Annotated in this window: 103 protein-coding genes, 1 tRNA gene and 1 riboswitch (2 of these 105 only partly in view); of the genes, 43 read left to right on the top strand and 61 right to left on the bottom strand. The window is 63.7% G+C overall.

The genetic code is table 11. The features are described from left to right. The 16 genes from ACVDHE_RS09050 to ACVDHE_RS08975 all read right to left on the bottom strand — a co-directional run. On the bottom strand, window positions 1-851 hold the 5' portion of the coding sequence (locus tag ACVDHE_RS09050; RefSeq protein WP_325227025.1) for an ABC transporter ATP-binding protein. The gene continues 4 nt to the left of window position 1, outside the view; the window shows 851 of its 855 coding nt (coding positions 1-851); the start codon lies at window positions 849-851; its stop codon lies beyond the left edge, outside the window. After that, a complete protein-coding gene (locus ACVDHE_RS09045) occupies window positions 841-1212 on the bottom strand; it encodes a GntR family transcriptional regulator (protein WP_325227027.1) in 372 nt (123 codons plus the stop codon). Before ACVDHE_RS09045 ends, ACVDHE_RS09050 begins: the two co-directional genes overlap by 11 nt. Before the next feature lie 116 nt (window positions 1213-1328). Beyond that, complete coding sequence (locus ACVDHE_RS09040; RefSeq protein ID WP_418725772.1) at window positions 1329-2666, bottom strand: ABC transporter permease; 1338 nt, start codon at window positions 2664-2666, stop codon at window positions 1329-1331. Window positions 2667-2669: 3 nt separating this feature from the next. Beyond that, on the bottom strand, window positions 2670-4772 hold the full coding sequence (locus tag ACVDHE_RS09035; RefSeq protein ID WP_458884376.1) for a COG1361 S-layer family protein: 2103 nt from the start codon (window positions 4770-4772) through the stop codon (window positions 2670-2672). Then, on the bottom strand, window positions 4762-5496 hold the full coding sequence (locus ACVDHE_RS09030; protein ID WP_418725774.1) for an ABC transporter ATP-binding protein: 735 nt from the start codon (window positions 5494-5496) through the stop codon (window positions 4762-4764). The genes ACVDHE_RS09035 and ACVDHE_RS09030 overlap by 11 nt, the downstream gene beginning before the upstream one ends. Before the next feature lie 133 nt (window positions 5497-5629). Further along, a complete protein-coding gene (locus tag ACVDHE_RS09025; protein ID WP_458884375.1) occupies window positions 5630-7246 on the bottom strand; it encodes a sensor histidine kinase in 1617 nt (538 codons plus the stop codon). After that, window positions 7236-7910: a response regulator gene (locus ACVDHE_RS09020; protein ID WP_458884374.1), complete on the bottom strand. Its 675-nt coding sequence runs from the start codon at window positions 7908-7910 to the stop codon at window positions 7236-7238. The genes ACVDHE_RS09025 and ACVDHE_RS09020 overlap by 11 nt, the downstream gene beginning before the upstream one ends. 116 nt (window positions 7911-8026) lie before the next feature. Continuing rightward, entirely contained in the window at window positions 8027-10591 is a 2565-nt protein-coding gene (locus tag ACVDHE_RS09015) for a response regulator (RefSeq protein ID WP_458886169.1), read from the bottom strand. Between the two features lie 149 nt (window positions 10592-10740). Continuing rightward, window positions 10741-10914: a hypothetical protein gene (locus ACVDHE_RS09010; RefSeq protein WP_458884373.1), complete on the bottom strand. Its 174-nt coding sequence runs from the start codon at window positions 10912-10914 to the stop codon at window positions 10741-10743. Between the two features lie 34 nt (window positions 10915-10948). Continuing rightward, window positions 10949-12877 carry a M56 family metallopeptidase gene (locus ACVDHE_RS09005; protein WP_458884372.1) on the bottom strand — a complete coding sequence of 643 codons (1929 nt, stop codon included), beginning with the start codon at window positions 12875-12877 and terminating at the stop codon, window positions 10949-10951. Continuing rightward, window positions 12874-13260 (bottom strand): BlaI/MecI/CopY family transcriptional regulator, encoded by a 387-nt coding sequence (locus tag ACVDHE_RS09000; RefSeq protein ID WP_418725916.1) that lies wholly within the window; start codon window positions 13258-13260, stop codon window positions 12874-12876. The genes ACVDHE_RS09005 and ACVDHE_RS09000 overlap by 4 nt, the downstream gene beginning before the upstream one ends. 65 nt (window positions 13261-13325) lie before the next feature. After that, window positions 13326-13586 (bottom strand): TetR/AcrR family transcriptional regulator, encoded by a 261-nt coding sequence (locus ACVDHE_RS08995; RefSeq protein WP_458884371.1) that lies wholly within the window; start codon window positions 13584-13586, stop codon window positions 13326-13328. Window positions 13587-13798: 212 nt separating this feature from the next. Further along, on the bottom strand, window positions 13799-14278 hold the full coding sequence (gene tnpA / locus ACVDHE_RS08990) for an IS200/IS605 family transposase (RefSeq protein ID WP_087270007.1): 480 nt from the start codon (window positions 14276-14278) through the stop codon (window positions 13799-13801). Window positions 14279-14463: 185 nt separating this feature from the next. Beyond that, window positions 14464-16551, bottom strand: coding sequence for a heavy metal translocating P-type ATPase (locus ACVDHE_RS08985; RefSeq protein WP_458884370.1), 2088 nt, complete (start codon window positions 16549-16551; stop codon window positions 14464-14466). A gap of 53 nt (window positions 16552-16604) precedes the next feature. Then, window positions 16605-16877, bottom strand: a complete 273-nt coding sequence (locus tag ACVDHE_RS08980) for a DUF6110 family protein (RefSeq protein WP_458884369.1) — start codon at window positions 16875-16877, stop codon at window positions 16605-16607. 176 nt (window positions 16878-17053) lie between these two features. Beyond that, entirely contained in the window at window positions 17054-17971 is a 918-nt protein-coding gene (locus ACVDHE_RS08975) for a helix-turn-helix domain-containing protein (protein ID WP_458884368.1), read from the bottom strand. A 334-nt stretch (window positions 17972-18305) separates the two neighbouring features. On the opposite strand from ACVDHE_RS08975, the gene ACVDHE_RS08970 reads away from it, so the two are divergent. Continuing rightward, entirely contained in the window at window positions 18306-18938 is a 633-nt protein-coding gene (locus tag ACVDHE_RS08970) for a class I SAM-dependent methyltransferase (RefSeq protein WP_458884367.1), read from the top strand. Window positions 18939-19157: 219 nt separating this feature from the next. On the opposite strand, the gene ACVDHE_RS08965 is transcribed toward ACVDHE_RS08970, so the two are convergent. Beyond that, the gene (locus tag ACVDHE_RS08965) at window positions 19158-19925 is read right to left on the bottom strand and encodes a DeoR/GlpR family DNA-binding transcription regulator (protein ID WP_213037757.1); all 768 of its coding nucleotides are present in this window, start codon (window positions 19923-19925) and stop codon (window positions 19158-19160) included. A 753-nt stretch (window positions 19926-20678) separates the two neighbouring features. Here ACVDHE_RS08965 and ACVDHE_RS08960 point away from each other — a divergent pair. The 5 genes from ACVDHE_RS08960 to ACVDHE_RS08940 all read left to right on the top strand — a co-directional run bounded on the left by ACVDHE_RS08960 (window position 20679) and on the right by ACVDHE_RS08940 (window position 24915). Then, window positions 20679-21731 (top strand): PdxA family dehydrogenase, encoded by a 1053-nt coding sequence (locus tag ACVDHE_RS08960; protein ID WP_458886168.1) that lies wholly within the window; start codon window positions 20679-20681, stop codon window positions 21729-21731. Next, the gene (locus tag ACVDHE_RS08955) at window positions 21731-23077 is read left to right on the top strand and encodes a four-carbon acid sugar kinase family protein (protein WP_458884366.1); all 1347 of its coding nucleotides are present in this window, start codon (window positions 21731-21733) and stop codon (window positions 23075-23077) included. Before ACVDHE_RS08960 ends, ACVDHE_RS08955 begins: the two co-directional genes overlap by 1 nt. A 37-nt stretch (window positions 23078-23114) precedes the next feature. Beyond that, window positions 23115-24080, top strand: a complete 966-nt coding sequence (locus tag ACVDHE_RS08950; protein ID WP_213037755.1) for a 2-keto-3-deoxygluconate permease — start codon at window positions 23115-23117, stop codon at window positions 24078-24080. A gap of 40 nt (window positions 24081-24120) precedes the next feature. Beyond that, window positions 24121-24564 carry an RpiB/LacA/LacB family sugar-phosphate isomerase gene (locus ACVDHE_RS08945; protein WP_458884365.1) on the top strand — a complete coding sequence of 148 codons (444 nt, stop codon included), beginning with the start codon at window positions 24121-24123 and terminating at the stop codon, window positions 24562-24564. Between the two features lie 78 nt (window positions 24565-24642). Then, window positions 24643-24915 carry a hypothetical protein gene (locus ACVDHE_RS08940; RefSeq protein ID WP_458884364.1) on the top strand — a complete coding sequence of 91 codons (273 nt, stop codon included), beginning with the start codon at window positions 24643-24645 and terminating at the stop codon, window positions 24913-24915. 57 nt (window positions 24916-24972) lie between these two features. Here the strand turns inward: ACVDHE_RS08940 and ACVDHE_RS08935 are convergent, their stop codons facing one another. The 8 genes from ACVDHE_RS08935 to ACVDHE_RS08900 all read right to left on the bottom strand — a co-directional run bounded on the left by ACVDHE_RS08935 (window position 24973) and on the right by ACVDHE_RS08900 (window position 32541). Further along, entirely contained in the window at window positions 24973-26661 is a 1689-nt protein-coding gene (locus tag ACVDHE_RS08935; protein ID WP_458884363.1) for a DUF4368 domain-containing protein, read from the bottom strand. An 84-nt stretch (window positions 26662-26745) separates the two neighbouring features. Next, window positions 26746-27030, bottom strand: a complete 285-nt coding sequence (locus ACVDHE_RS08930) for a hypothetical protein (protein WP_458884362.1) — start codon at window positions 27028-27030, stop codon at window positions 26746-26748. 36 nt (window positions 27031-27066) lie between these two features. Continuing rightward, the gene (locus tag ACVDHE_RS08925) at window positions 27067-28434 is read right to left on the bottom strand and encodes a relaxase/mobilization nuclease domain-containing protein (RefSeq protein WP_458884361.1); all 1368 of its coding nucleotides are present in this window, start codon (window positions 28432-28434) and stop codon (window positions 27067-27069) included. A 1-nt stretch (window position 28435) separates the two neighbouring features. Continuing rightward, entirely contained in the window at window positions 28436-28753 is a 318-nt protein-coding gene (locus tag ACVDHE_RS08920; RefSeq protein WP_458884360.1) for a plasmid mobilization protein, read from the bottom strand. Between the two features lie 136 nt (window positions 28754-28889). Then, complete coding sequence (locus ACVDHE_RS08915) at window positions 28890-29216, bottom strand: hypothetical protein (RefSeq protein WP_458884359.1); 327 nt, start codon at window positions 29214-29216, stop codon at window positions 28890-28892. After that, window positions 29213-30313: an AAA family ATPase gene (locus ACVDHE_RS08910; protein ID WP_458884358.1), complete on the bottom strand. Its 1101-nt coding sequence runs from the start codon at window positions 30311-30313 to the stop codon at window positions 29213-29215. The genes ACVDHE_RS08915 and ACVDHE_RS08910 overlap by 4 nt, the downstream gene beginning before the upstream one ends. A gap of 228 nt (window positions 30314-30541) precedes the next feature. After that, on the bottom strand, window positions 30542-30931 hold the full coding sequence (locus ACVDHE_RS08905) for a sigma-70 family RNA polymerase sigma factor (protein WP_458884357.1): 390 nt from the start codon (window positions 30929-30931) through the stop codon (window positions 30542-30544). A gap of 716 nt (window positions 30932-31647) precedes the next feature. After that, the gene (locus ACVDHE_RS08900; RefSeq protein ID WP_458884356.1) at window positions 31648-32541 is read right to left on the bottom strand and encodes an AraC family transcriptional regulator; all 894 of its coding nucleotides are present in this window, start codon (window positions 32539-32541) and stop codon (window positions 31648-31650) included. Window positions 32542-32658: 117 nt separating this feature from the next. On the opposite strand from ACVDHE_RS08900, the gene ACVDHE_RS08895 reads away from it, so the two are divergent. From ACVDHE_RS08895 to ACVDHE_RS08885, 3 genes are read left to right on the top strand one after another with little or no spacing between them, the layout of a single operon-like run. Beyond that, window positions 32659-33846, top strand: coding sequence for an MFS transporter (locus tag ACVDHE_RS08895; protein WP_458884355.1), 1188 nt, complete (start codon window positions 32659-32661; stop codon window positions 33844-33846). Beyond that, on the top strand, window positions 33833-34078 hold the full coding sequence (locus ACVDHE_RS08890) for a hypothetical protein (RefSeq protein WP_458884354.1): 246 nt from the start codon (window positions 33833-33835) through the stop codon (window positions 34076-34078). The genes ACVDHE_RS08895 and ACVDHE_RS08890 overlap by 14 nt, the downstream gene beginning before the upstream one ends. 42 nt (window positions 34079-34120) lie before the next feature. Continuing rightward, window positions 34121-34951: a histidinol-phosphatase HisJ family protein gene (locus ACVDHE_RS08885; RefSeq protein ID WP_458884353.1), complete on the top strand. Its 831-nt coding sequence runs from the start codon at window positions 34121-34123 to the stop codon at window positions 34949-34951. A 547-nt stretch (window positions 34952-35498) separates the two neighbouring features. On the opposite strand, the gene ACVDHE_RS08880 is transcribed toward ACVDHE_RS08885, so the two are convergent. Next, window positions 35499-35583: transfer RNA gene (locus ACVDHE_RS08880), tRNA-Leu, on the bottom strand. A gap of 159 nt (window positions 35584-35742) precedes the next feature. Here ACVDHE_RS08880 and ACVDHE_RS08875 point away from each other — a divergent pair. Both ACVDHE_RS08875 and ACVDHE_RS08870 read left to right on the top strand, forming a co-directional pair. Next, on the top strand, window positions 35743-36591 hold the full coding sequence (locus tag ACVDHE_RS08875) for a pyridoxamine kinase (protein WP_458884352.1): 849 nt from the start codon (window positions 35743-35745) through the stop codon (window positions 36589-36591). Continuing rightward, window positions 36588-37778, top strand: coding sequence for an MFS transporter (locus tag ACVDHE_RS08870; protein WP_458884351.1), 1191 nt, complete (start codon window positions 36588-36590; stop codon window positions 37776-37778). Before ACVDHE_RS08875 ends, ACVDHE_RS08870 begins: the two co-directional genes overlap by 4 nt. Window positions 37779-37823: 45 nt before the next feature. Here the strand turns inward: ACVDHE_RS08870 and ACVDHE_RS08865 are convergent, their stop codons facing one another. Beyond that, a complete protein-coding gene (locus tag ACVDHE_RS08865; protein WP_458884350.1) occupies window positions 37824-38054 on the bottom strand; it encodes a helix-turn-helix domain-containing protein in 231 nt (76 codons plus the stop codon). 198 nt (window positions 38055-38252) lie between these two features. Here ACVDHE_RS08865 and ACVDHE_RS08860 point away from each other — a divergent pair, with 198 nt between their 5' ends. After that, on the top strand, window positions 38253-40295 hold the full coding sequence (locus ACVDHE_RS08860; RefSeq protein ID WP_458884349.1) for a serine hydrolase domain-containing protein: 2043 nt from the start codon (window positions 38253-38255) through the stop codon (window positions 40293-40295). Between the two features lie 58 nt (window positions 40296-40353). Here ACVDHE_RS08860 and ACVDHE_RS08855 read toward each other — a convergent pair whose 3' ends face one another. Then, window positions 40354-41370: a LacI family DNA-binding transcriptional regulator gene (locus ACVDHE_RS08855; RefSeq protein WP_325227338.1), complete on the bottom strand. Its 1017-nt coding sequence runs from the start codon at window positions 41368-41370 to the stop codon at window positions 40354-40356. 308 nt (window positions 41371-41678) lie between these two features. Here ACVDHE_RS08855 and gap point away from each other — a divergent pair, with 308 nt between their 5' ends. Then, on the top strand, window positions 41679-42692 hold the full coding sequence (gene gap / locus ACVDHE_RS08850; RefSeq protein WP_213037717.1) for a type I glyceraldehyde-3-phosphate dehydrogenase: 1014 nt from the start codon (window positions 41679-41681) through the stop codon (window positions 42690-42692). A gap of 945 nt (window positions 42693-43637) precedes the next feature. Here gap and fliB read toward each other — a convergent pair. Together fliB and ACVDHE_RS08840 are read right to left on the bottom strand one after the other, a co-directional pair. Continuing rightward, complete coding sequence (fliB, locus tag ACVDHE_RS08845) at window positions 43638-44663, bottom strand: flagellin lysine-N-methylase (RefSeq protein ID WP_458884348.1); 1026 nt, start codon at window positions 44661-44663, stop codon at window positions 43638-43640. Window positions 44664-44675: 12 nt separating this feature from the next. Beyond that, the gene (locus ACVDHE_RS08840) at window positions 44676-45353 is read right to left on the bottom strand and encodes a Crp/Fnr family transcriptional regulator (RefSeq protein ID WP_213037715.1); all 678 of its coding nucleotides are present in this window, start codon (window positions 45351-45353) and stop codon (window positions 44676-44678) included. A gap of 115 nt (window positions 45354-45468) precedes the next feature. On the opposite strand from ACVDHE_RS08840, the gene ACVDHE_RS08835 reads away from it, so the two are divergent. Together ACVDHE_RS08835 and ACVDHE_RS08830 are read left to right on the top strand one after the other, a co-directional pair. Then, entirely contained in the window at window positions 45469-46239 is a 771-nt protein-coding gene (locus tag ACVDHE_RS08835; RefSeq protein ID WP_418725973.1) for an ATP-binding protein, read from the top strand. 13 nt (window positions 46240-46252) lie between these two features. Further along, on the top strand, window positions 46253-46435 hold the full coding sequence (locus tag ACVDHE_RS08830) for a ferredoxin (RefSeq protein ID WP_213037713.1): 183 nt from the start codon (window positions 46253-46255) through the stop codon (window positions 46433-46435). An 82-nt stretch (window positions 46436-46517) separates the two neighbouring features. On the opposite strand, the gene ACVDHE_RS08825 is transcribed toward ACVDHE_RS08830, so the two are convergent. The 3 genes from ACVDHE_RS08825 to ACVDHE_RS08815 all read right to left on the bottom strand — a co-directional run bounded on the left by ACVDHE_RS08825 (window position 46518) and on the right by ACVDHE_RS08815 (window position 51176). Beyond that, window positions 46518-47330, bottom strand: a complete 813-nt coding sequence (locus tag ACVDHE_RS08825; RefSeq protein WP_458884347.1) for a GGDEF domain-containing protein — start codon at window positions 47328-47330, stop codon at window positions 46518-46520. 268 nt (window positions 47331-47598) lie between these two features. Then, window positions 47599-49344 carry a [FeFe] hydrogenase, group A gene (locus tag ACVDHE_RS08820; RefSeq protein ID WP_458884346.1) on the bottom strand — a complete coding sequence of 582 codons (1746 nt, stop codon included), beginning with the start codon at window positions 49342-49344 and terminating at the stop codon, window positions 47599-47601. Further along, window positions 49338-51176 carry an NAD(P)-binding protein gene (locus tag ACVDHE_RS08815; RefSeq protein WP_458884345.1) on the bottom strand — a complete coding sequence of 613 codons (1839 nt, stop codon included), beginning with the start codon at window positions 51174-51176 and terminating at the stop codon, window positions 49338-49340. Before ACVDHE_RS08815 ends, ACVDHE_RS08820 begins: the two co-directional genes overlap by 7 nt. A gap of 242 nt (window positions 51177-51418) precedes the next feature. Here ACVDHE_RS08815 and ACVDHE_RS08810 point away from each other — a divergent pair, with 242 nt between their 5' ends. Continuing rightward, window positions 51419-51901 (top strand): prolyl-tRNA synthetase associated domain-containing protein, encoded by a 483-nt coding sequence (locus ACVDHE_RS08810; protein WP_213037708.1) that lies wholly within the window; start codon window positions 51419-51421, stop codon window positions 51899-51901. 54 nt (window positions 51902-51955) lie between these two features. On the opposite strand, the gene ACVDHE_RS08805 is transcribed toward ACVDHE_RS08810, so the two are convergent. From ACVDHE_RS08805 to ACVDHE_RS08795, 3 genes are all read right to left on the bottom strand, one after another. Continuing rightward, a complete protein-coding gene (locus ACVDHE_RS08805; protein WP_418725969.1) occupies window positions 51956-53374 on the bottom strand; it encodes a spore germination protein in 1419 nt (472 codons plus the stop codon). Between the two features lie 216 nt (window positions 53375-53590). Next, window positions 53591-54301: an SGNH/GDSL hydrolase family protein gene (locus ACVDHE_RS08800; protein WP_213037706.1), complete on the bottom strand. Its 711-nt coding sequence runs from the start codon at window positions 54299-54301 to the stop codon at window positions 53591-53593. Between the two features lie 150 nt (window positions 54302-54451). Continuing rightward, on the bottom strand, window positions 54452-55366 hold the full coding sequence (locus tag ACVDHE_RS08795) for a DUF4349 domain-containing protein (RefSeq protein ID WP_458884344.1): 915 nt from the start codon (window positions 55364-55366) through the stop codon (window positions 54452-54454). A 208-nt stretch (window positions 55367-55574) separates the two neighbouring features. Between ACVDHE_RS08795 and ACVDHE_RS08790 the strand changes: the two genes are divergently transcribed. Next, window positions 55575-56594 carry an alpha-hydroxy-acid oxidizing protein gene (locus ACVDHE_RS08790; RefSeq protein WP_418725966.1) on the top strand — a complete coding sequence of 340 codons (1020 nt, stop codon included), beginning with the start codon at window positions 55575-55577 and terminating at the stop codon, window positions 56592-56594. A 91-nt stretch (window positions 56595-56685) separates the two neighbouring features. Here ACVDHE_RS08790 and ACVDHE_RS08785 read toward each other — a convergent pair whose 3' ends face one another. Further along, window positions 56686-59052 carry a VWA domain-containing protein gene (locus tag ACVDHE_RS08785; RefSeq protein ID WP_458886167.1) on the bottom strand — a complete coding sequence of 789 codons (2367 nt, stop codon included), beginning with the start codon at window positions 59050-59052 and terminating at the stop codon, window positions 56686-56688. A gap of 540 nt (window positions 59053-59592) precedes the next feature. On the opposite strand from ACVDHE_RS08785, the gene ACVDHE_RS08780 reads away from it, so the two are divergent. Beyond that, window positions 59593-60531 carry a pentapeptide repeat-containing protein gene (locus tag ACVDHE_RS08780; protein WP_458886166.1) on the top strand — a complete coding sequence of 313 codons (939 nt, stop codon included), beginning with the start codon at window positions 59593-59595 and terminating at the stop codon, window positions 60529-60531. Between the two features lie 50 nt (window positions 60532-60581). Continuing rightward, a riboswitch (cyclic di-GMP riboswitch) is annotated at window positions 60582-60670 on the bottom strand. A gap of 344 nt (window positions 60671-61014) precedes the next feature. Here ACVDHE_RS08780 and ACVDHE_RS08775 read toward each other — a convergent pair. Continuing rightward, window positions 61015-61770 (bottom strand): acyl-[acyl-carrier-protein] thioesterase, encoded by a 756-nt coding sequence (locus ACVDHE_RS08775; RefSeq protein ID WP_458884343.1) that lies wholly within the window; start codon window positions 61768-61770, stop codon window positions 61015-61017. Window positions 61771-61924: 154 nt separating this feature from the next. Here ACVDHE_RS08775 and ACVDHE_RS08770 point away from each other — a divergent pair, with 154 nt between their 5' ends. Beyond that, window positions 61925-62299 carry a RidA family protein gene (locus ACVDHE_RS08770; RefSeq protein ID WP_213037700.1) on the top strand — a complete coding sequence of 125 codons (375 nt, stop codon included), beginning with the start codon at window positions 61925-61927 and terminating at the stop codon, window positions 62297-62299. 50 nt (window positions 62300-62349) lie between these two features. On the opposite strand, the gene ACVDHE_RS08765 is transcribed toward ACVDHE_RS08770, so the two are convergent. The 6 genes from ACVDHE_RS08765 to malQ all read right to left on the bottom strand — a co-directional run bounded on the left by ACVDHE_RS08765 (window position 62350) and on the right by malQ (window position 67916). After that, complete coding sequence (locus ACVDHE_RS08765; protein ID WP_458884342.1) at window positions 62350-63189, bottom strand: DegV family protein; 840 nt, start codon at window positions 63187-63189, stop codon at window positions 62350-62352. 185 nt (window positions 63190-63374) lie between these two features. Next, on the bottom strand, window positions 63375-63956 hold the full coding sequence (locus tag ACVDHE_RS08760; protein ID WP_325226727.1) for an ABC transporter ATP-binding protein: 582 nt from the start codon (window positions 63954-63956) through the stop codon (window positions 63375-63377). Then, window positions 63956-64720, bottom strand: coding sequence for an ABC transporter permease (locus tag ACVDHE_RS08755; protein WP_213037697.1), 765 nt, complete (start codon window positions 64718-64720; stop codon window positions 63956-63958). Before ACVDHE_RS08755 ends, ACVDHE_RS08760 begins: the two co-directional genes overlap by 1 nt. Before the next feature lie 42 nt (window positions 64721-64762). Further along, entirely contained in the window at window positions 64763-65821 is a 1059-nt protein-coding gene (locus ACVDHE_RS08750) for an ABC transporter substrate-binding protein (protein WP_458884341.1), read from the bottom strand. Window positions 65822-65858: 37 nt separating this feature from the next. After that, window positions 65859-66113: a TM1266 family iron-only hydrogenase system putative regulator gene (locus ACVDHE_RS08745; RefSeq protein WP_458884340.1), complete on the bottom strand. Its 255-nt coding sequence runs from the start codon at window positions 66111-66113 to the stop codon at window positions 65859-65861. A 330-nt stretch (window positions 66114-66443) separates the two neighbouring features. After that, entirely contained in the window at window positions 66444-67916 is a 1473-nt protein-coding gene (gene malQ, locus ACVDHE_RS08740; protein WP_458886165.1) for a 4-alpha-glucanotransferase, read from the bottom strand. Window positions 67917-68171: 255 nt separating this feature from the next. Here malQ and ACVDHE_RS08735 point away from each other — a divergent pair, with 255 nt between their 5' ends. Beyond that, a complete protein-coding gene (locus ACVDHE_RS08735) occupies window positions 68172-69485 on the top strand; it encodes a helix-turn-helix transcriptional regulator (protein WP_458884339.1) in 1314 nt (437 codons plus the stop codon). 62 nt (window positions 69486-69547) lie between these two features. Here the strand turns inward: ACVDHE_RS08735 and argF are convergent, their stop codons facing one another. The 7 genes from argF to ACVDHE_RS08700 all read right to left on the bottom strand — a co-directional run bounded on the left by argF (window position 69548) and on the right by ACVDHE_RS08700 (window position 76980). Continuing rightward, the gene (gene argF, locus ACVDHE_RS08730; RefSeq protein WP_325226735.1) at window positions 69548-70531 is read right to left on the bottom strand and encodes an ornithine carbamoyltransferase; all 984 of its coding nucleotides are present in this window, start codon (window positions 70529-70531) and stop codon (window positions 69548-69550) included. A 185-nt stretch (window positions 70532-70716) separates the two neighbouring features. After that, window positions 70717-71895, bottom strand: coding sequence for an aspartate aminotransferase family protein (locus tag ACVDHE_RS08725; RefSeq protein WP_458884338.1), 1179 nt, complete (start codon window positions 71893-71895; stop codon window positions 70717-70719). 4 nt (window positions 71896-71899) lie between these two features. Continuing rightward, window positions 71900-72760 carry an acetylglutamate kinase gene (gene argB / locus ACVDHE_RS08720; protein WP_213037690.1) on the bottom strand — a complete coding sequence of 287 codons (861 nt, stop codon included), beginning with the start codon at window positions 72758-72760 and terminating at the stop codon, window positions 71900-71902. A gap of 313 nt (window positions 72761-73073) precedes the next feature. Further along, the gene (gene argJ, locus ACVDHE_RS08715) at window positions 73074-74300 is read right to left on the bottom strand and encodes a bifunctional glutamate N-acetyltransferase/amino-acid acetyltransferase ArgJ (protein WP_458884337.1); all 1227 of its coding nucleotides are present in this window, start codon (window positions 74298-74300) and stop codon (window positions 73074-73076) included. Between the two features lie 61 nt (window positions 74301-74361). Next, the gene (locus tag ACVDHE_RS08710; protein WP_458884336.1) at window positions 74362-74511 is read right to left on the bottom strand and encodes a hypothetical protein; all 150 of its coding nucleotides are present in this window, start codon (window positions 74509-74511) and stop codon (window positions 74362-74364) included. A 5-nt stretch (window positions 74512-74516) separates the two neighbouring features. Beyond that, window positions 74517-75458 (bottom strand): N-acetyl-gamma-glutamyl-phosphate reductase, encoded by a 942-nt coding sequence (argC, locus tag ACVDHE_RS08705; protein ID WP_458884335.1) that lies wholly within the window; start codon window positions 75456-75458, stop codon window positions 74517-74519. Between the two features lie 298 nt (window positions 75459-75756). Continuing rightward, window positions 75757-76980 carry an argininosuccinate synthase gene (locus tag ACVDHE_RS08700; RefSeq protein ID WP_213037688.1) on the bottom strand — a complete coding sequence of 408 codons (1224 nt, stop codon included), beginning with the start codon at window positions 76978-76980 and terminating at the stop codon, window positions 75757-75759. A 327-nt stretch (window positions 76981-77307) separates the two neighbouring features. On the opposite strand from ACVDHE_RS08700, the gene ACVDHE_RS08695 reads away from it, so the two are divergent. Further along, window positions 77308-77517, top strand: coding sequence for a hypothetical protein (locus ACVDHE_RS08695; protein WP_213037687.1), 210 nt, complete (start codon window positions 77308-77310; stop codon window positions 77515-77517). A 54-nt stretch (window positions 77518-77571) separates the two neighbouring features. Here ACVDHE_RS08695 and ACVDHE_RS08690 read toward each other — a convergent pair whose 3' ends face one another. The 6 genes from ACVDHE_RS08690 to spoIID form a co-directional block, all read right to left on the bottom strand. Continuing rightward, window positions 77572-78930, bottom strand: a complete 1359-nt coding sequence (locus tag ACVDHE_RS08690) for a class II fumarate hydratase (protein WP_458884334.1) — start codon at window positions 78928-78930, stop codon at window positions 77572-77574. Between the two features lie 128 nt (window positions 78931-79058). Continuing rightward, window positions 79059-80333 (bottom strand): S1C family serine protease, encoded by a 1275-nt coding sequence (locus tag ACVDHE_RS08685; protein WP_458884333.1) that lies wholly within the window; start codon window positions 80331-80333, stop codon window positions 79059-79061. Between the two features lie 7 nt (window positions 80334-80340). Continuing rightward, the gene (locus ACVDHE_RS08680) at window positions 80341-81768 is read right to left on the bottom strand and encodes a sensor histidine kinase (RefSeq protein ID WP_213037684.1); all 1428 of its coding nucleotides are present in this window, start codon (window positions 81766-81768) and stop codon (window positions 80341-80343) included. Further along, a complete protein-coding gene (locus ACVDHE_RS08675) occupies window positions 81765-82475 on the bottom strand; it encodes a response regulator transcription factor (RefSeq protein ID WP_325226748.1) in 711 nt (236 codons plus the stop codon). Before ACVDHE_RS08675 ends, ACVDHE_RS08680 begins: the two co-directional genes overlap by 4 nt. An 85-nt stretch (window positions 82476-82560) precedes the next feature. After that, the gene (locus ACVDHE_RS08670; RefSeq protein WP_458884332.1) at window positions 82561-83694 is read right to left on the bottom strand and encodes a hypothetical protein; all 1134 of its coding nucleotides are present in this window, start codon (window positions 83692-83694) and stop codon (window positions 82561-82563) included. An 82-nt stretch (window positions 83695-83776) separates the two neighbouring features. After that, window positions 83777-84802, bottom strand: coding sequence for a stage II sporulation protein D (gene spoIID / locus ACVDHE_RS08665; RefSeq protein WP_418725587.1), 1026 nt, complete (start codon window positions 84800-84802; stop codon window positions 83777-83779). A gap of 144 nt (window positions 84803-84946) precedes the next feature. On the opposite strand from spoIID, the gene ACVDHE_RS08660 reads away from it, so the two are divergent. Further along, window positions 84947-85768, top strand: coding sequence for a hypothetical protein (locus tag ACVDHE_RS08660; protein WP_458884331.1), 822 nt, complete (start codon window positions 84947-84949; stop codon window positions 85766-85768). Window positions 85769-86026: 258 nt separating this feature from the next. On the opposite strand, the gene ACVDHE_RS08655 is transcribed toward ACVDHE_RS08660, so the two are convergent. Next, window positions 86027-86506 carry a nucleoside deaminase gene (locus ACVDHE_RS08655; RefSeq protein WP_325284767.1) on the bottom strand — a complete coding sequence of 160 codons (480 nt, stop codon included), beginning with the start codon at window positions 86504-86506 and terminating at the stop codon, window positions 86027-86029. 77 nt (window positions 86507-86583) lie between these two features. Between ACVDHE_RS08655 and ACVDHE_RS08650 the strand changes: the two genes are divergently transcribed. The 11 genes from ACVDHE_RS08650 to ACVDHE_RS08600 all read left to right on the top strand — a co-directional run bounded on the left by ACVDHE_RS08650 (window position 86584) and on the right by ACVDHE_RS08600 (window position 94659). Further along, window positions 86584-86847: a DUF2508 family protein gene (locus ACVDHE_RS08650; RefSeq protein WP_213037678.1), complete on the top strand. Its 264-nt coding sequence runs from the start codon at window positions 86584-86586 to the stop codon at window positions 86845-86847. Next, on the top strand, window positions 86838-87101 hold the full coding sequence (locus ACVDHE_RS08645; protein ID WP_325284768.1) for a pro-sigmaK processing inhibitor BofA family protein: 264 nt from the start codon (window positions 86838-86840) through the stop codon (window positions 87099-87101). Before ACVDHE_RS08650 ends, ACVDHE_RS08645 begins: the two co-directional genes overlap by 10 nt. A gap of 250 nt (window positions 87102-87351) precedes the next feature. Further along, window positions 87352-87783 (top strand): 50S ribosomal protein L13, encoded by a 432-nt coding sequence (rplM, locus tag ACVDHE_RS08640; protein WP_213037676.1) that lies wholly within the window; start codon window positions 87352-87354, stop codon window positions 87781-87783. Between the two features lie 14 nt (window positions 87784-87797). Next, the gene (rpsI, locus tag ACVDHE_RS08635) at window positions 87798-88202 is read left to right on the top strand and encodes a 30S ribosomal protein S9 (RefSeq protein ID WP_213037675.1); all 405 of its coding nucleotides are present in this window, start codon (window positions 87798-87800) and stop codon (window positions 88200-88202) included. Window positions 88203-88920: 718 nt separating this feature from the next. Then, window positions 88921-89865 carry a GTP 3',8-cyclase MoaA gene (gene moaA, locus ACVDHE_RS08630; RefSeq protein WP_458884330.1) on the top strand — a complete coding sequence of 315 codons (945 nt, stop codon included), beginning with the start codon at window positions 88921-88923 and terminating at the stop codon, window positions 89863-89865. 3 nt (window positions 89866-89868) lie between these two features. After that, on the top strand, window positions 89869-90348 hold the full coding sequence (gene moaC, locus ACVDHE_RS08625) for a cyclic pyranopterin monophosphate synthase MoaC (RefSeq protein WP_213037655.1): 480 nt from the start codon (window positions 89869-89871) through the stop codon (window positions 90346-90348). Between the two features lie 5 nt (window positions 90349-90353). Next, window positions 90354-90797, top strand: coding sequence for an MOSC domain-containing protein (locus ACVDHE_RS08620; protein WP_458884329.1), 444 nt, complete (start codon window positions 90354-90356; stop codon window positions 90795-90797). Next, on the top strand, window positions 90794-91813 hold the full coding sequence (locus tag ACVDHE_RS08615; RefSeq protein WP_458884328.1) for a molybdopterin-binding protein: 1020 nt from the start codon (window positions 90794-90796) through the stop codon (window positions 91811-91813). Before ACVDHE_RS08620 ends, ACVDHE_RS08615 begins: the two co-directional genes overlap by 4 nt. 136 nt (window positions 91814-91949) lie before the next feature. Beyond that, window positions 91950-92801, top strand: a complete 852-nt coding sequence (gene modA, locus ACVDHE_RS08610; protein ID WP_458884327.1) for a molybdate ABC transporter substrate-binding protein — start codon at window positions 91950-91952, stop codon at window positions 92799-92801. A gap of 134 nt (window positions 92802-92935) precedes the next feature. After that, window positions 92936-93616, top strand: a complete 681-nt coding sequence (gene modB, locus ACVDHE_RS08605) for a molybdate ABC transporter permease subunit (RefSeq protein WP_458884326.1) — start codon at window positions 92936-92938, stop codon at window positions 93614-93616. Beyond that, complete coding sequence (locus ACVDHE_RS08600) at window positions 93613-94659, top strand: sulfate/molybdate ABC transporter ATP-binding protein (protein ID WP_458884325.1); 1047 nt, start codon at window positions 93613-93615, stop codon at window positions 94657-94659. The genes modB and ACVDHE_RS08600 overlap by 4 nt, the downstream gene beginning before the upstream one ends. An 89-nt stretch (window positions 94660-94748) precedes the next feature. Here the strand turns inward: ACVDHE_RS08600 and ACVDHE_RS08595 are convergent, their stop codons facing one another. From ACVDHE_RS08595 to ACVDHE_RS08585, 3 genes are all read right to left on the bottom strand, one after another. Continuing rightward, the gene (locus tag ACVDHE_RS08595) at window positions 94749-95660 is read right to left on the bottom strand and encodes a DUF3795 domain-containing protein (RefSeq protein WP_458884324.1); all 912 of its coding nucleotides are present in this window, start codon (window positions 95658-95660) and stop codon (window positions 94749-94751) included. 67 nt (window positions 95661-95727) lie between these two features. Next, the gene (locus ACVDHE_RS08590) at window positions 95728-96888 is read right to left on the bottom strand and encodes a cation diffusion facilitator family transporter (RefSeq protein ID WP_458884323.1); all 1161 of its coding nucleotides are present in this window, start codon (window positions 96886-96888) and stop codon (window positions 95728-95730) included. A gap of 245 nt (window positions 96889-97133) precedes the next feature. Continuing rightward, window positions 97134-97742: a hypothetical protein gene (locus tag ACVDHE_RS08585; RefSeq protein ID WP_213037647.1), complete on the bottom strand. Its 609-nt coding sequence runs from the start codon at window positions 97740-97742 to the stop codon at window positions 97134-97136. 187 nt (window positions 97743-97929) lie between these two features. On the opposite strand from ACVDHE_RS08585, the gene ACVDHE_RS08580 reads away from it, so the two are divergent. The 10 genes from ACVDHE_RS08580 to ACVDHE_RS08535 all read left to right on the top strand — a co-directional run. After that, window positions 97930-98307 carry a hypothetical protein gene (locus tag ACVDHE_RS08580; protein WP_458884322.1) on the top strand — a complete coding sequence of 126 codons (378 nt, stop codon included), beginning with the start codon at window positions 97930-97932 and terminating at the stop codon, window positions 98305-98307. Window positions 98308-98397: 90 nt separating this feature from the next. Then, window positions 98398-99414, top strand: coding sequence for a stage V sporulation protein AD (spoVAD, locus tag ACVDHE_RS08575; protein WP_418725117.1), 1017 nt, complete (start codon window positions 98398-98400; stop codon window positions 99412-99414). A gap of 277 nt (window positions 99415-99691) precedes the next feature. Beyond that, entirely contained in the window at window positions 99692-101023 is a 1332-nt protein-coding gene (gene glnA, locus ACVDHE_RS08570) for a type I glutamate--ammonia ligase (protein ID WP_458884321.1), read from the top strand. Window positions 101024-101076: 53 nt separating this feature from the next. Then, window positions 101077-101607 (top strand): ANTAR domain-containing response regulator, encoded by a 531-nt coding sequence (locus ACVDHE_RS08565; RefSeq protein ID WP_213037643.1) that lies wholly within the window; start codon window positions 101077-101079, stop codon window positions 101605-101607. 53 nt (window positions 101608-101660) lie between these two features. Further along, window positions 101661-106193 carry a glutamate synthase large subunit gene (gene gltB / locus ACVDHE_RS08560; RefSeq protein WP_458884320.1) on the top strand — a complete coding sequence of 1511 codons (4533 nt, stop codon included), beginning with the start codon at window positions 101661-101663 and terminating at the stop codon, window positions 106191-106193. 17 nt (window positions 106194-106210) lie between these two features. Next, complete coding sequence (locus ACVDHE_RS08555) at window positions 106211-107608, top strand: glutamate synthase subunit beta (protein ID WP_458884319.1); 1398 nt, start codon at window positions 106211-106213, stop codon at window positions 107606-107608. A gap of 205 nt (window positions 107609-107813) precedes the next feature. Then, window positions 107814-109526 carry an ammonium transporter gene (locus tag ACVDHE_RS08550; RefSeq protein ID WP_458884318.1) on the top strand — a complete coding sequence of 571 codons (1713 nt, stop codon included), beginning with the start codon at window positions 107814-107816 and terminating at the stop codon, window positions 109524-109526. A 140-nt stretch (window positions 109527-109666) separates the two neighbouring features. Next, window positions 109667-110023, top strand: a complete 357-nt coding sequence (gene spoVAE, locus ACVDHE_RS08545) for a stage V sporulation protein AE (RefSeq protein WP_458884317.1) — start codon at window positions 109667-109669, stop codon at window positions 110021-110023. A 157-nt stretch (window positions 110024-110180) separates the two neighbouring features. Further along, complete coding sequence (locus tag ACVDHE_RS08540; protein ID WP_458884316.1) at window positions 110181-111422, top strand: polysaccharide deacetylase family protein; 1242 nt, start codon at window positions 110181-110183, stop codon at window positions 111420-111422. A gap of 24 nt (window positions 111423-111446) precedes the next feature. Beyond that, window positions 111447-111596: the 5' portion of a hypothetical protein gene (locus ACVDHE_RS08535; RefSeq protein ID WP_458884315.1), read on the top strand. Its footprint extends 204 nt past the window's final position; the window shows 150 of its 354 coding nt (coding positions 1-150); the start codon lies at window positions 111447-111449; the stop codon falls past the right edge of the window.

Genomic DNA, 111596 nt, shown 5'->3' with positions numbered 1-111596 from the left:
TTCCGATCCTCCTCTTCCATCAAACTGATAAAGTACTCCTGGAGCCCCAGGCGGGTCCGCTCCAGCCCGGCGGGCAGCGGTCCGCCGTCGCCTCCGCGCAGGCACACGGTCTTGAGGCCGCCCAGACTCCGCGCCGTCAGGACATCCTTCCCCGCCGTATAATCGTCCACGGCGGCGGCCGGGCCGGAGATGGTGCAGGCCCCCGCCGTCAGCTGCTCCGTGGGGGCGTCCTGGAGGATGCGGCCAGCCCGGATGATGACCGTGTGCTCCACGATCTGCGCCACCTCGTCGATGAGGTGGGTGGAGAGCACGATGGTCCGGGGCTGCTCCGCGTAGGTCTCCAGCAGCAGCCGGTAAAAGAGGTCCCGGTGCTGGGCGTCCAGCCCCAGCACCGGCTCGTCGAAGAGCACGTAGGGCGTGCCCACGCACAGGCCCAGAATATTCCGGAAGATGGAGCCGTAGCCGGTGGAGAGGCGGTTGATCTTCTGCTTGACGGACAGGCCGAACTGCCCCGCCAGGTCCTCCGCCCGGGCCCGGTCAAAGTCCGGATAGAACAGCGCCGCCGCGTCAAAGGCCCCCTTGACCCGCATATCGTCGGGATAGAGGTTCTGCTCCCCCACCAGGAAGAGCTTCCCCAGGGCCTCGTCGCCGGTGACCGGCGCGCCGTCCACGGTGACGGCGCCGCCGTCCGGGCAGATCCGGCCTGTCAGGATATTCAGCAGGGTGGACTTGCCCGCGCCGTTGTTGCCCAGCAGCCCGTAAATTTTATCGCCGCCGAAGGTCACCGACACGTCCTCCAGCGCCGTGACGGCGCCGAAACGCTTGGTGACGTGTTGAAATTCAATCGCCATGTTCCTGTAAACCCCTTTCCAGCAAATCCAGCACTTCCCGGTCCGTCAGCCCCAGGTTCCGGGCCTCCCGCACCGTGCGCTGGATGTGATCGTGATAAAACCGCTCCCGCCGGGCCCCCAGGAGCTTCTCCCGGGCGCCGGGAGAGACGAACATCCCCACGCCCCGCCTCTTGTACAGCAGCCCCGCGTCCACCAGCAGGTTGATGCCCTTGAGGGCTGTGGCGGGATTGATCTTGTAGGCCACGGAGTACTCGGTGATGGAGGGCACCTGGCTCTCCTCCGGGTACGTCCCGGCCAGAATGGCCTCCTCCAGCTGCTCCGCCAGCTGCTGGAAGATGGGCCGGTCCTCTGTAAACTGCACAGGCCGCCTCCTTTCCTAGTCGGTTAATTAGTCTAGTAACTAACCGTAACGCAAATATAACACGACGGCGGCGCCCTGTCAAGAGGGCGCCGCCTGATTTTCTTCGTATCGGGGGGTCATTCGCTTTTAATCGCCTCCAGAGCGGGGATCTGCACCGCCTTGTTGGCCGGATAGTACCCGGAGCCCAGGCCGATCAGCACGGAGAACACCACCGCGAACAGCAGCAGCCACGGGGGGATCACCGACACCCGGGAGGTCTCGCCGCCGCCCAGGATGGCCGCCGGCAGATTCTCCGGCGACAGCCCCATGGATACCAGGTTGATGATCACCGAGATCACGAAGCTGATAACGCAGCCCACCAGTCCTCCGATGAGGCCGATGGCGCCCGCCTCCGCCAGAAACATCACCCGGATATCCCGGACATAGCAGCCCAGAGCCTTCATAATGCCGATCTCCCGGGTCCGCTCGGAGATGGACATGATCATGGTGTTGGTGATGCCCAGGGCCGCCACGAACAGGGAGATGGCGCCAAGGCCTCCCAGCATCATCTGCTTTTGCCGGGCTTCCTTTTCCATGGGTTCCCGGATGCTCTCCATGGACTCCGTGGAGTAGCCCATGGTCTTGATCTGGTTCTCCACCGGCTTCACCTGAGAGATGTTCTGCACCTTTACCAGGACAGAGTCGTAGGCCGGCATCTTCTTGCCGTTGCCCAGGGCCTTGGTCAGCAGCCCGCGCAGGTCCGAAAGGCTCATGATCACCCCCTCGGAGGTCTCCGCCCCCTTGGCGTAGTCCTCCTTCACCACGCCCACAGGACGCAGCTGGGCGGTGATTTTGCCGTTTGCCGTCTCCGCCTCCAGGGTGATGGGGCCGCTGAGGGGGTCAAAATAGGGCGGCGGCGGATCCTTATCCTTTCCGCTCTCGTCCCACATGCCGCTCCAGCGGTCCACCATGTTGCTGCCGTCAGGGCGCAGGGTGTCCCGGAAGCTGTACGCCAGATACTGTCCCACCAGCACGTCGCCGCTCTTCTGCGCCCGGTCGCCGGAGAGGACCTGATAGCCCATCTTCTCCATCTCGGCGGTGTCCAGTCCCACCAGCGCCGACCAGTCGGCCACATAGCGGCCGCCGATCCCGGTCACCAGCCGGATGGACTCCACCTCCAGAGACTGCTTGGGCGCCACGGACTCCACCCCCTCCAGGGTCCGCAGGCGGCGCACCAGGGCGTCGTCCAGCTTCAGCTTGCCCCGGCCGCCCTGGGGAGCGTTGACGGTAACGATGGTCAGATCACCCATCTCCGCCAGCAGCTTTTCCTGGGACTGCTTCATGCCGATGCCCAGGGACACCATGATGACGATGGAGCAGCAGCCGATGAGCACGCCCAGCACCGTGAGGAAGGTGCGGGACTTGCGGCGCATGAGATTTTGCAGGCATATACGCAGCAGATCATTTTGTTTCAACGCTCACGCCTCCTCACTGCCCGGCGTCTGGTCCCAGTCCTCCCAGCTGCCGTCGGTCACGGCCTCCGCCTTCTTTTTCCGCTTGCGCAGCCACAGAGCCCCACCGCCGGCTCCGGCGCCGGCGATCACCAGGACCACCGCCAGCCAGGGGAAGCCGCCGCCTTGCTCCGGCTCTTCAAAATCCGTCTCCTCCACCATGGGCGGCTCCTCGGCCTTGAGCGTGACGGGGAACTCCCGGGTCACCAGCTGCTGGTCCGCATTTTCATAGGAGATCTTCAGCGTCAGGGGGATCTCCCCCTCCTGGCTGGGCGTCAGGGCAAAGCCGATGTTGCCGCTGCCGCCGGCGATGATGTTGCCCAGGTACTGGGTCCGGGCGGGGGTGTCCACTCCGTCGCCCTCCACCACGGCCTCCACGTTGGAAATGTCGCCCCGGCCCTTGTTCACATAGGCCAGGGTGAGGGCCGTCTCCTCGCCCACCGTCACCGTCTCCGGCACGGCGGGGGCGTTGATCTGGAAGCGGTCGGGCTGATAGACCGGAACGGAGATCCGGATGTCCGTATTGGCCTGGGTTCGCTTGTCACCGGATACGTACTCATATTTGAAGCCCACCGTGATGCTCTGGGCGCCGCTCTTGCTGGTGGGCACCACCCGCATGGGCACCTCCTGGGTCTGGCTGCCTCCGGCGGACAAGGCGGGGTAGTAGAAGGTGTTGGTGCTGTTGTTCATGGTGAAGCTCTCGCCGCCGTCCACGGTGACCACCACATTCTCAATGCCCATCTTGCCGGTGTTGACGAAGGTGAAGCCCAGGGGGAAGGCGCTGCCCGTGGCCACGGAGCTCTCGCCGTAGGTAAAGCTGCGGATGACAATATTGGGCGTGGGGGCGTCCGCCTTGGAGGGGACGTCCACGGGGACGTTGATCTTGTCCGACACGGATGCCTGCGCCAGAGCGGTGCCGTTGTCATAGGCGAATTTCAGCTCTGTGCTGACAGTCTGATTGGCGGAGGCCACATCCTTTGCAGCTTGCAGCTTCAGCGTCACAGTACCGGCGGCGCCGGGAGCGATATCCTCCATCAGGAAGGTGGAGACGTCGTTCTTCAGCACCAGCGCCTCTGAGGGCGTCACGGAGAGCACCGGAGAGACCAGCCGTGCCTCGCTGGTATTGGCAAAGGACAGGGTGATCTCCCGGATCTCCCCCGGCGACATGGGCGTATCCATGGCGGAGCGGGTCGTCACCACCACCGGCTGGGGCACGCTCTCCCGGGCCAGGGCGGGAATGGAGATCTTGTCGTTGGCAGCGGCCTGGACCATGGAGATGTTGTTGTGGTAGTTGTACTTCAGATCCACCCCCAGCGTCTGGTTGGGTGAGGCGATGACGCTGGCGGCCTTTATCCGCACCTTGAGGCTGACACTCTTCTTGCTGGGGATATCATTCAGGGGGAAGGAGGAGGCGCCGCCCACAATGCTCAGCCCCTCCGAGGGGGTAAAGGAGGCCACCGGAGAGCGCATCCGGGGACCGCTGAGGTTGCGGAAATACACCGTCAGCTCCACCTCCTGGCCAGGGCGCAGGGGCTGCTCCAGCTCGCTCCGGGAGATCACCACCATGGGTGCCGGAGAGGCCTCCGGAGTCTCAGGTGCGGGCGGTGTCACCGGCTGGGGCGCCTCGTAGACCACCGCCTCGGTGATGGTGGTCTCCATGGTCTGATAGGAATCCGGCTGCCCGGCACTGCCGATCTGGAGCCGCAGGGCCTGGCCAACGCCCTTGTACTGAAGGCCCGTCAGCAGCACCTCGTAAACCAGAGGCGCGCCGTCCGGAGAGGTCCGGCGGGTGGTCACGCTGCCGCCGGTGAAGCTGTCGTCCAGCTTGGCGATGTCCAGGCCCTGGGGGTTGCCCTGACCGCTGCCGTCGCTGATGTCCTTGACGGACACAGCAATGTTCACCGTGGAGCCCTTGGTGATGGCGCCCACCGGTCTGCCCCCGGCATCGGTGACGGTGTAGCCTGTGATGTACAGGCTGCCGCCGGCGGCGGAGGCCATGGGGACCAGGGTGGCCGCCAGGACCACCAGCAGCAACAGCGCGCAGCCGCGGATAAGCAGATTACGTTTCATGGCGGGGATTCTCCTTTTGATTTCGTTGATTGCTGACGATCTCGCCGTCGATGAGGGTGACGATCCGGTCGGCGTAGGACGCCATCTCCGGATCGTGGGTCACCAGGATGATGGTCTGGTGATAGTTGCGGGCAAAGGTGCAGATCATCTCCATGATCTCCACGGTGGTCTTGGAGTCCAGGTTGCCGGTTGGCTCGTCGGCAAAGACCACGTCCGGCCGGGCGATGAAGGCCCGGGCGATGCCCGCCCGCTGCTGCTGGCCGCCGGACATCTGCCGGGGGAAGTGGTCCAGCCGGTGGCTCAGGCCCACCCGCTTCAAAAGGGCCCGGGCCGCCTCCTCCCGGTCCCGCCGGGGCACGCCCCGGAACAGCAGCGGCATGGCCACGTTCTCCGTGGCGGTGAGGTTGGGCAGCAGATTGTAGGATTGGAACACGAAGCCCAGGTGCTTCTGGCGGAAGGATGCCAGCTGGTTCTCATCCAGCCGGGAGATGGGCACGCCGCCGATGCGCACCTCGCCCCGGGTGGGCTTCTCCATCCCGGCCAGCTGGTTGAGCAGCGTGCTCTTTCCGGAGCCGGAGGTACCGAAGATACAGCAGATCTCCCCCCGGAAAACCTGAAGATTGATGCGCTTGAGCGCCACCACCGTCTCGTCGCCGATGGGGTATTCCTTGCGGACGTCCCGCACCTCGATGATGGGACGGCTCCGCGGATCAGGCTGGTTCATGGGTCAGCCCCCTTTCTGCGGTGTATCATACCGCCCCAGTCTTTACCGCCCCTTTGCGTTTCCTTAAGATTTGCAAAGAAAGCAAAAAATCCCCCGGACCTGTGCGGTCCGGGGGATCCCCATTTCCGATCTCTTATTCGGCTGTCTCTTCTCTCCGGGGCGGTGTCGGGGACGGGTCCAGGGGCAGGCGCAGCAAAAACTCCGTGCTGCGGCCGGGGCCCGGCCGGGGCGAGAGGACGATGGTGCCGCCGTGCTTTTCCACGATCCGCCGGGTGATGGACAGCCCCAGGCCGCTGCCCTTGCCGGAGCGGGCCTCGCTGCCCACCACGAAGGGCTCGAACAGCCGGGCGGCCTGCTCCGGAGGGATGCCGGCGCCGTTGTCCGCCACCCGCACCAGGGCCTGGGCCCCCTCCCGCTCCACATCGAAGAACAGCACGGTCCCCAGGCGGTTGTGGCGCAGGGCGTTGGTGAGGAGGTTGTCCAGCACCCGGGTGAACTGGAACCGATCCAGCCGGCAAAAGAGGGGCCGCTCGGGGATGGCCACCTCCAGCGAGAAGCCCGCCAGGTCGATCTCGCCGTATTTTTTCGCCAGATACGCCCGCAGGAACTCGCACAGGTCCGTCCGCTCCCGGTGCAGCACAAAGGCCGGGTGCTCCACCTTGCTGTACTCGTGGAAAGCCTCCACCAGTTCCGTCAGCGTCTCCGCCCGGGCCCGGATGGCCCGGAGATACCGCTCCCGCTCCTGAGGCGGCACCGTGCCGTCGCAGATGGCGTCCACGTACCCGGCAATGACGGTGACGGGGGTCTTGATATCGTGGGAGATATCGGCGATGAGCTTCTGGCGGCCCTGGTCCAGGCGGCGCCGCTCCGCCTCGCTCTCGTCCAGGCGGTCGGCAAAGCGGTCGAAGCTCTCGGCGATGCGCCGGATCTCCCAGGTGCCGCCGCACTCGCCCACCCGGACCGAGCGTCCCTCCGCCTGGGCCTCCACGGCGTCGTTGAGCCGCCGCAGGGGCCTGCCGATCTTGCGGCTCAGCCACCACAAAAAGGCCCCTGCCCCCAGCAGGTACAGCGGTACACACAAAAGCCAGATCCGCCAGGACTCCCGGTAGTGGCGCAGGTCCTCCTCCGGCGTCAAAAGCCGCTCCCGCAGCAGCAGCGTCTCCTCCCCCCGGGCGGAGGAGATCTCCTGGCGCACCAAGCGGGTGCCGGGAAAGCGGGTGCCGGTGAGATACTGGTACTCCCGGCGGGTATAGCCTGTGCGGCCGTCGGAAAAGCCGCCGTAGGTCACTTGGTAGTCCCCATCCAGGGCCATGAGCTCCGCGGGCGCGGTCTCGCTGCCGTCATAGCGCTGGCGGATGAGCAGATAGCCCGACGCGCCGTCGGGGCTCTGCCGGGGGAACACCGTCGTGGACACGTCGTCGCCGTAAAGGGGCACGCAGTCCAGTTCTCCGGCGGTACAGATCGGATCGAAGCCGTCGCCGGAGGCGTAGCGCAGCCGCCCCGCCTGGTCATAGACGGCAAATTCCCCGCCGCCTTTGGCAAGGGACCGGGCCGCCCGGCCGTAGTCTCCGCTCTCCAGAGCCGGGTCCGTCAAAAGCCCGTCCCAGTCCACCGGGCGGTAGAGGTCCGTCAGCCACGCTTCCCACAGGCAGAACACCCCCGCCGCGATGGCCAGCAGCGTCAGCGTAAAGAGCAGATACGTCCGGGCCAGCAGCGCGAAGAGGCTGCCGGAGCGTCGTTTATTTTTCAATCTTATACCCCAATCCTCTCACCGTGATGATGTAGCGGGGATTTTTGGGATCCTCCTCGATCTTCTCCCGCAGCTTGGAGATGTGCACCATCATCGTGTTGTCGTCTCCCTCGAAATAGGGGCCCACCGCCCCCTCGTACAGCTGGACCTTGGTGAAGATCCGCCCCGGGGCCCGCATGAGCAGGGCCAGGACCTTGTACTCCATGGGCGTCAGGGGGATGGGCGTACCGCCCCGGGTCAGCTGGAACGAGGCGGTGTCCAGGGCCAGATCCCCCACCCGCAGCACGTCGCCCCCCGTCCGGGCGGCCCGGCGCAGCTGGGCCCGGACCCGGGCCACGATCTCCACCGGGTTGAAGGGCTTTGCGATGTAGTCGTCGGCGCCCAGGTTCAGACCCAGGATCTTGTCGTTGTCCTGGCTCTTGGCGGAGAGGATCAAAATGGGCACGTCGCTGTAAGCCCGCAGGGCCCGGGTCAGCTCAAAGCCGTTCATCCCCGGCATCATCACATCCAAAATGGCCATGTCCGGCGGCTCGGTCCGGGCCAGGTCCAGAGCGGCGGCGCCGTCGGCGGCCTCTGCCACCCGGAAGCCCTCCCCCTCCAGATAGAGCCGAAGCAGGCTGCGGATGTCGGCGTCATCCTCCGCAATCAGGATCAACGGAGCCATGGCGGTATCCTCCTTTATCATTGGTCCTTTGATTGTATCAGACTTTTTTCCGCCGGTAAACCACCATTGTCCACGGCAGGAAAAAACCGTGCGCCCGCAAGCGGGCGCACGGCGGATCACGGCAGATACCGCTGCAGCAGGCGTAGCAGCTCCCGCATGTCCAGGGGCTTTGCGATATGGGCGTCCATACCGCACTCCAGGCACCGGTGGATGTCCTCGGAGAAGGCGTCGGCAGTCATGGCGATGATGGGAATGGTCTGGGCGTCCGGCCGGTCAAGGGCACGGATGGCCCGGGTGGCGTCGTAGCCGTTCATCACCGGCATCCGCAGATCCATCAGGATCAGGTCGTAGGTCCCGGCCTCAGCGGATTCGAACAGCTCCACGCACTTTTGGCCGTTCTCCGCCCAGTCCAGCCGGAAGCCCTGGGCGGTGAGCAGCTCGTTCGCGATCTCCCAGTTGAGCTCGTTGTCCTCCGCCAGCAGGATGCGGACGCCGGAAAAGTCCCGGCCAGTCTCCTGGGGTTCCTCCGGCCGGGCCGCCTCGTCCCCGGCAAAGCGCAGCAGGCCGTGGTACAGGGTGGACCTGAACAGCGGCTTGGACAAAAAGCCGCTGATGCCGGCCTGACGGGCCTGGTCCTCAATGTCGCTCCAGTCGTAGGCGGAGATCAGCAGGATGGGCACATGGTCCCCGATGGCTGCCCGCAGGCGCCGGGCCGTCTCGATGCCGTCCATGCCCGGGATCTTCCAGTCCAGCAGGATCACCTGGTAATCCCGGCCCTGGCGGTGCCGCTCCCGGGCCATGTCGATGGCCTGCGGTCCGCTGAGCGCCCACTCCGCCCGGACGCCCATGTCCCGGAGGGAGTCGGCGGCGGAGCGGCACAGCTGCTCGTCGTCGTCCACCACCAGCATCTCCCAGTCGGGCAGGCGCATGGTTTCGTCATCCTCGGGAGCGGCCTCCAGATCCAGCGTCACATGGAACTCGCTGCCCTCGCCCCGCCGGCTGGCCACGGCGATGGTGCCCTGCATCTCATCCACAATGTATTTGGTGATGGCCATGCCCAGACCGGTGCCCTCGGTGCGCTGGACGCGGGTGCTGTCCTCCCGGGCGAAGGACTCGAAGATCTTTTTCTGGAATTCCTCCGACATGCCGATGCCGGTGTCCCGGACGATGAAGTGGGTCCGGACGAAGCCCTCGCCCCGGGGGGAATCCTCCTGAGAGACCGTCACGGTGATGCTGCCCTCCTCGGGGGTGAACTTCATGGCGTTGGACAGCAGGTTCAGCAGCACCTGGTTCAGCCGCACGCTGTCGCAGTACAGGTTCTCCCGCCGGATGTTCTGGATAAACACGTCGAACAGCTGCCGCTTGGCCTTTACCTGGGGCTGGATGATGCTGACGATGCTCTCCATGGTCTCCCGCAGGCAGATGACGTCCACGTTCAGCGTCAGCTTGCCGCTTTCAATCTTGGACATATCCAGAACGTCGTTGATCAGGCCCAGCAGGTGCTGGCTGGACAGAGAGATCTTCCGCAGACAGGAGGCCACCCGGTCGGGGTTGTCCATATTGGCCGCGGCGATGGCGGTCATGCCCACGATGGCGTTCATGGGAGTGCGGATGTCGTGGCTCATATTGGAGAGGAACTCGCTCTTGGCCCGGTTGGCCCGCTCGGCCTCCCGCTGGGCCTTTTCCACGGCCGCCAGCTGGCGCCGGGACATGCGCAGATACAGGAAGAACACCACCAGCGTAGCCGCCAGCAGGATCCCGCATCCGGCCAGCATGGTGGCCGCCCGGTCACTGCCCAGGTCCGACACCACCTCGTCCAGCGCGCCGTAGGGCATCACTGTGACCAGATACCACTCGGAGTTGGACAGCGGAGAGCAGTAGACATGCCGCTGCCGGCCGTCCAGCGACATGGCCATGCTGAAAAATCCTCCCTGAGCCAGGCTCCCGCGCATCTCGGAGACCACCTGTTCCGGGCTCTTTCCGGCAAATTCTCCCCGCGCCAGCAGCCAGTCGTAATAGTTGTCCGTATCCACCCGGGAATTCTTCAGCACAAAGCGGCCGCTTCTCTCAATGATGTGGGAGAACACCAGCGTCTCGTCCTCGTCCAGTGACAGCGCCAGGTTGACCGACTCCACGGGCACACCGACCAGCAGGGCGGTGCACCGGCTGCCGTCCCGCATGGGATATCCCTCCGATATCGGATAACCCACCGACACGCCCAGCAGCAGCACGCCCTGGCCGGCGGCGGTGTCGCCCAGGACGACTTTCGGCTCCGCCTGGTTCAGGGAATCCAGAAAGCGGTCCTCCTCCCGGATCGTCACCGGTTCCCCATACAGGATATCCGCCTGGCCGTCGGTGTTGTACAGGGCCAGGTAGGTAAACCCTCTGGCTCTCCCCTTTTCCGTCAAGGTCTGCACGGTGTCCTCATCCATCGTCTGCACCGTCTCGGGCGGCACGGCCAGGATGAGTCCCTCCACTTGGGACATCTGCATTTCCACCAGCGAGTCAAAGTGCCGCCGCAGCTGGGTGTTGATCTCCTCCATATAGATATTCGCCACCCGGGTGATCGTCTCGTTGCTCTTTTGCACCATGGTCTGATTAAGCCACGCGAACACCGCCACGCACAGCGCGGCCAGGACCGCCAGACTGACCCACAAAAAGCGGATGGTCTTTCTCTTCATCACGCCATACCCTCCCGCCAGGGACCTCCCCCTGATTTCGCTGATTTTTATTATACACCCTTCCGGCAGGAAATGGTAGCCGTTATCGCTCCGGCGGATGTTAAAAAACAGCCGCGCCTTTCCGGCACGGCTGTTTCGCGCCCTCCCCTTCACTGAAAGCGGAAGCTGCGTCTTTGCAGGGAGTACAGATAGCCCATAAAAAAGGCGTGGTTCCAGAAGCGCCGGGGAAGATACCCCTCCACCGGATGAAAGGACGCGATCCGAGCCTCCTCGCTGACCCAGACCACATGGGCCGTCCGCTCCGCTCCGGCGATGGTTTCCATGGCAGTGTCTTCCCCCTGTTTCCGCCGTCCGGTCTCATGGCTTATAGAGGGCAGCCCCCGCCGCCTCCATGGCCTGCCGGTCCGTCTCCGCCTCCGACTGGGAATCGCTCAGGTCCGGCATCCCACTGATCTTCTCCGTCCCGGCGGGGATCCAATAGCTCAGTTGGCACTGGTATTCCTCGCTCCAGATGGAGCCATTCGCCCCCGGCAGCGTGGAACAGGTCACATCCTCCGCGGACAGACCGCCGGACAGGAGCCCCTTGCTCAGATACAGCAGCTGCTGAGCGGAGAGGTCCGTGGTCACGCTCTCAGCCGCCAAGGCCGTCAAGGCCGTGATCTGTTCCAGAGAGCATCCGCAGACCGCCTCCGCCAGGGCCCCGATGGCCTGCTGCTGGGTTCGGATCCGGTCCAGGTCCCCCTGGGGATAGCTCTCGCTGAGATCGTTCCCCAGCCGGTAGCGCAGAAGCCCCACGAACTGCTCTCCGTCCAGGTGCCGGGTGCCCTCCGTCAGGTGGATGGACAGCCCCTGGGCCGGGTCGTCGTAGTCCATATCCCGGGGAACGGCGCAGGTCACGCCGCCCACGGCGTCCACCAGGCCGGCCAGAGCCTCCGCGTCGACGATCACCGTGGCGTCCACACGGGTACCGGTCAGCTGGGAGACCAGCTCCGCCGCCGTCTCCAGAGGCGTGTCGGAGGAAAAGGCGCCTCTGCCGGGCGTCTTGGCCGTCCCCTCCGCCTGAGCGAAGTAGGTATCCCGCGGGATACTCAGGACATCCAGGGCAGGCCGGTCATAGTCGCATGTCACCAGCAGCACCGCGTCGCAGCTCAGCTGCGGCGTATTCTGCGCAGTGCCCAGGATCAGGATGTGTTGGATCTCCCGGTCTGTTCCGATGCTCTCCGCCGTGTCCGCGGGGACCTCTGCGCCGCCGAAGCAGCCGGTGAGCACCACCGTGCCGCAGACCGCCAGGCCCGCCAGCGCCGTCCAGACCCGGCCGCTGCGCCTGCCGGGGCGCAGGATGCTCTCCAGCCGGTCCCGCAGGGCCCTGGCATCATTAGAGATGTACGTGGAGGCTGCCGGTCCCCGGATGGACCCGGCTGCATCCAGCAGCACCGCGCCGTAAGCCCGGCGCTCCGCGGCCCCCGCCGCGGCCACCACCCGCTCGTCGCCCAGCCGCTCCAGATCCCGCTCCGCCTCCCAGCGCAGCAGCCATGCAGCAGGGTTGAACCAGTGGATGGCATTTGCCGTCAGATACAGCAGCTTGCGCCAGATATCCCGGCTCTTCCGGTGGCACAGCTCATGGCGGAACAGGTAGCCCAGCGTCTCCGCCTCATACGTCCGCTCTGGCAGCAACAGCCTGGGCCGCAGCGCCCCCGCCAGCACCGGGGTCTCCACGACGGCGCAGCGCAGCAGCGGCGGATGGGGCACCTCGGGCAGCACCGACCGGTACAGCGCCAGTACCGCCTCGCCCTCCTCCGGAACGGCCCACCGGCGGACCCGGCGGCGGAAAAGGAACTCTCCCCCGGCCTGCCACAGCACAAAGGCGGCGGCCCCCACTCCCCAGATCCACTGGGCGGCTGTTTCCGGCGTCACGGACGGCAGCCGGGCGGAGCTTTCCCCCTCCTCCGGCGCAGCGGCCTGCAGGGCCGGTGCCGCCCCGGTCTGGGGGACACTCTCCGCCGTCTGTCCCATCGGCTCCGCCGCAGGCTGCGGCGCGGCGGCCTGGCCGCGGTTGGTCTCTTCCGCCGGAGCCGAAACGGCGGCGGGCAAGGCGATGCGGTAGGCCTGGGGCGGCCGCAGAAAGGGTCCCGCCAGCAGCAAAATCGCCAGCAGCAGCCACAGCCGGTTCCTTCCCCCGGCGGAAAAGCGCCGGTACCACGGCCGGGCCGCGGCGGCCAGCGCACAGGCGGCCGCCCCCACCACCAGGGACGTCCGCAGCAGATCGATGACAAAGGACTCCATCATGTTCCGCCCTCCCATTCCTCCAAAAAGCGCTTGAGCTCCGCCATGTCCGCATCGTCAATGGACTTTCCTGCGTACAGCGACGCCACCAGGCCGGTCACGGAGTTGCCGTAGAGCTTTTCCAGCACCGTGCGGCCCTCCTGCTGCTGATAGGTCACCTCCGGGATCAGCGCCCGGTACAGATTGTTCCGCCCCTGCTTTTCGCACAGGAGGAACCCCTTGTCACAAAGGCGCTTCAGAACCGTCATCAGCGTGGCCAGCGCCCAGTCCCGCCGGCCCCGGAGGGCCGCGCGCACCTCGCTGGCGCTGACCGGTCCCTCCGCCCGCCACACTGCCTGCATGATCTCCAGTTCGGCATCTCCCAGCCGTTTGATCTCCTGCTCCATCAGCCTGCCTCCTTTTTATACACTCGTATAATTCGATTTAATTATACAGCCGTATAATTTCTTTGTCAAGTGTCTTTCCGCGCCGGCAGCTCGGCAAAGGAGGTCTGGGCTTCCATAAACCGGCCTATGGGCGCGGCGGCGTGAGGCTTTACAAGGGAGGCAAAGCGCGCCTCCTTGCTGGAAAAATAGCCGGAAAAAGCGCCGGCGGCAGTTCCCGCCTGTTTGACGATCTGGCGCAGGGAGGCACCCGGAAAGCCCTTCTCCAAAAATGCCTCCATCGCTGCCTGCTGAATCTTCTCCAGCGCAGCGGCAGGCCGTCCCTCCATATAGCAGTGATATATAACCCCGTTATAACCAAAGGATCCACACACTTTGTCAAGGGAGATGCGCGAAAAATCGTGCCCCAGTCAAAACCTCCGGCTGAGCCGGAGGCTTGAGTAGGCCCTATAAGGGCCAGATACGGACGAAGCCCCTTAAGGGGCCCCGAAAGGTTTGCCGACTGCATTTCTTTCTCGGGCTACCCCTTAAGGGGTTCCTCTTATGCCTTCTTGTTCTCGCGACCCGTAAACGGGTCAACAAACTCTTTCAGCCCTATCTGGTCTGCTATTTGATCCGATGCCAGTTGATTTCGGATATACTCTGCTATCTGCTTTTTATTCCGTCCCACTGTATCCACATAATATCCTCTCGCCCAAAAGTGCCGATTCCCATACTTATATTTTAGATTCGCATGTCGGTCAAATATCATCAGACTGCTCTTCCCCTTTAAATACCCCATAATCTGTGACACGCTGTACTTGGGTGGGATACTTATCAGCATATGGATATGATCCGGACACGCTCTGGCTTCTATTATTTCTACCCCCTTCTGCTGGCACAGTTTCCTCAATATCACTCCTATATCCTGTTTTATTTGTCCATATATCTCCATCCTCCGATATTTTGGTGCAAATACGATGTGATATTGACATCTCCAACTCGTATGCTCTAAACTACTTATGTCTTTGTCTTTCACGATGAAGACCTCCCTGTTATCGTAGTTGTGTGGTCGGCAAACCACTTCTACCTTATCAGGGAGTTTTTTCTTTTTCTACTTTTCTCCTCGCTTTAAGCTATTTTTTACCCCCGGCTTAGCCGGGGGTTGCCTTTGGTACCACCAAAAACAAGAGCGGCCTGTCAAAGGAACTTTGACAGGCCGCTCCGTTATCTGCCCGGCGCAGACGGCAGAGCGCTCATGCTCCGCAGGCTGACGGCCAGGGTGGAGAGATTATGGAGCGTGGCGGAGGCGGCTGGAGGCAGGATCCCGGCCGCGCCCAGGGCGATCAGGGCGCCGTTGAATCCGATGACGAAGCGGTAGTTGGAGTGGATGCGCGCCATGAGCGCCATGGCGATTCGGCGCAGCTCCGCCAGCTCCCACAGGCTGTCCGCAGCGATGGTGATGTCCGCGATCTCCCGGGCGATGGCCGCGCCGCCGCTGATGGCGATGCCGGCGTCCGCCTCGGACAGGGCCGGCGAGTCATTGATGCCGTCGCCCACCATCAGGACTGTGTGTCCCTCCCGCCGCAGCCGGGCCACATACTCCGCCTTGTCCGCAGGGAGCACCTCAGAGCGGAATTCGTCCACACCCACCTGGGCGGCAACGGCAGCAGCCGTACGGCGGCTGTCCCCGGTGAGCATGACGGTATTGGTGATACCCAGGGCACGGAGCGAGGCAAGGACTTCTTTCGCCTCCTCCCGCAGCGGATCGGAGATACAGATTACCGCCGCCAGCTGTCCGCCCGCAGCCAGATACAGGTGGGAATCCTCCGGCGAAAGCGCCTCAAAGTGGTCCTGCTCCCCCTCTGGAATCCGGCAGCCCTCATCCTCAAACACAAAATGCGCGCTGCCGATGAGGACCCGCTCCCCATTGACCGTACTGGCGATCCCGTGGGCCACCAAGTACTCCACCTTGGAGTGGTACTCCGCGTGGATCAGGCCCCGCCGCCGGGCCTCCTCCACCACGGCGTTGGCCATGGAATGGGGGAAGTGCTCTTCCAGACAGGCGGCCAGCCGCAGCATCTCCCCCTCGTCCCTGCCCCCGAAGGGAACCACCCGGGCCACTCTGGGACAGGCATGGGTCAGGGTCCCGGTCTTGTCAAAGACGACGGTATCAGCCGCGGCCACCGCCTCCAGGAATTTGCCGCCCTTGACGGTGATATGGGACCGGCCAGCCTCCCGCATGGCGGAGAGGACGGCCAGCGGCATAGCCAGCTTCAGCGCACAGGAGAAGTCCACCATCAGCACCGACAGCGCCCGGGCCGCGCTGCGGGTGAGGGCAAGTCCCAGCAGGCTCCCCGCAAAGGTATAGGGCACCAGCCGGTCGGCCAGCGTCGCCGCTTTGCTCTCGGCGGCAGACTTCATCTGCTCCGATTGCTCGATCATGCGCACGATCCGGTCATAGCGGCTCTGGCCGGAGGGCTGCTTCACCTCCAGCACGCACTCCCCCTCCTCCACCACAGTCCCGGCATACACCGCTCCGCCCGGGCGCTTGGGCACCGGAATGGACTCCCCGGTGAGGGACGCCTGATTGACGGTGACCTCCCCCTCCAGCACCACACCGTCCACCGGGATGATCCCCCCGGCGCGCACCACCACGGCGTCTCCCGGCCGGATCTGGGAAACAGGGACCAGTGCCTCGCCCCGGGGCGTGCGCAGCCAGACCCGGTCCACATGCAGCGACATGCACGCCGCCAGATCCTCCACGGATTTTTTCCGCGTCCACTCCTCCAGCAGCTCACCCGCCTCCAGCAAAAACATGACGGTCCCGGCCGTCTCAAAGTCGCCCCGGCAGACAGAAAGGGAGACGGACAGGGCATCCAGGAGTTCGACTCTGATGCGGCGGCGGAACAGGCAGCGCAGTCCCCGCCCCACAAAGGGAATCATGTGCCACAGAATACGGGCAATACGCAGCGGCGGCGGCAGGAACAGGGTGCATGCCGCCCGGCATACCACCATACCCACCAGCTTTTCCTCAAACTCCCGGTTCAGCGCCCGGCTGCTGCGGGCGGGCAGCGTGACGGTCTGCTCCGCCTCCTGCCAGGAAAAGCGCCGGATAGCCTCCAGCACGGCCCGTCGGTCTCCGTCATAATACACGATGACACAGCAGGTGCGCTCATGGACAGCGGCCTGCCGCACCCACGACTGCTCCCGGAGCCAGGCCTCCAGCAGGTCCGCCTGGACAAGGGTCATCCGTCTCTGCCGCAGCCTGAGCCGGATGCGGCCCCGGCTCTCATGCAGGATCGTTGCGTTCATAGCGTTCTCCTTTCCGAAAAAGAGGGAGCCGCAAGCGGCTCCCTCTGCGGATATCAGGCTTCTTCGCTCACCAGCTCGGCAGCGGCGGTCTCCTCCGCCTCCTTCGCCGTGCGCGTCTCATTCAGGTCCCTGGCGGAGGCCAGGATGTCTGCGGCATTCTCCTGGACCGTGGTCACGGTCCCCAGAACAGAGTCCTTCATCCGCAGACCGGCGGCTGTGACATGGACATAGGCTTTTCTCGCGTCCCTGCTGGACAGCAGCCTGATGCCGACCGACCCAAACAGCGCACCGCCCGCAAAGCAGGCCAGCTTCGTGTAAACGTTCATGATCGAACCTTCCCTTCCCTTATTTTCGTTTGTAGCCGGTGACCATGACCATGATCATGCAGAACACCGCACCCCAGGCCCAAAATCGATGCCGCCTCATCAGTGTCACTCCTTTTGTGCCGAACGTAATGGATTTGTGCAGATATCGTAACAGAGAACACGGCCGGTTGTCTTTGCTAAAACAGACGTGAAATTGCGGCTTTCGACATTTTTCTCAACCGCCCGGGCGTCGTCCCATAGTGCCGCTTAAAGGCTGCGTTGAATTGGCTCACTCCTTCATATCCCACCGCCTGGGCAATCTCCTGATTGGACAGGCCCGTGGAGCGGATCAGTTCTGCCGCATGCTTCATGCGCACTCCGATCAGCCAGCGATGGATCGGCTGTCCATACGTACGGCGAAAATCCGCTTTCAGGGATGTGGGAGAGAGAGAAAACCGCCTGCTCAGAGCAGGAATGGTGATTTTCTCCGACAAATGCGTCTCCATGTACTGCTTCACGTCCAAAATGCTCTGTGAGACATAGCCCTCTGCCGGCAGCGGCAGATCCCTTCCCCAATCTCTGGTACAGAGCAGATACAAAAGCTCCACGGCCTTGAAAACGCAGTACCGTCCCCGGGCGTCATCCGGCAAAGACGCAAGGCATCGGAACGCCGCGTGGGTCCATGGCGAGTCCGCCATCACAAAGCACCCGCCCTGCGCATCCATTCGTTCCTTCACCAGTCCGGTATCCAGCGTCAGCCCCATGGCCGAACAGGCCGAAAAGAAGCTCCCCCGGGCCGCCCCGCCATCCACCGATACCAAAATCCCTTTCAAATCTCCGCTGATTTTAAAAGAGCGGAACCCGGACACATCGGAGAGCAAAAAGACGTTCTCCGCCTTCACCTTGCCGGAGCGGCCATGCATACGTTCGGCGATGGCGCTTCCGCCCTGACAGAAAAACGTCTCAAAATGGCCAGGCACCCCCGCAATCGGAATGGCCCGCATTTTTTCCGCCCAGGATTCCTCAAGTTCAAACTGACAGATCCGTACGCCCGGCATAGCGCCGCTCCACCGGATCAAGCCGTGTCCTCCGTTTGTCAAAAATTCACTCAGCATATTGCTCTCCCAATCGTCAATATCAGAACTTACCTGCCTTTATGCTGGATCTGAGGATATATAGTTAGCTAAAACTAACTATATGATACTACGTTATCCAGAAAATTGCAAGCCTGGAATCCGATAAATTGGCCGGCACAAACCCGCACAGGATTTGCGCCGGTCACCCCTTGCATATTGCCGGACAGCGTGCTACAATCCGCATATGGTTAGTTTAAACTAACACCATTGCATATCATCCGCAGCCGCCCCGTGTTCCCGCTGGACGCCGGCTGGGGACCCTGCGGGGAACAGCGGAAGTTCAATCCACACAAACGAGGAGGGTCAAGCGATCATGCGCAATTTCTTTGAACACACCCGAAACCCGCAGGGCCTGGGCGGAAAAATCATGGTGTCCATGATGAACCGGGGCCATGCCTCCGTGGCCCGCTGGGGCATGCAGCACCTGGAGTTAAAGGACGGCAGCCTGGTGCTGGATGCAGGCTGCGGAGGCGGCGCCAACATGGCCGCCATGCGGAAGCGTTTTTCCGGCGGGCTGGTCATTGGGCTGGACCACTCCCCTGTAAGCGCAGCCAAAGCAGAAAAGGTCAACCGCCGGGCCGTGGCCGCTGGCCTTTGCCGGGTCACGGTGGGAGACGTGGCGTCTCTTCCCTTTCCCGACAGCGCCTTCGATCTGGTCACCGCCTTTGAGACCGTCTATTTCTGGCCGGAGCCGGAGCAGAGCTTCCGCCAGATGCTTCGGGTCCTGAAACCGGGCGGCTGCTTTCTGATTTGCAATGAAGCCGACGGCTCCGATCCCGCTCAGGAAAAATGGTGTGCCATCATCAAAGGCATGAAGATTTACACCGCAGGGCAGCTGGAGCGCTTTCTGCGGTCCGCGGGGTTCTGCCAGGTACGCACAGACCGCGTCTCCCGGCGCAACTGGCTCTGCGTGACCGCGAAAAAGCCTTGGCAGACGCCTGGCTGACACATTCCTGCGCACAGCAGGTCAGGCGGCGCACATCCAACAGCAGCAAAAGGAAACAAGGAAGGCGCGAGAACTCTCGCGCCTTCCTTGTTTCGTATGCAGCGGAAACAGGCCCGGGCCGGCCCCTCCTGTTGCCGGTTCCGGAAGCTCGGCAGCGTTTCTGCCCGCAGGAGACACGCTCCCCATGCCCCGGATGCCGCAGTGCCGGGCTTGATCTCCCTATGCGATCACAACCCGCACATTCATCTTCTCCGCCTCTTTTACATAGGATTCCTCAATTTCGTTATCCGTAATAATGCTGTAAATCTCATCCACCGAACAGACCATGAACAGGTCCTTGCTGCCGAACTTGCTGCTGTCCGCCAGCACAAAGGTGCGGTCCGCGCAGGCCAGCATCTCCCGCTTCACTTCCAGCTGCGGGGCGCCTGCCGCTGTAAGTCCCACCTTCAGGTTGATGCCGTTGATGCCGATAAACGCCTTGTTGACATGGTATCTGCGCACCTGGGCCGCCGTGATCCCGTCCAGCATGTTGGGAGACTCGGAGAACACCTTTCCCCCCAGCACAAAGAGCGTCACATGATCGCAGGAGACCAGCATGGCAGCCGCGCAAAGGGAGTTGGTGATGACAGACACCTGCTTTTCCGGACCCTTCTGGATACATTCCGCAAGGTACAGGCAGGTCGTGGAATCGCCCAGCATGATGGTGTCCCTGTCCTCGATATATGTGTATGCCTTCTGGGCGATGGCCCGCTTTTGCGCGGCTCGCTCATAGTAGAGGCCCGGCCGGAAGGAAACGGAGATCCCGGCGGATCTGCGGATGGCTCCGCCGTAAGTCCGCTTCAGCCGTCCCTCCTCATCAAGGCGCTTGATATCCCCCCGGATCGTCACTTCCGAGCACTGCAGCAGCCTGCTCAGATCCGTGACCCGAACTTCCCCCGTATTCTCCAGTTCTCTGAGAATCGTTCTCAATCTTTCTTCCTGTTTCATATCGATCTTTCCTGTTCCTGGTTGATGTCCCGCGCCAATCCCCGCCGGAGGCAGTCCGGCCCCATGCAGCCGCAGAATCACGCTGCCGGCGGCCGGCCTCAAACGCTCAGCTGGGCCTTCTTCACCGGATCGGAGGCCCCGGTCCCGTTGGACGGGGATCCCGCCATCGCCCCGCACAGCGGCGCACGGAGAGCAGGCGTCTTTTCACCCGATCCTCCTGCCCGCTGCAGGGGCTCGGGCGCCGGACATGCACCTGCCGCAAATACCGGAAGCTAGGTCAATTTTATCAGGTTTCCCCGCCGTTTGCAAATGGTTTTCCCGAGCACGGTCCCTTTCCGGCCCCGCGGACCTCCCCTGCTTTCGGTGACTTAGGCAGCCCCGAATCAGGCGAAAGCCGTTCCCGCTTATACAAGGCGGCCTTTGTTCGAAACGCGCGGCCGGGAACCATGCAGGCGGACCGTTTTCCGCAGGTTCCGCCGCAGGGCAAAGCGTGCGGGAAGTCTGTTTGTGCAAATGCCGCCCCGAAACAAACACGTCTCGTTTGCGCAAACGCACAAAAAACGTTACGAAGTTTTGGTAAATTTTAAGCCGCGGAAATCATTGAAGCTATTCGAATATTGTGCTATAAGTAAAATATCAAACAAAAGAAAAAATAAGTCAAAATCTTTTGTTTTATATGATTAGTCATAATTTTAACTTACGACATCGAAAGGAGACGGAGTTGTGGGAACGAAACCGATTGTAGGCATATCAATGGGGGATCCCTTCGGGAACGGGCCGGAGATCTCGGTCAGGATCTTCAAGGATCCAAAGCTGTATGACATGTGCAGGCCGGTCATTATCGGCGATGCGAGCGCAATGGAGTACGCGGCAGCCGTCCAGAAAACGCTGTCCGGGTTCGACGTGAAGATCCGTCCGATCCACGCGATCTCCGAGGCCCAGTACGTTCCGGGCGTGATCGACGTGTATGACATGGGGCTGATCAAGCGGGAGGATATCCCGGGAGACCCCAAGGATCCCAAGCCCTTCGGCCTCGGGGCCACGGTGCTGGGCGGTGAGGCCAGCTTTCAGTATGTGGTCAAGCTCATCGACCTTGCCATGAAGGGTGAAGTCGACGCAACCGTCACCAATGCATTTTCCAAGGAGGCCATCAACATGGCCGGGCACCATTTTGTGGGCCACACCGAAGTCTATGCCCATTACACCCATGCGGAGAAGTGGTGCACCATGCTGGGACACAACGACCTGCGCGTCGCCCACGTCAGCACCCATTGCTCCTTGAGAGAGGCCTGCGACCGCGTCAAGAAGGACCGCGTGCTCGACGTGATCCGGCTGGCCAACGACGCCATGAAGAAGATCGGCATTGCCAACCCCAAGATCGGCGTGGCGGGCCTGAACCCCCACAGCGGCGAAAACGGCATGTTCGGCCGGGAGGAGATCGAGGAGATCCAGCCCGCCATCGACCAGGCTCTGGCGGAGGGCATCAACATCCCCGAGAAAAAGCCCACGCCGCCGGATACCATCTTCTCCAAGGCACTGGGCGGCTGGTACGACATCGTAATCGTCATGTATCACGACCAGGGACACATCCCCTGCAAAATCGAAGGCTTTGTCTACAACAAGGAGGCCGGCAAGTGGGATGCGGTCTCCGGCATCAATGTCAACCTGGGCTTTTCCATCATCCGCTCCTCCGTGGACCACGGAACCGGATACGGACACGCCGGCAACGGCGAGGCGAACGAGCTGAGTCTGCTGAACGCCATCGACTTTGCCGTGCAGCTGACAGGAGCGAAGGAGGGAGCGTAATGCTTCAGATCGGGGTAGTAGCGGACGACTTCACCGGCACAGCCAGCGCAGGAATGATGATGGCAAAGGCCCACGTGAAAACCGGGCTGTTTCTCAATGCGGAGACGATGGCCGGAAACGACGAGGCAAAAAAGCTGGAGGCCATTTACGTAAGCACCAGCAGCCGCGCGCTCCCTCCCCAGGCGGCATATGAGGCAGTGAAGAGCACCACACTGGCCCTGAAGGCGGCCGGGGTGCGGTACTTTTCCAAAAAGATCGACACCACCATGCGGGGCGGCATCGGATACGAGGCCGACGCCATGCTGGACGTCTTGGGCGGCGACACGGTCGCAGTCATGGTCACGTCCATGCCGCCGTCCAAACGGATCTGCGTGGGCGGCTACTCTGTCATCGACAGCGTCATTCTGAACGAAACCTCCGTCGCGCAGGATGTGAAAACTCCCGTCACGGAATGCTATGTGCCCGCCATCATCCAAAAGCAGACCAGGCGGAAGGTGGACCTGATCCCCATAACGGTGGTACAGCAGGGCTGCGAGGCCATCCAGCAGGCGTTGCGGAAAAGCCGTGAAGCCGGAACGGAATTCTTCATCCTGGACGCGGTGAGCATGGCCCATGAGGCGGAGATCGCCAATGCCTGCGTGGAACTGAACTGGAACATCCTGGCGGTGGATCCGGGCGCTTTTACCATGAAGCTCGCAGTCGCGCGGGGGATCGCCAGCGAGGACAAGCCGGCGCAGAAGGACGCTGCGGAGCCGGCAAAGGGAAAGACCGCACTGATCATTGCAGGCTCCGCAAATCCGTACACGAAGAAGCAGATGGAGCTTCTTCTCCAGGCGGAGCCGGCGTCTGTGCGCGTCAGCGTATCGCCAAACCGCCTCCTGGGAGACGAGGAGGAACACACGGCGGAGGTCACGCAGACCCTCGTCCAACTTCGCGGCGTTTTGCGCGCGCCCAATCCTCCGAAGGTGCTCCTGGTGGAGACGGCGCTCCACGACTCCCTGGTCAATCTCAGGGAGGAGGACGAACGGCATGGCTATGCGCAGGGTGAGAGCTCCGCACGCATCAACCGCGGCCTGGCGGAGATCACCGACAGCGTTTTGCGTGAATTTGGGCGCGAGCGCATCGCGGGACTGCTCCTGACCGGAGGCGACACGATGGAAAGCGTCTGCAAAATGATCGGGACTGTCTATATCCGCGCCGTGGACAACATCGTTCCCCAGATCGATGTAGGCCGGCTGGCAGGCTCTTATGACGGCATGCCGGTGGTCGTCAAAGGCGGCTTCTGCGGCTATGACGAGGTGGGCATCGACATTGTAAACAGGATCTTGCTGGAAGCAAACAGATAACAGAGAAAAGCGAGAGAAAAAAGAAGGGGAAGTATTTATGATTATGAAGTTCTTGAAAAAGGTTCCTGCCGGAATGATGGTAGTCCCGCTCCTTTTGGGCAGCATCATCACCACGATCTTCCCGAATATCTGGCAGATCGGCGGACTGACGCAGGCGGTGTTCTCCAGCGCAGGCACCAATACCCTGCTGGGCGCGCAGCTGTTCTGCATGGGCACCGCCCTGCAGGTCGGCGACATGGGCAAGGTGCTCAAGCGCGGCGGCGTGCTCCTGATCTCGAAGTTTATCATCGGCGCGGGCCTCGGCATTCTGGTGGGCAAGATCTTCGGCTCCGCCGGCTTCCTGGGGCTTTCCTCCCTGGCGATCATCAGCGCAGTCACCAACAGCAACGGCAGCGTATATCTGACACTGATGGGCAACTACGGCGACCGCGCGGACGCCGGCTGCTTCCCCCTGCTGGCGCTCAATGACGGCCCCTTCTTCACTCTGGTGGCGCTGGGCGCCTCCGGTCTGGCGGACATTCCCTTCCAGTCCCTGATCGCGGCGATCATTCCCGTGGCCGCCGGTATGATTATCGGCAATCTGGACCACGACATGCGGGACCTGTTCTCTCCCATGGGCTCTGCCATCATCCCCATCATCGGCTTTGCTCTGGGCACCGGCATCAATCTGGTCAATGTGGTCAAGGGCGGCATCTCCGGCATCGTCCTGGGCCTCACCACGGTGTTCATCGGCGGCGCGTTCATCTGCCTGTGCGACCGCTTTATCAGCCGCCGTCCCGGGTATGCGGCCTGGGGCGTGGCGACCACGGCCGGCAACGCCGTAGCCGTCCCGGCTGCCATCGCGGTGGTGGATCCCTCTCTGGCGGCTGTTGCCGAGACGGCGACGGTCCAGGTGGCCGCGTCTGTGGTGGTCAGCTGCATCCTGGCTCCCCTGATGACCAGCTGGTGGGCAAAGAAATTCGGCTGCCCGCAGTACCCGCTGGAAGGGCAGAAGTTTGACTGAGCCAGTCATCGGTATTCTCTAGAGAACAAGAGGGTTTCCAATGAAAATTGTAATGGCTTGCGACCCCAATGCCGCCGCATTCAAGCAGGAAATGATGAAATTCGTCAGGGAATTGGGCCATGAGGTGACGGATTTCGGCAGCGACGATCCCATCTATGCCAACGTCGCCATCCGGGCGGCGGAGGCTGTGGCGGCGAAGGAATTTGACCGCGGTATCCTGTTCTGCGGCACCGGCATCGGCGTCATGATGGCGGCCAACAAGGTCAAGGGCGCCTATGCGGCAAACGTACTGAACGTCTATTCCGCCAAGCGGGCGTGCCTGTCCAACAACTGCAACATCATCACACTGGGCAGTCAGGTCACGGGCAATATGCTGGCAAAGGAACTGATCGCCGCGTACCTGAGCTGCACGTACGAGTACAACGAGCGCTCCGGCAAAAAGGTGGACGCGATCGTGGATTACGAAAACCGCCACACCTGCTGAATACATCAAAAGAGGGGGGCATCCATACGGATGTCCTCCTCTTTTGCAAGGGGCGATTAAAATCGATATTTTCCATAATTGAGTCAGCAGCAGGAGAACTGGCAAACCGGCCTTCTGGCCGGCGGCGCATTTGCGCCGTACGAGCGTTTTGCCGCAGGCAAAACCTCGGCGCAGGGCGAATTCACCGCGCAGCCGTTGGCGGCTTTGCCGCCTTACGGATGCGGTGTGCCCCTTGCGGGTGCTTCGCCCGAGCATTCCAATCACCGGAGGGTGGAGCCGCCCTTTGGGCGGCGGAACCCCAAAAAAGAAAGGCATCTGCTTTCTGATGGTTCCCATAGGTACATTTTCTGAACTGGGTGAATTGTCAGGCACAGAGGCGGACGGCGGAAGCCGTCCGCCTCTGTGTTTTCATGCCAGCAATCGGATGATTTCTTCTTTTTCTGTGATCTGTTTCGCCATGCGCGGTGCGTGGTCGCCCTCCCGCATGGGCGTGTCCAGCGCACCGATGTCCCGGTACACGATCCGGACGCTCTGGCCAGCGGAGCGGGAGTGCTTCTTCGTGCGCTCCCCGATCTCGATGCGCTGGATGAACAGCCGCAGCAGCTGGGGCGTCAGTTCGTCGATGGCGGTGTACTGCTTAGCCTTCTCGATGAAGGCGTCCACATTGGCGACCGAGGCTTTCAGCCTCTCCAACTGCTCCTCCTTCGCGGGGATGGCCGTTTCCAGCTCTTTCTGCTCGGCGTTGTAGTCGGTGGAGAGCATCCGGAACTGCTCGTTGGTCACACGCCCCAGCACGTTGTCCTCATAGAGCCGCTTGAACAGGGCACTCAATTCCCCATCTCTGCGGCGCATGGCATCCAGCTCCTTCTGCACACGGTTGATCTCCCGCCGCAGTTCCAGTGTGTTCTTCTGGTTGATGTACTCAGCAAACTGCCGCTCCTTCATCCGGGCGAAGTGGGTTACCCTGCGCAGATCGTCCAGTACGATCTGTTTCAGGTCGATCTCCCGGATCTGGTGAGGGGTGCAGGCGTCCTTTCCACGCTTACCGTAGGTGGAGCACCGGAAGTAGTACTGATCCTCCCGCATCTTTTCTGTCCGGCAGAGCACCAGGTACTGTCCGCAGTCGGAGCAGTAGACCAAGCCAGAGAATAGATTCGGCTCCTCCATGTGCTTGGGCGGGCGGCGTTTGTGCCGGCGCACCTCCTGGACGATCTCCCAGAGCTCCTGAGACACCAGCGGCGCATGGGTGTTCTTCACCAAAATCTGCTCGCTCTCCGGTCTGTGGATCTGCTTTTTGTTCTTGTAGGAAAGCGTTGTTCGCCACAAGGAGAGCGTGTGGCCGAGGTAGACGATGTTCTCCAGGATATTGGCTACCGTTTTGCCGCTCCAGCTATAGGGGCGGGTCGTGTCCAGGTGGTTGCAGGCCGTCCCTGTGTCCTGGTAGTACTGGTTGGTTGGGTTCAAAATCTGATCCCTGGTCAGGATTCTGGCGATCTGGTTGGGGCCTCTCCCGGCAGCGCACAGCTCGAAGATCCGGCATACCACGGGGGCAGTCGCCTCGTCCGGCACAATTTCTTTGGAATCCTTATCCTTCTTCTTGTACCCGTAGGGTGGTTTGGAGCCAGAACGCTCCCCGCGCTCCGCCTGCATTTTCTTGATGGCCCGCACCTTTTTGCTGGTGTCCTTGGCGTGGAGCTCGTTGGCCCAGTTGCGGATGGGGTTGAAGTCATTGCTGCTCTCCACCAGGGAATCCACTCCGTCGTTGACCGCTATGAACCGGACGCCCTTCTCTGGAAAGTAGAGCTCCGTCAGCTGGCCCACCTGCAGGTACTCTCGTCCCAGTCGGCTGAGATCCTTGACGATCAGGGTCTCCACCTCACCGTCCTCGATCATCTCCACGATTTTCTTCCACGCGGGCCGGTCGAAGTTGGTGCCGGAGTACCCGTCGTCGGCCAGGAACAGGGTGTTCTCAAATCCATTGTCTGCCGCGTACTTCTCCAGAAACAGCTTTTGGTTGTAGATGGAATTTGACTCCCCCTGCCGCTCGTCCTCCTGACTGAGCCGGCCATAGAGGATATTATATTTTTGGCTTGCCATATTCTGTAACCTCCTTTTCCTGGGGCAAGCCGGTATGGGGTAAGGACAGTATACCCCACCGGCTCCCCCAAGTCTACCGAAACATCAGGCGCTGTGGCCCTGATCCGCGAACTCGGCGTCAATCAGGGAGAGCAGCTTATCCGTGGGCGTCGCTATGGCCTGGTTGGGGAACACAGAGGTCACATGGAATACCTTCCCCCGGATGAGCATCTCCCGCTGGCTCTCCAGGTGATCCTCCCGTTGCTGGTAATTGGTGTCCCGGAATGTGGTCAGGATTTCTCCGCCGCGCTGCTCCTGCAGTACGGCCATCTCCGGGTGGTAGCCGCCCAGAACGCCGGTGTCCCGATACTCCTCGTAATCTTTTTTCATATTCGCCTTTCTTCCCATATCAGGGAACGGTTGGCCTCAGCTCATGGTCTGTTGCCAAGTTGGTTCTTCCTCATGATCGTCCTCCTTGTGGCCGAGGGCGATCTTCTTTTCCCTCTCCTTGCGGAGGGCCTTCCGGTCGCCGTGCTGGTGCGTGGTGGTGGCATCCCTTACGGGATTAGCGTCCGCACCGCGCTCCAGAGCGCGGCCAAGCCGGACCAGATCGTTCGCAAGACCACCATTCCCACCAGCGTGCCCAGCAAAATCAGGGCCAGCCAGATCAGCACGGACAGCGCCGTTTTCAGACTGGGAGGAGAAACAGAAAGTTCTTTCTTCTTCCCAGCCTGTTTCAGCTCCGCCCTCATTTGGGCCACATCCCGCGCCAGCGCCTCCAGTTGAGCCTGGGTGGGGAGCTGCCCCACCTGACGGCTCAACGCCCGAAACAGAGCCTCCTGTGCCGCAACGCTGGCCTCCAGGCGCTCCAGCCGGTTGCTGTTCGTGTTCTCCAGCTGGTACAGGGCCGTGAGCGCCGCCAGCAGATCGTCCCAGTTCTGCCTCGTGGGGGCATCCGTCGGCGTGGCCGGTACGGACGATGCCGGCGGCTGGTTCAGCTGTTTCAGTTCTTCTACGGATAATCTCTGCCCGGATTCGGAATTCACGTTCCATGACCTCCTTGGTGTACTTTCTTTCGTGGAGCCGGTCGTCCCGGCACTTCATGCCCTCCGGGGTGGTGTAGGTGATGTTCTTCCGGCTGTCCGTCCACCGCACCTGGTAGCCCTCGCTCTCCATCAGAGAAATAAATTCGTCTTTAGTGGCGGCATACCGCATACACTGATCGATAGTGTTCATCAGCCGGAACTTCCAGCTCTCGCCCTTGGTGGCGGAGCGATACTCTCGGCTGCTCATGCGTTTCTGCTTGACCTGTTTTTCAGGCGGCGGCAGGATGTCCAGACCGTGGGCGGCACAGATCTCGTCGCTGGTCAGCCGGTGGGCCTGCAGGTCGGCGGCGCTTTGGTGGAGTTTCCTGCCATCCTGGAAGCTGACACTGTTGACGATCAGGTGGCTGTGCAGATGGTCGGTGTCTATGTGGGTGGCCACCAGCACTTCAAAGTTGGGGAACTCCCTCTGGGCCAGCTCCAGAGCAATGGCGTGGGCCTCCTGGGGCGTCAGGTCGTCCGTTTCCGCAAAGGACTGGACGAAGTGGTAGTACTGCCGCCCGTCCGTTTTCCGATGCCGCTCCTTGGTGAGCAGCATCTCGGAGAGGGCACTTTGTGCGGTGCAGTTCCAGCCGGTCACCAACCGTTGCCCTTCCCACAGTGTCTTTTCGTCCTGCTGGCTGTACCGCAGCACCCCGCCCAGCGCGCCCCGGCCTCTGCCCCGGTTCTTGACGGCGGTGAAGGTGGCCACCTCAAGTCACCTCCCGCATCAGCTGCCGGAGCTGTTCGCTGATTTGGGCGTAGCCCTCTGCCAGTCGATCCCCATACACCACGGCGATCTTGCCCATGTTGGCCAGGGTGGTGAGCTGGTTGAGATTCCGCCCCTGGGCCTTCAGCTCGGACAGCACCTGATCCAGTCCATCCACCCGGACGATCTTCTTGCCCAGACCGCAGAGGCACAGGTAGTCGGTGACCGTCAGGCTCAGTTCCTGGGCTTTGGCCCTGATGCGTTCTTTGACTTGCGGTGTCACCCGCAGGGTGATGATCTCGCTTTTCTTTTCTCTCTGCATGGATACTCCTTCCTACATCGTTCCCCCAAAACTGGGGTTCGGGGCAGCGCCCCGGAACGGTGGCCGGCGTATAGCCGGACGCGATGCTTGCCCTCCCGAAAGGGAGGAATCCGTATCCCCGGCCTCCCTCAAGGTCTTACCGGAACAGCTCCAGAAACTCGTCTACGGAGCTGACCGCTCCGGCCTGTTTCCAGTAGTGGTAACGGAGCAGATCGCAGAGCGTACGGAAATTTACCTCCGCCTGTTCCAGCAGGCTGTCCATCGCAAGAGCCTGCTGAAAGGCGGTCAATTCCGTCGGCTGTTCCGGGTGTTGGATGAAGGATCTCACTGCATTCGCTGGGGGAATTTCCTCGTCATCCATAGACTGTTTCATTGTCTCCATGACGGAGTGCATGGTTTCCGCCGTGCAGCGGCCCGCCAAGGAATCCAAAAGCAATTTCAAATCTTTCTCCAGTCGGTTCATTTCTCCTCACTACCTTCCTTGGAAATATCTGTTTGATACGGTGACAGCTGTGACGGCTGTGACAACAAATCCGGCACTGGCTCCGTATCGTTTTTCCCGTCACTGCCGTCATTGCCGTCACAGGCTCGTGTCAACGCCAGCTCCCGCCGGTCACGAGTCCGCCTGCTCTGGAGAGCGATTCCCATGCGGGACAGTTCCTCTTGGCGGCGGAGCAGGTGTTTCATCAGCACATTGGGAAGTATTATTTCTCTGCAATAGGGCTCCAGCGCCTCTGCCAGCTCCGTGGCAGTGCCGGTAAACTCTCGGCGCTCTGAGAGAAAAGCAGAAAGAGAAAGCAGGACTTCGTCCTGTTTTTCTTCTATGGACTCTCCGCTGGACACCAGATTCCATAGATGCGTGTTCCGGTCGAACTCCAGGGCCAGCTCCTGGTACTCGATGTCCCGCCCGGTGCAGTAGAGGGTGGCGGTGCTGCCGCTGCGCTTCCCCTTTTTCAGCACCAGGTTGGTGTCCGTGGCTCCGCTGATGCCGGTGGTGCCGGAGATCATGTTCATGGGATCTTCATCGTTCAGTTTCCGCAGGTGGTGGATCAGCAGGATGGCGATGCGGTGCCGGTCTGCCAATTCCTTCAGCACACCCAGATCCCGGTAGTCGCTGGCGTAGGGATTTGCCTCGTTTCCCACGGCCCGGATGCGCTGGAGGGTGTCGATGACCACCAGCACAGTCTCTGGATGTTCCGCAAGAAATCCCTCGATCTGCTCCACCAGCCCGCTATGCAGTTTCTCGGACATGGTGGCAAAGCACAGGCCTGCGGGGGCGTCATCTGTGATATCCAGCAGACGGTTTTGGATGCGGGAGTAACTGTCCTCCAGGCAGAGGTAGAGGACGCTGCCCCGAAGAGTAGGGAAATTCCAGACTGGCTCTCCCTTGGCGACACATAGGCAGAGCCACAGAGCCAGCCAGGATTTTCCCACCTTCGGCGCTCCAGCCAGGATGTGCAGGCCCTGGGGGAGCAGTTTGTCTACGACAAAGCGGATGGGCGGCAGGACGGTGCTGATCAGAGTCTCGGCGTCCAGATAGGTCAACGGGGTTGGATTCATGTTCGCCCTTCTTTCTTTTCTGAGTTTCTTTTAGGGCAATCCCAGCTGCGGCCATCAGCTGGTTTTCCGATTCGAAAAATTTGCCCTTCACCCATTAGGACACTCAGAAGCAGTTTGTAAACCAGAAAATGAAAAATCTTTGGGAAAAATTTTGCTCCCGCCCGGTATGGACGAGAGCGGAGCCTGCGAATAGCATGCCCAGAGAAAGAAAAAAGCCGGGGAGCCCTGTCATATGACAGAGCTCCTCAGCTTTTCGTAGAGCTTTCTCAGCCGCTTTGATACCGCCATTTTCGACATGCCGCAGAGCCTCCCGATCTCCTCCATGGTCAGCTCCTGACCATAGCGCAGGGCGATCAGGTTTTGCTCCTGGGCGTCTAATGTTTGGACGGCCTTTCGCAGAGTTTCAAGCTGGAGGGCCTGGATCGCAGTTTCTTCCACGGGAGGGTCGGTGTTTCCAAGACAGGACAGCACCGTTTCAAACTCACTTCTACTCAGATGCCTCTCGTCCCGCTTGTCCTGCGCCTGCTCCCGTTTCCGCTCCTGCTCCAGAAATTCCGCAACCTCCCTTGGCACCGATACTGGCTCCCCATTGTAGAGAACAACGACAGAGTCGTCCATTCGTGTCCTTTCCGCTCTCCACGGAAAGGCGCACACCCGCGCTGCCGGTACAGCGCCAAATACTGAAGACCTTCATGGATGTTCCCTTCGTTCAGGGTGGTTATGGTGCCCTACGAGGCCCATGAATGTCTGAGGTCCCACCGGGGTGTGGACCTCACCGGAAAGCTGCGAGTTCTTGGCTTTCGCCTGAATTTAGTATAGAACAAACGTTCCCTTTTGTCAATGCTGAGAGTTAATATAGAAAAGCCCACCATAAACGGGGGGACCGTCCTGGGCTATTCGGTAGAAGAAGTCAGGATACTCCGCACCGCTGGGAGGCACTTGCCCTCTTCAAAGGGAAGAATCTCCCCAGCGGGGCTGCCGTTTTCCTGTGGCAGTTATCTGCGGAGAAAGAAGACTGCAAGGATGCAAAGCCCTTAGGTCGTTACATCCTTACAGCCTTGCTCTGGGATCTGTCAGTACCACTGGTTCCTCCATTTCTATAAGGGCACAACCAAATTCTTTTTGGAGATCATCAGCGTGCGCTCTGATATACCCAAGTCTTCGGCCCGGTCCAGTACGGCTTCTGCCGCCACAGGCTCCGTGAGCGTCCGATCCAATCCTTCTTTCATCTGGGTGTTCCTGATTTAGAGTTTCCTGCCACCGATGAGCACATCATCGATTGCCCCTACGCAGGTGAATGAGGAGCCAAACGTTGCTCTTGAGGAAGGAGGCTATCATTCTGTTTGTTTTTGTCTGTATTCGCGAGGTGTACAGTTATAATACCGACGAAAGAATTTTGTGAAATTGCTGGGGCTGTCAAATCCGCAATCCGCCGCTATTTCTGAAATGCTTTTCCCCTTGTCGCCAAGTAGCATTTCTGCTCCCTGCATAATGCGATATTTTAGCAAATATTGGACAGGAGAAATCTGGATTGTTTTTTGAAAACAACGCATACATTCTCGCTCGCTAATATCAGCAGAATTTGAAATATCTGCTAATGACAGACTATCCGCAAAATTTTTGTGAATAAATTCAAGCATTTTCCTAATCCGTAGATTATCTTGATCGAGAGGCTGTTCCTTTTCGGTAAGCTGTTGTTCAAACTGCTCATACAAGTAAAAGCAAATGCGGGAAAGATTTTCCCGGACGATAAATTCAAATCCGCGTACATCCTGCTCCAGTGCTTCAAAGGCGGCGTTAAACCAAACTGTGGTGCCTTCCATTCCATCACCAATAAGCAAGCCAGAAAAGGAATGACAGGATATAAGCGGTTGAATATATTTTTTGGCATAAATAGAATTGTCATTTCCTGTGATAAGCGAGGGGCTGAAAACAAGAGAACGCAGACGGCATTCCCCAACCGCAAAAGCAGAATGAAGGACATTCGAATTGATGGCAACCAGGTCGCCACGTTCCAATAGAAAGGATTCAGACGGTGTCTTGACTTTCATTTTCCCCTCTGCCATATAGACAAGTTCAATTTCATCATGCCAATGCCACGGTATCATGTCCTCCTGTCGCTCTGTATGAAAAGAAGTATATCCGGCACAAGGAAAGTCAATCGTTCCATGCGGCTGTAATTCTTTTGATACTCGATTTAGATTTAATCCGCACTCCTGTAAGGCCATTGTATGCCCCCTCCTTTTGTTCGGCGGTTTTATTATATTATGCGGCTATATATGAGTTGTATCAAGTGTGGATTGGCGGTATTCTTTTAGTAAAGGAAAACACAGGAGGACAATACAATGTTTCAGTTGTTGTTAGGAATTATTTACCTTGCTTTTATCAGTTTGGGGCTTCCTGATTCCCTCTTAGGGTCAGCGTGGCCGTCCATGTATCAGGAGTTTTCCGTTCCCGTTTCTTATGCGGGTGGAATTTCCATGATTATTGCGGTAGGCACGATTATTTCGAGCCTGCAAAGTGACCGGCTCACCAAAAAATTCGGGACAGGAAAAGTGACCGCTTTTAGTGTGCTGATGACAGCCGCCGCTTTATTTGGCTTTTCAATCAGTCATTCTTATTTGGCGCTGTGTATATGGGCTATTCCTTATGGGCTTGGCGCCGGGAGTGTAGACGCTTCACTCAATAACTATGTCGCGCTTCACTACGCCAGCAGGCACATGAGTTGGCTTCACTGTATGTGGGGTGTCGGCGCTTCCCTGGGGCCTTATGTCATGGGATATGCTTTAAGCGATAGCGGCTCCTGGAACATGGGGTATCGTTATGTTGCGATCCTGCAAATTGTTTTAACCGCTATTCTTATGTTCAGTTTGCCGCTGTGGAAAAACAGAACATCGGCAGATGTAAAAATTGATACAGAGAAAGGAGAACCTCTTTCTCTGAAAAAGATCGTCTCCATTCCGGGTGCAAAAGAGGTCATGGTTACATTTTTTTGTTACTGTGCCGTGGAACAGACAACGGGCCTGTGGGCAAGCAGTTATCTTGTACTGTACCGTGGATTGGCTGAGGACACAGCGGCCAGTTTTGCCAGTCTGTTTTTTGTGGGGATCACCGTAGGACGGGCGTTGAGCGGATTTTTGACGCTAAAGCTAAATGATACGCAGATGATTCGATTGGGTCAGGCAATCGTGGCTGTGGGCGCGCTGCTTTTGCTTCTTCCATTTGGAGAAAGCGGTTCCTTGGCCGGACTGGTTTTGGTTGGCTTAGGCTGTGCTCCTATTTATCCGTCGATTATCCATTCCACGCCGGATCGTTTTGGAGCGGATAAATCCCAGGCAATTATTGGCGTGCAAATGGCGTCTGCCTATGTGGGCACCTGTCTAATGCCGCCTGTTTTCGGGCTGATTGCAAACCATATCAGTGTTTCGCTATTGCCGCTCTATCTGCTGCTTATTTTGACCCTCATGGTACTGATGCACGAAAAACTCTTAAAAGTGACCTTAAAGTGGAGGGATCGAAATGCTGCATATTAAAATTCTTTACATTCCGAACGAGGAAAAACTGATCCGTCTAATCCAAAAAAGCCAAGGGCAGGTATCGTTCTTATGCCCAGGGCACGGGCTCTATGACTTATCACAAGAAAATGCTGATATGGAATTGCTGAAAACAGAAATTCGGAAAGAGAAAGGAATTGATGTATTCCTGTCCGATAAAGATGATTATTTCAGATTTATCAATTATATGGTATATGCCGGTTACGAGTAAATATCAGCCGATTTATTACAACAGGCAGAATGGAGGGAAAAAATGTTAGCCGATTATCATGTGCACACAGAATATAGTGACGATTCTGTTTATCCTATGGAAAGCGTTGTAACCGATGCGATTGGCCTTGGATTAAACGAGATCTGTTTTACCGATCATGTTGACTACGGTGTAAAATCCGACTGGGAAAGCGGGAAAAAAATTAAATATCGAAATGGTGAACCTCTTGCAAATGTATATTATCCTCAGTACATAGAAGAAATAAGAGAAATGCAATATTTGTACGGAGATAAAATTGGACTAAAGATGGGATTGGAATTTGGCATACAAACACATACGATTCCTATGTTCCGTACCTTGTTTCACAAGTATCCTTTTGATTTTATTATACTGTCTATTCATCAGGTCGGAAATCTGGAGTTTTGGACACAGGATTTTCAGCGTGGGAAAACACAGCAGGAATACAATGAAAAATATTATGAAGAAATGCTCGCGGTCGTACAGCAATACAAAGAATACAGTGTTTTAGGACACATGGATCTGATTGTGCGTTACGATAAAAACGGCGTTTACCCATTTCAGAACATCAAGCCGTTGATAGAAAAGATATTAAAAACCGTCATCTCCGATGGCAAAGGGATCGAAATCAATACTTCCTCATACAGATATGGTCTTTCTGATACAACGCCATCTATGGACATCTTAAAGCTGTATCGGGAGCTTGGGGGAAAAATTATAACGATTGGCAGTGACAGCCATAAACCGGAACATTTAGGGGCTTACATAAAAGAAACCAAAGAATTACTAAAGGGCTTGGGATATACGCAATTTTGCACTTACAAAAATATGTCGCCCATATTTCACGATTTATAGATACAACAATGAAATGTCGCTCAACGGAATAATAAAAAAAACCGTTGTTTCGGCGGCTGGGTATTCACACGCCAAAACACAATACAGCAGCCTTGCGGCGGTTTTGAAATAGCAAGTTTCAAGCCGCCGTTTTTTTGAAAAATTAAAATACTCTGCCCTCATACTGACCTGTTTCCGGCTTCGCCATGTGGTTGGTACTCGGTGAAACGATAAGACGTACATAAACTTGAGGAACCTGGAGGTTGTCTTTGAAAACGCCTTCATTATTGGCTGACTCCACTCATTTCAAGATCTGCAAACCATTTTAAAAATCCTAAACCTGTTAACAAAGATATGGACTGAAAAATCATATTCTCTGTTTACATTTTATCCATTTATATAGTGCTATAGTGCGGGAAAATTTCCTCTCGTTTTCTCATAAGTCATGAAAGAAAAAAACAAGGTATGTGAAGTTTCACATACCCTGTTCCCATACACGGCGATAAGCCCCACAGGTTCACTTTGTGTACCTATGGGGCTTATCAGTTCAGCAGATGCCTTTCTTTTTTGGTGCGCCTGAAGGGACTCGAACCCACACGCATCGCTGCACGAGAACCTAAATCTCGCATGTCTACCAATTCCATCACAGGCGCGGATCACGACGGCGGTCTCCGGCAGAACGGCTCGTCCGCGGATGGGCCGGGCGCCGGGATATGTGCAGTATAACACATTCCCTACTCTTGAACAATAGGCAAAACTGCGTTAAAATAGGACCCGTTACGAAGTTTTCTGCTGAAAAGAGGAAATCCGCCATGATGACACCCCGCGTCGCCGCCATCCACGATATGTCCGGCTTCGGCCGCTGCTCATTGACCGTGGCCATCCCCATCCTCTCCGCCATGGGCGTCCAGTGCTGCCCCCTGCCCACTGCTTTTCTCTCCACCCATACCGGCGGGTTCGAGGGCTTCACCTTCCTGGACATGACCGACGAGATGCCCAAGGTGGCCGCCCACTGGAAGCAGCTGGATCTGGGCTTCCGGGCCCTGTACAGCGGCTTTCTGGGCAGCGAGCGGCAGATCGGCATTGTGGAGGACTTTATCCAAAACTTCTGCGCCGACGGCACCATCGTGGTGGTGGACCCGGTCATGGGCGACCACGGCAAGGTCTATCAGACCTACACCCCCGCCATGTGCGCCGGCACCGCCCACCTGGCCGCCCAGGCCGACGTCATCACCCCCAACCTCACCGAGGCGGCCCTGCTGTTGGGCATCCCCTACGAGGACCTGCCCGCCGGAGAGGCCGGCTGCCGGGAGATCGTGGAAAAGCTGAGTCTGGAGGGCCGGCGCTCCGTGGTGCTGACCGGTGCCGCCGCCGGAGAGGACGCCACCGGCGCCGTGTGCTTTGACGCCGCCGACGGCCGCGTCCACGCCGTTCAGACGGAGCGGGTGCCCCGGGAATTCCACGGCACTGGAGATGTGTTCGCCAGTGTCCTCACCGGCGCCCTGGTCCAGGGCGCCAGCCTGACCGAGGCCGCCCGGGCCGCCGTGGATTTCGTGAAGCTCTGCGCGGAGCGGACGGCAGCGGAGGGCCTGCCCATGCGGGAGGGCGTGGACTTCGAGCCCCTGCTGGGGGCGCTGACCGCCTGGGGGGCACGGACGTGAGCGCGTTTCCCTCCCTGCGGCGGCTCAACGGGCTGTACATCCTGCTGCACCTGGTCTACTGGGCCATGTTCGCAGCCTTTGCCGGATACCAGACCGCCCTGGTGCTGAACCGCGGCTTTTCCAGCGCGGACGCCGGGGTCTTTGTGGCCATCCGGTGTCTGGCGGGGATCTTTGCCCAGCCCCTGATCGGCAGCTGGGCCGACCGGCACCGGACGGTGCCTCTGAAACGGATTCTGGTGGTGTGCCTGCTGGCAGCCCTGGCCGTCAACGGCGTGCTGATCGCCGCCCGTCCCGGCTTCTGGGGCATGGCGGCCATCTTCCTGGCCCTGGGCGTGCTGGAACTCAACGCCTATCCCCTGCTGGACTCCATGGCGGTGCAGTTTATCAGCGTGGGGCTGGAGGTGCGGTACAGCCTGTGCCGGGGCCTCGGCTCTTTGTCCTATGCCGTGTCCTGCGTGCTGCTGGGACGGCAGGCGGCGGCCCTGGGGGTGGAGACGCTGCTGTGGACCCACCTGGGCCTGCTGATACTGATGATCCTGGTCTCCGCCGCCTTTCCGGCCTTCCCCCAGGAGGCGCTGCCGCCGCTGGCCGAGGGGGAGCGGCCCCACTCCGTGTGGTATCTGATCCGCTCCAGCCGCTCCTTTGCCTGGATGCTGGCGGCGGTGTTTTTCGCCCTGGCGGCGGTCATGCCCATCGTCAGCTTCATGGTCTCCCTGGTAGGCGAGCAGGGCGGCGACGAGAGCCATCTGGGCCTGGTCCTGTTTTTGATGGCCGCCTCGGAGCTGCCGGCAGCCCTGCTGTTCCCGGCCCTGCACCGGAGGCTGGGCAGCGGCGGAACTCTGGCGCTGTCCGTGGTGTTCATGGGGCTCAAGCCGCTCTTCTTCCTGCTGGCGCCGGACCTGTGGTGGCTGCTGGCGGTCCAGCCGGTCCAGATGCTGGGCTACGGCCTGTTCACGCCCGCCTCGGTGTACTACGCCAACGAGAACGTGTCCCAGGCGGACCGGATCCAGGGCCAGTCGGTGATGATGATGGCCTCCAACGGCCTGGGGGCCATGTTCGGCAACCTCTTGGCAGGCTATGCCGTGGACTGGGGCGGCTGCGGCGCCATGCTGGGACTGTGCCTTGGCCTGGGCGCCGTGGGTATGGTCTGCTGCGCCGTGTCATTGCGGATCGGACGGAGAAGATAAGCAGAACGCCCTCCGGCGCGAAGATTTGCGCCGGAGGGCGTCTTTCTATCGGTTCGTCTCCCGGACGTCCGTCCGACCCAGCAGATCATCCACGCTGACGCCGTAGAAGTCTGCCAGGGCACAGAGCACCTGGGGCGGGAGCATCCGCTGTCCGCTCTCATAATAGGCATAGGTCCGCTGGGGCACATTGATGGCCCGCCCCACCGCCGCATGGGTCAGGTCCGCGTCCTCCCGGAGGGCCCGAATCCGCTCGAATCGCCGTGTCTCCATCTCCATCACCGCTGTCAGTATAGTCAAGAACAAATTGTTCTAAACTGTCGGCAGTTCCGGTCTCTGTGAGGACCAGGGGCAATTCGGATCGTCCCGGTGAAAACTTTTACTTGACCTTCCCCCTGGGGGAGGGTATATCCTAGAAAGCAGAAACAGGCCGGCTGCCGGCCATACGCCCTGCGGGGCAGGAAAGGAAGAACACATATGAAGCAGCGAACCCGTTGGAGCGCCCTGCTGTTGGCGCTGACCCTGGCCCTGAGCCTGACGGTCTCCGCCGCCGCGGAGGAAACCGCGGATCCGGTGGAGGAGGCCATCGCCGCCGCGGCCACCTTCGGCGGTGCCATCAGCATCCAGTACGCCCTGTGGCAGGACGGCGCCGTCACCGACACCGGCGCCAGCGGCGTCTACTCCAAGACGGAAAACCGGGCCCTGACCGAGGACATCCTCTACGGCATCGGCTCCGTCAGCAAGATCTACACCACCGTGGCGGTGATGCAGCTGGCGGAGCAGGGCAAAGTGTCCCTGGACGCCCCGGTGACCCGCTACCTCAAGGACTTCCGGATGGCCGACAGCCGCTACAAGGACATCACCGTCCGGATGCTGCTGAACCACTCCTCCGGCATCATGGGCACGGGCCTGGCCGGCGCCATCCTCTTTGACGACGCCGACCCCTCCGCCACCGACGGTCTGCTGGAGGCCCTGTCCACCCAGCGGCTCATCGCCGATCCCGGCGCGTACAGCGTCTACTGCAACGACGGCTTCACCCTGGCGGAGCTGGTGGTGGAGGCCGTCAGCGGCATGGACTTCATGGACTATGTGGACCGGTACATCCTGGACCCCATCGGCCTGGACGACACCTACGCCCCCGGCGGCGACTTCGACACCGCCCGCCTGGCCAAGACCTACTCCGGCAGCAGCACCGAGGCCCTGCCGGTAGACTCCCTGAACGCCATAGGCGCCGGCGGCCTGTACGCCACCGCCTCGGATCTGGCATCCTTCGGCGGCGCCCTGACCGGCACCAAGCTGCTCAAAGAGTCCTCCCTGGAGGCCATGGCCTACCCCGAGTACAGCCGCGGCATCTGGCCCGACGACACCCTGGACACCCTGGCCTACGGCCTGGGCTGGGACAACGTGGAGTGGTTCCCCTTCTGTCAGAGCGATATCACCGCCCTGACCAAGGGCGGCGACACCCTGCGCTATCACGCCGCCCTGGTGGTGCTGCCGGAGTACGACATGGCGGCGGCGGTGGTCACCTCCGGCGGCACCTCCACCTATAACCAGCTGGCCGCCACGCAGATCCTGGCCGCCGCCCTGGCGGAGGAGGGCGTGAGCGTGGACCAGACCATCCCCGCCTTGCCGGAGGCGGAGCCCGCTCCCCTGCCGGCGGAGCTGAAGCAGTACGCCGGGTACTACGGCTCCACCTCCCTCCAGTACCACATCGAGCTGGCCGACGACGGCACGCTCACCATGACCTGCCCCACCTATCCCACCATGGTCCCGGCCCAGACCTTCACCTACTGCGCCGACGGCACCTTCCGGGATGCCACCGGCACCGCCGCGCTGTCCTTCGTGAAGGAGGACAACGGGGAGATCTACCTCTATCAGAAGGCCGTCTCCGCCCTGCCGGGCCTGGGGGCGCTGCCGGTGTCCAACTACGCGGCGGTGAAGCTGCCGGACAACGCAGTGACGGAGGAGGTCCAGGCCCTGTGGGACCAGGTCCTCACCATGAGCATCCTGCCCATGACTGAGAAATACAGCTCCCAGGTCTACCTGTCCCTCAGCGAAACCGCCGCCGAGGCCTCTGCGCCCATTCCGGGCTATCTGGGACCGGACCGGATCGCGGATGAGACCAGCGCCCTCTTTGCCGTGGCCCTGCCCGGCGTGGGCGGCCGGGACGGCATGGACTACACCCGTCAGGTCCGGGACGGCGTCACCTGGCTCACCGTCCGGGGCAGCGTCTACATGGAGGCCTCCGGCGCGCCGCAGCTCTTCACCGGCTCCGGCTGGGCCTACTCCACCATCCAGCCCGACGGCTACGCCCGCTGGTATCAGGTGGGCTCCGCCGCCGGAAAGACCATGACGGTCCAGGGGCCGGAGGACGCCGGCTTCTGGGTCTACGACGCCTCCGGCAAGGTGGCCGCCTCCTCCGTGCTGGGTGACACCGGCGCCGTGACGCTGCCGGAGGGCGGCATGGTGGTCTTTGCCGGCGAGGCCGGTGCCCGGTTCCACCTGCGCTTTGCCGCCTGAGCGGTCCAAATGCATAAAACGCCCCCGCTGCGAAAGCAGCGGGGGCGTCTTTCCTCTCTCAGCGCTCCGAGTGGGTCCAGGAGCGGGTCTGGTTATAGGGCTTGTAGGCGGAGGTCAGCACCTTTTCAAAGATGGGGGCGTCGGGCTCCTCCACCCGGCGGAGGATCTGCTCCCCGGCGGCCTCACCCAGTTCCTCCACCGGCTGGATGATGGTGTCCATCTGGTCGGCATAGAGCGCGTAGACGTCGGAGTCATAGTCCACGAAGCTGACCAGGTCGATGTCCTGGGCCAGCTGGATGCCCTTCTGGTGGAGGTAGATAATGGTCTCCGAGGCCATGAGGCCCTGGCAGACGATGATGGCGTCGCACTGGCGGTCCAGCAGCTCCTCCAGGCAGCCGGCGGCGCTCTTTTCCATGGAGTCGCCGTAGCGGATCAGATCCGGATCCTCCGGCAGTCCGCAGTCGGCCATGGCCTGCTGATAGGCGGAGATGCGCTCCGTGGTGGTGGACAGGCGGGGCAGGCCGCCGATGATGCCGATGCGGCGGTCGCCCTTTCCCGCCAGGCGGCAGACACTGCGGTAAATGGGCTGGAAGTTGGACACGCAGATGGAGGAGTACTTCTTCACCGGGAAGGTCCGGTCCACCAGCACCACCGGGAAGCCGGCGGGGATCAGCGCGTCAAAGCGCTGGAAATCATCCATGGTGCTGGCGATCAGCAGTCCGTCCACCAGCCCGGCGGTCAGCAGGCGGATGTTGGTCTCCTCCCGCTCCATATTCTCCTTGGTGTTGGCGATGATCAGCTGATAGCCGTGGGCGGAGAGATAATTTTCCACCGCCTCGATCATGGTGGCGAAGAATTTATTGGCGATATCGGGCACAATAAAGCCGATGGTCCGCTTCTTTCCGGTGCGGAAGCTGCGGGCGGAGGCGTCCGGCGTGTAGCCCAGCTCCGCAATGGCCTTGTAGACCTTCTCCTTGGTCTCATTGGAGACGTAACGGGTGTTGTTGATGGTGTGGGAGACCGTGGCGGTGGAGACCCCCGCCAGCTTGGCCACATCCGAAATCGTAACTTTCATGGACCTCTTCCTTCTTTGCGCAAAGATGTGTTACCTTGCGTAAACAATTAGCTACTCCAGTATAGGACAGCTTTTCTCCGACGTCAAGGCCTTTTTCCCCTTCAGTCCGGGAATTTTTTTGGTTTTTCGTGGTTTTATTATTAAATATTCACAACCAACCTTCAAAAATGTTATCAGAAATGACGATTGTCAAATATCAAACAGTATGCTAGTATACCAATATAAACGATTACATGAAACGTTTGCGCAATCGTTTCAAATGGACGCCGAGGAGGCGTACCCGTATTTGTGAAAGGAGTCTTTCCATTATGAACACCAAAATCGGCATCAATGGCTTTGGCCGCATCGGCCGTCTGGTCTTCCGCGCTGCCCTGAACCGGGACGACGTGGAGGTCGTCGGCCTGAACGATCCCTTCATGAACCCCGAGTATATGGCCTATATGCTCAAGTACGACAGCGTGCACGGCAAGTTCCCCGGCGAGGTCTCTTCCGAGGACGGCGCTCTGATCGTCAACGGCAAGAAGTATCCCGTGTTCACCGCCATGGACGTCAAGGACATTCCCTGGGCCTCTGTGGGCGCTGAGTATATCTGCGAGTGCACCGGCAAGCACCTGAGCAAGGACCTGTGCCAGGGCCACATCGACGCCGGCGCCAAGCACGTCGTCATGGGCGCCCCCTCCAAGGACGACACCCCGATGTTCGTCATGGGCGTCAACCACACCAAGTACACCTCCGACATGACCTTCGTGTCCAACGCCTCCTGCACCACCAACTGCCTGGCTCCCATCGCCAAGGTCCTGCATGAGAACTTCGGCATCGTGGAAGGCCTGATGACCACCGTGCACTCCGTCACTCCCACCCAGAAGCTGCTGGACGGCGCTTCCCTGAAGGACTGGCGCGGCGGCCGTGCCGCTACCGGCAACATCATCCCCTCCTCCACCGGCGCCGCCAAGGCCGTGGGCAAGGTTATCCCCGAGCTCAACGGCAAGCTGACCGGTATGTCTATGCGCGTTCCCACCCTGGACGTGTCCGTCGTGGACCTGACCGCCAAGCTGGCTAAGCCCGCCACCTATGAGCAGATCTGCGAGGCCATGAAGGCCGCCTCCGAGGGCGAGCTGAAGGGCGTTCTGGGTTACACCGACGAGGACGTTGTCTCCTCCGACTTCCTGGGCGATCCCCGCACCTCCATCTTCGACAAGAAGGCCGGCATCGCTCTGACCGACACCTTCGTGAAGGTCGTCTCCTGGTACGACAACGAGTGCGGCTACTCCAACAAGATGGTGGACCTGATCCGCTACATGTCCTCTGTGGATCACAAGTAAGAAACGCCTTCGCGTTTTGTATAGTGCCGCGGCGGCCCGGACCGAATGGTCCGGGCCGCTGTGTTTTTTGTAAAATACTTGCTGACGAAGATCTCTGGAGCCCGACGGAGAGAGGGCAGAGTACTTCCGCGGCCAACAAGCCTATAGGGTAGTCCTTCCCGTAATCGCCCACCCCATGCAAAGCCGCAGCGCCCAACCGGTGATCCGGTCGGGTGCTGTTTTGTTCTTTCATATCCTCGGGCTGCTCTCTGTCAGCGAAAAACCGCGGCATATGCAGGAAAAGCGGAACCTAGCCAAGGCAGGCGCCTGCTTATCGCCGCAGGCGGGAACGCCCTCCTCTGCTCAGCAGCTTCGCCCCCATTCATCTCACCTTCCGCCTTTTCCCCTTATAAAAAACAAACCTCCGGCAAGCCGTGTCAAACAGACGGCCACCGCAGGCGCTGATCGGTCCCCCAGTCATAACACAACCCCCCGCTCGCTCCAACGACGAACGGGGGGTCTACTCCTGGATCGGATTTTCCAATACTGTTTACCTCTTGCTTTCTTCGGTTACCGTTCGGATGCTTGGGAACAATGCTGGGGTAATGGGAAACTCAGGTTTGCCAATCCATAAAACATCAGGTACACGCAGACGTCTGCTCTGGTTCTTACCAAAACGCTTGTTCTCGTGTTGCTCATCAGAGTGAGGTGTGTTTCGTCTTTGGGTCTTCCGGAGTCTGCTGAGAATTTGCTGGGTTTTGAGGGATTCCTCTGTTCCGAACGGCGCTGGGATTCAGGATCATTTTGGGACCTCTGAGCTAGCTAGCCCATTGGACTCACTCCTTTCCTGTGTCTATAATGTACAATACTTTCTCTCTTTTGTCAATCCCTATTGTGAGATTTTACAATTTTCACAAAGGAATCACCTTTGGAAAAGCAAAACGCACAAATCTGCGGCCGGGGGTCTCACGCCTCCCGCAGGGTCCGGAGAAAGGCCGCCGGGGACAGCCCCCCGTCCTCCAGAAAGGCCTGCTGCAAAGCCTCCAGGTTCTCCTCGCTGTGCTCGATCTCGCTGCACAGCCGCCGCACCGCCTCGGAGAGGCCGCACACGGCCGCCAGACGCCGGGCCAGGAGCACCATCAGAACGCACAGCTGCACCCGGCCCAGCAGGTCGCCGTCGTTGACCGCCTTGAGGGGATACCGGAACAGGAAGTATGTTCCCACCCGCCCCAACAGCCGCTCCGGCACGGGCACCGCCTCTGCCGTCTCCGCCCGGCGCAGCAGCTCCCGCCAGTCACCGTCCAGCGCCTCCAGTCCGGAGAGGACTTCCAGGACCCGTGGAAAGATCCCAGGGCCCTCCGGGAGTTCCACCGGGGGCGCCTCCCACACCTCCGCCAGAGCCGCCAGTTCCGCCGCCCGATCCACCTCCAGCAGACCCTGGGCCTCCAGCGCCAGCAGCAAAAGTCTTTCCAGCCGCCCCTGAAGCGGGCGGGCACGGTCCGTCAGCTCCCGGAGCATCCGGTCCCGCAGGGGCACCAGACCCGTGAGCCACGGGTCCCCCGGCTCCTCCGGCTCCGCCGTCTCCGTCTCCCGGAAGGTCAGGGGCGCGTCAGACCCCAGCAGCAGTGCCAGCGCCGCCGGGCAGGAGGCGCACAGCGTCACCTCCCGGAAGGGGCCGTAGTCCTCCGTAAAGCGGGGATGGCTGCGGCAGGTGACGGAGGTGGCCTCCGGACCCAGCTGCCGGTGGATCTCGCAGAGGTTTTCTCCATCCAGAAAGGGGCACCGCCCGCCGGAGAGGGGAAAACAGACGTCCCCCTCCGCGTCCGTCTCCATGGCGGCGCGGAGCTTCTCCCCCAGATCCCCCGGGACGGCATCATAGAGGCGAGCCGTCTCCTCGTCGATGACCACCTCCCACTTCTCGCAGCAGGTGTGGGGGCACTCCCCCGCCAGACAGTGAAACTGCTCATAGTAGTCCGGTACGCGGATGCGCATGGTGTCCTCCTCTCACTCCGGCAGCTGCTCCGGGCGGAGCAAGCGGAAGTGGTTTTTGTGGAATTCCAGGACCCCCTCGTCCCGGAGACGGCTCAGCACCGCCGACAGGGCGCTGCGGTCCACCGCCAGATAGTCCGCCAGCTGCTGGCGGTCCAGGGGGATGTCGAAGGCCGGTCCCCCGGCCCGGAGGGCCTGGGCGGAGAGGAAGCTGAGCACCTTGTCCCGGGTGGTGCGCCGGGCCATGTGGCCCATCTTCCGCGTCAGGGCCAGGTTCCGCCCGGCCAGCAATGCCAGCAGGTTCCGGGACAGCTGCGCGTGGGCGGCGCAGCCCCGGCCGCAGCCGGCCACCGCCCGGCCCGCGTCCAGAAACAGCACCTCCGTCTCTACCGCCGCCAGGGCGGAGACCTCCAGCGGCTCCGAGCCCAGGCAGGCGTAGGACTCGGCGAACACCTCCCCGCTCTCCGCCAGACCCACGATGGTCCGGTTGCCCCAGAAGTCCTCCCGGACGATGTGGACGGCGCCGGAGAGCACCAGGCCCAGCCGCTGCGCCAGGTCCCCCCGGCGCAGGATCAGCTCCCCCCGCCGGTAGCGGCGCCGGGCGGCGCCCATGCAATCCAAGAGCGCGTTCAGCTCCTCCGAGGGAATGCCCCGGAACAGGGGCGAGACAGCCATGGCCGGGGTGATCTCCATATGCGTTTCCCTTTCTTTCGTTGGAAATCCAACAGACTATTCCCTTCTATTGTAGGATACTGTGTCCAGAAAGGCAAGGGGAGACCCGTTTGAAATGAAAAAAAGGAGAAACACTATGGTACGCAGGATCATTGAGATCGATCAGGAAAAATGCAACGGCTGCGGCGCCTGCGCCGCGGCCTGTCACGAGGGCGCCATCGGCATGGTGGACGGCAAGGCCAAGCTGCTGCGGGACGACTACTGCGACGGCCTGGGCGACTGCCTGCCCACCTGTCCCACCGGGGCCATCACCTTTGTGGAGCGGGAGGCCGCCCCCTATGACGAGGCAGCGGTCCAGGCCAAAAAGGCCGCCGGAGACACGCTGCCCTGCGGCTGCCCCGGCTCCATGACGCAGACCCTGTACCCGGCGGAGGAGGCTCCCCGCCATCCGGCGCCCCAGGCTGGCTGTCCCGGCTCCCAGACCCAGGAGATGGGCCACGGCAATCCTCATCACCCGGTGCCCCCGGCGGCGGAGGGTCCCGTGTCCTGCCTGCGGCAGTGGCCGGTACAGATCAAGCTGCTGCCGGTGGAGGCGCCCTTCTATCAGGGGGCAAAGCTCCTGATCGCCGCCGACTGCACCGCCTTTTCCCGGGCGGACTTCCACCAGCGCTTCATGCGGGGCCGGATCACCCTGATCGGCTGCCCCAAGCTGGACGAGGGCGACTACGCCGAAAAGCTCACGGAGATCATTCGCCGCAACGACATCCGGGAGGTCACGGTGGTGCGGATGGAAGTTCCCTGCTGCGGCGGCATCCAGCGGGCCGTGGAGACGGCCCTGCGCAACAGCGGCAAGTTCATTCCCTGGCAGGTGGTGACACTGGGCCGGGATGGAAATATTCTGGATTAAAGGAGATATGGATATGAACGCGATCGTCAGCGACGCCTGCATCGGCTGCGGCCTGTGCGAGGGCACCTGCCCGGATGTGTTCCACATGGGAGACGACGGGCTGGCCCACGGCAGCGGCGTGCCTGCGGGCCAGGAGGATCTGGCCCGGGAGGCCCGGGACAACTGCCCCGTGTCCGCCATCACCATTGAGGAATAAGAACAGCGGGGCCCGCGCCGGATCGGCGCGGGCCCCGCTGTATCGTCATCATAGTCATCGTCTCATCTGTCGCCGGGCCGCCTCAGGGGGCGCGGCGTTTTTCCTGGTACATCCGGCGGTCCGCCTGGTCCAGCAGCTCCCGCAGCATTTCCACTGAGGGGGAGAACTGGTCCGTGTAGGCATAGCCAAAGTCCGCCTCCGCCACCGGCACCAGAGCCGCCCGCAGCTCCTCGATCTTCCGGCAGACAATATCCTCCCCGCAGTCCAGCAGGATGACCACGAACTCGTCGCCGCCCAGACGGATCACCGAGTCCTGGCCCCGGACATGCTCACCCAGCACCCGGGCCACCTGCTCCAGCGTCCGGTCTCCGGCCAGGTGGCCGAAGGTGTCATTGACCTCCTTGAACCGGCGCAGGTCCATCATGATGACACCCACCCGGGTCAGCCGGTCCATCTGGCGGCGCAAAAACACAAAATCGTTGAGATAACGGCGGTTGAACACCTGGGTCAGCTCGTCCCGGTACAGCTCTTCACGGGCGGCAGACGCCTTTTCCAGGGAGAAGTGCCCGCGCCGCCGCTCCACCAAACGGGAAGGCGCCCAGCCGGCCAGCTCCAGAACCAGGGGCACTTCCCGGCCATTTTCCGTCAAAAACAGCGGGCAGGACAGGGCGTGGACCGGACGGCGATGGTCCGGGCTCTCGCCGCTGACTCCACCAGGAGTGTCCAACAGTACGTACAATTCATCCCAGGGCCCCCGCTCCAGCCTGTCCTCAGATATGGGTGTCAGCCGCTCTTCCGCCGCCGGATCCAGCAGGCGCACCACCTCAAACAGACGTTCCATCTCCCGGACCAACAGGCACAGCTCTCTTGTTGTGTAGCGGTCTCCGCTCTTCATGGGACCTCCTTCTGGCGCAGGGGCGTCCAGCTTTTCTTTGATCTTACCATTATACAGGCAGCGCGCAGAAAAGGCAAGCATGTACATTGGCAGATCCTTACAAATATATTACCTATTTTCTAGGGATTATGTCAAATTTGTATGCATATATCACCAAATCACTTGAAAAAAACATTGTTTTTTATCAAAAATATGCGAGGAAAAACATTCACCTTCAGTGAACACCCCCCGTCCTGCAGGACGGGGGGTGCTGCAGACCAAGAGGCGCTCACTCCTCCCGCCGGAACACGGGCAAGGACCAGCCCCGGTGATCCGTGTGGAGCAGATGATGGGACTTCTCTCCCAGGGGCGCACCCAAAAACTCCCGGTACAGCGCCTGCACGTCGGGGTTTTCGTGGGAGAAGCGGACGGGCGCGTCGGCATCCAGCTGCCACAGGCGCGCGCCTCGCTCGGCGGCCAGCTCCTCGCCCTCGTGAATGGGCTGACCACCGCCGCCGGCACAGCCGCCGGGGCAGGCCATGACCTCCACAAAATCGTACTCCGCGCGGCCCTTCTCCAGGGCCTCCATCAGATGGCGGGTATTGCCCAGGCCGCTGACCACGGCCACCCGCACCGCTCCGGCACCGGGGATCGTATAGGTCGCCTCCTTCCAGGGCTTGTCTCCCCGGACCTCTGCGAAGGCGTCCGGATCCGGGTTCCGGCCGGTCACCAGGAAGTAGGCGCTGCGCAGGGCCGCGTCCATGACGCCGCCGGTGGCGCCGAAGATCACCGCCGCGCCGGTGCCGGAGCCCAGGGGCGAGTCGAAGCTCTCCTCCGGAAGGTCGGCGGGCACGATGTGCTCGCTGCGCAGCAGCCGCCCCAGCTCCCGGGTGGTCAGCACAACGTCCACGTCCGGATCGCCGCAGGCATCGGCCATGGTGGGCAGGCCGCACTCGCTTTTTTTGGAGATGCAGGGCATCACCGACACCACGAACATCCTGTGGGGATCGATGCCCTTGCGCTGGGCGAAATAGCTCTTGGCCATGGCGCCGAACATCTGCTGGGGGGACTTGGCGGTGGAGAGATTGTCCGTGTAGGCGGGGAACTGTCCCTTCACGAACCGTACCCAGCCGGGGCAGCAGGAGGTGAACATGGGCCAGGCGTACTGATCCCGGTGAGTGAAGCGGTGGAGGAACTCGCTGCCCTCCTCCATGATGGTCAGGTCTGCGGTGAAGTTGGTGTCGAACACGTAGTCAAAGCCCACCCGCCGCAATGCCGCCACCATGCGGCCGGTGGTGGCGAAGGCCGGGTCCAGCCCAAAGCTCTCCGCCCAGGCCACCCGCACCGCCGGGGCCACCTGGATGACGGTGGTGATATTGGGGTCCTCCAGGGCCCGGAACACGGCGTTGGTGTCGTCCCGGGCCGTCAGGGCGCCGGTGGGGCAGTGGGTGACGCACTGGCCGCAGTAAGTGCAGTCGGTGTTTTTCAGCAGGCGGTTGAAGCTGACGTCCACGGTGGTCCGGGAGCCGGTGCCCGCCACATCCCAGATGTGCATACCCTGGACCTTGTCGCAGATCTGAACGCAGCGCATGCACTTGATGCACTTGCCCGCCTCCCGGATCAGGGGGGCGTCCAGGTCGATCCGGGACCGCTCAGGCTTGACGGCGTAGGGCTGGTAGTGGATATTCAGCTCCTGGGAGAGGGTCTGGAGCTCGCAGTTGCCGCTGCGGATACAGGTGGTGCAGCTGGTGTCGTGCTGGCTGAGCAGCAGACGCAGGTTGGTCCGCCGGGCCCGGCGGACCCGGGGGCTGTTGGTGGAGATCACCATACCCTCCAGCACCACATTGTCGCAGGCAGTGACCAGCCGCTCGATGCCCTTCACCTCCACCACGCACATGCGGCAGGCGGCGATCTCGTTGATGCCCTTCAGATAGCACAGGTGGGGGATGGGGATGCCGGCGGAGCGGGCGGCGTCCAGGATGGTGGTGCCCGCCTGCACGGAGACGGCGCGGCCGTCGATGATCGCATTTACCATTTTTCCACACGTCCTCCCTTGAAAACTCCGTATCCGAAGTGGTCGCACCGCAGGCAGCGGGAGGACTCCTGCTCCGCCTCCTCCGCGGTCAGGCCGCACTCGATACAGGTGAAGTCATGCTTGCGCTCGCAGGCGTCCCGCTCGGTGGTGTTGACCCGGCCCCGGGGCTTGAGGTCGGAGAACCGGGGCGCCGGCACCTGGACGGGCGAGGCGATCTCGTGGTGGAAGCCCAGGTACTCGTCGATGTTGGCGGCCGCCGCCTTGCCGGCGGCGATGGCCCGGATGACCGTGGCGGGGCCGGTGACGCAGTCGCCGCCGGCGAACACGCCCTCCAGATCCGGCAGCTTGGTGTCGGACCCGGCCAGCAGCGTGCCGCCCCGCTGGATCACCACGCCGGACTGCTCAAAGCCCAGGGACTCCACGCCCTGTCCGATGGCCACGATGATGACGTCCGCCTCAATGCGGTGCTCCGCCGCCCGGGCGGTGCCGGGCTTGGGACGGCCCTGGCGGTCCATCTCGCCGATGATCTGGGGCTGAGTCCAGAGGGCCACGGCGTTGCCGCTATCGTCGCTCTCGATCCGCACCGGGGCGTGGAGGGTCAGCAGCTCGGCCCCCTCGGCCTCGGCGCCCTCCACCTCCTCGGGCAGGGCGGTCATGTCCTCCTTCCGGCGGCGGTAGACGCAGGTGACCTTCTCGGCTCCCAGACGGATGGCGCTGCGGGTCACGTCCATGGCCACGTTGCCGCCGCCGATGACCACCACCCGCTTGCCGGTGAAATCCGGCTTTTCGCCGTCGCCGATGCCCCGCAGCAGCTCCACCGCAGAGACGACGCCGCGGCTGTTCTCGCCCTCGATGCCGGTCTTTTTGTCCGTGTGGGCGCCGATGGCCAGGTACAGGCAGTCGTACTCCTGCTTCAGCTGATCCAGCGTCACGTCGGTGCCCACGTTGATGTCGGTATGTACCTCAATGCCCAGGGACAGGATCGAGGCGATCTCGGCGTCCAGCAGCGTCCGGGGGAAGCGGTAGTCGGGGATGCCGTAGCGCAGCATGCCGCCCAGGGCCTTCCGCTTTTCGTAGACGGTGACGCTGTGGCCCATGAGGGCCAGATAGTATGCGGCGGAGAGGCCGCCGGGGCCGCCGCCGATGACGGCCACCTTCTTCCCCGTGGCCGGGGCGCAGGGGGGCTGGGGCACCTGGCCGGCCTGGTCCACGGCGTAGCGCTTCAGGGCCCGGATATTCACCGCGTCGTCCACCATGCGGCGGCGGCAGCGGGCCTCGCAGGGGTGCTCGCAGATGTAGGCACAGGCCACCGGGAAGGGGTTGTCCTTGCGGATCAATCGCACGGCGTCGGCATAGCGTCCGGCGTGGACCAGGGCGATGTAGCCGGGGATATCCACGCCCGCGGGACACAGCGCCACGCAGGGCACCGGGTTTTTCAGGCTGCCCAGGCACCGGTGGCGGAGGATGTGCTCCTCATAGTCGTCCCGGAAGCCCTGGAGGCCCATGAGCACCAGCTGGGCGGCATTGATGCCGATGGCGCAGTCAGCGGTGTCCACGATGGTCTGGGCGGTCTGCTCAATGCGGCGGAGGATCTGAATGTCCGGCTGGCCGTCCAGTACCTCCCGCAGCATCTGGGCCAGCTGCCCAAGACCGATCCGGCAGGGCACGCACTTGCCGCAGGTCTGGGCGTGGCACAGCTCCAGGAAATTCAGAGCCATGTCGATGGGACACAGGCCCGGGGGGCTGGAGGCGATCCGGTGCTCTACATTCCGGTAGAGCTGATCCACCACCGCCTGGGCCTGGCTGGGGGTCTTGATATCCAGTCTGCTCATGGGGCGTTCACTCCTTTTTCATCAACCTGTGCCGTCCGGCAAAGCCGGGCGGCGTTCCTCCTTGTTTAAGCATACCGGATTTTTGTGGAATGTGCAACAAAGCGGCAGAAAAAGGGCGGCAAAATTCCGTAAAACTTTTACCATCTTCTTTATCCAAAAACACAACGGCGGCGTTTCTTTCTTGCGCCGGTCCTGGGAGACTGATATACTGGGGAAAATCATCGAAAGCGGGGGGACTGGCTATGGACAAAGCGGAGACATACCGATATCTGGACAGCCGGGGCATCGCCTATGAGGTCACGGAGCACCCGGCTGTGTACAGCATGGCCCAGCTGGACCAGGTGGCGCTGCCCTACCCAGCGGACGACGCCAAAAACCTCTTCGTCCGGGACGACAAAAAACGGGCGTACTACCTCATCACTGTCCGTGGGGACAAGCGGGTGGATCTGAAGGCGTTCCGCCGCCGCCATGGCACCCGGCCGCTGACCTTTGCCTCGGCGGAGGATCTGGCGGCGCTGCTGAAGCTGACCCCCGGGTCCGTGACGCCCCTGGGCCTGCTGAACGACACGGAGCGCCGGGTGACATGGTTCCTGGACCGGGACTTTACCGGCCGCATCGGCGTCCACCCCAACGACAACACCGCCACCGTCTGGATGCAGGCGGCGGACCTGGCGGATCTCATCCGGGACCACGGCAATCCGGTCCATCCGGCGGACATGGAATAAGAGGAAGGCGCGGGGCCCCACCTGTCCGGGGCTCCGCGCCGTGTCGTTTTGTCCTCAGGTATTGTCCCGGCTGATGGGCTCCCGGATCAGCAGCCGCCGCAGAGCGGTGGCGTTGAAGGGGATCAGGGGGTAGAGATAGGCCTTGCCCACCAGGGGCTTGGTGGTGGCCAGCAATATCAGAATCCCCAGGGAGCCCAGGAAGAAGCCCCATGCGTCGAACACCGCCGTGACCAGCAGCAGCGTCACCCGCAGCAGCTTGAAGGCGTAGCCCAGCTCATAGCTGGGCTGGGCAAAGCCCGCCACCGACACGAAGGCCATATACACCAGCACCTCCGGCCCCAGCCACCCGGCCTGGACGGCGAAGTCGCCCAGGATCAGCGCCCCCAGCATGGAGAAGGAGCTGGAGAGGGAATCCGGCGTGTTGAGGGACGCCAGCTTCAGCACGTCGATCAGAAACTCCACCACCAGCAGCTGCCAGAGAAGGTCCAGGGACGCCGGCTCCGGGGAGGACAGGAAGTCCAGCCATCCCGGCAGCCGCCCCGGCTCGTTGACCATCATATACCAGGCGGGCGTGATGAACAGCGAGATCAAAAACACGATGATCCTCAGCACCCGCAGGTAGGTGCCCACCAGGGGCGGGAAGTAGAACTCGTTGGCCTCCTGGGTGAAGTCGAAAAAGGAGGTGGGCAGAATCATCACCGAGGGGGAGTTGTCCACCATGACGATGATATACCCCTCCATGACGCAGGCGGCGGCAGTGTCCGGCCGCTCGGTGTAGCGGACCTTGGGAAAGGGGTTGTACCACTGCTTGGGCCGGATGCTCTCCGACACGCTCTCCTGCCCCATGCTGAGGGATCGCATCTTGATCCCCCGCAGCTTCTCCCGGACCTGCTCTAAAAGCTCCTGGTCCACCCGGTCGTCCAGATAGCACAGCACCACGTCGTTGTGGCTGCGGGTGCCCACCTTCATGCCCTCCATGGTCAGGTGGGGGTCCCGGATGCGGCGGCGCAGCAGGGCCATGTTGGGCACCACCGCCTCGATGAAGCCGTCGTGGGCACCCCGGAGGACCTTGCCGTCCAGCGGCTCCGCCACTCCCCGGCTGGGGTACTCCTTGGCGTCGATCAGCGCCGCGCCCCGGGCTCCCTCCAGCAGCAGCAGGCTCTTGCCCAGCAGCACCGAGGTGACGATGTCGTCCCGGTCGAAGCTGACCTCCACCTCCATGAATGTGACGAACCGGTCGGTGAACTCCTGCATCTTTGTGATGGTCCCCACCTGCTCCGGCTTCAGGGACAGCCAGAAGGCCCCCATCCGCTCCAGGATGGCGTCGCCGCCGAAGCCGTCGATGACCCAGATCCGCCCCCGTCGGCCGCCGATCTGCAAATCCCGGCAAACCATGTCGCAGCTGCGGCCGGCGCCCAGGGTCTCATCGAACCAGCGGACGTTATCTGCATAGTGTTCTGAAAGCTGTTCCATGCGGCACCTCCATTGCTCAAGCAAAACCCGCCGGACCGCGGGCCTCCGCGGTCCGTATCAGGGGTAGTATGTGCCGCCGGAGCGTGCCGTATCCCATTCCTTTCAGTTATATTCACGTCTGTTTCTACAATTTGTTATGGATCTTGACAAAAAGAGACCGCCCGCAGGCGGTCTCTTTCACAGTTATGCAGGAAAGTGCCGGCGGGGCAGGCACTCTCACGCCGTCTGCCGGACCGGCTCCAGATGCTCCCGGGCAAAGTCCCGGAAGGCATCGCCGATGAGCGCCTGGCCGGCGGAGTTGGGGTGGGTGCCGTCCTCGCACAGAAGCTGACCAAGGTGGCCGTGGGCCAGGAAGGCCCCCCGGATGTCCACCAGCGGGGTCTCCGTCTGCCGGGCCAGCTGCTCCACCGCCCGGGAGTAGTTCTCCTGATGGGCGTAGATGTTGGTGAGGCTGCCCAGCCAGCGGCGTACCGCCGCCTGGTCCAGCTTGCCGCACCACCAATGGAAAAACCGCTCCGGCTCCAGCGGCGGCAGGGTGGTCAGCACCGGCGTGATGCCGTGGAGCCGCAGCTGGGCGATCATCTCCCGATACCGCTGCAAAAACTCCTCCAGGGGCACGTTGGGCCGGTGGTCCCCCTCCGGGTCCGCCGCCACCTGGTCCCAGCGGAAGTCGCAGTCGTTGCCGCCGAAATCCATCACCACCGCGTCGCAGGGCGTCTCCCGCTCCAGCAGCCGCTCCAGCAGCCGCTCCCCCTTCACCACCGTGGCGCCGAAGTGGGAGCCGTTTTTCACCGTCAGTCCGAAGTCCCGCTCCAGGCCGGGAATGCCGATCTCGTTCCGGGTGACGTACCGCCCGGTGGCGGGCTCCACCTGGATGCCCTTGAGGATGGAGTCCCCCAGCAGCTGGATCTGCGATACACGTTTCATAGCAAGACCTCCAAACCGTGTAATCTAGTTTCTAAAACAATATTATACAGTTTTATTGAATTTGTCAAGTCGTCCGTACCAGCTTTTGCGCCGCAGCCAAAAAAAGCGGCCGCCCGGAGGCAGCCGCTTTGCTGTATGGTCCGTCACCGGTCAGGATGCCCGGTTTTCCGGCGGTCCATTCCCCTTGTCCCTCTTTTTCCGCAGCAGGCGCCACAGCACCGTGCCGCCCACGGCCAGCAGAACCAGCACCGGCACCCAGGCGTAGGCCAGGATCATCACGATGGCCTCCAGGAAGTCCACAAATCCGTTCCAGCCGGCGGCAAAGGCCCGGCCCAGGCGGCTTGCAAACGTGGTGGGCGGCTCCTCCGCGTTGGAGAGCTTGTAGACCTCCTCCAGGGAGATGGTGACGGTGGAGTAGTCCACCAGGCTGTCGTACTGGCGCAGAGTCCCGGTCAGCTGCTCGATGGCCAGCTCCGTCTCGGAGATGGCGGACTCGATGGTGATGATGTCCTCCATGGTCTCCGCCTGGCTCAGCAGGGTCTGGAGCCGCTCCAGCTTGGTCTGCTGGGTCACCAGGCGGCTCTCCACGTCGTAGTACTGCTCACTGATATTGTCGCTGCCCTCCTCCTGGCGGACCACGTGGCACAGCTCCCCCACCTGCTCCAGCAGATTCCGGAAGTTCTCCGCCGGGACCCGGATGGTGTAGAAGGCGCTGCGGTAATTGCCGCCGTGGTTGTAGACCGAGGCGGACTCGAAGTAGCCGCCCAGGTCCTCCACCATCTGCCGCAGGCTGGCCGCGGCGTCGTCAAAGGCGGTGGTCTCCACGCTCAGGTCCGCGGTGTAGATCATCTTGGCGTTGCGGAGCCGGTCCTCCCCGCTCCCGTCCTCCGCCGGGGATTCCGGCATCTGCGCCGTCATGTTCCCGCCGTAGCTGCCGTTGTCAGCCGTCTCCTCCGTCGCCACCATGTCTGAGGCAGTGGCGCCGGATGTGTCGCTGCCGCCGCAGCCGCTCATGAGGCCCAGCAGCAGCAACAGCGCCGTCAGCATTGCAAGTCCTCGCTTCATGTCGTTACCTCCTTCTTTTCCTCCATCCGTTCTTCCATCATGGTCATTTGTCTGTATAGACGAGATTTTTTGCAGAAGGTTCCGCCGGACGCAAAATTTTTCCCTGGTTTTGGGAGGGACGGTTGCCTTTTTCCCCCACGGGAGGTAAAATGTCGATGTATAAATGCCCGCTCGGCGGGCCGCAAATCGATTCGGAGGGGAAAACCATATGACTTATCAGGAAGCTTTGGAAAACGCCCGGGGCAACATCGGCCCCTACTGCAAGTCCTGCCCGGTCTGCAACGGCCTGGCCTGCAAGAACACCATCCCCGGCCCCGGCGCCAAGGGCATCGGCACCGGCTTCATCCGCAACTACCAGAAGTGGCAGGAGCTGTGCGTCAACATGGACACCATCTGCGAGAACAAGCCGGTGGACACCTCCGTGGAGCTGTTCGGCCGGACCTTTGACCTGCCGGTGTTCGCCGCCCCCGTGGGCGCCATGCAGCTGCACTACGGCGACAAGTACGACGATTTACAGTACAACGAGATCCTGGTGCCCGCCTGCGCCCAGGCCGGCATCGCCGCCTTCACCGGCGACGGCACCAACCCCGCCGTGGTGGAGGGCGCCGTGAAGGCCATCTCCGCCTGCGGCGGCCACGGCGTGCCCACCATCAAGCCCTGGGATGTGAACACCCTGAAAACCAAGCTGACCCTGGCCCGGGAGGCGGATCCCTTCGCCATCGCCATGGACATCGACGCCGCGGGCCTGCCCTTCCTGAAGAACCTGACCCCGCCCGCCGGCAGCAAGACCGTGGAGGAGCTGCGGGATGTGGTGGAGATGGCCGGAAAGCCCTTCATCCTCAAGGGCATCATGACCGTCCGGGGCGCCCAGAAGGCCCTGGAGGCCGGCGCCAAGGGCATCGTGGTGTCCAACCACGGCGGCCGGGTGCTGGACCAGTGCCCCTCCACCGCCGAGGTCCTGCCCGGCATCGTGGACGCGGTGGGCGGCAAGCTGACCATCCTGGTGGACGGCGGCATCCGCTCCGGCATGGACGTGTTCAAGGCCCTGGCTCTGGGCGCCGACGGCGTTCTGATCGGCCGGCCCTTCGTCAACATGGTCTACGGCGGCGGCGCCGAGGGCGTCAAGGCCTACGTGGACAAGCTCAAGGCGGAGCTCAGCGACACCATGGCCATGTGCGGCGCCCACAGCATCGCGGACATCGACCGCTCCATGCTCTACGGCTTCTGAGTTCAAATACATCCAAAAGCAGCGCCCCCGGCGAAAGCCGGGGGCGCTGTTTTACTTAGCGGTTCAAGTCTTGTTTCCGTGGGAACGGAGATCACTCCTCGTCCCGCTTCTTGCGGCCCAGGAAGGTCACGCCGGCAAGGCCCGTGCCGGACAGGGCGGTCATGGCCAGCCACAGGGCGGACATATCGCCGGTCTCGGGCACTTCCGCCAGGGGAGTCTCCTCATCGGGGAGCTCCGTAGTCGGGGTCTCCTCCTCGGGCAGCTCCGTAGTCGGGGTCTCCTGATCGGGCAGGTCCGTGGTGGGCGTGTTGCCGTCGGGGATGTCGGTGCCGCCGTCGCCGCCGGGAGGCGTGGGATCAGTGCCGCCGGGAGGCGTGGGATCGGTGCCGGGACCCTCGGGACCGGTGCCGCCGCCGACGGTGTAATCCACAGTGGGCTTCTCGAAGTCCTCAGGATCGCCAGGAGTACCGTCGGAGTTCACCGGGTGGAGGGTGGCGATCTGGTTGGTATCCAGCTTGTAGTCGCCGGGCTCGGTGGGAGGCGTGACCAGCTTGACGGTGTAGGTCAGCTGGACGGGAGCAAAGTTGCTGACAGCCTCTCCGATGGTCCAGGTAAAGTGCTCCTCATTCAGGCCGTTGCCTCTCTCATATTCGAGGGTGAAGGCATAGGTGCCGTCTCCCACCGGCTTGAAGCCATAGCGGTTATCGGTCAGTCTCACGGCGGGATAGGTCGTCTCGCCCACCTTCAGGCTCATGGCGGAGACATCGTTCACGAAGTCAAAGTCGTAGCTGCCGGCCACATAGCCGATGTAGTCCACGACATAGGAGCCCTTGTCCACCGCGTAGAGGATGTCGTTCTGGATGTCGTCGAAGTCCAGGGTCTCGCCGTTGCTGAGGGTGGACATGAAGCTGCTGCCCAATTCGGAGGAACCCGTGTAGATAGCGTAACAGTGGTACGCCGTGCTCAGGTCCAGATACGCCTGATACGCGTCATAGAACGCGCGGTCGATCGCCTGTGCGTGATCCTGCACTTCATCAAGAGGAATGTACTTCTCAGGCACAGTATCAGTCATGGTACTGGCGCCGGTAAAGTCCATCACATAGGTATCGCCGTCGGCTTCCACCTGGGGTTTGATCACCGTGGTGTAATAGGTGAGCCAATCGACCCCACCGGGCACCTTGTACTCGCCGTCCCCGAGGCGGTTGCTCAGGCACCAGGTCGTATACTCGCCGAAGTACCGGGTGCCGTCGGCCTCCAGCTGGTTGAAGATGATCTGCACCGTCTCACCGTCCGGGCCAGTGAACAGGCGGGTGAGGCCGTCGCTGACCAGGATCACGTACTTACGGTTGTTGGCCACGCTGGTATGCTCCTCCAGCATCGCCTGCGCCGCCAGCAGGCCCGCCTCGATGTTGGTGCCGCTGGTATCCTCTTCCAGAGGGATCCTGGCGCTCATTTTTTCCGCCACATCGGCAGCGTCATAGGGAGAGAGCTCCCGCATCACATGATAGGTACCGTCAAAGACAACGATGCCGACATTGATGACCGCCTTGGTGGACTCCAGGGAGCTGTTCAGCGCTTCCAGCATCGCCAGACCACCCTCGGTAGATTCATCTCGGCTGCTGGTGGACTTATCTACAACAAACACGATGTCGCTCTCCAGCGTCTCCTCCGCGGAGGGCAGGGACAGCGTCACCTGGGACTTCAGATCCTCGTCCAGAGGAGTGGCCGTCTTGGACTTGGAGGTATCCCACTCAAAGGTGGGCTCCTCCACTTCGACCGTGCGGTCATACCGCAGGACGATCACGTTGTCCGCCGCGTTGGAGGTCAGGGTCAGGGTCTCGTTGGGGGTGGTGCTGGTGTACTCGTAATCGCCGCCCTGATAGCTGGGCACCTGCTCGATGTCGGCCACGCTCACGGTACTGCCCACCAGAAGGCCGGTGACCGGGTCGCTCTCGGTGGAGCCGGTCAGCTTGTCGTTGGTGTAGTACTCATGCCGGACGGTGTAGGAGGTGTCCAGCTGCTCCAGCTCGATGACGTTGTAATAGGTGAATTCGTAATTGGCGTAGACATTTCCCGCACCGGGAGCGTCAATTCCATATCCGGACCAAATCTCCAGTGTTTCACCGTCTTGGAACCCATCCTCGGTCAAACTGGCAAAATAGGAATTTGTTTCCTCATAGAGAGCTGTTCCGGGCAGATAATCTCCTACGCCGTGAGAACGGGAGAACTCCAAGTCCCCACCATAATCCGAAGGCAGAGGTTTCAGATAGTCAACATTTTCTTTTCCGAAAACAGCACTGAACAGACCTGTATAGAACGCATTATAGCTGGCGGCAGCAAGTTCAGCCTCCGGCCATTTGATCTGAACATCCAGCTCTGAACCGCTCCCAGTAACATACACAAACCGGTCGATCCACGGATACTGCTGGATCTTTGCAATCAATTCCTCCTGGGTCATAGTAAAAATACCGTTGGCGGTAACCAGATTTCCATCCAGCCAGTCCGGGTGATCGCCAAACATTTCTGTCAGGCTTGCATAGGAGGTTCCCCTTGTGTCGTTGTAATAATTCAGTACATAGCGCGTCATAGCGTTTTCACCGGAATATCCCGCCTGATCCAAATAGTTATAAATTTGGCACATCTGGTCAAACGTGACATCTCCGCTATTACTGACCCCGAAAATACTAAGAAAATAAAATGGGATCATCGCGCCGGAATGTCGGATGGGGAGATATTGTCCGTCATAAGTCAAAACAGGCAGCAAAGAGCCTTCTTCCAAGCTGCCAAACTGACTGGTATCCTCTGGGGCAAGGGCAAAACTGCCGTCCTTATACCCATAAACATGCCCGGAATTGTTTGTTACCTTGATCAAAAATTTGTAACTATCGCCAGGCATCTGTGTCTCATTTTCCCACAAATCCTGTGCGCATAGGCCCAAATCAATTACCAAATCGGAGGAGGATACCTCCTTCCCAATGGTATAGTTGAACGTATAAACTTGCGTCGCCGGGTCAAACTCGTAGCCATCATAGGAGATCCCATCGGACATCTGCTTATACTCCACATCGCAGGTCTCCTCGGGGATCTCGGGGGTCTCCTGCTCGGGGGCGGTCACCTCAAAGGTCCAGGTCTCCGACCATGTGGGTTCAGTACCGGGCTCCAGAGGGTCGTTAAAGACACGAGCCGCCTCGATCGTCTGGACGGTCTGCTCCTGAGTGGTCGGCTCCTGAGTGGTCGGCTCCTGAGTGGTCAGCTCCGGGGTAGTCGGCTCCGGGGTAGTCGGCTCCGGGGTAGTCGGCTCCGGGGTAGTCGGCTCCGGGGTAGTCGGCTCCGGGGTAGTCGGCTCCGGGGTAGTCGGCTCCGGGGTAGTCGGCTCCGGGGTAGTCGGCTCCGGGGTAGTCGGCTCCGGGGTAGTCGGCTCCGGGGTAGTCGGCTCCGGGGTAGTCGGCTCCGGGGTAGTCGGCTCCGGGGTAGTCGGCTCCGGGGTAGTCGGCTCCGGGGTAGTCGGCTCCGGGGTAGTCGGCTCCGGGGTAGTCGGCTCCGGGGTAGTCGGCTCCGGGGTAGTCGGCTCCGGGGTAGTCGGCTCCTGAGTGGGCGGCACCTGGACAGACTGCGGATTGACCGCAGGCGGCTCAAGCACCTCCACCACGTCATAGCGGTGGGTGATGGTAACCGTACCCTCGTCCACGCCGATGACGGTCACAACGCCGGTCTCCTCATCCCATTTCACAGTCGCCACTTTAGGATCACTGGTCTCCCACTGGTGGTTCGTGTACTTCTCCCGATCCTGCTGGGACACGCCTGTGTAATCGCCGATCTCTATGGATTCGCCGACTTCCAGGAGGTACACATCGTCCTCGTCCTCCGCGAACGCCGTGACGCCCAGCAGGCTCATGGTCATGCTGAAGGTCAGCAGCAGTGCGAAGAGTTTTTGTAACTTCTTTCTTGCCATCTTTCGTTCTCCTTTCGTTATCGTGAGATCGAATACATGGCGGCCGGGCTGGCCTGGCGGCTATCGCCGCTTTAGCCCCCTTGCTTTGCGTCCCGCCGTTTCCGGCGGTTTGCCTTTGCATCTATTCTCGCGCGGCTCCCCGCGCAGGGATATCAGCGCCCCTTCGGCTTTGCTGCACAAAGCCGAAGATCCGGTACCGGATCTTCCCGACGCCGAGCGGTTTCACGGCCCCCTCACTGCCTCTGCGGATCCGCACGCCGCAGCAAAAACCACCTCCTAATTTTTGGGTACGCTGTCAGTATATCACGGAGTGGTTACAAAACCGGTTACAAAACCGGTTACAAATCCACCTTTTTCCTTCAAAATTTGTTTGTCAGTTTTAATAAAAATCTCTTCTATTTTTGTGCATCTTTTGCATTTTGTCCTTGAAAACATGAAAACCGCCGTTTTCCGGCGGTTTTCGACGTTTTATTTGCTGAATTCGCAGCGGCAGGTGAAGCAGGTGCCGCCCGGGCCCACGCCCTCCATGAGGTAGGCGGCTTCCCCGTCCCGGATGCCCAGCAGCCGCAGCTCCTGGTCCAGGGTGGCCTCCCGGCTGTAATTGATGTAGAAGGCCGAGGGGGTCCGCTCCCGCAGGTCCGCGGGGAGGAAGTCCCAGGCGATGTCGCCGTAGTTGCCGCTGTACAAGTGGCCGTTGCCGTCCAGGTCGGACCAGTAGACAGGGCGGGTACCCAACTCCTCCAGTCCCGTCCGGGGCAGGAGCACCTTCCGGGTGGGCGGACAGTCGATGTCCACCGGGCAGGTGGTGATGGCCTTGGCGGTGAAGCTCTCCGGCCGCAGGATGCGCCGGGTCCGCGGATCCACCAGCACCCAGTCGCTGCGGATGGCGCAGCGCAGCGCCCCCGCCTGGTCCCGCAGCTCATAGACCCGCTGCATGTGGGCGCCCTTGGTACCGTCCTCCCAGGTGGTCACGTCCAGCACGTCCCGGACCCGGGGGCAGTCCTGAATCTTCAAGGCGATCCGGGACAGGAGGAACACCTCTCCCCTGTCCCAGAGCACGTCGTGGGTCAGGCCCCGGGCGTCGTAGTCGTACCCGGCCATGGCCGCCGCCAGGCTCAGCAGCGTGCTCACCCGGGCGCGCTGATGCCGGTCGCAGCGGGCAAAGTTCATCTCCTCCTGACGGGTGTAGCTGTTCTCCGTCAGGCTCTGCCGAAAGCAGTCCATACATCCTCCTCCGGCCCGGCGGACCGGGCCTGTGGTCGTTTTTTCCCCTTTATCATAGCACAATTCGCCCCGGCGCTCAAGGGACGGCGATTGACTTTTCTCCTCCATATGGTATGATAGGTACACCTATTACAAATAAAGGAGGACGATTCCCATGAATAAGACCGTCATTTCCACCACCGCCGCCCCCGGCGCCATCGGCCCCTATTCCCAGGGCTGGACTGTGGGCGAGTTCGTGTTCACCTCCGGCCAGATCCCCGTGGACCCCGCCACCGGCGCCGTTCCCGAGGGCATCGCCGCCCAGGCCGAGCAGAGCTGCAAGAATGTGGGCGCCATCCTGGAGGCCGCCGGCGTGAATTATGAGTCCGTGGTCAAGACCACCTGCTTCCTGGCCGACATGGGCGATTTCGCCGCCTTCAACGAGGTGTATGCCAAGTACTTCACCTCCAAGCCCGCCCGCTCCTGCGTGGCGGTGAAGGAGCTGCCCAAGGGCGTGCTGTGCGAGATCGAGGCCATCGCCGTCAAGTAAAGACGCCTGACAAAAAAGACAGAGGGCAAGTGCCCTCTGTCTTTTTTTGCTCATTTCCGCAGGAACACCAGTCCCAGGGTGTCCGGCCCGCAGTGGCAGAAGATGGTGCAGCCGGCCTTGCCGCAGATGATCTGGCCGAAGCGGCCGTCCTCCTCCAGAATGGCCCGGACGCTCTCCGTCAGGCCCGGCGTGCGGCAGGTGTCCACCAGGAAGATGCGTCCGGTGTCGATGTCCGTGCGGCCCGCCAGCCGCTCCCGCACATACTCGCCCAGAACCTTTTCCATGGAGCCCCGGTACTTCTTGGTGACGGACATCCGGCCGTCGATGACCTCCACGCAGGGGTGGAGCTTCAAAAGGTTGGCGCCCAGGGCCGTGACGGCGGAGCAGCGGCCGCCCTTTTTCATATAGTCCAGCCGGTCCAGCACGAAGCTGGTCTCGATCCGGGGGATCATGTCCTCCAGCAGCGCCAGGATCTCCCCCACGCTCTTTCCGGCCTCGGCAGCCTCTGCCGCCGCCAGCACCAGCATCCCATGGCCCATGGTCAGGTTGCCGGAGTCCACCACGTAGACCTCCGGCACCTCCTCCGCCGCCAGCTTGGCGTTCTGGTGGCAGCAGGAGAAGCCCATGCCGATGTTGATGTGGATGACGGCGTCGTACCGCTCCGTCTCCCGGCGGAACACTGCCTCGTAGTCCGCCACGTTGACGGCGTTGGTGGTGGTGATCTCGCCGCCGGCGTCCACATGGGCGGCGATGGCGGCAGTGCGGATGTTGATGCCGTCCTGATACAGCTTGCCCGCTTTCACAATACCCAGGGGCAGGACGGTGATATGGTGCTGTTCCAGCAGCTCCCCCGGCAGGTCGCAGGTGGAGTCGGTGGTAATTTTGATCATAAGGATCTCCTTCCGGTATGCCGGCGCCCTCTTCCCCGCGGGACGGGCGGCACGGACGATATACCCTGCGATTTTATCACAGTCTCCCCCGGATTGCTACCCCCAATCGGAACTTTTTTGCAAAAAATCCGGCGCCATCCACGAAAAAAGTCGAAGATGGCGCCAAAATCGCTGTGCAAAGGTTTTCAATGTCCGCCCAGGGTCACGATCCGGGCCCCCAGGGCCGCGGCGTCGCCGCCGCTGTGACTGGCCAGGATCAGCAGCCGCCCCGCCGCAAGACGGTCCACCGCCGCAAGACAGCAGTCCCGGGATGCCTCGTCCAAACCCGTGAAGGGCTCGTCCAGAGCCAGGGCGTCGGCGGGCGAGAGCAGCGCCCGGGCCAGGGCCAGGCGGCGCTTCATGCCGCCGGAGTAGTCCCGGACCGGCTTGTCCCCCACGTCCCCCAGGCCCAGCTCCGCCAGCAGCGCGGCAGCCCGCTCCGCCTCCAGGGCGGCACCCAGGGCAAAGCGCAGGTTGCCCTGGGCGTCCAGATGCTCCAGCAGCCGGTCCTCCTGGAACACGGCGGCCCACCGCAGGCCCGGCGGCGCCGTGATGCGGCCCCGGTCCGGCCGCTCCAGGCCCATCAGCAGCCGCAGCAGCGTGGTCTTGCCGGTGCCGGAAGGAGCCATGAGACACACCGGCTCCCCGACCGTCACAGCAAGGGACACGTCCCGCAGGACCTCCGCGCCGCCGTAAGACTTCCACAGATGTTCCGCGCGCAGCTCCATCAGCACCCCGCCTTTCCCGCCAGGGCGTCCACCGCCCGCAAAAACAGCTTCTCAAAGCCAACAGACACCGCCACGATCACGGCGGTCCAGGCAAAGAGGTCCCCGGTCTCGAAGTACACCTTGGCGGTGTAGAGCCGCTCGCCGATGGTCCCGGCGGGCAATCCGATGACCTCCGCCGCGGCGCCGGCCTTCCAGCAAAGCCCCAGGGACACCGACACCGCCGCGCGGAAAGAGGGCAGCACCGCCGGCAGGTAGATCCCCGCCGCCCGCCGCCCCCAGGGCACGCGGAACACCTTCGCCATCTCCAGCAGCTGCCGGTCCGCCCGGCCGATGCCCTCCAGCACGCTGAGGTATACCGGCGGGAACACCATCAGCGCCGAGATAAAGAGGGGCAGCGCCGCCGTATTCAGCCAGAACAGCGCCAGGATGATGAAGGACACCACCGGCACCGCCTTCACCACCGCCACCAGCGGCCCCAGCAGCTCCCGCACCGCCCGGCACCGGGCGGCCAAGGCGGCGCAGGCCACGGCCAGGGCGCAGGAGAGGAGAAAGCCCCCCAGGATGGCGGCGGCGGAGCGGCCCACGGCGGTCCAGAAGGCGGCGGTGACCGCCAGCTCTCCCAGCCGCCCCAGGGCCGTCAGAGGCGAGGCCAGCAGCAGGCCGCCGTGGCGGTAGGCCGCGGCCATGGCCATGGCCGCCAGCTGCCACATCGCCAGCCAGAAGGCCACCGCCCACAGCCGCAGGGGCGTTTTTCCCTTGTGCATGACCGGTCGCCTCCCTACATTTTGTATACTTTCCTGTCGAAATTACGCGCCGTAATAGAAATTGTCCCCCGGCAGGGCGCCGCCCACGGAGCTGGCGTCGGCGTCAAAGAGCACCTGGAGGTAGCCGGAGAGCTTGTCCTTCATCTCCGCGCCGGTGATGCAGACGATGTTGCAGTGGGGCAGGGCCTTCTCCGCCACCGCCGCCTCCACGATGCCGTAGGAGCCGATCAGCTCCGCCGCGTCGGCAGGGTTGGCGTTGACCCACTCCACGCTCCCGGCGTAGTCCTTGAGGAAGGCGTCCACGGCGGCGGGGTTTTGTTCCACCACCTCCCGCCGGGCCACGATCACGCCGGTGAGCAGGGCGGAGCCGTTGTCCAGGGCGTCCCACTGCTCCGTCAGGTCCAGAGCGGTCCGCAGGCCGGAGATCTTGTTCTCCGCCACGGTGACGAAGGGCTGGGGCAGCATGGCGATGGTGGCGGCGCCGGTGGCCAGGGCGGTGACGCACTCGGAGTGCTCGCTCTTCCAGTCGATGGTCACGTCGGCATCCGGGTCCAGGCCGTTCTCAGAGAGCAGATAGCGCAGGGCATACTCCGGCGTGGACCCCTTGCCGGAGGCCACGATGGTCTTGCCCGCCAGGTCCGCCATAGACGTCACGGCGTTGCCGTTCTCCACGATATAGAGCACGCCCAGGGTGTTCACCGCCAGCGTCACGATGTCCCCCTCGGTCTTTTGATACAGCACCGCCGCCAGGTTGGCCGGCACGCAGGCCATGTCCAGCTCCCCCTTCATCAGCAGGGGGCTGACCTCATCGGCAGAGGCAGCCAGGGTGAAGGTGTAAAGGTTACCCACTTCCCCCTCATAGGGTTTGCTGGAGTCCAGCATTTGGGCCGCCTTCTCGTCCGTGTCGCTCATCAGCTTCACCAGGCCCATGGCGGTGGGGCCTTTCAGGGCGGCGATGGCGTAGCTCTCGCCGGTGACCTCCTCGGTCTGCTCTTCCGTCTGGTCCTCCGTGTCCTGGGGATCGGTCTTGCCGCACCCGGCCAGGGACAGGGCCAATGCCAGGGTCAGGGCCAGGGACAGCAGCTTCTTCCAGTGTTTCATGTCCGTTACCTCTTTTCTCATGATGTTCCCGGCAGGCTCACAGGGCCTCCTCCGGGGCGTAGACGGTCTTGGCGGTGACCCCCGCCAGCCGCCCGATCTTGCCCGACAGGGCGGAGATCTCGTCGGCCGGGGCGTCCATGGCCACGCTGATGATGTTGACCCCCCGGGCGTGATAGGGCACCCCCATCCGCCCGATGATGCGGGAGGCGTACCGGTGCAGCAGGTCGTTGAGGGCCGGCACCGCCTCCGGATTTTTCACGATGACGGCCAGCACCGCCACCCGTGTCTCCATGGTGATCGCTCCTTCCGGTGAGAATTCACGCGCGGCGGCACGCCCAAAACCGGTCGGGACCGGCGCGCTTCACGGTTCGCCGTGGATTCCACGGCCAAAAACAAGCGTCCCCTCCGCCGTCGTGGCGAAGGGGACGCGGACAGTCTCGTCCGGGCGCGGAGGTCCCTCCGTGCCCACTCCCCGTCTCACGGCTCGGAAAACGCCTCGCCGCCAGAACGACAGAACTCCGGCCCGCCGGTTCCGGCGGCCTCGCTTGTTGGGTCCGCCGGTCAGAGTCCGTCTTCCCGGGGACGGGGAAATCATATCATGTTCCCAAACCGCCGTCAAGCCTCAGCAGCGGCTGGCGGCGGCGGTCAGGGCGCGGATCTCTTCAGCCAGCTCCGCCGTGGCGGCGCCGGAGGCCATCCGCCAGCGCCAGTTGCCGTTGGCCACGCCCGGCACGTTGATCCGGGCCTCGCCGCCAAGGCCCAGGTAGTCCTGCATCTGGGCCACGAACAGCACCGCCATACTGGTCTGCCCGACGCGCAGCAGGGCCCGCCGGGCGCTCTCGCCGTCCTCCGCCCCCAGGTAGGTCTTTGCAAAGGCCTTTTCCTTGTCAGAGGCCCCGGCGTACCAGCCCAGGGCGGTGTCGTTGTCGTGGGTGCCGGTGTAGCACACGCAGTTGGGGTTGGTGTAATGGTGGGGCAGGTACGCGTTGTCCGGCCCGGAGAAGGCGAACTCCAGCACCTTCATGCCCGGCAGGCCCGAGGCGTCCCGCAGCCGGTGGACATCGTCGGTCAGGATCCCCAGGTCCTCGGCGATGTAGGTGATCTGGGGGAACCAGTTGGTGAGGACCCCCAAAAGGTCCATGCCGGGGCCCTTCTCCCACTGGCCGGTCTTGGCGGTGGCGGACCCGGCGGGCACGGCCCAGTAGCTCTCAAAGCCCCGGAAATGGTCCAGGCGCAGTGCGTCGAAGCGGGCGGAGGCGCCCTCCACCCGGCGGATCCACCAGCCGAAGCCGTCGGCCTTCTGGGCCTTCCAGTCGTACAGGGGGTTTCCCCAGAGCTGGCCCTCTTCAGAGAAGTAGTCCGGCGGGACGCCCGCCACCTTGGAGGGTCTTCCGGTCTGGTCCAGCAGGAACTCCTTCCGCTCGGCCCAGACGTCGGCGCTGTCCAGAGAGACGTAGATGGGCAGGTCCCCGATCAGGCCCACGCCCAGGCTGTTGACATAGGCTTTCAGCGCCTCCCACTGGACGGCAAACCAGTACTGCACGGCGGTGTGGAAGGCCACCTCCTCCGCCAGGACCCCCCGCCAGTGCTCCACGGCGGCGCTCTCGTGGCGGCGCAGGGGCTCGTCGGGCCACTGGTACCAGGGCTGCTGGCCGAAATGGACCTTGGCAGCCTGGTACAGGGCGAACTCCCGGACCCAGGGGTGCCGGTCCGCAAACTCCCGCATCGCCTGGGCCTTGTCGCCGCTGAGGCGGGAGAAGGCGGTGCGCAGCATCCGCTCCCGGCTCTCATACAGGGCGCCGTAGTCCACGGGACCCTCCGGTACCCGGAGCCGGTCCAGGTCCTCCCCGGTCAGCAGTCCCTCCGCCGCCAGGGCCTCCGGGTCCAGCAGCAGCGGGTTGCCGGCGAAGGTGGACACACTGGTGTAGGGGGAGTCCCCGGCCCCGGTGGGGCCCACCGGCAAAATCTGCCACCAGCGCTGGCCGGCGGCCTTCAAAAAGTCTGCGAATGCCCGGGCCTCCTTGCCCAGGGTGCCGATGCCGTAGGGCCCCGGCAGGGAGAACACGGGCAGCAGAATGCCCGCGGAACGCTGCATTTTCAAAGTCTCAAACCCCTCTCCTCTTGTGGTCGTAAATGACTGTTTTATTGTATGCGAAAGAGTAGGATTTGTCAAGTCGCACAAACTAAGCGCATTTTTACCGCTTATTTTTGGACAGTATATGGTGATTTTGACCGGTTTCGCCGTACTTTTCTGCCGCCGCAATCACTGGTTGACACGCTGGAAGGCCGCCGGTGGTTGCCTTGCCGGCCCGATTTTGGTATGCTGAGGGCACAAAAAGGAGGTGTCCCCATGGAAGAAGCCAAAACTCTTGGCGGCCGCATTCAGGCGCACCGCAAGGCCGCTGGGCTCAGCCAGGAGGCCCTGGGAGAGCGGCTGGGGGTCAGCCGCCAGGCGGTGAGCCGCTGGGAGGCCGACGCCGCCGTGCCGGAGCTGGAGAAACTCATCGCCATGAGCCGCCTGTTCGCCGTCACCGTGGGGACGCTGCTGGGGATGGAGCCCCCCGCCGGGGAGGCGGGGCCCGCCAAAGGAAGCGGAGTTGGAGCCGCCTCAGCGGAAAACGGCGGCGCGGCGCCGGATGAGACCGTCCCGGCCCCGGAGCTGACGGACCGGGAGCTGGCGGCGGCGGAGGCCATCGCGGAGAAATACCTGGCGGCGGTCCGGCCCCGGTGGAGCCGGAACAGGAAACTGGCCGCCGCCGTGGTGGGCTTCGCGCTGGTGCTGGGCGCGGCGCTGGCGGCGGGCAGGCTGGTCTCCCTGAACCGGCAGATGGACGACCTCCGGTCCCAGATGGCGGGCGTCCAGAGCCAGGTCAGCGCGCAGCTGAACGACCTCACCGGCCAGATGACCGGTCAAATCAGCAATATATTAGACGAAAAAGATAATATACTATCTAATCACGCCGTGACTGTCACGGATTTTGACGCGGCGGCGGAGACCGTGACCCTGACGGTCACCGTGTTTCCCAAGGAGTGGACCGGGGACACCGCCGCCGTTTTTACCGCCGTCCTCTCCGACGGGCGGCAGTTCCGGACCGAGGCTCTCCGGCAGGGGAGCGGCTTTGCGGCGGAGAATTGGGAGCTGCCGATGGACCCGGCGATCACCCTCTCCGCGGCCCTGACCGACGGCGGCGTCACCCGCTCCAGCCCCTTTGACATCCTGTACGACTGCCTGCCCGGGGTCTATCAGCTCCGGGTGGAGGGCAGCTGGGACATGACGCTGCACCAAGGCGCGGGGAAGGTCTCGTTCGGGGCGCTGGACCTGCACATCCAGCCGGACCCCGACATCGCCCTGGCGCCCACGGCGGTGGATCTGTGCCTGTACCGAAATCAGGAGACGGAGCCGGAGCAGGTGCTTCCCGTATCCCAGGCGGTGCCGCTGTACCGGGAGCAGGGCTATGTCCAGCTCTATGACGGAGAGAGTTTCCAGACCGCCCTGCGCCTGGAGCGCGGCGAGACCCTGGTGGCGGCGGTGCGGATCACCGACGACCACGGCCAGACCACCTGGACCGTGCTGGCGGCCTGCCGCTATCCGGACTCCGCTTTCGCCGACACGCCGGAGTGGATCGCTGTCTCCTCCGACTGGGTCCCCGGCGAACCGGCCTGAGCTCACAAAGCAAACAGGGCCGCCCCTCTTTCGAGGGGCGGCCCTGCCGTTTCATCCGGTGTTTACTTCATCAGCTCGTACATGACGGCCTTGATGGTGTGCATGCGGTTCTCCGCCTCGTCAAAGACGATGGAGGCATCGGACTCGAACACCTCGTCGGTGACCTCCATGGCGTCCCGGCCGAACTTCTCGCCCATCTCCTTGCCCACCTGGGTCTTGTGGTCGTGGTAGGCGGGCAGGCAGTGCATGAACTTGCACTGGGGACCGGCGTTGTCCATCAGGGCCTTCGTCACCTGATAGGGGGCGAGAGCCGCGATGCGCTCCTGCCAGACCTCCACGGGCTCGCCCATGGAGACCCACACGTCGGTATAGAGCACGTCGGCGTTCTTGGTGGCAGCCATGGGGTCCTCAATGAACTCCAGCACGGCGCCGGTCTCGGCGGCGATGGCCTGACAGGTGTCAATGAGCGCCTGGTCCGGCATATACGCCTTGGGCGCGCAGGCCACGAAGTGCATGCCCATCTTGGCGCAGCCCACCATCAGGCTGTTGCCCATGTTGAACCGGGCGTCGCCCAGGTACACCAGCTTCACGCCCCGGAGCTTGCCGAAGTGCTCCTGAATGGTCAGGAAGTCCGCCAGGATCTGGGTGGGGTGGAACTCGTTGGTCAATCCGTTGAACACGGGCACGCCGGCGTACTTGGCCAGCTCCTCCACGATGGTCTGGCCGAAGCCCCGGTACTCGATGCCGTCGTACATCCGGCCCAGCACCCGGGCAGTGTCCGCGATGGACTCCTTCACGCCGATCTGGGAGCCGGTGGGCCCCAGGTAGGTGGATCCCATGCCCAGATCCTGGGCGGCCACCTCAAAGGCGCAGCGGGTGCGGGTGGAGGTCTTTTCAAAGATCAGCGCCACGTTCTTCCCCTCCAGGTAGCGGTGGGGGATGCCGGCCTTCTTCTTGGCCTTCAGGTCGGCAGCGGTGTCCAGGAACTGCTGGATCTCGGCGGGAGTGAAATCCAGGAGTTTGAGAAAATGGGTGTGGTTTTCCATGGGCGTCTCCTCGCTTCTTCAGAATTGGCTGTGTAAAACTGCGCAGCCTCCCGGGAAAATTTTATAAAATCCTCCCGTTATAGTAAGGGTTATGGTAAAGGGCATGGTTATGGTGATGGCTATGGTAAGGGGAACGGCCTCCTAAAGCGTCGCGGGATGGAGAGAACAGAGGTCTTTCTTTTTTCTCAGCCCAGGACCTGCTTCATGACGGCCAGGCCCTGGTCCATCTCCGCCTGGGAGATCATCAGCGGCGGCAGCAGCCGCATGCCGGGGCCGGCAGTCAGGACCAGCAGGCCGTTTTCGATCAGCTTGCCGGCGATGTCCTTGTTGGTCCAGCCGTCCTGCACGGCAATGCCGATCATGAGGCCTAAGCCCCGGGTGGCGCCGAAGCAGGGCAGGTCCAGCTCCTCGATCTTCTGCCGCAGATACGCGCCCTTCTGCTCCACCTGGGCAAGGAACGCATCGCTCAGCTTCTCCTGGACCACCAGACCGGCGGCGGCACAGATGGGGTTGCCGCCGAAGGTGGTGGCGTGCATGCCCGGGCCCAGCACCTCCCGGCACTTGGCATTGGCCATGATACCGCTCATGGGCAGGCCCCCGGCGATGCCCTTGGCGAAGGACACCACGTCGGGCAGGATCCCGTAGTGCTGGAAGGCAAACAGCCTGCCGGTCCGGCCCACGCCGGTCTGGACCTCGTCCACCAGCAGCAGCCAGTCGCGCTCCGCGCAGAGCTTGGAGAGGGCCTGGACGTAATCCCTGTCCAGGGGCAGCACGCCGCCCTCGCCCTGGACCAGCTCCACCATGACGGCGCACACGTCGTCCCCGGCGGCGGCCTCCAGGGAGGCCATGTCATTGGCGTCGGCGTAGCGGAAGCCCTCGGTGAAGGGGAAGAAGTAGTTGTGGAACACCTCCTGGCCGGTGGCGGTCAGGGTGGTGATGGTGCGGCCGTGGAAGGAGTTGTTGAGGGTGATGATGGTGGCGCGGCCGGTGCCGTACTTATCAAAGCTGTACTTCCGGGCCAGCTTGATCATGCCCTCGTTGGCCTCGCCGCCGCCGTTGGCAAAGAACACGCCGGCCATGCCGGTGCGCTGACAGAGGAGCTGGGCCAGTTTGGCGGGGGGCTCCGTGTAGAAGAGGTTGGAGCTGTGACCCAGCTTCCCGGCCTGATCCGTGATGGCCTTGACCCAGTCGCCGTCGCCGTAGCCCAGGCTGGCCACGCCGATGCCGCTGGCAAAGTCGATGTAGGCCTTCCCCTCGGGATCATAGAGCGTGGCGCCCTGTCCGTGGTCCAGGGCCACCGGGAAGCGGCCGTAGGTGTTGAGGATGTACTGGCCCGTCAGGGCCTTGATCTCCTGGCTGTTCATAGGTTCAGTCCTCCTTTTTCAGCATGGTGCCGATGCCCTGGTCGGACAGCAGCTCGATCAAAATGGAGTGAGGGATACGGCCGTCCAGGATGTGGACCCGCTCCACGCCGCCGGCGATGGCATCCACGCAGCAGTCCATCTTGGGGATCATGCCGCCGGAGATGACGCCCTGGGCCACCAGCTCCGGCACCTCGTAGGTGTGGACCACGTGGATGAGGGTGTCCTCGTCGTGGGGATCCCGGAGAAGGCCGCGGACATCGGTCAGCAAAATGAGCTTTTCCGCGCCCATGGCGGCGGCCAGCTTGGCGGCGGCGGTGTCGGCGTTGATGTTGTAGGCGGTGTCGGCATCCATGCCCTGGGCCACGGTGGACACCACCGGGATGTATCCGTTTGTCAGGGCGTTTTCCACCGGGTCTGCGTTGACGCCGGTGATGCGGCCCACCAGGCCGTACTTCTCATCCAGCCGCTCCGCCTGGAACAGCTGGCCGTCCATGCCGCAAAGGCCGATGGCCCGGCCGCCCAGCCGGTTGAGCTGAGCCACCAGGTTCTTGTTGACCTTGCCGCACAGCACCGACTGGACGATGTCCATGGTGGTCTCGTCGGTATAGCGCAGTCCGTCCACAAAGCGGCTCTGGTGGCCGATCTTCTTCAGCATATCGCTGATCTCCGGCCCGCCGCCGTGGACCACCACCACCCGGATGCCCACCAGGCTCAGCAGGATGATGTCGCTCATGACGGCCTGGCGCAGCTTGTCGGAGACCATGGCGTTGCCGCCGTATTTGACCACGATGGTCTTGCCGGTGAATTTCTGGATATAGGGCAGGGCTTCCACCAGGGTCCGCGCCTGCTGTGCGTGAGAGGACATGGGATCAACTCATTTCTATTCAGGTTTGCCCGCAGGGGGCGAATGGGTCCCGCCGTTTCACGGCGGGGAGTGCAGTTCCCGGGAACCTCCCGGTACCCGCCCGGGCCTCCGGGCAAAGGGCGACCCGTGAGGACATCTGACAGAGCGAGAACGGGCGGATACAGGATCCGCCCCTACGGGTGCGCTGACAAAAGGCCGGGTTCTTGCAGGCCCCTCATCCGTCCGGCCTCCGGCCAGCCGCCTTCCCCCCAGGGGTTTGGGAGGGGCGGCAGATCCCGCCCCCGCAGCGCTCAGGGCGACGGCTTTTGGGCCATCAGGTCCGGTAATCGCCGTTGATCTTCACATACTCATAGGTCAGGTCGCAGCCCCAGCAGGTGCAGCTGGCCGCGCCCTCCCCCATGGTGATGGCGATGGTGACGTCGTGCTCCGTCAGGACCTTCTTGGCTTTGGCCTCGTCGAAGTCCAGGCCCCGGCCCTTGGCGCACACCTGGACAGAGCCCGCATCGCTGACAAAGGAGATGTCCACCTTGTCCGGGTCGAAGTCCTCTCCGGAGTAGCCCATGGCGCACAGGACCCGGCCCCAGTTGGCGTCGGCGCCGAAAATGGCGGCCTTGGTCAGGGCGGAGCCGATGACGGACTTGGAAATGGTCTCCGCGGACTGCTCGCTGGCGGCGCCGGTGACGGTGCAGGTGATCAGATGCGTGGCGCCCTCGCCGTCGGAGGCCATCTTCCGGGCCATCTCCATGCAAAGGGCCTGGAGAGCGGCCAGGAACGCCTCGTAGTCAGGGCCCTTCTCGGTGATGACCGGGTTGCCCGCCAGGCCGTTGGCCAGGACGCAGCAGGTGTCGTTGGTGGAGGTGTCCCCGTCCACGCTGATGCGGTTGAAGCTGACGTTCACCGTCTCCAGCAGGGCGGTGCGGATCATCTCCGGAGAGATGGCGCAGTCGGTGGTCAGGAAGCACAGCATGGTGCCCATGTTGGGATGGATCATGCCGGAGCCCTTGGCGATGCCGCCCATCCGGACGGTTTTGCCGCCCACGGTGGTCTCCACCGCCGCCTCCTTCTTCACCGTGTCGGTGGTCATGATGGCGTGGGCCGCGGCGTCGGACCCGGCGGCGCTGGCCTCCACGGCGGCGTACAGGTCCGGCATACCGGCCTCCATCACCGCCACGTTCAATGTCTGGCCGATGACGCCGGTGGCGGCGCAGACCACGTCCTCCGCCGGGCAGCCCACGGCCTTGGCGGCGGCGGCGCAGACCCGCTCCGCGTTCTCCTCCCCGTGGGGGGCGCAGGCGTTGGCGTTGCCGCTGTTGATGACGGCCGCCCGGGCCTTGCCGTCAGCCAGGTGGGCCTTGTCCACGTGGATGTGGGCGGCCTTCACGGCGTTCTTGGTATACACGGCGGCGCAGGCGCAGTCCACGTCGGATACGATCATGGCCATGTCCTTCTTCCACTCCGCGTGGGTCTTGACGCCCACGTGGATGCCGCCGGCCTTAAAGCCCTGGGCGGCGCAGACGCCGCCTTCGATAAAGTTCAGCATAGAGATCCCCCTTTTCGGATCAGAGATAAAAAGTGGTTCCGCCCGGCGCGGACTACCGGAGTTACACCAGGCCCGTGGTCTCGTCCAGACCCAGCAGGATGTTCCTGTTCTGGACAGCGGCGCCGCCTTTGCCATGCCGCCCGGTTGTCCCCGCAGGGGACGAGGGCGGCGGCATCAGATCGCCCGTCAGGGCGCGTCGGGCGCGGACCATCCGCTTTACAGCAGGCCGGTAGTCTCAGGAAGGCCCAAAAGAATGTTCATGTTCTGGACAGCGGCGCCGGACGCGCCTTTGCCCAGGTTGTCGAACAGGGCCGTGACCGTGAAGGCCTCATCGCTGCCCGCCACCACGATCCGGAGGTCGTTCCGCCCGGCCATGGCACCCGCGTACAGCTTGGCCGCGGGCGATTCCGCCGGGTCCGGGTCCACGTGGACCATGGCCTGCCCCGCGTAGTAGTCGGCGTAGGCCCGCCACAGGGCGTGGAGACTGGGCACCGCCCGCAGCTGGCTGCGGTGCAGGGCCACGGTGGTGGCCATGCCCTTGTAGTAGTCGTCCACGATGGGCACGAACACCGGGGCTTTGGCAAGACCGCAGATCTTCTGCATCTCCGGCAGGTGCTTGTGGCCCTGGCCCAGACCGTAGGGACAGGGGGCGGAGAGGGCCGCGTCCCGGTCCTCCGCCTCGTACTGGGCGATCATCTTCTTGCCGCCGCCGGAGTAGCCGGTCAGGGAGAAGCAGCTCAGGTCCGCGTCTTTGGGCAGCAATCCCAGTTCCACCAGGGGCGCCGTCACGCTGATGAAGCCCGTGGCGTGGCAGCCAGGGTTTGCCACCCGCTTGGACGCCGCGATGGCCTGGCGCTGGCCGGGCTTCAGCTCCGGAAAGCCGTAGACCCAGCCGGGGGCGGTGCGGTGGGCGGTGGAGGCGTCGATGATGCGGGTGTCCGGGCTCTCCACCAGGCCCACGGCCTCCACGGCCGCTGCGTCCGGCAGGCAGAGAAAGACGATGTCGGCGGCGTTGAGCAGTTTCTTCCGCTCATCCGTGTCCTTGCGCTTGTCCTCGTCGATCAGCAGCAAGTCGATGTCGTCCCGGGCCGCGAGCCGGTCGTAAATCTGGAGGCCGGTGGTGCCCTCCTTGCCGTCGATATAGACCTTCGGTTTCAATGGGGTCATCTCCCTTGACGTGGTATGGGGCCATTCATCGCAGACGCGGGGCGAAGAAACTCTCCGTCCCGCGGTCTGTCCTGTATATTCCCCCTCCGCGGAGGGGGGCCAGGGGGAACCCTTGGGTTCCCCCGGTTGATTTGCCGGAGGCAAATCAAGAATTTTCAATCATTTTCGCCGCGGCGTGTACGTGGCGAAAATTCCCCGACCCGTGCGCCCCCGGGGCGCACACACCAGTGACGCGGCGTCACTGGTGGTGGGGTGGTCAGGAGGGGAGCCTGCTCCCCTCCTGGGTATCTCAGAGCTTCCCCTGATCCCGCAGCGCCAGGATGGTGTCGGGCAGGCCCCAGAGGTTGATGAACCCGCCGGCGTCGGCCTGGTTGTAGTCGCTCTCCTGGAAGGTGACGATGTTCTCGGAGTACAGCGTCTCGGGAGAGGTCACGCCGGAGGTGATGATGTTGCCCTTATAGAGCTTCAGCTTCACCTGGCCGGTGACGTGCTTCTGGGTGTCCATGACGAAGGCGGTCAGGGCCTCCCGCAGGGGGGTGTACCACTTGCCGTTGTAGACCAGGTCGGCGAAGTCCACGGACAGCTTCTTCTTCATGTGGGCGGTGTCCTTGTCGATGGTGATCATCTCCAGGACCTCGTGGGCCCGGTACAGGATGGTGCCGCCCGGGGTCTCGTAGACGCCGCGGTCCTTCATGCCGGTCATCCGGTTCTCCACGATGTCCAGCAGGCCGATGCCGTTGGCGCCGCCGATCTCATTGAGCTTGGCGATCATGGTGCTGGCCTTCATCTTCTCGCCGTTGAGGGCCACGGGCCAGCCCTTCTCAAAGTCGATGGTCACATAGGTGGGCGCGTCGGGCGCCATGGCGGGGCTGACGCCCATCTCCAGGAAGCCCGGCTTGTCGTACAGAGGCTCGCTGGCGGGGTCCTCCAGGTCCAGGCCCTCGTGGCTCAGGTGCCAGAGGTTCTTGTCCTTGGAGTAGCTGGTCTCCCGGCTGACCTTCAGAGGCACGTTGTGGGCCTCGGCGTAGTCGATCTCCTCGTTCCGGCTCTTGATGTCCCACTCACGCCAGGGGGCGATGATGGTCATTTCGGGGGCGAAGCGCTTGATGGCCAGCTCGAAGCGGATCTGGTCGTTGCCCTTGCCGGTGCAGCCGTGGGCGATGGCGTCGGCGCCCTCCTTCTTGGCGATCTCCACCAGGCCCTTGGCGATCACGGGCCGGGCGAAGGCGGTGCCCAGCAGGTAGTCCTCGTACTTGGCGCCCATCATCATGGAGGGGATGATGATCTCGTCCACCATCTCGTCCACCAGGTCCATGACGTACAGCTTGGAAGCGCCGGTCTTGATGGCTTTTTCCTCCAGGCCGTCCAGCTCGTCGTTCTGGCCCACGTTGCCGGCCACGGCGATGATCTCGGGGTTGCCGTAGTTCTCCTTCAGCCAGGGGATGATAATGGAAGTGTCCAGACCGCCGGAATACGCCAGCACGATCTTCTTGATCTCTTTCTTGTTAGCCATGGTATGTACCTCCAACAGCGTTTGTTTGATGATGGTTGAATTATACGCCTTCCGTGAATATTTATTCAAGTAGTAACTTGCACAACAATTCCGTTTTCTCTTGGTTGCTTTTGCATATTTTGACAAGAGAGGGCCTGTATTCCAGGGCCTGCCGGCCTTTGACGCCCCGGCCAGGGGCCGCCCGGGGCGGTGAAATGGATATCGTGCTGTATATATTCACCCCTTCATCCGCACGCTGTCACCGGCACAGGAGGGGCGGCATAGAATGGTCCGCGGGGCGCGGGCCCCGCCGGACGGTGCTGCGCGGCGCCAAGGAAAGGCGGGTCTATGAACTGCTGCTTTGACCTTTTGACGCTGGCCCTGGGGGCGGTGGCCCTGGCGATCCTGGTGTCCGTACTGCTCTGGGCCTCCTCGGTCCTGGCGCCGCTGGCGGTGGGACTGGGGATCTGCCTGACCGCAGCCCTGGCTCTGCTGGCGCCGCTGCTGCTGGCGGCGGCGCTGGTATGCCTGTGGCGGCGGTACCGGGACCGCCGCTGAGAAAGCCGAAGGCGCCCCGGCGTACCTGTGTACGCCGGGGCGCCGGGATTTTATTCAGACCATCTTCTCCGGGCGGACGGTCTCGTCGAACTCCTCCGCCGTGAGGAGCCCCAGGGCCAGCACCGCCTCTTTGAGGGTGGTGCCGTCGGAGAGGGCCTTCTTGGCGCACTTGGCCGCCGCCTCATAGCCGATCTTCGGCGTCAGGCAGGTGACCAGCATGAGGGAGTTCTGGAGGTTGTACGCCATCCGCTCCGCGTTGGGGGTGATGCCCTCCACGCAGTGGACCCGGAAGGAGTCCATTACATCCGTCAGCAGCCGGGCGGAGAGCTGGAAGTTATAGGCCGAGACCGGCAGGAACACATTGAGCTGGAAGTTGCCCTGGCTGGCGGCAAAGCCGATGGCGGCGTCGCCCGCCATGACCTGGACGGCCACCATGGTGACGGCCTCGCACTGGGTGGGGTTCACCTTGCCGGGCATGATGGAACTGCCGGGCTCGTTTTCCGGGATGTGGAGCTCGCCCATGCCGCAGCGGGGGCCGCTGGCCTCGAATCGGATGTCGTTGGCGATCTTCATGAGGTTGGCGGCCAGGGCCTTCAGGGCCCCGTGGGCAAAGACCAGGGCGTCCTTGCTGGTGAGGGCGTGGAACTTGTTGGCGTCCGGCTGGAAGTCCAGGCCGGTCATCTCCCGGAGCCGGGCGCAGACCATCTCGTCGTACCCCTTGGGGGCGTTGAGGCCGGTGCCCACAGCGGTGCCGCCGATGGCCAGTCTGCACAGCTCCGTCAGGGCCAGGCGCAGCATCCGCACCGGGGCCTCAACCAGTTCCCGCCAGCCGGAGACCTCCTGGGCAAAGCGCAGGGGCGTGGCGTCCTGGAGGTGGGTGCGGCCGATGCGGATGAGGTCGGGATACGCCTCCTCCAGCTGCCGGAAGGCCGCCGCCAGCCGCTCCGCCGCCGGGATCACGTCGTTTGCCACGCTCAGGGCCGCGGCGATGTGAAGGGCGGAGGGGAAGGTGTCGTTGCTGGACTGGGAGGCGTTGACGTGGTCGTTGGGGTGCAGGGCCACGCCCCGCTCCGCCGTCAGGTGAGAGATGACCTCATTGACGTTCATATTGGTCTGGGTGCCGCTGCCGGTCTGCCAGACCACCAGGGGGAACTCCTCGTCCCACTTCCCCGCCCGGATCTCGGCGCAGGCGGCGGCGATGGCGGCGGCCTGCTCCGCCGTCAGCTTGCCGCACGCGGCGTTGGCCAGGGCGCAGGCCTCCTTCAAATAGGCGAAGGCGGTGATGATCTCCCTGGGCTGGCGCTGGCCGCCGATCCTGAAATTCTCCAGGCTCCGCTGGGTCTGGGCGCCCCAGTGCCGGTCCGCCGGCACGGCGATGGAGCCCATGGTGTCGTGTTCCATCCGGGTGTTCATGGCAAAGTCCCCCAATTCCTTTTGATCTGGGGCTATTATATCGGCCCCCGGCGGGAATTGCAAGGGCCGGACGGCAAAGGCCCCCGGCGGAGCAGTTCCGCCGGGGGCCTTATGATGCGCGGTCAGTGTCAGGAGCCGCTGTCCCCGGCGCCCTGCAGCACCAGCGTGACCTCCAGCTGCTCTCCCTCCCGCCAGAGGGTCAGGGGCAGCTCGTCCCCCACATGGAACCGGCGCCGGATACGCAGCAGATCCTGGCTGGAGGTGACCTCGGCGCCGGCGGCGGAGACGATGAAATCTCCCACCCGGACGCCGGCCTTTTCAGCGGCGGAGCGGGGATTCACCTCCACCACCTCCACGCCCCAGAGGTCCTCGTCCAGCCGGACGCCCAGCTGCAGCACGGACACGCCCAGCTCCGGCTCCGGCCGCACCTGGCCGCACTCCAGCAGGTCGTTGACCAGATACTGGATGGAGGAGCTGGGCAGGGCGAAGCCCAGGCCCTCGACATTGGAGTAGGCGGAGCTCATCTTGATGGTGTTGATGCCCACCACCTGGCCGTAGACGTTGATGAGCGGACCGCCGGAGTTTCCGGAGTTCAGCGCGGCATTGGTCTGGATCAGGGTCATCTTCCGGCCCTCCACCCACACGTCCCGGTTGATGGCGGAGACGATGCCGTCGGTGAGGGTGCCTCGCAGCTCCACGCCCAGAGGGTTGCCGATGGCGTAGACCTTGTCGCCCACGGTCAGGGCGTCCGAGTCGCCGAATGCGGCGGCGGGCAGGCCCGTCAGGTCCACCTTCAGCACCGCCAGGTCATTTTCCGCGTCCCCGGCCACGTATTTGGCCTCGTAGCTGCGGCCGCTGTCCAGCGTGACGGAGGCGTCCCGGCCGCCGGAGACCACATGGTAGTTGGTGAGGATGTAGCCGTCCTGGGTGAAGATGACGCCGGTGCCCACGGACACCCCGTCCTCCAGCTGGGCCAGCACCGTCACCACAGAGGGGTTCACCAGCCGGTAGATCTCCTGGGCGGTCAGCTCCGTACCGCCGGCGGGGGCCACCTCCAGGGTCACGCCCTGCCCGTAGGGATAGGTGGGAATGGTGACGGCCTCCGTGTCGGCGGAAGATTCCTGCTCCTCATAATCAAAGTAGAACCGGTCCCGCCGGACCTCTCCGGCGGTGTTCCAGGCCCAGGTCCCCACGGCCAGGGCCAGCGTCACGCCCAGGCACAGGAGAAACACCCACAGCCCCGTGCGGCCGCGGCGGCGGGAGGGGCGGGCGGGCGCGCTTCTCCGCCCGGGCAGGGGGCGGACGTAGCGCTCCACCACCTCCCGGGGGTCCGGCTGGATATAGCGTTCGACCACCTCGCCGGGAAGGCGCTGCTCCGGGGAGGCGTGCGTGTTGTCGTTCATGCGTTCCTCATTCCATGGCCAGGGAGAAGGAGAAGGTGGTCACGCCGTTCTCGCTGGTCACATTGATCTTTTCCTTGTGCTGCTCCAAAATGGTCTTGACGATGTAGAGCCCCAGGCCCACGCCGTCCTTATCCTCGCTGCGGGACTTGTCGCTCTTGTGGAACCGCTCGAACAGCAGCGGCAGTTCCTCCGGGGAGATGGTCTCCCCCAGGTTCCGCACCGTCACCCGGGCCTTGCCGTCGATGGTGGTCACGCCCAGGTACAGCGTGGTGCCGGGGGTGGCGAACTTGGCGGCGTTGTCCAGCAGGTTGTAGATCACCTGGGTGATGAGGTCCTTGTCCCCCAGCACCAAAATGGGCTCGTCGGGGATGTCGGCCTCCACGTCCAGCTCCCGCTCGGTGATCTTCTTCTCCAGGGAGATCAGCACCCGGCGCATGCTCTCGCACACGTCGAAGCGGCTGCCGCCCCGGAGGGGGTCCATGGCCTGGAGCTGGCTCACGTCCAGCATCCGCCGCACCAGGCGGCTCAGGCGCCGGCTCTCGTCGGAGATGATCTGGAGGTACTGCCGCTCGTTCTCCGGGGGGATGGTGCCGTCCAGGATGCCGTCGGTGTAGCCGGCGATGGTGGTCATGGGGGTCTTGAGCTCGTGGGAGATGTTGGCGATGAACTCCCGCCGCTGGCGCTCGGTCTGCTGCAGCGTCTCGGCCATGTTGTTGAAGGAGGCCGCCAGCTCGCCCACCTCGTCGTCCCGGCCGTAATCCCGCATGCGCACGTCGAAGTCGCCCTCGGCGTAGCGGCGGGTGGCCTGTGCCATCTCCCGGATGGGCTGCACCTGCCGCATGGCGGTGACGGAGGAGGCCATGAAGGAGATCATCAGCACGACGAAGGCCGTCATGAAGAACAGCCCGATGAAGCCCTGCCACATGGAGTCCAAAGACGCGCTGGTGGACACGGCAAAGGCGATGCCGGCGGGCTCGCCGGTGTCGCCGGTATAGATGGGCACGCCCACGATGAACCGCTTGGCCTCATAAAAGCCGTCCAGGTCGCTGCGGCCGGCGGAGATGTGCTCCTCCAGCACCTCCCGGGTCATCTCATCCGGCACGGTGACCACCAGACCCTCCATGGCCGGATCGGTGGAAAGGCCCACGTGGCCCTCGGTGTCGCAGATCAGGAAGTCCACCTCCGACACCGTGGCGGCAAAGGTGGCCAGCTGGCGCAGGTCGTCCTCCTGGCCGGTGCGCAGGTATCCGGCCGCGATCTTGGCCACCATCTCGGCCTTTTCCCCCAGCTCCTCGCTCTTCTGGCTGCGGGCGTAATTGTAGCTCAGGGAGAAGAAGGACGCGCCCAGCAGAAACAGCGTCAGCATCACCATGCCGGCGGTGACGAACAGCTGCCGCCAGTACAGCCCGCGGAACCGCTTTTTCAGTCCCTTCATCCGTCCGCCTTCTCCGCCGGCCGGGCGCCGGTCACTTCAAACTTGTACCCCACGCCCCAGACGGTCTTGAGGGCCCACCGGTCGCTGACGCCCTCTACCTTCTCCCGCAGGCGCTTGATATGCACGTCCACGGTCCGGCTGTCGCCGAAGTAGTCGAAGCCCCACACCTCGTCCAGCAGCTGATTGCGGGTGTAGACCCGGTTGGGCGTGGAGGCCAGGTGGTAAAGGAGCTCCAGCTCCTTGGGGGGCGTGTCGATCTTCTTGCCGTCCACGATCAGCTCGTAGGAGTCCAGGTCGATGACCAGCTTGTCGAAGGTCAGCCGCTTGGTGGTGTCGTTGGGGATCTCCGTCCGCCGCAGCACGGCGTTGATCCGGGCGATCAGCTCCTTCATCTCGAAGGGCTTGACGATGTAGTCGTCGGCGCCCATCTCCAGGCCCTGGATCCGGTCGAACACCTCGCTCTTGGCGGTCAGCATGATGATGGGGACCTTGCTGGTCTCCCGGATCTTGGCGCAGACGGCCCAGCCGTCCATCACCGGCAGCATGATGTCCAGCAGGATCAGGTCCGGCGCCTGCTTCTTGAACTCCTCAATGGCCTTTCCCCCGTCGCCGGCGATGCGGACGTCGAAGCCCTCCTTCACCAGATACATGTGGATCAGGTCGCAGATGTTGCGGTCGTCCTCTACCACCAGAATGTTACGGCCCATGGCGATCCCTCCAGTTTCTTACAGTTCTGTCTCTCATTATACCCGTTTTGGCCGGGCGGTGTTGAATATTCTGTGAATTCCCCGCTCAGGTGGTCTCCGTCAGGGCCAGGCAGCGGTCTCCGGACTGGCGCAGGCCGGTAAGGAAGGCCCGCAGCCCGGCGGCGGCGGCGCCGTCGCCCAGCCATACGCTGACACTCCCGCTCCGCTCGCCTACCCGGCGCGCCAGCACCTCGGCGGCAGAGCTGTTGGACAGCGGATAGATGGAGCGGTCCAGATCCTCCCACAGACACACGTAGCCCATCTGCTCCACCTCGGCGGCGGTCTGGTCGGAGACGTTCTCCAGCCGGGCCAGGCGGGTCCTGCCGCAGGTGGCGGCCTCCAGGGCGGCGTTGCCCGCCGCCAGCTGCTCGGCCACGGTGGAGCCCGCCGCCGCGTCCGCCAGGATGCCCACGGCCTGTCCCGTGGCGGTCATCCGCCGCAGGAGAGCTCCCTCCCGCTCCAGAAAGTCCACGGTGCAGTAAAAGGCCGCCTGGCTGCCGTACTGGTCCAGCGCGTCCAGCAGGGCAGACACCGCGGAGCCGTCCGCCGCCTCCAGGCACAAATACACCCGCTGGCCGGAGGTGGTCTGGGCGGCGCCGCCGGTGCTCTCCTCCCCGGAAGAGGCGTCCCCCTGGCCCTGCTCCTTCAGATACTGGCTGTACCGGCTCTCCATCTGGTAGCTGGCGGCGTCGGCAAAGATCCGCTCCGACATATCCGCGCTGTGGGTCCGCACCCACACCAGATACCCCCGGGACACCTCGATGACGGTGTAGACCAGGTCGAACACCCGGGCCACCAGGGAGATGGGCAGGAACGTGACGCCGCCCCGCTGGATGGCCTTCTGGAAGTACATGTTGCCGTTTTTGTCCACGGCGAAGTCCTTGCTCAGGTCAAAGCTGAGGGTCTGGAACTCCGTGCCGCCTCCGTAGAGCAGCAGCGTGGTGCCGCCGCCGGAGCTGGTGACGGTCACACCCACCTGCAGGTCCCGGTTGGCGCCGGTAAAAATGCTGGAGGGCACATACAGGTAGCCGCCGGACCAGAAGGGCATGGTGGCGTCCGACAGTTTCAGGACGTTTTTGTTGACGGCGGTGAAATACACCGACCCGGCGGCGCCCGCCGGCACCGCCAGCTGCAGCATCAGCGCCGCGCAGAATAGCGCCGCCAGCAGTTTTCGTCTCATGGGCCCCGCCTCCTCTCCGCCGGCTCCACCGGCAGCTTTAAACAAGTTATTTTAGCATATCCGGCCGTTCCTTGTAAAGCCTTCACCCCTCCCCGGGGACATAGGGCTCCACGGTGACGCCGGTGTAGTAGTGGGTCAGGATCTCCCGGTAGTCCGCCCCCTCCGCCGCCATCTGGTTGGCGCCGTACTGGCTCATGCCCACGCCGTGGCCGAAGCCGGTGACGTAGAACACCAGCGTCTGCTTCTGGATCTCCCACTCGAAGCAGGCGGACCGCAGGCCCAGGATGCTGCGCACGGTGCTGCCCTTGACGGCCACGCCCCCCACCTCCACGGTCTCCACGCTGCCGGCAGTGTCGGTGACGGCGTTTTGGAGCCAGGTGTCCATGGGGCCTGACAGGTCTGCCTCCGGCAGGGCGGAGAGGACCTTCTCCCGGAACTGCTCCGCCGTGAACTCCGCCCGGCTGTAATAGTTGGGGATGGCGTCTCCCTGCTCCGGGGACGACACCGCCTGGAGGTAGGGCAGGTCGCTGACCCACACCTCCCCGGCGGCGCGGGTCTGCCCGGCGGAGGAGGAGTGGAACACTGCCAGGATCGGTACGCCGTCGTAGAGGATGGTCTCTCCGTCGGTGTCGTGGACCGCCGCCTCGATCTTGGCCTCGTTTTCATCGGCGTCCGCGCCCCAGTTCTCCCGGGCCCGGTCCTCGGCGATGTAGGCCTGGCAGCAGGTGGAGTCGGTGCAGATGTCGGCCTCCTCGCCGTGGTTGCCGCCGGTGCGGATCTTATACAAGGTATAGGTCCGGGCGGCCACCGCCTGGGCCTTTAGGGCCTCCGGCTCGAAGGAGGCGGGCATCTCCGCCCGGACCACCGCCACCAGATAGGTTCCCAGGTCCATCTCCTCCACCGTGTCCCCGTCCAGCACCCGCAGCGTGACGGAGGCGTCCAGCTCGCCGGGGACAAAGGGCTCCGCCTCGTGCTCGTCCACCGTGTCCCGGGCGGAAAAGAGGCTGTCCCGGAAGGGGACCACCACCGCCAGGGGCAGCAAAAACAACAGCGCCAGCAGCGCCGCGGACACCGCGGCGGTCTGGCGGAACTGAGATGTGCGCTTCATGTACTTCCTCCTCTTTCGTCTCCGGGCCTGTCCCTTTCCTCACTGTATGCGCCTGGCCGGGAGAACATGAGACCGGCATGGACAAATATTTCCCGCCGTGGTATACTGTCCTTTGAAATTCCAACAGACAAGGAGATCTCTCCTATGAGACGATATGCTGTGTTCCCCATCCTGGCCCTGGGCGGCGGCTGCGCCGCCTTTGCCCTGCGGCTGGCCCAGTGGCGCACCGGCTTCGAGCCGGACACCGGCCTGCCCGTCCCCGGCTGCCCCTTCGGCATCGCCGCGGCGGTGCTGGCAGCGGCGGTCTTTGCGGCGTGCCTGCTGCTGGTCCGGCGGCTGCCGGAGCAGGCGGAGGACGCCCCCCTCTTTCCCGCGGGCTTCTCCACCGCCGACGCCGGGCTGCTGACCCTGGCGGTGGCGGGCGTGTTTTTGATCGCTGCGGCGGGCCTGGCGGACCTGGCCGCCGGTATGGGGGTGCAGGGCCTGCCCGGTATGGCGCTGCTCTCCGCCGCGGACCGGCGGGAGCGGCTGCTGCTGGGGGCGCTGACGGCGGCAGCAGGCGTATTTCTGTTCCCCGCAGCGGCGGCCTGCCGCAGAGGCGGCCGCGAAAAGCCCAGAGCCTTTAACGGCGCGGTGCTGCTGGCGCCGGTGGTGTGTCTGGTGGTGCGGCTGGTGCTGGTGTACCGGCAGGACTCCACCAATCCGGTCCTGGCTGCCTTCTGGGTGGAGGTGCTGGCCCTGGTGCTGACGATCCTGGCCCTGTACCGGCTCTCCGCCTTCGCCTACGGCGCGGGCCGGACCCGGCGCTTCGTGCTCTATGCCGTGCCCGCCGTGACGCTGTGTCTGGCCTCCCTGGCCGACGGCGGCCTCAGCGCGGTCCTCTTCAACGGCGGCGCCGCCCTGACCCTGACGGGCTTTCTGCTCCAGCATCTGGCCGTCCTGGGCCGCTGCGGAGACGCTCAATAGACAATATACCACAAAAACCCCGCCGGAAACACCTGTTCCGGCGGGGTTCATGGTTCTTTTACAACTTTTCCAGAAACAGGAACAGGGCCGAGCGGCAAGCCTCCCCTCCGCCCGGCGGAAAACGAGAACAGGGCCAGCCTTCCGGCTGGCCCTGTTCCCTATTTGTTGGAAGATTGGATGAAAAGAAGTTTTGTCTCTTGCAAGTATTACGATACCCGAGAGTTGTTAACCAAACCAGCGGTAATTGTTACAAAAGTATTAAATCCCATCAGAGGCATCGGTTTTTTTCTCACGCAGCCCGGCGAAGAACTTCGCCAGCTCCGCCCGGCATTCCTCCCCCAGCACGCCGCCCACCAGGGCGGGGCGGTTGGGGAAATCCTCCATGAAGAGGTTCGTCACGCCGCCGCAGGCGCCGAAGGCCGGGTCCCGGGCACCGTACCACACCCGGGCGATCCGGGCGTTGAGGATGGCCCCGGCACACATGGGGCAGGGCTCCAACGTCACATACAGCTCGCAGTCCTCCAGCCGCCAGGTGCCAAGGGCCTCGTTGGCCCGGGCGATGGCCTCCATCTCCGCGTGGGAGGCGGTGGCGCGCTTCTCCTCCCGCCGGTTGCGGCCCCGGCCCACGATCTGCCCATTCCGCACGATGACGCAGCCCACCGGCACCTCCCCGGCGGCCGCGGCCTCCCGGGCCAGGGCCAGAGCCTCCTCCATGAAGCGCTCCTGCTCCGAGTGCATCTTGTCCCCTCCTGTCGTATGAAATCTGGCATATTTGTCCAAACTTCCCATACATAAACCATAGGAGGGACACTGCCATGAAAACCGTTCTCTTTTCCGGAAAGACCCGGCCGGACCCGGAGCTGCTGATCCTGAAAGAGGAGCTGCTGGCGGCCCAGGCGGACCTGGCCAACGCCTACCGCCAGTTCGACCAGGCCCTGGACCCGGAGCTGGTGGAGTCGTGCATCTATCAGATCAGCGCCGTGAAAGCCCGGTGCAACTATCTCATCCGCGCCATCAAGGAACGCAGCCCCACGGCGGAGGCCGCGGCGGGGCTGGAGGGGGAGGCCGCATGGACCTGAACCAGAAGATCATCGCCGCCATCCTGGCGGGGTTCTTTCTCATCGCCCTGATCCGCGTGTTCAGCGCCCCCCTGCGCCTGGCGCTGAAGCTGCTGGCCAACACGGCCCTGGGGTTCCTGGCCCTGTGGGCCGTGGGCCTGACCTCCGGCATCACCGGCATCGCCCTGGGGCTGAACCTTTGGAACGCCCTGGTCATCGGCATCCTGGGCCTGCCGGGCTTCGCCCTGCTGCTTCTGGTCCAATGGGTGCTCTAGCTACATACGCTTCCCCCATGCCGGGCGGTCCAGGGCCGTCCGGCGCTTCTTTTTTCGGAAAGGAAAAATCGAGTATCAGCATTTGCGAGATATCGCGAGAAAATCAAAGATATTACGAGCTTTCCGCGTGGTAAATCAAATTCCTGTTGACAAGCCCGTTTCCCGGTGATATAAATAGTGATGCTCCGATTTTAACCCGGAGCTCTTGATTTGTAAAGCGAATACAAATATATCATACGGAGGAAACACCATGTCCACTTTTATGGCAAACAAGGCCAACATCGAGCGTAAGTGGTACATCCTGGACGCCGCCGGCAAGCCCCTGGGCAAGACCGCCGTCCGGGCTGCCGACCTGCTGCGCGGCAAGCTGAAGCCCACCTACACTCCCCACGCCGACTGCGGCGACAACGTCATCATCATCAACGCCGGCAAGGCTGTCCTGACCGGCAAGAAGGGCGAGCAGAAGTTCTACCGCACCCACTCCGGCTGGGTGGGCGGCCTGAAGGAGACCCCCTACCGCATCCTGATGCAGGAGAAGCCCGAGCTGGCCCTGCGCGTGGCCGTCCGCGGCATGCTGCCCAAGAACACCGTGGGCAAGGATTCCCTGAAGCGCCTGCACATCTATGCCGACGCCAACTACGAGCAGCAGGCCCAGAAGCCCGTCGCCCTGGACGTGGAGTAAGGAGGATATCGAGAATGTATCAGTCTAAGAAGCCCTACCTGTACGGTACCGGCCGCCGGAAGTCCTCCGTGGCCCGCGTTCACCTGTTCCCCAACGGCACCGGCTCCATCACCATCAACGGCCGGGACATCGACGATTACTTCGGCCTGGACACCCTGAAGATGGTGGTCCGTCAGCCCCTGGAGGCCACCGGCAACACCGGCAAGATGGACATCGTGGCCACCGTCACCGGCGGCGGCGTCTCCGGCCAGGCCGGCGCCCTGCGCCACGGCATCGCCCGCGCCCTGCTGCTGGCCAGCGAGGACAACCGCCCCATCCTGAAGAAGGCCGGTTTCCTGACCCGCGATCCCCGCATGAAGGAGCGCAAGAAGTACGGCCTGAAGGCTGCCCGCCGCGCTCCCCAGTTCTCCAAGCGCTGAGTTTTTATCCAGTCTCTCAAAATGCCGCCCAGCCAGGCGGCATTTTTTCTTGCGCTCCTTCGGGGCCCCGCAGCGCGGGGCGGCGCACCGCGCCGTACAAGCGTTTTGGGCCCCGCCCAAAACCTTGGCGCAGGGGCAATTCACTTGCCCCGAGCATATTCCATCCACCGGGGGTCCCCGGGCGGCAGCGCCGCACGGGGCGCGCAAGAAGTGCGGCCTGAAGGCTGCCCGCCGCGCTCCCCAGTTCTCCAAGCGCTGAGTTTTTACCCAGTCTCTCAAAATGCCGCCCAACCGGGCGGCATTTTTTTTGCGCTCCTTCGGGGCCCCACAGCGCGGGGCGGCGCACCGCGCCGTACAAGCGTTTTGGGCCCCGCCCAAAACCTTGGCGCAGGGGCAATTCACTTGCCCCGAGCATATTCCATCCACCGGGGGTCCCCGGGCGGCAGCGCCGCACGGGGCGCGCAAGAAGTGCGGCCTGAAGGCTGCCCGCCGCGCGCCCCAGTTCTCCAAGCGCTGAGTTTTTACCAAGGCTCTCAAAATGCCGCCCAACCGGGCGGCATTTTTTTTGCGCTCCGGGCCTTCAAACGACCGGCCCCTGCGTGCCCGATCGCCTTTTCCCATTCCCCCGGCGGGTTCTTCCTTGACTTTTGCCCCGAAGGCCTTATAATGGGATATCATACCGTTTACCTAAGTTGAGTATCACGGAGGGGAGGACGCCATGACTGACGGCTGCGGACGGACCATCGACTACCTGCGCCTGTCCGTCACGGACCGGTGCAACTACCGCTGCCGGTACTGCATGCCGGAGGAGGGCGTGTGCAAACGGGAGCACCGGGAGATGCTGACCCTGGAGGAGCTGGCGGAGGTGGCGGCGGCCTGCGTGGTCTGCGGCGTGCGGAAGATCCGCCTGACCGGCGGCGAACCGCTGGTGCGGCGTGGCATCGTGGAATTGTGCCGCCAGCTGCGGGCCATCCCGGACCTCCGGGAGCTGTGCCTCACCACCAACGGCAGCCTGCTGCCAAAGCTGGCAAAGCCCCTGCGGGAGGCGGGGCTGGACCGGCTGAACATCAGCCTGGACACCCTGCGGCCGGAGCGATTTGCCCAAATGACCCGGCTGGGGCAGCTGTCCGACGTGCTGGAGGGCATCCGGGCGGCGGAGGACGCCGGATTCCGGGACCTGAAATTCGACACCGTCCTCATCGGCGGCTTCAACGACGACGAGATCGCCGATTTCGCCGCCCTGACCCGTGACCACCCCTGGGAGATGCGGTTCATCGAGCTGATGCCCATGGGCCCCTGCGCGGACTGGGACAGGGCTTGCTTTCTAAGCGCGGACACGGTGCTGGAGCGCCTGCCGGAGCTGGAGCAGATTGAGAGCAGCGGCGTGGCCCGGCGGTATCGGCTGCCGGGGGCGGCGGGTACCATCGGCCTGATCTCCCCGGTGAGCCACGACTTCTGCGCCGACTGCCGCCGCATCCGGGTGACGGCGGACGGTAAGCTGAAGGGCTGCCTTCACAGCCGGGAGGAGATCGACCTGAGGGGTCTCCACGGCTGGCAGCTGCAAAATGCTATCCGGCAGGGCATCACCCAGAAGCCCCAGCGTCACCATCTGACAGAGCGGAAGAGCGACACCCCCCGGAACATGAACCAAATCGGAGGCTGAACCATGGGAGAACTGACCCATTTCAACGAGCAGGGCCGGGCGAAGATGGTGGACGTGACGGACAAGGCCGTCACCCACCGCACCGCCGTGGCCGCCGGGGAGATCCACATGGCCCCGGAGACTCTGGAGAAGATCAAAGCCGGCACCATGAAAAAGGGCGACGTACTGGCGGTGGCCCAGGTGGCGGGCATCCAGGCGGCCAAGCACAACTGGGAGCTGATCCCCATGTGCCATCCCCTGCCTCTGACCGGCATCGACATCACCTTCGCCCTCTCCGACGAGCCCGCCATGGTGGAGATCCGGGCGGCGGTCACCTGCACCGGCGTCACCGGCGTGGAGATGGAGGCGCTGACCGCCGTGTCCGTGGCGGCGCTGACCATCTACGACATGTGCAAGGCCGTCCAGAAGGACATGCGCATCACCAACATCCGCCTGCTGGAAAAGTCCGGCGGCAAGAGCGGAGATTACAGAATAAAGGAGTGAGCCCCTTGGCCGCCGTCGTATCCGTCAACATCAGTGAGAAAAAAGGGACCGTCAAGCACCCGGTCCCGGAGATTCAATTCAAGCTGCGCCACGGCATCGTGGGCGATGCCCACGCGGGGGACTGGCACCGGCAGATCTCCCTCCTGGCGGAGGAGAGCGTGGACACCATGCGCGCCGCCTGCCCCATCCCCCTGGGCGAGGGTGTGTTCGCCGAGAACATCAACACCCGGGGCATCGACCTCAAGCACCTGCCTGTGGGCACCCGCCTGCGCATCGGCGAGACCGAGGTGGAGGTGACCCAGATCGGCAAGGAGTGCCACAGCGACTGCGCCATCAAAAAGGCCGTGGGCAAGTGCGTCATGCCCACGGAGGGCATCTTCGCGATCGTGGTGAAAGAGGGCACCGTCCGCCCCGGAGATGAAATCGAGATTCTGGAGGCGAAGGCATGAAGCTGATCAAAACCGAGGAGGCCGTGGGCCATGTGCTGTGCCACGACCTGACCCAGATCATCCGTGACCAGTACAAGGACGCCCGGTTCCGCAAGGGCCATGTGGTGACAGAGGAAGATATCCCGGTCCTGCTCTCCATGGGCAAGGAGCACCTGTACGTCTGGGAGATGACGCCGGGGATGCTCCACGAGAACGACGCCGCCGAGCGGCTGTACGCCCTGTGCGCAAACGGCCACATGGACCGCAGCGAGGTCAAGGAGGGCAAGATCGAGCTGAAGGCCGCCTGCGACGGTCTCTTCCGGGTGAACTCCGAAAGGCTGATCGCCGTCAATACCGTGGAGGACATCATGATCGCCACCCGGAAGGGCGGCACCGCCGTCCGCAAAGGCGACAAGCTGGCGGGGATGCGGGTCATCCCCCTCATCATCCCGGAGAAGAAATTGCAGGCGGCGGAACAGGCCGCCGGGGACGCCCCCCTGCTGGAGCTGCGGCCCTGGGTGCGGAAAACCGCCGCCATCGTGGCCACCGGCAGCGAGGTGAAAAAGGGCCTCATCCAGGACACCTTCACCCCGGTGGTGAAGGACAAGCTGGCCGCCTACGGCATTGAGACGATCTCTGTGGCCTACTCCGGCGACGGGGTGGAGAATGTGGCCAACGCCGTCACCGAGGCCCGGAAAACCGGCGCCGACGTGATCCTCTGCACCGGCGGCATGAGCGTGGACCCGGATGACAACACCCCCGGCGGGATCAAAGCCAGCGGGGCGCAGATCGTCACCTACGGCGCCCCGGTGCTGCCCGGCGCCATGTTTTTGCTTGGCTACTACGACGACGGCACTCCGGTGATGGGCCTTCCCGGCTGCGTCATGTACGCGGGCGCTACCATCTTCGACCTGGTGCTGCCCTTCGTGGCGGCGGACGTGCCGGTGACGCGGCAGCAGATCGTGGCCCTGGGCGAGGGCGGGCTGTGCCTGGGGTGCAAGCCCTGCCACTGGCCCGCGTGCCCCTTCGGAAAATAACGCACCCCGGATATGCGCCGATGAATCGGCGCATATCCTTCCCCGTTCGTTATACTCACTTGAATATCACGAAGGTTCCATCCCGCCCTTGCATCGGCGGTGAGAACATATTATCATCAGAAAGGAAGATCTCCCCATGAAAAAAGCACTGTCTTTGCTGCTGGCCCTGACCATGGCCCTGGCCCTGACCGCCTGCGGCGGTACGGAGACCGCGGATATCCAGGAGGCCGACACCGCCGAAACCGAGGACACCGCCGGGGCGGTGGAGCTGTACGTCTTTGCCGCCGCCTCCCTGACCGAGTCCCTGGACCGGATCATCGAGCAGTACAAGGAAGTGGCGCCGGGTGTCACCATCGTGCCCACCTACGACTCCTCCGGCACCCTCAAGACCCAGATCCAGGAGGGCGCCGACTGCGACGTCTTTCTCTCCGCGGCCCCCAAGCAGATGAACCAGCTGGACACCGAGGGCGGCGAGGAGAACACCGAGGGCCTGGACTTTGTGGACAGCGCCACCCGGCTGGACCTGCTGGAGAACAAGGTGGCCCTGGCGGTTCCGGAGGGCAACCCCGCCGGGATCGAGACCTTTGACCAGCTGGCGGAGCTGCTCAAGAGCGGCGGCGTGGCCCTGGCCATCGGCAACAGCGACGTGCCCGTGGGCCAGTACACCCAGAAGATCTTCGCCTACTACGGGCTGGACGAGGCGGCCATCGCCGGATGCCTGACCTACGGCTCCAACGTCAAGGAGGTCACCACCCAGGTCAGCGAGGCGGCCGTGGACTGCGGCATCATCTACGCCACCGACGCCTTCTCCGCAGGCCTTGACACCGTGGACGGCGCCACCGCCGAGATGTGCGGCCAGGTGATCTACCCGGCGGCGGTGCTGAAAACCAGCCAGCACCCCGACGAGGCCAAGGCCTTCCTGGACTACCTCAGCACCGCCGACGCCTCCGCCGTCTTTGAGAGCGTGGGCTTCACCCCGCTGGGCTGATACCCCCGGATCCATCCTGACCGGCCGGGCTTTGCCCGGCCGGTCCAAGGCCGCAGCGCACTTGACGCCGCGGCGGCCCGCCTTCGGCGGGCGGAAACGGCGGTCCCCCATCATCCCCTCAGGAGGTCCCGCGTATGGACTGGTTTCCCCTTTACAACTCACTGCGCATCGCCGCCATCTCCACCGTGGCCGTGTTCTTTCTCGGCATCTGGGCAGCGTACTACATCGCCAGGCTCCCCCGGCTGGTGAAGGGCGTGCTGGACGTGGTGCTGACGCTGCCCCTGGTGCTGCCGCCCACGGTGGTGGGCTGGCTCCTGCTGATGCTGCTGGGGCCCAAGCGGCCTCTGGGGGCCTGGGTGCTGGAGACTTTTGATGTGAAGCTGGTCATGACCTGGTGGTCCGCCATCTTCGCAACCGTCGTGGTGGCCTTCCCCCTGATGTACCGCACCGCCCGGGGCGCCTTCGAGAGCTTCGACAAAAATCTGGCCGACGCGGGGCGGACGTTGGGCCGGTCCAACACGTGGGTATTCTGGCGGGTGCAGATGCCGGTGTGCCGGCAGGGCATCCTGGCCGGGACCGTGCTGGCCTTCGCCCGGGCCCTGGGCGAGTACGGCGCCACCTCCATGATCGCGGGCTACACCCCCGGCCGCACCGCCACCATCTCCACCACCGTCTACCAGCTCTGGCGCACCAACGACAACGCCGGGGCCGCCATGTGGGTGCTGGTGAACATCGCCATCTCCGCCGTGTTTCTGCTGGCGGTGAACCTGCTGGAGACCCGGCAGAAGGCGGAAAAAGGAGGGCGGCGCGGATGAGTCTGTCTGTGGACATCGAAAAGCGCATGGGGGACTTCCATCTGGAGGTCCGGTTTGAGGCGGAGGGGGAGACCCTGGCCCTGCTGGGGGCCTCCGGCTGCGGCAAGAGCGTGACGCTCAAGTGCGTGGCGGGCATCCTGACCCCGGACCGGGGCCGGATCACCCTGGACGGCGTGACCCTCTTCGACAGCGCCGCCCACATCGACCTGCCGCCCCAGAAGCGGCGGGTGGGCTATCTCTTTCAGCAGTACGCCCTGTTCCCCAACATGACCGTCCGGCAGAACATCGCCGCGGCGGTCCGGGACCGGAGGCAGCGGGCGTCCGTGGCCGCGGACAAGCTCCGCCAGTTCCAGCTGGAGGCGGTGGCGGACCTGCGGCCGGGCCAGCTCTCCGGCGGGCAGCAGCAGCGCTGCGCCCTGGCCCGGATCCTGGCCTCGGAGCCGGGGGCCATCTTGCTGGACGAGCCCTTCTCCGCCCTGGACAGCTACCTCAAGCACCAGCTGGAGCTGGAGCTGTGGGAGACCCTGTCGGCCTTTCCCGGCCCGGTGATCTGGGTGTCCCACGACCGGGGGGAGGTGCTGCGCAACTGCCCCAGGGTCTGTGTCATGGACCAGGGCCGGTCCCAGGCCGTGCGGCCCATGGCCGACCTGATGGCCCGGCCCGGCACGGAGGCGGCGGCGCGCCTGTCCGGCTGCGAGAACTTTGCGGATGCCCTCCCCCGGGACGGCGGGGTGTACGTGCCGGCGTGGGGCGTGACCCTGGCCTGTGAGAGCCCGGTGCCGGAGCAGGTGCGCCGGGCGGGCATCCGGGCCCGGAGCCTGCGCTTGGCGGAAGCCGGAACTGAAAATGCCTTTGCCTGCCGGGTGGTCCGGGTGGTGGAGGATGTGAACGCCCTTACCGTGCTGCTGCGGCCGGAGGCCGCGGCGGCGGACGTGCTCCCCATCCGCATGGAGGCGGACCGGGAAACCTGGACGGCCCGGGCCGGCGAGACGGTCACCGTGGCCGCGGACCCCGGCGGCATCCTGCCCCTGGAACAGCAGTGAACAAAGACCGGCGGACCTTTTGGAAGGTCCGCCGGTCATTTATGGAAAACAGGGGTGCCATGGTCCGCAGCCAACATCTCCGCCGCCGTTCAGGGCTCTGTGCCCAGCCGCCGGAAGGTCTCCGCCGTCCGCCACAGCTGGACCCAGCGGACCACCCACAGCACCGCGGCGCATAGCTTCACCGCCAGAAGCACCATCGCCAGCGCATATGCCAGCACGAATACCGCAGTGGGCAGGCTGTCCACCCACGACCAAAGTTGCAGCGTTTGCCAAACTTCCACGGAGGGCACTGGCACGGACATCAGACATATCACCGCTCCCACCGCCACGGCCCACCGGGCCAGGCACCGCCAGAGGACGGCCCGCCGGTCCCCGATCCGCTCCAGCAGGGCCCCGTTGGCCCGATACAGCCGGAAGAGCCACGCCAATTCCAGACCTCCCTGGAGGAGGGTCAGCGCCGCCAGCACCGGCAGGGAGGACACGGCGCCGCTCACCGCCCGCACCGCACCGTAGGCCGTCAGAAACGGCGGCACTGTACGATATGCCTCTCCCAGCCGGCTCAGGGTCCGGCCCATGGCCAGGCACACCGCCAGCTCCAGGGCCCCGGGGATCAGCCGCAGGACCCAGGTACAGCCGTGCGCCAGCAGGACCGACGCTATCCCGGCCGCCAGATAGACGGCCGCATCTCCCCCCAGCCAGATCCAAAACAGGCGCCGCAGTCCCGCGCCCAGCTCCGCCGCCCGGTCCGCGCCGCCCAGGCCCTCCCGCCGCAGCGGCGCCAAACGGGACGCAGCGCGCGGCCCGCCTTCCCGCTCCGGCAGAAATGCGCAGTCCAGCGCCTGACAGTCTCCGCACTTCTCCAGGCCCCGTTCCCGGCAGCAGGCCGCCACGGGACAGGGGCCGTGGGGCGGGACCCCCCCGCTCTCGCGGCACCCGGCGCAGCCGTACGCCTCCCGGACGTCGCAGATGCCGCAGTCCCTTCCGCAGAACCCCAGTTCCATTCCCGCTCCCCCCCTTCAAAAAGCAGCGGAAGAAAGGCGCCCGGCCGCGCCCCTCTTCCGCGTTTCATTATGTATAGGACCGCTCCACCTTCACCACGGCGTAGTAGTTGCCGTCCAGCGCCCGGACGGCGGTGCGGATCTTCTTTGCCACGTCCTCGTCGCTGAGGCGGAAGCCGAAGGGCACCACCGCGTCGAAGATCACGTTGGTGTGGGTGGGGCCCTTCACCATCCGGAAGTCGTGGATGGAGATGGCGTCGTCGATGCAGTGGACCAGGGCGGCCACCCGCTGGCGGGTCTCCTGGGTGAGCCCGTCGTCGGTGACGATGGGGTCCATGTGGATCACCGCCTCGCAGCCCAGCTTCTCCCGCAGCTCGTTTTCCACGTTGTCGATCTCGTCGTGGAGCTCCAGCACGTCCCCGGAGGCGGAGACCTCCGCGTGGAGGGAGATCATCATGCGGCCGGGGCCGTAGTCGTGGACGATCAGGTCGTGGATGCCGATGATGGTCTTGTGGGCCAGGACCAGATCCCGGATCCGCTCCACCAGCTCCGCCGTGGGCGGCGCACCCAGCAGGGGGTCCAGGGTCTCCTTGGCGGCGCTGATGCCGGACCAGAGGATGAAGGCCGCCACCAGCAGTCCGCACCAGCCGTCGATCTTGAGCCCGGTGAAGTGGCCCACCAGGGTGGCCAGCAGCACCGCGGAAGTGGCCACGCTGTCGCTGAGGGAGTCCAGGGCCGTGGCCTCCATGGCGGTGGAGCCCAGCTTCTTCCCCAGGCGCCGGTTATAGAAGAACATGTACAGCTTCACGGCGATGGAGGCGCAGAGGATGGCCACCACCAGGGGGCTGAACTCCACCGCCTCCGGGTGGAGGATCTTGTCCAGGGAGGACTTGCCCAGCTCCACGCCCATCAGCAAGATCAGCACCGACACCACCAGGCCCGACAGGTACTCGATCCGCCCGTGGCCGAAGGGGTGCCCGGCGTCGGCCTTCTGCCCCGCCAGCTGGAAGCCCAGCAGGGTCACAAAAGAGGACCCGGCGTCGGAGAGGTTGTTGAAGGCGTCCGCCGTGATGGCGATGGACCCGGACAGCAGTCCGGCGAAAAACTTCCCTGCGAACAGCAGCACGTTCAGGCAGATGCCCACCGCGCCGCAGAGGACGCCATAGGCCCGGCGGACCGCGCCCTCATCCCCCTGATGTTTGATCAGCAGCCGTGCCAGCAGTGTGATCACGGCACATTCCTCCTTTTTGGGAGCCTCCGGCTCCGTCTCGTTAAAAGCGCCCCGCCTTGGCGGCGGGGCCCTGCCTGTCGAACCAGTTCGACAGGCAGGGCAAGTTTTTTTGAAACAAAAAAACTGATGATTGAAAACGAAAGACACCCCTCCTGGGTTTCTTTCGTAACTATCTTCCTTCCCGTCTCACAAGCTCGTCAAACATTTCAGCAAATCGCGCCCCGCCTTGGCGGCGGGGCCCTGCCTCATCCCCGGTTCCCGGGGATCACCAGTTTCATGTGACAGCACAGATCGTCCAGGTCCGCGTCCGTGGCGGCGCTGATGCGCAGCTTGGCGCCGCAGTCCCGGCAGATCAGGTCCACGGCGCTGCGGCGGATCTCCATGCCGTAGCGGCGGGAGCCGCAGGCGCAGGTGATGCCGCCGGGCCGGGCGGCGATCTCCTTGAGCTCGGAGAGGACCTCGTACATGATGACGCTGTCGGCGAAGGCCTCGGGGCCCTCCTCCTGGCGCTTTTCCTTCTCCGCCAGGATCTCCAGCTCCCGCAGGTGCTTTTCCACCGTGCCCTCGTCCCCGATAAAGCAGCAGAATTGCTTCGTCTGGGGGCAGGCCAGGGCCGTGCCGCCCCGGAGCACCCGCTCCGGCGGGCACACCGCCTCGTGGGTCTCGCTGCAGAGGCCGCAGGGCACCGTCAGGTGATACCGCTCCCCGTCAAAGCCCACGCTCAGGGCGGACTTGCCGCATTCGCACTCCACCTCCGCGTTGGAGGCCTCCAGGGCGAACACGGACCGAGCCGCCATGACGGGCTTGCCGCACGCCGGGCAGAGGTATCCGAAGGTCCGCATCTCCTCACTCATGCCGTCTGTCTCCTTTTTCTGGGATCTGTTCATTAAGTGGTGATTATACCACGGCGCCGGGCGGATGTACAGGGGATTTTTGAAACATTAGAGCGGGCTAACCCCACTTTTTGCCGCAGGTTTTCCCTTTTCATTCCCCGCCGCCTGTGGTAGAATGGTCCTATCCCGTCAAAAGGAGGCGAGAGCCGTGTCCTTTCCCTGGTATCTGAAGCCGGACCTGTTCCTGCACGCGGAGATGCTGGACAAGCAGGAGGCGCTGGAGAGCGCCGCCAACAGCTCCTATGCCACGGACCAGCGGCAGGACAAGGAGATCCAGTCTTTGAAAAAACGGGTCACGGAGCTGGAAAACCAGCTGCTGGCCCTGGAGAAGATCCTCTCGGAACACGGCATCCTGCCGCCCATGCCGCCCGAGCCGGAGGCTCCGCCGCCGGACGCCCCCGCCCGCTTCCCCTCCAGGACCCTGGAGACCGTGGCCTGTCCCCGGTGCGGCCGCCGCCAGCGGGGCGACCGGAATTTCTGCTACGCCTGCGGATTGTCCTTCGAGTATGAAAACGAGGAACTTTAAACTGTTCAAAGCCCGGCAAACGCCGGGCTTCATATTTTTGCCGTCTTTCGGACAACCTATGGAAAATCCTCACGAAAAGGCGGCGACACCATGAACGAAAAACGTCTGGGCAGCCGGACCGTGGCCCTGGCCCACCCCCCCTCCGTGCTGGCCTTCTCCAACATCGGCGGGAAATTCGAGGGCCAGGGCCCCCTGGCGGACTGCTTCGACCGGCTGGAGACCAGCTCCTTCTTCGGGGAAAAGACCTGGGAGAAGGCGGAGTCCGCCATGCAGCAGGCGGTGCTGCGCCAGGCCCTGGACAAGGCGCGGCTCAAGCCGGAGGACCTGGACTATGTGCTGGCCGGAGACCTCCTCAACCAGTGCATCGGCTCCTCCTTCGGCCTGCGGGACTTCGGCATCCCCTTCTACGGCCTCTACGGCGCCTGCTCCACCATGGGCGAGTCCCTGTCTCTCGCGGCCATGCTGATCGACGGGGGCTTCGCCCGCCGCTGCGCCGCCATGACCTCCTCCCACTACTGCACCGCCGAGCGCCAGTACCGGATGCCGGTGCCCTACGGCAACCAGCGCACCCCCACCGCCCAGTGGACCGCCACCGCCGCCGGGTGCACCATCCTGGACCGGGAGGGCCCCGGGCCCTACGTCACCCACGTGACCTGCGGCCGCATCGTGGACAAGGGCATCCCCGACGCCAACAACATGGGCGCCGCCATGGCCCCCGCCGCCTACGACACCCTCTCCGCCTTCTTCCGTGACACCGGCACCGGCCCCCGGGACTTCGACCTGATCGTCACCGGGGACCTGGGCGAGCTGGGCCACGCCATCGTCCGGGACTTCTTCGCCCGGGACGGCATTGACATGGGCGCTCACTTCCAGGACTGCGGCCTTCTGCTCTACGACCGCCAGCGGCAGGACATGCACGCCGGGGCCTCCGGCTGCGGCTGCTCGGCGTCGGTGCTCAACGGCTACCTGCTCTCCGGGATGCGGGCGGGCCGGTGGAAGCGGGTCCTCTTCGCCCCCACCGGGGCGCTGCTCTCCCCCATCTCCGCCTGTCAGGGAGAGTCCATCCCCGGCATCTGCCACGCGGTGTGTCTGGCCGCGGAGCGGTGATGTTCACCTCCCGCGCACATTTTTCCCCGTATGGAAATTGCACAAAGGTGATTTTTTCCCTCCCCCACATTTTAGAACAACCCATAAAATCTGCCGCCAGCCCGTTCCGGAAGCGCCGAAAGCGTTGACAGGACGGGCTTTGCGACGGTATAATCCCTCCCAAGGGAGAGCAACGGGGCCCCCCTCAGGGTCCGTTGCGCTCTTTTTGTTTTTTGTAAAATACCGCTTTAAAGCGATAAATCGACCGGTTCCGCGGCCGGTGAAAGGAGATCGAGCCATGGGCAAGTACACCCGGGAGGACATCCTCCGCCTGATCCGGGAGGAGGACATCCAATTCATCCGCATGCAGTTCACCGACATCTTCGGCCAGCTGAAAAACGTGGCCATCACCGCCTCTCAGATCGGGAGGGCTCTGGACGGGGAGATCATGATGGACGGCAGCTCCATCGAGGGCTTCGTCCGGGTGGAGGAGTCCGACCAATACCTGCGGCCGGACCTGGACACCTTCGCGGTGCTGCCCTGGCGGCCCCAGTACGGCAAGGTGGCCCGGCTGATCTGCGACGTCTACAATCCCGACGGCACGCCCTTCGTGGGAGACCCCCGAAGCGTGCTGAAGCGGGCGCTGCGGCAGGCGGAGGACATGGGCTTCACCTTCAACGCCGGGCCGGAGCTGGAGTTCTTCCTGTTCCAGACTGATGAGGACGGCCGCCCCACCACCCGCACCAGCGACGAGGCCGGGTACTTCGACCTGGGCCCCCTGGACCACGGGGAGTCCACCCGCCGGGAGATCTGCCTGTGCCTGGAGGAGATGGGCTTCGAGATCGAGGCCAGCCACCACGAGGTGGCCGCCGGCCAGCACGAGATCGACTTCAAGTACACCGGCGCCCTCCGCTCCGCCGACAACATCATGACCTTCAAGCTGGCGGTCAAGACCCTGGCCCAGAAGAACGGCCTCCACGCCACTTTCATGCCCAAGCCCGTGGCGAATGCCGCCGGCAGCGGCATGCACGTGAACATGTCCCTCTTCCGGGACGGGGAGAACGCCTTCTACGACCCGGCGGACCCCCGGCAGCTGTCCCCCCTGGCCTATCAGTTCATCGCGGGGCTGCTGGACCACGTGCCGGGCTTCTGCGCGCTGACCAATCCCCTGGTCAACTCCTACAAGCGGCTGGTCCCGGGATATGAGGCCCCCTGCTGCGTGGCCTGGTCCACCGGCAACCGCTCCGCCCTCATCCGCATCCCCACCCCCCGGGGCCGGGGCACCCGGGTGGAGCTGCGCAGCCCCGACCCGTCCTGCAATCCCTACCTGACCTTCGCCGCCTGCCTGACGGCGGGCCTGGACGGCATCCGCCGGGGGCTGACGCCGCCGCCGGAGATCACGGAGAACCTCTACGAGATGTCCCCCGCCGCCCTGGCGGCCCAGGGGGTACCCCTGCTGCCGGACTCCCTGGAGGCAGCCCTGAACGCCCTGGAGGCCGACGGGACCGTCACCGCCGCCCTGGGCCCCCACGTGGCCGCCCAGTACCTCACCGGCAAGCGGCGGGAGTGGGAGGAATACCGGAGCCAGGTCTCCCAGTGGGAGCTGGAGAAGTACCTGGTCACCTACTGACCTGACCGGTCCGCCGGGCGGACCGGAGAACTGCCGAAAGGGGGTGCTGTGCCATGGAGCGGATCGTGACGGCCTTTGCCCATGAGGACGCCCGGCGCCGGATCCAGCGGCTTCTGGAGAGCGGCGGATATCCCGTGGCCGGCGCCTTCGCCTCCGGGGCCGAGGTGCTCCGGGCGGTGGGCAAGCTGGGCGGAGCCGCCGTGGTGTGCGGCTTCCGCCTGCGGGACATGACCGCCCCGGAGCTGGCGGCGGACCTGGGCCCCGGGACCGGGGTGCTGGTGATCGCCTCCGCCGCCAATCTGGACCTGTGCCAGGGGGAGAACCTCTACCGGCTCCCGGTCCCGGCCAGCCGGGCGGACCTGTACGCCTCCCTGGACACGCTGCTGCATCAGCGGCGCCGCCGCCCGCCTCCGGCCCGGCAGGAGGAGGCCCAGCGGCTGATCCGCCGGGCCAAGGAGCTGCTGATGGACGTCAACCGCATGAGCGAGGCGGAGGCCCACCGCTTCCTCCAGAAGCGCAGCATGGACACGGGGCTGCGGCTGGAGCAGACCGCCCGGCTGGTCATTGAGACCTACACCCGGTGAGCGGCGCCGATCCCGGTCCAAATACACACTGACAAGAGAATGGAGGGGTTCCAATGGCGGGACCTGAATACAAGCACGATCCCCTGTACGACCCGCGCTTCGAGCACGACGCCTGCGGCATCGGCGCGGTGGTGGACCTAAAGGGCCGCTGCTCCCACAGCGTGGTGGACGACGCGCTGAAGATCGTGGAAAAGCTGGAGCACCGGGCCGGCAAGGACGCCTCCGGCCAGACCGGCGACGGCGTGGGCCTCATGATGCAGATCCCCCACGCCCTGATGGTCCGGGCGGCCGCCGCCGAGGGCATCGCCCTGGGCGGACCCAGGGACTACGGCGTGGGCATGTTCTTCTTCCCCACGGACCCCCTCAAGCGGGCCCAGGCCCAGAAGATGCTGGAGATCATCGTGGCCAAGGAGGGCATGGAATTTTTGGGCTGGCGGCAGGTGCCCACCCACCCGGAGGTCCTGGGCCAGCGGGCTCTGGACTGCATGCCCGCCATCTTCCAGTGCTTTGTGAAGCGTCCGGCGGACTGCGCCCCGGGGCTGGACTTTGACCGGAAGCTGTATGTGGCCCGGCGGGTGTTCGAGCAGTCCAATGTCAACACCTATATCCCCTCCTTCTCCAGCCGGACCATCGTCTACAAGGGCATGTTCCTGGTGGGCCAGCTGCGCCGGTTCTACGCTGACCTGGAGGCGGAGGACTGCGAGAGCGCCCTGGCCCTGGTCCACTCCCGCTTCTCCACCAACACCAACCCCAGCTGGGAGCGGGCCCACCCCAACCGCTACATCCTCCACAACGGCGAGATCAACACCATCCGGGGCAACGTGGACCGGATGCTGGCCCGGGAGGAGACCATGCGCTCCCCCATCCTGGAGGAGGACATGGACAAGATCCTGCCGGTGGTGGACCAGAGCGGGTCCGACTCGTCCATGCTGGACAACACCCTGGAATTCCTGCTGATGAACGGCATCGAGCTGCCCCGGGCGGTGATGATGTGCATCCCCGAGCCCTGGGCCAACGACCGGCGGATGGAGCGGGAGAAGCGGGACTTCTACCACTACTACGCCACCATGATGGAGCCCTGGGACGGCCCGGCGGCCATCGTATTCTCCGACGGCGACACCGTGGGCGCGGTCCTGGACCGCAACGGCCTGCGGCCCTGCCGGTGGTATCTCACCGACAGCGACCGGCTGATTTTGTCCTCGGAGGTGGGCGTGCTGGACCTGCCGCCGGAGACCATCGTGAAAAAGTCCCGGCTCCAGCCCGGCAAGATGCTGCTGGCGGACCTGTCCCAGGGGCGGCTGCTGGAGGACGGGGAGGTCAAGGGCCGCTGCGCCGCCCGCCAGCCCTACGGCGAGTGGCTGGACGCCCATCTTGTTTATCTCAAGGACCTGCCCATCCCCAACCGGCGGGTGGAGCGCCACCCCCAGGAGCTGCGGGACCGGCTGTACAAGGCCTTCGGCTACACCTATGAGGAGGTCAAGGACTCCATCCTCCCCATGGCCCGGGACGGGGCAGAGCCCACCTCCGCCATGGGCGTGGACACGCCGCTGGCGGTGCTCAGCGAGCACCATCAGCCCCTGTTCAACTACTTCAAGCAGCTCTTCGCCCAGGTGACCAATCCCCCCATGGACGCCATCCGGGAGGAGATCGTCACCGACACCACCGTGTACGTGGGCTCCGGCGGCAATCTCCTGGAGGAGCGGCCGGAAAACTGCGCCGTCCTCCAGATCCACAACCCCATCCTCACCTCCGTGGACCTCATGAAGATCCGCTACATGGACCGGCCCGGCTTCCGCGTGGAGACCATCTCCCTGCTCTACTACAAGGGCTCTCCCCTGGAAAACGCCCTGGACCGGCTGTTCGTCAACGTGGACCGGGCCTACAAGAAGGGCGCCAATATCCTGATCCTCTCCGACCGGGGCGTGGACGAAAACCACGTGGCCATACCCTCGCTGCTGGCGGTCAGCGCCCTGGAGCAGTATCTGGTCCGCACCAAGAAGCGCACCGCCGTGTCCATGATCCTGGAGAGCGCGGAGCCCCGGGACGTGCACCACTTCGCCGCCCTTCTGGGCTACGGCGCCCAGGCCATCAACCCGTATCTCGCCCAGGAGTGCGTGGAGGAGCTGATCGCCGTGGGCCTTTTGGACAAGGACCCGGCGGCGGCCGTGGACGACTACGACCGGGCCATCCTCCACGGCATCGTGAAGATCGCCTCCAAAATGGGCATCTCCACCATCCAGTCCTACCAGTCCGCCCAGATCTTCGAGTGCGTGGGCATCTGCAAGGACGTGATCGACAAGTACTTCACCAACACCGTCAGCCGGGTGGGCGGCGTGGGCCTGGAGGAGATCGGCGAGGGCGTGGAGTGGAACCACAACCAGGCCTTCGATCCCCTGGGCCTGGGCTACGACACCACCCTGGACTCCACCGGGTCCCACAAGCTCCGCTCCGGCCCCGACAAGGAGGACCACATGTACAACCCCCGGACCATTCTGCTGCTGCAGAAGGCAGCCCGGGAGGGCAGCTACGAGACCTTCAAGGAATACGCCGCCCTGGTGGACGACGCCGATAAGCCCCACACCCTCCGGGGCGTACTGGACTTCCGGTTCGACGAGCACGGCGGCATCCCCCTTGAGGAGGTGGAGAGCGTGGAATCCATCGTCCGCCGGTTCAAGACCGGCGCCATGAGCTACGGCTCCATCTCCCAGGAGGCCCACGAGTGCATGGCCATCGCCATGAACCGCATCGGCGGCAAGTCCAACTCCGGCGAGGGCGGCGAGGCCCGGGAGCGGCTGGGCGACGAGCGGTGCTCCGCCATCAAGCAGGTGGCCTCCGGCCGCTTCGGCGTCACCAGCGAGTACCTTTGCAGCGCCCAGGAGATCCAGATCAAGATGGCCCAGGGCGCCAAGCCCGGCGAGGGCGGCCACCTGCCGGGGAAGAAGGTCTACCCCTGGATCGCCAGGACCCGGTACTCCACCCCCGGCGTGAGCCTGATCTCGCCCCCGCCCCACCACGATATCTACTCCATCGAGGACCTGGCCCAGCTGATCTACGACCTGAAAAATGCCAACCGCCGCGCCCGGATCAGCGTCAAGCTGGTCAGCGAGGCGGGCGTTGGCACCATCGCCGCGGGCGTTGCCAAGGCAGGCGCCCAGGTGGTGCTGATCTCCGGCCACGACGGCGGCACCGGCGCGGCCCCCCGCAACTCCATTGCCGGAGCGGGCCTGCCCTGGGAACTGGGCGTGGCGGAGGCCCACCAGGCCCTGCTGCAAAACGGCCTGCGGACCCAGGTGGTGCTGGAGGCCGACGGCAAGCTGATGACCGGCCGGGACGTGGCCATCGCCTGCATGCTGGGCGCCGAGGAGTTCGGCTTCGCCACGGCCCCCCTGGTGGCCATGGGCTGCTGCATGATGCGGGTGTGCAACCTGGACACCTGCCCCGCCGGCATCGCCACCCAGAACCCCCAGCTGCGCAAGCGCTTTGCCGGAAAGCCGGAGCACGTGATCAACTTCATGACCTTCGTGGCCCGGGAGCTGCGGGAGTATATGGCCAAATTGGGCATCCGCACCGTGGAGGAGCTGGTGGGCCGCAGCGACCTGCTGCGGGTCCGGGAACAGCTGGTGACCCACCGGGCGGAGACCCTGGACCTCAGCGCCCTGCTGCAAAACCCCTGGGGCGCGCACGTGCCCCACTTCGAGCCCCAGGACGCCTACGACTTCCACCTGGAGCGCACCGCCGATATGCGGGTGCTGCTGGAGAAGCTGGGCAAGGCCCTCAAGGCCGGGAAACCCGGCCGCCTCAGCGTGGCCGTGTCCTCCACGGACCGGTCCTTCGGCACCCTCTTCGGCTCCGAGATCACCCGCAGGCGGGGCGACACCCTGCCGGACGACACCTACGTCATCTCCTGCAAGGGCGGCGGCGGGCAGTCCTTCGGCGCCTTCATCCCCAAGGGTCTGACGCTGGAGCTGGAGGGCGACTGCAACGACGGCTTCGGCAAGGGTCTCTCCGGCGGAAAGCTGATCCTCTATCCGCCCAAGGGCTCTGTTTTCGACCCCGGCGAGAACATCATCGTGGGCAATGTGGCCCTCTACGGCGCCACCGGCGGCGCGGCCTTCATCAACGGCCGGGCCGGCGAGCGGTTCTGCGTCCGCAACTCCGGCGCCGTGGCGGTGGTGGAGGGCGTGGGCGACCACGGCTGCGAGTATATGACCGGCGGCCGCTGCGTGATCCTGGGCCCCACGGGGAAGAACTTCGCCGCCGGCATGTCGGGCGGCATCGCCTACGTGCTGGATGAACACCACGACCTGTACCTGCGCCTCAACAAGGAGCAGGTGCTCACCGACACCCTGACCGAGAGCCACGACATCGCGGAGCTGCGCTCCCTGATCGAGGCCCACGTGGCCGCCACCGGCTCCCCCCGGGGCAAGAAGATCCTGGCGGCCTTCAAGTCCTATATCCCCTGCTTCAAGAAGGTCATGCCCCGGGACTACGACCGGATGCTCAAATCCATCGCCCAGTACGAGGAAAAGGGCATGAGCCGCGAGCAGGCGGAGATCGAGGCGTTCTACGCCAACGCCAGAGGCTGAGGAAGGAGGCACGCACAATGGGAAAACCCACTGGATTTCTGGAATACGCCCGGAGGGACGACCTGCGGCGGCCGCCGGAGGAGCGGGTGCGGGACTGGGAGGAATTCCACATCCCCCTGCCCCAGGCCGTCCGGGAGCAGCAGGGCGCCCGCTGCATGAACTGCGGCGTCCCCTTCTGCCAGACGGGCATGGTGTATGAGGGGCGCACCTTCGGCTGCCCCCTCCACAATCTCATCCCCGAGTGGAACGACATGATCATGAGCGGCAACCTGGGCCACGCCCTGGCCCGGCTGCTGAAAACCAACAACTTCCCGGAGTTCACCGGCCGGGTCTGCCCGGCTCCCTGCGAGAGCGCCTGTGTCTGCGGCATCTACGGCCAGGCGGTGTCCAACCGGGACAATGAGCTGTCCATCATCGAGGGCGCCTTCTCAGAGGGGCTCATGCGGCGGCGCCGCCCGCCCCAGTGGTCCGGGAAGAAGGTCTGCGTGGTGGGCTCCGGCCCGGCGGGTCTGGCGGCGGCGGACCAGCTGAACCACCGGGGCCACTCCGTCACGGTGGTGGAGCGGGAGGCCCATCCCGGCGGCCTGCTGACCTACGGCATCCCCTCCATGAAGCTGGACAAATCCATCGTCAAGCGGCGGCTGGACCTGATGACCGACGAGGGCGTGAGCTTCGTCACCGGCGTGGACGCCGCCGACGAGACAGTGGCCCGGCGGCTCATGGCGGAGTACGACGCCGTGATCCTCTGCTGCGGCGCGGGCCGTCCCCGGCCCCTGGGGCTGGACACCTCGGCCGTCACCGGCGTTTACTACGGCACGGAGTTTCTCAAGGCCGCCGTGGAGCGGCAGGTGTTCGGGCAGACCCCCGCCGTGCCCACGGCGGAGGGCCGCCATGTGGTGATCGTGGGCACCGGCGACACCGCCAGCGACTGCGTGGCCACCGCCCTGCGCCAGGGCTGCGTCTCCGTGACCCAGCTGGTGCGGCGCAGGCGGGAGGACTACCTGGTGGCCGGGACGCTGCCCCTGGACTACGCCCACGAGGAGGCCGCGGCCGTCACCGGCGCCGATCCCCGGCGCTTTTCCGTCCAGGTGAAGGAGTTGACGGTGGATAAGGACGGCGCCCTCACCGGCGCGGTCACCACCAGCGGCGACACCCTGCCCTGTGAGCTGCTGATCGCCGCCACGGGCTTTGCCGGGTGCGAAAGGGGCGTGTGCGAGGCCTTCGGCGTGGAGGCGGGGGACACCGTGACCACCGCCCCGGGCCGCCACGCCACCAGCGTGGAGAAGGTCTTTGCCGCGGGCGATATGCGCCGGGGCCAGTCCCTGGTGGTCTGGGCCATCGCCGAGGGCCGGGCCGCCGCAGCGGAGGCGGACGCCTTTCTCAACGGCTACACCAATCTGGTGCGGCCCCTGTGACAGGCGGAGAAATTTTCAAAAAATCCCCAAAAAGCGTTGTGAAAATCGCACGTTGACGATTTCCCGTCCCCCGTGGTAAAGTCTTTGCATCAAAAGGCAAGGGCGCCTGTGAGAAGATCTCTCAGGCGCCCTTGCCCTTTATTTTTTCCCGGCGCGGGTCGGAAGCCGGCCCGCTCCCGCGCACGGGGTTTCGGGAGGGAACACCATGTATTCATCCGTCAACACCATCTGGGTCCTGCTGGGAGCAGCCCTTGTCTTTTTGATGCAGGCCGGCTTTGCCATGTGCGAGGCGGGCTTCACCCGGGCCAAGAACACCGGCAACATCCTCATGAAAAACCTCATGGACTTCTGCATCGGCGCCCCCACCTACTGGATCTTGGGCTTCGGCCTGATGTTCGCCGGGTCCGGGGCCATCATCGGCGGCTTTGACCCCTTTGTCCGGGGCGACTATTCCGCCATCCTGCCCGCGGGCGTGCCGCTGCTGGCGTACCTCATCTTCCAGACCGTATTCTGCGCCACCTCCGCCACCATCGTCTCCGGTTCCATGGCGGAGCGGACGAAATTCGTCTCCTACTGCATCTACTCCTTCTGCATCTCCGCGTTCATCTACCCCGTCTCCGGCCACTGGATCTGGGGCGGCGGCTGGCTGAGCCAGCTGGGGTTCCATGACTTCGCCGGATCCACGGCGGTCCACATGGTGGGCGGCGTCTGCGCCGCCATCGGCGCCGCCATCCTGGGTCCCCGGATGGGCAAGTACGACAAGGACGGCAAGCCCCGGGCTATCTTAGGCCACAACCTGTCCCTGGGCGCCCTGGGGGTGTTTATCCTCTGGTTCTGCTGGTTCGGCTTCAACGGCTGCTCCACGGTCTCCATGACCGGGGACGACGCCATCGCCTCCGCGGGCCTCATCTTCGTCACCACCAACATGGCCCCCGCCGTGGCCTGCGTGGTCACCATGGTCTACACCTGGCTGCGCCACGGCAAGCCCGACGTGGGCATGACCCTCAACGCCGCCCTGGCGGGCCTGGTGGCCGTCACCGCCGGGTGCGACGTGGTCTCCCCCGCCGGCGCCGCCGTCATCGGCATCGTAGCGGGACTGCTGCTTCCCATCTCCGTTGGCTTCTTCGATTCCGTTTTGAAGATCGACGACCCGGTGGGCGCCATCTCCGTCCACGGCGTGTGCGGCGCGGCGGGCACGCTCCTCACCGGCCTGCTCTCCACCTCCGAGGGCCTCCTCTACGGCCATGGCGCCTCCTTCTTCCTGACCCAGTGCATCGGCGTGGGCGCCACGGCCCTCTGGGCCGCGGTGATGATCACCATTGTGTTCCTCGTCATCAAGCACACCATCGGCCTGCGAGTCAGCCCGGAGGAGGAGCTCAAGGGCCTGGACGTCACCGAGCACGGCCTGCCCTCCGCCTACGGCGGCTTCGCCTTCGTCTATGACGACACCCCCGACGGCCTGCCCCTGCCCGCCGTTCCGGCGGCAGCGGAGGTGCCGGTGGAGAAGGCCGTTCCGGTGGAGACGGTGCCCTCTCCCGTGAAGGCCGCCCCGGGCGGCGTGAAGATCACCCGGGTGGAGATCCTCTGCAAGATGGAGCGGTTCGACGCATTGAAGCGGGCCATGTTCGACATCGGCATCACCGGCATGACCGCCACCAACGTCATGGGCTGCGGCGAGCAGCGGGGCAAGACCGAAGGCTACTTCCGAGGCGCCAGGGTGGAGGCCACCATGCTGCCCAGCATCCAGGTGTCCATCGTGGTGTGCAAGGTGCCCGTGGCCCTGGTGGTGGAGACCGCCAAGCGGGTCCTCTACACCGGCCACATCGGCGACGGCAAGATCTTCGTGTGCGACGTGGAGAACGTCATCAAAGTCCGCACCGGCGAAGAGGGCTACGACGCCCTTCAGGACGCCGAGTGAATAAACGCATCCCTTTTTCCTCTTAAACAGGACGGACGGGGCCGGAAATTCCGGCCCCGTCCGTCCGTTTCCGGCCTCTTGCGCATAATCTCCCGGCGACGGGGAAACCTGTGAAAAACCAATTTCCGGGAGGCAGGCATATGGACTATCTCAAGGCGTTCCTCTGCGGCGGCATCCTCTGCGCCGTGGGGCAGATCCTCATTGACCGGACCCAGCTGACCCCCGCCCGCATCCTCACCGGGTACGTGGTGGCCGGGGTGGCCCTCAGCGCCCTGGGGCTGTATCAGCCCATCGCCGACTGGGGCGGCGCCGGGGCCACGGTGCCCCTGACCGGCTTCGGCCACGCCCTGGCAAAGGGCGTGGAGACCGCCGTGGCGGAGGAGGGCTGGCTGGGGGGCCTGACCGGCGGCCTCTCCGCCACCGCCGGGGGCATCGCGGCGGCGGTGGTGGCGGGGCTGGTCATGGCCCTGGTGTTCCGGCCCGGGGACAAGCGGTAGCGGCTCGGTACGGGGCCCTCGCATACGGTGAAAGGCGGCTCCGCAAGAGCCGTCTTTTTACCATCCTGTTTCTTTTGTCATCTTTTTGTTCTTCTCTCCGGCGGGGATTCCTGCTATACTGAGATCGACTAAATTCGACAGAAAGGAACGTCCCGCCATGCGCCGCTTTCTCTCATTCCTGCTCGCCTGTTTCCTGCTGTTCTCCCTGACCGCCTGCGGCGGATCCCCGGCCCCGTCAGAGGACCCGGATGCCGCTGAAGAAGATACCTCCGCCCAGGAGGCGGAGGAAGAGCCCGCGCCCCCGGAGCCGGAGCCCTATGACATTTACGACCCCACGGTGATGCCCGAGGGCGGCACCCGGGATGGGGTGACCTACGCCGCCTACGACGGCATCGTGGAGCACCTGTTCTTCCACCCGGTGGTGGCCTACCCGGAGCTGGCCTTCGACGGGGATAACCAGGAGGGCGGCATCGACGACTACATGGTCACCGTGGATGAGTACAACAAGATCCTCCAGAGCGTCTATGACAAGGGCTACGTGCTGGTGGACATCGCCGACGTGTGGCGCGAGACCACCGGCGAGGACGGGACGCCCAAAATGGTGAAGAACACCCTCTACCTCCCCGAGGGCAAGAAGCCCCTGATCCTCTCCTACGACGACGTGAACTACTACGAGTATATGCTCACCAACGGCTTTACCTGGAAGCTCATCCTCGGGGAGGACGGCAAGATCGCCTCCTACGGCAAGGACCCCCAGGGGGCGGAGGTGGTCAGCCGGGACCTGGACGCGGTGCCCATCCTGGACAAGTTCGTGGAGGAGCACCCGGACTTCTCCCCCTTCGGCGCCAAGGGCTGCCTGAGCCTCACCGGCTATGAGGGGATCCTGGGCTACCGCACTCAGACCGACACCAAGAGCTGGACCGAGGCCCAGGAGGCCAATCGCCAGAGGGAGATCGAGGCGGTGAAGCCCATCATCGCCGAACTCAAGCGCACCGGCTGGACCTTCGGCAGCCACACCTGGGGCCACATCCGCCTGGGCGCCAAGTCCCTGGAGTCCATCCAGGCGGACACGGAGCGGTGGCTTGACGAGGTTGGCAGCCTGGTGGGCCCCACCACCATCCTCTTCTACCCCCACGGCGAGCGGCCCGACGGCAACGACTGGCAGAACACCGGCCCCGTGTTCCAGTACCTCCAGAGCCAGGGCTTCCGGGTGTTCGCCTCCGTTGGCATCGAGAGCTTCAGCTACATCAAAAAGGACATCTGCGCGGTCATCTGCGACCGGCTCCACCCGGACGGCACCACCCTGCGCCACTCCCGGGACCGGTACTTGCAATTCTACGACGCAAAGGATATTATGGATGTAGCAGTCCGGCCCCAGCGGGAGATCGACTGGGACTGAATTTGAAAAAGGAGGCAGTCTCCCATGAGGCAGCGCGTCTTTTTGTTCCTGCTGTCGCTGCTGGCAGTGACGGCGCTGACCGCCTGCGGCTCCGCTGAGAAGGCGGCGGAGGTCCCCCCTCTTTCAGAGGTGGAGGCCATGACCGACGAGGAGGCCGCCGAGGCCCTGGCCGGG

This window comes from Dysosmobacter sp. Phy, assembly GCF_054476235.1.
Note: the sequence above shows the minus strand (reverse complement) of the source record. Positions and strands in the feature narration are given on the sequence as shown.

Excerpts from the sequence above, each read along its gene's own strand:
- ACVDHE_RS09035 (WP_458884376.1), bottom strand. The coding sequence starts at position 4,772 with ATGAAACGTAATCTGCTTATCCGCGGCTGCGCGCTGTTGCTGCTGGTG.
- ACVDHE_RS09030 (WP_418725774.1), bottom strand. The coding sequence starts at position 5,496 with ATGAACCAGCCTGATCCGCGGAGCCGTCCCATCATCGAGGTGCGGGAC.
- ACVDHE_RS09020 (WP_458884374.1), bottom strand. The coding sequence starts at position 7,910 with ATGGCTCCGTTGATCCTGATTGCGGAGGATGACGCCGACATCCGCAGC.
- ACVDHE_RS09015 (WP_458886169.1), bottom strand. The coding sequence starts at position 10,591 with ATGAAGAGAAAGACCATCCGCTTTTTGTGGGTCAGTCTGGCGGTCCTG.
- ACVDHE_RS09010 (WP_458884373.1), bottom strand. The coding sequence starts at position 10,914 with ATGGAAACCATCGCCGGAGCGGAGCGGACGGCCCATGTGGTCTGGGTC.
- ACVDHE_RS09005 (WP_458884372.1), bottom strand. The coding sequence starts at position 12,877 with ATGATGGAGTCCTTTGTCATCGATCTGCTGCGGACGTCCCTGGTGGTG.
- ACVDHE_RS09000 (WP_418725916.1), bottom strand. The coding sequence starts at position 13,260 with ATGGAGCAGGAGATCAAACGGCTGGGAGATGCCGAACTGGAGATCATG.
- ACVDHE_RS08995 (WP_458884371.1), bottom strand. The coding sequence starts at position 13,586 with ATGGAGGGACGGCCTGCCGCTGCGCTGGAGAAGATTCAGCAGGCAGCG.
- ACVDHE_RS08985 (WP_458884370.1), bottom strand. The coding sequence starts at position 16,551 with ATGAACGCAACGATCCTGCATGAGAGCCGGGGCCGCATCCGGCTCAGG.
- ACVDHE_RS08980 (WP_458884369.1), bottom strand. The coding sequence starts at position 16,877 with ATGAACGTTTACACGAAGCTGGCCTGCTTTGCGGGCGGTGCGCTGTTT.
- ACVDHE_RS08975 (WP_458884368.1), bottom strand. The coding sequence starts at position 17,971 with ATGCTGAGTGAATTTTTGACAAACGGAGGACACGGCTTGATCCGGTGG.
- ACVDHE_RS08970 (WP_458884367.1), top strand. The coding sequence starts at position 18,306 with ATGCGCAATTTCTTTGAACACACCCGAAACCCGCAGGGCCTGGGCGGA.
- ACVDHE_RS08965 (WP_213037757.1), bottom strand. The coding sequence starts at position 19,925 with ATGAAACAGGAAGAAAGATTGAGAACGATTCTCAGAGAACTGGAGAAT.
- ACVDHE_RS08960 (WP_458886168.1), top strand. The coding sequence starts at position 20,679 with ATGGGGGATCCCTTCGGGAACGGGCCGGAGATCTCGGTCAGGATCTTC.
- ACVDHE_RS08955 (WP_458884366.1), top strand. The coding sequence starts at position 21,731 with ATGCTTCAGATCGGGGTAGTAGCGGACGACTTCACCGGCACAGCCAGC.
- ACVDHE_RS08950 (WP_213037755.1), top strand. The coding sequence starts at position 23,115 with ATGATTATGAAGTTCTTGAAAAAGGTTCCTGCCGGAATGATGGTAGTC.
- ACVDHE_RS08945 (WP_458884365.1), top strand. The coding sequence starts at position 24,121 with ATGAAAATTGTAATGGCTTGCGACCCCAATGCCGCCGCATTCAAGCAG.
- ACVDHE_RS08935 (WP_458884363.1), bottom strand. The coding sequence starts at position 26,661 with ATGGCAAGCCAAAAATATAATATCCTCTATGGCCGGCTCAGTCAGGAG.
- ACVDHE_RS08930 (WP_458884362.1), bottom strand. The coding sequence starts at position 27,030 with ATGAAAAAAGATTACGAGGAGTATCGGGACACCGGCGTTCTGGGCGGC.
- ACVDHE_RS08920 (WP_458884360.1), bottom strand. The coding sequence starts at position 28,753 with ATGCAGAGAGAAAAGAAAAGCGAGATCATCACCCTGCGGGTGACACCG.
- ACVDHE_RS08915 (WP_458884359.1), bottom strand. The coding sequence starts at position 29,216 with ATGAACCGACTGGAGAAAGATTTGAAATTGCTTTTGGATTCCTTGGCG.
- ACVDHE_RS08910 (WP_458884358.1), bottom strand. The coding sequence starts at position 30,313 with ATGAATCCAACCCCGTTGACCTATCTGGACGCCGAGACTCTGATCAGC.
- ACVDHE_RS08905 (WP_458884357.1), bottom strand. The coding sequence starts at position 30,931 with ATGGACGACTCTGTCGTTGTTCTCTACAATGGGGAGCCAGTATCGGTG.
- ACVDHE_RS08900 (WP_458884356.1), bottom strand. The coding sequence starts at position 32,541 with ATGGCCTTACAGGAGTGCGGATTAAATCTAAATCGAGTATCAAAAGAA.
- ACVDHE_RS08895 (WP_458884355.1), top strand. The coding sequence starts at position 32,659 with ATGTTTCAGTTGTTGTTAGGAATTATTTACCTTGCTTTTATCAGTTTG.
- ACVDHE_RS08890 (WP_458884354.1), top strand. The coding sequence starts at position 33,833 with ATGCTGCATATTAAAATTCTTTACATTCCGAACGAGGAAAAACTGATC.
- ACVDHE_RS08885 (WP_458884353.1), top strand. The coding sequence starts at position 34,121 with ATGTTAGCCGATTATCATGTGCACACAGAATATAGTGACGATTCTGTT.
- ACVDHE_RS08875 (WP_458884352.1), top strand. The coding sequence starts at position 35,743 with ATGATGACACCCCGCGTCGCCGCCATCCACGATATGTCCGGCTTCGGC.
- ACVDHE_RS08865 (WP_458884350.1), bottom strand. The coding sequence starts at position 38,054 with ATGGAGATGGAGACACGGCGATTCGAGCGGATTCGGGCCCTCCGGGAG.
- ACVDHE_RS08860 (WP_458884349.1), top strand. The coding sequence starts at position 38,253 with ATGAAGCAGCGAACCCGTTGGAGCGCCCTGCTGTTGGCGCTGACCCTG.
- ACVDHE_RS08855 (WP_325227338.1), bottom strand. The coding sequence starts at position 41,370 with ATGAAAGTTACGATTTCGGATGTGGCCAAGCTGGCGGGGGTCTCCACC.
- gap (WP_213037717.1), top strand. The coding sequence starts at position 41,679 with ATGAACACCAAAATCGGCATCAATGGCTTTGGCCGCATCGGCCGTCTG.
- fliB (WP_458884348.1), bottom strand. The coding sequence starts at position 44,663 with ATGCGCATCCGCGTACCGGACTACTATGAGCAGTTTCACTGTCTGGCG.
- ACVDHE_RS08840 (WP_213037715.1), bottom strand. The coding sequence starts at position 45,353 with ATGGAGATCACCCCGGCCATGGCTGTCTCGCCCCTGTTCCGGGGCATT.
- ACVDHE_RS08835 (WP_418725973.1), top strand. The coding sequence starts at position 45,469 with ATGGTACGCAGGATCATTGAGATCGATCAGGAAAAATGCAACGGCTGC.
- ACVDHE_RS08830 (WP_213037713.1), top strand. The coding sequence starts at position 46,253 with ATGAACGCGATCGTCAGCGACGCCTGCATCGGCTGCGGCCTGTGCGAG.
- ACVDHE_RS08825 (WP_458884347.1), bottom strand. The coding sequence starts at position 47,330 with ATGAAGAGCGGAGACCGCTACACAACAAGAGAGCTGTGCCTGTTGGTC.
- ACVDHE_RS08820 (WP_458884346.1), bottom strand. The coding sequence starts at position 49,344 with ATGGTAAATGCGATCATCGACGGCCGCGCCGTCTCCGTGCAGGCGGGC.
- ACVDHE_RS08815 (WP_458884345.1), bottom strand. The coding sequence starts at position 51,176 with ATGAGCAGACTGGATATCAAGACCCCCAGCCAGGCCCAGGCGGTGGTG.
- ACVDHE_RS08810 (WP_213037708.1), top strand. The coding sequence starts at position 51,419 with ATGGACAAAGCGGAGACATACCGATATCTGGACAGCCGGGGCATCGCC.
- ACVDHE_RS08805 (WP_418725969.1), bottom strand. The coding sequence starts at position 53,374 with ATGGAACAGCTTTCAGAACACTATGCAGATAACGTCCGCTGGTTCGAT.
- ACVDHE_RS08800 (WP_213037706.1), bottom strand. The coding sequence starts at position 54,301 with ATGAAACGTGTATCGCAGATCCAGCTGCTGGGGGACTCCATCCTCAAG.
- ACVDHE_RS08795 (WP_458884344.1), bottom strand. The coding sequence starts at position 55,366 with ATGAAGCGAGGACTTGCAATGCTGACGGCGCTGTTGCTGCTGCTGGGC.
- ACVDHE_RS08790 (WP_418725966.1), top strand. The coding sequence starts at position 55,575 with ATGACTTATCAGGAAGCTTTGGAAAACGCCCGGGGCAACATCGGCCCC.
- ACVDHE_RS08785 (WP_458886167.1), bottom strand. The coding sequence starts at position 59,052 with ATGACCCAGGAGGAATTGATTGCAAAGATCCAGCAGTATCCGTGGATC.
- ACVDHE_RS08775 (WP_458884343.1), bottom strand. The coding sequence starts at position 61,770 with ATGGACTGCTTTCGGCAGAGCCTGACGGAGAACAGCTACACCCGTCAG.
- ACVDHE_RS08770 (WP_213037700.1), top strand. The coding sequence starts at position 61,925 with ATGAATAAGACCGTCATTTCCACCACCGCCGCCCCCGGCGCCATCGGC.
- ACVDHE_RS08765 (WP_458884342.1), bottom strand. The coding sequence starts at position 63,189 with ATGATCAAAATTACCACCGACTCCACCTGCGACCTGCCGGGGGAGCTG.
- ACVDHE_RS08760 (WP_325226727.1), bottom strand. The coding sequence starts at position 63,956 with ATGGAGCTGCGCGCGGAACATCTGTGGAAGTCTTACGGCGGCGCGGAG.
- ACVDHE_RS08755 (WP_213037697.1), bottom strand. The coding sequence starts at position 64,720 with ATGCACAAGGGAAAAACGCCCCTGCGGCTGTGGGCGGTGGCCTTCTGG.
- ACVDHE_RS08750 (WP_458884341.1), bottom strand. The coding sequence starts at position 65,821 with ATGAAACACTGGAAGAAGCTGCTGTCCCTGGCCCTGACCCTGGCATTG.
- ACVDHE_RS08745 (WP_458884340.1), bottom strand. The coding sequence starts at position 66,113 with ATGGAGACACGGGTGGCGGTGCTGGCCGTCATCGTGAAAAATCCGGAG.
- malQ (WP_458886165.1), bottom strand. The coding sequence starts at position 67,916 with ATGCAGCGTTCCGCGGGCATTCTGCTGCCCGTGTTCTCCCTGCCGGGG.
- ACVDHE_RS08735 (WP_458884339.1), top strand. The coding sequence starts at position 68,172 with ATGGAAGAAGCCAAAACTCTTGGCGGCCGCATTCAGGCGCACCGCAAG.
- argF (WP_325226735.1), bottom strand. The coding sequence starts at position 70,531 with ATGGAAAACCACACCCATTTTCTCAAACTCCTGGATTTCACTCCCGCC.
- ACVDHE_RS08725 (WP_458884338.1), bottom strand. The coding sequence starts at position 71,895 with ATGAACAGCCAGGAGATCAAGGCCCTGACGGGCCAGTACATCCTCAAC.
- argB (WP_213037690.1), bottom strand. The coding sequence starts at position 72,760 with ATGTCCTCTCACGCACAGCAGGCGCGGACCCTGGTGGAAGCCCTGCCC.
- argJ (WP_458884337.1), bottom strand. The coding sequence starts at position 74,300 with ATGCTGAACTTTATCGAAGGCGGCGTCTGCGCCGCCCAGGGCTTTAAG.
- ACVDHE_RS08710 (WP_458884336.1), bottom strand. The coding sequence starts at position 74,511 with ATGGTCCGCGCCCGACGCGCCCTGACGGGCGATCTGATGCCGCCGCCC.
- ACVDHE_RS08700 (WP_213037688.1), bottom strand. The coding sequence starts at position 76,980 with ATGGCTAACAAGAAAGAGATCAAGAAGATCGTGCTGGCGTATTCCGGC.
- ACVDHE_RS08695 (WP_213037687.1), top strand. The coding sequence starts at position 77,308 with ATGAACTGCTGCTTTGACCTTTTGACGCTGGCCCTGGGGGCGGTGGCC.
- ACVDHE_RS08690 (WP_458884334.1), bottom strand. The coding sequence starts at position 78,930 with ATGAACACCCGGATGGAACACGACACCATGGGCTCCATCGCCGTGCCG.
- ACVDHE_RS08685 (WP_458884333.1), bottom strand. The coding sequence starts at position 80,333 with ATGAACGACAACACGCACGCCTCCCCGGAGCAGCGCCTTCCCGGCGAG.
- ACVDHE_RS08680 (WP_213037684.1), bottom strand. The coding sequence starts at position 81,768 with ATGAAGGGACTGAAAAAGCGGTTCCGCGGGCTGTACTGGCGGCAGCTG.
- ACVDHE_RS08675 (WP_325226748.1), bottom strand. The coding sequence starts at position 82,475 with ATGGGCCGTAACATTCTGGTGGTAGAGGACGACCGCAACATCTGCGAC.
- ACVDHE_RS08670 (WP_458884332.1), bottom strand. The coding sequence starts at position 83,694 with ATGAGACGAAAACTGCTGGCGGCGCTATTCTGCGCGGCGCTGATGCTG.
- spoIID (WP_418725587.1), bottom strand. The coding sequence starts at position 84,802 with ATGAAGCGCACATCTCAGTTCCGCCAGACCGCCGCGGTGTCCGCGGCG.
- ACVDHE_RS08660 (WP_458884331.1), top strand. The coding sequence starts at position 84,947 with ATGAGACGATATGCTGTGTTCCCCATCCTGGCCCTGGGCGGCGGCTGC.
- ACVDHE_RS08655 (WP_325284767.1), bottom strand. The coding sequence starts at position 86,506 with ATGCACTCGGAGCAGGAGCGCTTCATGGAGGAGGCTCTGGCCCTGGCC.
- ACVDHE_RS08650 (WP_213037678.1), top strand. The coding sequence starts at position 86,584 with ATGAAAACCGTTCTCTTTTCCGGAAAGACCCGGCCGGACCCGGAGCTG.
- ACVDHE_RS08645 (WP_325284768.1), top strand. The coding sequence starts at position 86,838 with ATGGACCTGAACCAGAAGATCATCGCCGCCATCCTGGCGGGGTTCTTT.
- rplM (WP_213037676.1), top strand. The coding sequence starts at position 87,352 with ATGTCCACTTTTATGGCAAACAAGGCCAACATCGAGCGTAAGTGGTAC.
- rpsI (WP_213037675.1), top strand. The coding sequence starts at position 87,798 with ATGTATCAGTCTAAGAAGCCCTACCTGTACGGTACCGGCCGCCGGAAG.
- moaA (WP_458884330.1), top strand. The coding sequence starts at position 88,921 with ATGACTGACGGCTGCGGACGGACCATCGACTACCTGCGCCTGTCCGTC.
- moaC (WP_213037655.1), top strand. The coding sequence starts at position 89,869 with ATGGGAGAACTGACCCATTTCAACGAGCAGGGCCGGGCGAAGATGGTG.
- ACVDHE_RS08615 (WP_458884328.1), top strand. The coding sequence starts at position 90,794 with ATGAAGCTGATCAAAACCGAGGAGGCCGTGGGCCATGTGCTGTGCCAC.
- modA (WP_458884327.1), top strand. The coding sequence starts at position 91,950 with ATGAAAAAAGCACTGTCTTTGCTGCTGGCCCTGACCATGGCCCTGGCC.
- modB (WP_458884326.1), top strand. The coding sequence starts at position 92,936 with ATGGACTGGTTTCCCCTTTACAACTCACTGCGCATCGCCGCCATCTCC.
- ACVDHE_RS08600 (WP_458884325.1), top strand. The coding sequence starts at position 93,613 with ATGAGTCTGTCTGTGGACATCGAAAAGCGCATGGGGGACTTCCATCTG.
- ACVDHE_RS08595 (WP_458884324.1), bottom strand. The coding sequence starts at position 95,660 with ATGGAACTGGGGTTCTGCGGAAGGGACTGCGGCATCTGCGACGTCCGG.
- ACVDHE_RS08585 (WP_213037647.1), bottom strand. The coding sequence starts at position 97,742 with ATGAGTGAGGAGATGCGGACCTTCGGATACCTCTGCCCGGCGTGCGGC.
- spoVAD (WP_418725117.1), top strand. The coding sequence starts at position 98,398 with ATGAACGAAAAACGTCTGGGCAGCCGGACCGTGGCCCTGGCCCACCCC.
- glnA (WP_458884321.1), top strand. The coding sequence starts at position 99,692 with ATGGGCAAGTACACCCGGGAGGACATCCTCCGCCTGATCCGGGAGGAG.
- ACVDHE_RS08565 (WP_213037643.1), top strand. The coding sequence starts at position 101,077 with ATGGAGCGGATCGTGACGGCCTTTGCCCATGAGGACGCCCGGCGCCGG.
- gltB (WP_458884320.1), top strand. The coding sequence starts at position 101,661 with ATGGCGGGACCTGAATACAAGCACGATCCCCTGTACGACCCGCGCTTC.
- ACVDHE_RS08555 (WP_458884319.1), top strand. The coding sequence starts at position 106,211 with ATGGGAAAACCCACTGGATTTCTGGAATACGCCCGGAGGGACGACCTG.
- ACVDHE_RS08550 (WP_458884318.1), top strand. The coding sequence starts at position 107,814 with ATGTATTCATCCGTCAACACCATCTGGGTCCTGCTGGGAGCAGCCCTT.
- spoVAE (WP_458884317.1), top strand. The coding sequence starts at position 109,667 with ATGGACTATCTCAAGGCGTTCCTCTGCGGCGGCATCCTCTGCGCCGTG.
- ACVDHE_RS08540 (WP_458884316.1), top strand. The coding sequence starts at position 110,181 with ATGCGCCGCTTTCTCTCATTCCTGCTCGCCTGTTTCCTGCTGTTCTCC.